The sequence below is a fragment of the Streptosporangium sp. OZ121 genome (assembly GCF_051918885.1).
Classification (GTDB): Bacteria; Actinomycetota; Actinomycetes; order Streptosporangiales; family Streptosporangiaceae; genus Streptosporangium.
This window is the reverse complement of the sequence record NZ_JBPXMC010000009.1, coordinates 171,135-284,008: the sequence shown is the minus strand read 5'-3', so window position 1 is coordinate 284,008 and position 112,874 is coordinate 171,135. Positions and strand designations below refer to the sequence as shown.

Annotated in this window: 97 protein-coding genes and 1 pseudogene (2 of these 98 cut by a window edge); 51 read left to right on the top strand and 47 right to left on the bottom strand. The window is 71.4% G+C overall.

Features of this window, described 5'->3' with window-relative positions:
- Positions 1–1,862 carry the 5' portion of a helicase-associated domain-containing protein gene (locus ACTOQ1_RS19345; protein ID WP_440068959.1) on the bottom strand. Its footprint begins 562 nt before the window's first position, so the window shows 1,862 of its 2,424 coding nt (coding positions 1–1,862); it begins with the start codon at positions 1,860–1,862; its stop codon lies off the left edge, out of view.
- A 145-nt stretch (positions 1,863–2,007) separates the two neighbouring features.
- Here ACTOQ1_RS19345 and ACTOQ1_RS19340 point away from each other — a divergent pair, with 145 nt between their 5' ends.
- Positions 2,008–3,840, top strand: a complete 1,833-nt coding sequence (locus ACTOQ1_RS19340; RefSeq protein ID WP_440068957.1) for a hypothetical protein — start codon at positions 2,008–2,010, stop codon at positions 3,838–3,840.
- 43 nt (positions 3,841–3,883) lie between these two features.
- Here ACTOQ1_RS19340 and ACTOQ1_RS19335 read toward each other — a convergent pair whose 3' ends face one another.
- Positions 3,884–4,507 (bottom strand): TetR/AcrR family transcriptional regulator, encoded by a 624-nt coding sequence (locus tag ACTOQ1_RS19335; protein ID WP_440068956.1) that lies wholly within the window; start codon positions 4,505–4,507, stop codon positions 3,884–3,886.
- A 603-nt stretch (positions 4,508–5,110) separates the two neighbouring features.
- Here ACTOQ1_RS19335 and ACTOQ1_RS19330 point away from each other — a divergent pair.
- Both ACTOQ1_RS19330 and ACTOQ1_RS19325 read left to right on the top strand, forming a co-directional pair.
- Positions 5,111–5,740, top strand: a complete 630-nt coding sequence (locus tag ACTOQ1_RS19330; RefSeq protein ID WP_440068954.1) for an HAD family hydrolase — start codon at positions 5,111–5,113, stop codon at positions 5,738–5,740.
- 90 nt (positions 5,741–5,830) lie between these two features.
- Complete coding sequence (locus ACTOQ1_RS19325; RefSeq protein WP_344744291.1) at positions 5,831–6,229, top strand: cold-shock protein; 399 nt, start codon at positions 5,831–5,833, stop codon at positions 6,227–6,229.
- Positions 6,230–6,387: 158 nt separating this feature from the next.
- Here ACTOQ1_RS19325 and ACTOQ1_RS19320 read toward each other — a convergent pair whose 3' ends face one another.
- On the bottom strand, positions 6,388–8,031 hold the full coding sequence (locus ACTOQ1_RS19320; RefSeq protein WP_440068952.1) for an MFS transporter: 1,644 nt from the start codon (positions 8,029–8,031) through the stop codon (positions 6,388–6,390).
- A 181-nt stretch (positions 8,032–8,212) separates the two neighbouring features.
- On the opposite strand from ACTOQ1_RS19320, the gene ACTOQ1_RS19315 reads away from it, so the two are divergent.
- On the top strand, positions 8,213–9,028 hold the full coding sequence (locus ACTOQ1_RS19315; RefSeq protein ID WP_440068951.1) for a DUF3027 domain-containing protein: 816 nt from the start codon (positions 8,213–8,215) through the stop codon (positions 9,026–9,028).
- A 186-nt stretch (positions 9,029–9,214) separates the two neighbouring features.
- Complete coding sequence (locus ACTOQ1_RS19310; RefSeq protein ID WP_440068949.1) at positions 9,215–12,451, top strand: sacsin N-terminal ATP-binding-like domain-containing protein; 3,237 nt, start codon at positions 9,215–9,217, stop codon at positions 12,449–12,451.
- A gap of 25 nt (positions 12,452–12,476) precedes the next feature.
- Here the strand turns inward: ACTOQ1_RS19310 and ACTOQ1_RS19305 are convergent, their stop codons facing one another.
- Positions 12,477–12,737, bottom strand: coding sequence for a DUF2530 domain-containing protein (locus ACTOQ1_RS19305; protein WP_440068947.1), 261 nt, complete (start codon positions 12,735–12,737; stop codon positions 12,477–12,479).
- 131 nt (positions 12,738–12,868) lie between these two features.
- On the opposite strand from ACTOQ1_RS19305, the gene ACTOQ1_RS19300 reads away from it, so the two are divergent.
- A complete protein-coding gene (locus tag ACTOQ1_RS19300; RefSeq protein WP_440068945.1) occupies positions 12,869–14,338 on the top strand; it encodes an NCS2 family permease in 1,470 nt (489 codons plus the stop codon).
- Between the two features lie 172 nt (positions 14,339–14,510).
- Here ACTOQ1_RS19300 and ACTOQ1_RS19295 read toward each other — a convergent pair whose 3' ends face one another.
- The 4 genes from ACTOQ1_RS19295 to ACTOQ1_RS19280 form a co-directional block, all read right to left on the bottom strand.
- A complete protein-coding gene (locus ACTOQ1_RS19295; protein ID WP_440068943.1) occupies positions 14,511–16,016 on the bottom strand; it encodes an ATP-binding protein in 1,506 nt (501 codons plus the stop codon).
- An 85-nt stretch (positions 16,017–16,101) separates the two neighbouring features.
- Positions 16,102–17,328, bottom strand: a complete 1,227-nt coding sequence (locus tag ACTOQ1_RS19290; RefSeq protein ID WP_440068941.1) for an aspartyl protease family protein — start codon at positions 17,326–17,328, stop codon at positions 16,102–16,104.
- Complete coding sequence (locus ACTOQ1_RS19285) at positions 17,325–17,924, bottom strand: helix-turn-helix domain-containing protein (RefSeq protein ID WP_440068940.1); 600 nt, start codon at positions 17,922–17,924, stop codon at positions 17,325–17,327. The genes ACTOQ1_RS19290 and ACTOQ1_RS19285 overlap by 4 nt, the downstream gene beginning before the upstream one ends.
- 272 nt (positions 17,925–18,196) lie before the next feature.
- Positions 18,197–18,790, bottom strand: a complete 594-nt coding sequence (locus ACTOQ1_RS19280) for a hypothetical protein (RefSeq protein WP_440068937.1) — start codon at positions 18,788–18,790, stop codon at positions 18,197–18,199.
- Between the two features lie 515 nt (positions 18,791–19,305).
- Here ACTOQ1_RS19280 and ACTOQ1_RS19275 point away from each other — a divergent pair.
- The 3 genes from ACTOQ1_RS19275 (at position 19,306) to thpR (ending at position 21,888) form a co-directional block, all read left to right on the top strand.
- Positions 19,306–19,761, top strand: coding sequence for a MarR family winged helix-turn-helix transcriptional regulator (locus ACTOQ1_RS19275; RefSeq protein WP_329086843.1), 456 nt, complete (start codon positions 19,306–19,308; stop codon positions 19,759–19,761).
- Positions 19,762–20,078: 317 nt separating this feature from the next.
- Complete coding sequence (locus ACTOQ1_RS19270) at positions 20,079–21,344, top strand: MFS transporter (RefSeq protein WP_440068934.1); 1,266 nt, start codon at positions 20,079–20,081, stop codon at positions 21,342–21,344.
- The gene (gene thpR, locus ACTOQ1_RS19265) at positions 21,298–21,888 is read left to right on the top strand and encodes an RNA 2',3'-cyclic phosphodiesterase (RefSeq protein ID WP_440068932.1); all 591 of its coding nucleotides are present in this window, start codon (positions 21,298–21,300) and stop codon (positions 21,886–21,888) included. Before ACTOQ1_RS19270 ends, thpR begins: the two co-directional genes overlap by 47 nt.
- A gap of 291 nt (positions 21,889–22,179) precedes the next feature.
- On the opposite strand, the gene ACTOQ1_RS19260 is transcribed toward thpR, so the two are convergent.
- Complete coding sequence (locus ACTOQ1_RS19260) at positions 22,180–23,148, bottom strand: aldo/keto reductase (protein WP_440068930.1); 969 nt, start codon at positions 23,146–23,148, stop codon at positions 22,180–22,182.
- Between the two features lie 119 nt (positions 23,149–23,267).
- On the opposite strand from ACTOQ1_RS19260, the gene ACTOQ1_RS19255 reads away from it, so the two are divergent.
- Both ACTOQ1_RS19255 and ACTOQ1_RS19250 read left to right on the top strand, forming a co-directional pair.
- Positions 23,268–24,431, top strand: a complete 1,164-nt coding sequence (locus tag ACTOQ1_RS19255; protein ID WP_440068928.1) for a hypothetical protein — start codon at positions 23,268–23,270, stop codon at positions 24,429–24,431.
- A 95-nt stretch (positions 24,432–24,526) separates the two neighbouring features.
- Positions 24,527–27,982, top strand: a complete 3,456-nt coding sequence (locus ACTOQ1_RS19250) for an SCO7613 C-terminal domain-containing membrane protein (protein WP_440068926.1) — start codon at positions 24,527–24,529, stop codon at positions 27,980–27,982.
- A gap of 62 nt (positions 27,983–28,044) precedes the next feature.
- Here the strand turns inward: ACTOQ1_RS19250 and ACTOQ1_RS19245 are convergent, their stop codons facing one another.
- Entirely contained in the window at positions 28,045–28,467 is a 423-nt protein-coding gene (locus ACTOQ1_RS19245; protein WP_440068924.1) for an STAS domain-containing protein, read from the bottom strand.
- A 329-nt stretch (positions 28,468–28,796) separates the two neighbouring features.
- Between ACTOQ1_RS19245 and ACTOQ1_RS19240 the strand changes: the two genes are divergently transcribed.
- From ACTOQ1_RS19240 to ACTOQ1_RS19225, 4 genes are all read left to right on the top strand, one after another.
- Complete coding sequence (locus tag ACTOQ1_RS19240; protein ID WP_440068922.1) at positions 28,797–29,810, top strand: NAD-dependent epimerase/dehydratase family protein; 1,014 nt, start codon at positions 28,797–28,799, stop codon at positions 29,808–29,810.
- Between the two features lie 162 nt (positions 29,811–29,972).
- Positions 29,973–31,163, top strand: coding sequence for an L-2-hydroxyglutarate oxidase (gene lhgO / locus ACTOQ1_RS19235; protein WP_440068920.1), 1,191 nt, complete (start codon positions 29,973–29,975; stop codon positions 31,161–31,163).
- A gap of 34 nt (positions 31,164–31,197) precedes the next feature.
- Positions 31,198–31,905, top strand: coding sequence for a response regulator transcription factor (locus tag ACTOQ1_RS19230; protein ID WP_362841158.1), 708 nt, complete (start codon positions 31,198–31,200; stop codon positions 31,903–31,905).
- Positions 31,905–33,293 carry a HAMP domain-containing sensor histidine kinase gene (locus ACTOQ1_RS19225; RefSeq protein WP_440068975.1) on the top strand — a complete coding sequence of 463 codons (1,389 nt, stop codon included), beginning with the start codon at positions 31,905–31,907 and terminating at the stop codon, positions 33,291–33,293. Before ACTOQ1_RS19230 ends, ACTOQ1_RS19225 begins: the two co-directional genes overlap by 1 nt.
- A 200-nt stretch (positions 33,294–33,493) precedes the next feature.
- Here the strand turns inward: ACTOQ1_RS19225 and ACTOQ1_RS19220 are convergent, their stop codons facing one another.
- A complete protein-coding gene (locus tag ACTOQ1_RS19220; protein WP_440068918.1) occupies positions 33,494–35,497 on the bottom strand; it encodes an efflux RND transporter periplasmic adaptor subunit in 2,004 nt (667 codons plus the stop codon).
- Positions 35,498–35,644: 147 nt separating this feature from the next.
- Here ACTOQ1_RS19220 and ACTOQ1_RS19215 point away from each other — a divergent pair, with 147 nt between their 5' ends.
- The 7 genes from ACTOQ1_RS19215 to ACTOQ1_RS19185 all read left to right on the top strand — a co-directional run bounded on the left by ACTOQ1_RS19215 (position 35,645) and on the right by ACTOQ1_RS19185 (position 44,228).
- Positions 35,645–36,799, top strand: a complete 1,155-nt coding sequence (locus ACTOQ1_RS19215) for an efflux RND transporter periplasmic adaptor subunit (protein WP_440068917.1) — start codon at positions 35,645–35,647, stop codon at positions 36,797–36,799.
- The gene (locus ACTOQ1_RS19210) at positions 36,796–37,527 is read left to right on the top strand and encodes an ABC transporter ATP-binding protein (protein ID WP_440068916.1); all 732 of its coding nucleotides are present in this window, start codon (positions 36,796–36,798) and stop codon (positions 37,525–37,527) included. Before ACTOQ1_RS19215 ends, ACTOQ1_RS19210 begins: the two co-directional genes overlap by 4 nt.
- On the top strand, positions 37,524–38,795 hold the full coding sequence (locus ACTOQ1_RS19205) for an ABC transporter permease (RefSeq protein ID WP_440068914.1): 1,272 nt from the start codon (positions 37,524–37,526) through the stop codon (positions 38,793–38,795). The genes ACTOQ1_RS19210 and ACTOQ1_RS19205 overlap by 4 nt, the downstream gene beginning before the upstream one ends.
- Positions 38,796–38,841: 46 nt before the next feature.
- A complete protein-coding gene (locus tag ACTOQ1_RS19200; protein WP_440068912.1) occupies positions 38,842–39,417 on the top strand; it encodes a hypothetical protein in 576 nt (191 codons plus the stop codon).
- Positions 39,418–39,558: 141 nt separating this feature from the next.
- Complete coding sequence (locus ACTOQ1_RS19195) at positions 39,559–40,299, top strand: response regulator transcription factor (protein WP_440068910.1); 741 nt, start codon at positions 39,559–39,561, stop codon at positions 40,297–40,299.
- 261 nt (positions 40,300–40,560) lie between these two features.
- Entirely contained in the window at positions 40,561–42,429 is a 1,869-nt protein-coding gene (locus tag ACTOQ1_RS19190) for an ABC transporter (RefSeq protein WP_440068908.1), read from the top strand.
- The gene (locus ACTOQ1_RS19185) at positions 42,426–44,228 is read left to right on the top strand and encodes a GTPase family protein (RefSeq protein WP_440068906.1); all 1,803 of its coding nucleotides are present in this window, start codon (positions 42,426–42,428) and stop codon (positions 44,226–44,228) included. Before ACTOQ1_RS19190 ends, ACTOQ1_RS19185 begins: the two co-directional genes overlap by 4 nt.
- A gap of 174 nt (positions 44,229–44,402) precedes the next feature.
- Here ACTOQ1_RS19185 and ACTOQ1_RS19180 read toward each other — a convergent pair whose 3' ends face one another.
- Entirely contained in the window at positions 44,403–44,747 is a 345-nt protein-coding gene (locus ACTOQ1_RS19180; RefSeq protein ID WP_440068905.1) for a DUF1036 domain-containing protein, read from the bottom strand.
- A 2-nt stretch (positions 44,748–44,749) separates the two neighbouring features.
- The gene (locus tag ACTOQ1_RS19175; RefSeq protein WP_440068903.1) at positions 44,750–44,968 is read right to left on the bottom strand and encodes a hypothetical protein; all 219 of its coding nucleotides are present in this window, start codon (positions 44,966–44,968) and stop codon (positions 44,750–44,752) included.
- A gap of 373 nt (positions 44,969–45,341) precedes the next feature.
- Here ACTOQ1_RS19175 and ACTOQ1_RS19170 point away from each other — a divergent pair, with 373 nt between their 5' ends.
- Entirely contained in the window at positions 45,342–46,079 is a 738-nt protein-coding gene (locus ACTOQ1_RS19170; protein WP_440068902.1) for an SRPBCC family protein, read from the top strand.
- Between the two features lie 115 nt (positions 46,080–46,194).
- Here ACTOQ1_RS19170 and ACTOQ1_RS19165 read toward each other — a convergent pair whose 3' ends face one another.
- Positions 46,195–46,569: a hypothetical protein gene (locus tag ACTOQ1_RS19165; protein ID WP_329086781.1), complete on the bottom strand. Its 375-nt coding sequence runs from the start codon at positions 46,567–46,569 to the stop codon at positions 46,195–46,197.
- A gap of 236 nt (positions 46,570–46,805) precedes the next feature.
- On the opposite strand from ACTOQ1_RS19165, the gene ACTOQ1_RS19160 reads away from it, so the two are divergent.
- A complete protein-coding gene (locus tag ACTOQ1_RS19160; RefSeq protein ID WP_440068900.1) occupies positions 46,806–47,561 on the top strand; it encodes an ABC transporter ATP-binding protein in 756 nt (251 codons plus the stop codon).
- Positions 47,546–49,369, top strand: a complete 1,824-nt coding sequence (locus tag ACTOQ1_RS19155; RefSeq protein WP_440068898.1) for a hypothetical protein — start codon at positions 47,546–47,548, stop codon at positions 49,367–49,369. Before ACTOQ1_RS19160 ends, ACTOQ1_RS19155 begins: the two co-directional genes overlap by 16 nt.
- Here ACTOQ1_RS19155 and ACTOQ1_RS19150 read toward each other — a convergent pair.
- Positions 49,353–49,973 carry a helix-turn-helix domain-containing protein gene (locus ACTOQ1_RS19150; RefSeq protein ID WP_440068896.1) on the bottom strand — a complete coding sequence of 207 codons (621 nt, stop codon included), beginning with the start codon at positions 49,971–49,973 and terminating at the stop codon, positions 49,353–49,355. The genes ACTOQ1_RS19155 and ACTOQ1_RS19150 overlap by 17 nt on opposite strands.
- A gap of 343 nt (positions 49,974–50,316) precedes the next feature.
- Here ACTOQ1_RS19150 and ACTOQ1_RS19145 point away from each other — a divergent pair, with 343 nt between their 5' ends.
- The 5 genes from ACTOQ1_RS19145 to ACTOQ1_RS19125 all read left to right on the top strand — a co-directional run bounded on the left by ACTOQ1_RS19145 (position 50,317) and on the right by ACTOQ1_RS19125 (position 55,314).
- Entirely contained in the window at positions 50,317–51,897 is a 1,581-nt protein-coding gene (locus ACTOQ1_RS19145) for an NCS1 family nucleobase:cation symporter-1 (protein ID WP_440068895.1), read from the top strand.
- Positions 51,897–52,637 (top strand): aspartate/glutamate racemase family protein, encoded by a 741-nt coding sequence (locus tag ACTOQ1_RS19140; RefSeq protein ID WP_440068893.1) that lies wholly within the window; start codon positions 51,897–51,899, stop codon positions 52,635–52,637. The genes ACTOQ1_RS19145 and ACTOQ1_RS19140 overlap by 1 nt, the downstream gene beginning before the upstream one ends.
- A gap of 163 nt (positions 52,638–52,800) precedes the next feature.
- Positions 52,801–53,325: an RNA polymerase sigma factor gene (locus ACTOQ1_RS19135; RefSeq protein ID WP_440068891.1), complete on the top strand. Its 525-nt coding sequence runs from the start codon at positions 52,801–52,803 to the stop codon at positions 53,323–53,325.
- A gap of 26 nt (positions 53,326–53,351) precedes the next feature.
- Entirely contained in the window at positions 53,352–54,449 is a 1,098-nt protein-coding gene (locus tag ACTOQ1_RS19130) for a CU044_5270 family protein (protein WP_440068890.1), read from the top strand.
- A 334-nt stretch (positions 54,450–54,783) separates the two neighbouring features.
- Entirely contained in the window at positions 54,784–55,314 is a 531-nt protein-coding gene (locus ACTOQ1_RS19125; RefSeq protein WP_440068888.1) for a pyridoxamine 5'-phosphate oxidase family protein, read from the top strand.
- A 55-nt stretch (positions 55,315–55,369) separates the two neighbouring features.
- On the opposite strand, the gene ACTOQ1_RS19120 is transcribed toward ACTOQ1_RS19125, so the two are convergent.
- Together ACTOQ1_RS19120 and ACTOQ1_RS19115 are read right to left on the bottom strand one after the other, a co-directional pair.
- Positions 55,370–55,582: a DUF397 domain-containing protein gene (locus ACTOQ1_RS19120; RefSeq protein ID WP_440068886.1), complete on the bottom strand. Its 213-nt coding sequence runs from the start codon at positions 55,580–55,582 to the stop codon at positions 55,370–55,372.
- Positions 55,570–56,465, bottom strand: a pseudogene (locus tag ACTOQ1_RS19115) (helix-turn-helix domain-containing protein). The gene ACTOQ1_RS19120 and the pseudogene ACTOQ1_RS19115 overlap by 13 nt, the downstream one beginning before the upstream one ends.
- Positions 56,466–56,719: 254 nt before the next feature.
- Here ACTOQ1_RS19115 and ACTOQ1_RS19110 point away from each other — a divergent pair.
- Positions 56,720–57,244, top strand: a complete 525-nt coding sequence (locus ACTOQ1_RS19110) for an ATP-binding protein (RefSeq protein ID WP_440068884.1) — start codon at positions 56,720–56,722, stop codon at positions 57,242–57,244.
- A 668-nt stretch (positions 57,245–57,912) separates the two neighbouring features.
- On the opposite strand, the gene ACTOQ1_RS19105 is transcribed toward ACTOQ1_RS19110, so the two are convergent.
- From ACTOQ1_RS19105 to ACTOQ1_RS19045, 13 genes are all read right to left on the bottom strand, one after another.
- Positions 57,913–58,824: a LysR family transcriptional regulator gene (locus tag ACTOQ1_RS19105; protein ID WP_440068973.1), complete on the bottom strand. Its 912-nt coding sequence runs from the start codon at positions 58,822–58,824 to the stop codon at positions 57,913–57,915.
- Between the two features lie 205 nt (positions 58,825–59,029).
- Positions 59,030–60,202 (bottom strand): glycine C-acetyltransferase, encoded by a 1,173-nt coding sequence (locus ACTOQ1_RS19100; RefSeq protein ID WP_440068882.1) that lies wholly within the window; start codon positions 60,200–60,202, stop codon positions 59,030–59,032.
- A gap of 52 nt (positions 60,203–60,254) precedes the next feature.
- A complete protein-coding gene (gene tdh, locus ACTOQ1_RS19095) occupies positions 60,255–61,283 on the bottom strand; it encodes an L-threonine 3-dehydrogenase (protein WP_440068880.1) in 1,029 nt (342 codons plus the stop codon).
- A gap of 277 nt (positions 61,284–61,560) precedes the next feature.
- Positions 61,561–62,667: an SPFH domain-containing protein gene (locus ACTOQ1_RS19090; RefSeq protein ID WP_440068878.1), complete on the bottom strand. Its 1,107-nt coding sequence runs from the start codon at positions 62,665–62,667 to the stop codon at positions 61,561–61,563.
- Positions 62,668–62,671: 4 nt separating this feature from the next.
- Entirely contained in the window at positions 62,672–63,109 is a 438-nt protein-coding gene (locus tag ACTOQ1_RS19085; RefSeq protein WP_440068876.1) for an NfeD family protein, read from the bottom strand.
- A gap of 111 nt (positions 63,110–63,220) precedes the next feature.
- Positions 63,221–64,357 (bottom strand): fumarylacetoacetase, encoded by a 1,137-nt coding sequence (gene fahA, locus ACTOQ1_RS19080; protein ID WP_440068874.1) that lies wholly within the window; start codon positions 64,355–64,357, stop codon positions 63,221–63,223.
- On the bottom strand, positions 64,357–65,262 hold the full coding sequence (locus ACTOQ1_RS19075) for a hypothetical protein (RefSeq protein WP_440068872.1): 906 nt from the start codon (positions 65,260–65,262) through the stop codon (positions 64,357–64,359). The genes fahA and ACTOQ1_RS19075 overlap by 1 nt, the downstream gene beginning before the upstream one ends.
- Positions 65,263–65,315: 53 nt before the next feature.
- Complete coding sequence (locus ACTOQ1_RS19070; RefSeq protein WP_440068972.1) at positions 65,316–66,488, bottom strand: homogentisate 1,2-dioxygenase; 1,173 nt, start codon at positions 66,486–66,488, stop codon at positions 65,316–65,318.
- Positions 66,489–66,704: 216 nt separating this feature from the next.
- Positions 66,705–67,517, bottom strand: coding sequence for a phytanoyl-CoA dioxygenase family protein (locus ACTOQ1_RS19065; protein ID WP_440068870.1), 813 nt, complete (start codon positions 67,515–67,517; stop codon positions 66,705–66,707).
- A 158-nt stretch (positions 67,518–67,675) separates the two neighbouring features.
- A complete protein-coding gene (gene nhaA / locus ACTOQ1_RS19060; protein ID WP_440068868.1) occupies positions 67,676–68,989 on the bottom strand; it encodes a Na+/H+ antiporter NhaA in 1,314 nt (437 codons plus the stop codon).
- Positions 68,990–69,110: 121 nt separating this feature from the next.
- Positions 69,111–69,923 (bottom strand): SAM-dependent methyltransferase, encoded by an 813-nt coding sequence (locus ACTOQ1_RS19055; protein ID WP_440068866.1) that lies wholly within the window; start codon positions 69,921–69,923, stop codon positions 69,111–69,113.
- Positions 69,924–70,040: 117 nt separating this feature from the next.
- The gene (locus ACTOQ1_RS19050) at positions 70,041–70,673 is read right to left on the bottom strand and encodes an IclR family transcriptional regulator (protein ID WP_440068864.1); all 633 of its coding nucleotides are present in this window, start codon (positions 70,671–70,673) and stop codon (positions 70,041–70,043) included.
- A 130-nt stretch (positions 70,674–70,803) separates the two neighbouring features.
- The gene (locus ACTOQ1_RS19045; protein WP_440068862.1) at positions 70,804–71,463 is read right to left on the bottom strand and encodes a response regulator; all 660 of its coding nucleotides are present in this window, start codon (positions 71,461–71,463) and stop codon (positions 70,804–70,806) included.
- A 165-nt stretch (positions 71,464–71,628) separates the two neighbouring features.
- Here ACTOQ1_RS19045 and ACTOQ1_RS19040 point away from each other — a divergent pair, with 165 nt between their 5' ends.
- A complete protein-coding gene (locus ACTOQ1_RS19040) occupies positions 71,629–73,509 on the top strand; it encodes a sensor histidine kinase (protein WP_440068860.1) in 1,881 nt (626 codons plus the stop codon).
- A gap of 11 nt (positions 73,510–73,520) precedes the next feature.
- On the opposite strand, the gene ACTOQ1_RS19035 is transcribed toward ACTOQ1_RS19040, so the two are convergent.
- Positions 73,521–74,330, bottom strand: coding sequence for a sensor histidine kinase (locus ACTOQ1_RS19035; protein WP_440068858.1), 810 nt, complete (start codon positions 74,328–74,330; stop codon positions 73,521–73,523).
- A gap of 447 nt (positions 74,331–74,777) precedes the next feature.
- Between ACTOQ1_RS19035 and ACTOQ1_RS19030 the strand changes: the two genes are divergently transcribed.
- The gene (locus ACTOQ1_RS19030) at positions 74,778–76,106 is read left to right on the top strand and encodes a hypothetical protein (protein ID WP_440068856.1); all 1,329 of its coding nucleotides are present in this window, start codon (positions 74,778–74,780) and stop codon (positions 76,104–76,106) included.
- A gap of 29 nt (positions 76,107–76,135) precedes the next feature.
- Here ACTOQ1_RS19030 and ACTOQ1_RS19025 read toward each other — a convergent pair whose 3' ends face one another.
- The 5 genes from ACTOQ1_RS19025 to ACTOQ1_RS19005 form a co-directional block, all read right to left on the bottom strand.
- Positions 76,136–77,809: a tRNA ligase subunit PheS family protein gene (locus ACTOQ1_RS19025; protein ID WP_440068854.1), complete on the bottom strand. Its 1,674-nt coding sequence runs from the start codon at positions 77,807–77,809 to the stop codon at positions 76,136–76,138.
- A gap of 479 nt (positions 77,810–78,288) precedes the next feature.
- Complete coding sequence (locus tag ACTOQ1_RS19020; protein WP_350969734.1) at positions 78,289–78,504, bottom strand: EF-hand domain-containing protein; 216 nt, start codon at positions 78,502–78,504, stop codon at positions 78,289–78,291.
- A gap of 266 nt (positions 78,505–78,770) precedes the next feature.
- Positions 78,771–79,127: a four-helix bundle copper-binding protein gene (locus ACTOQ1_RS19015; protein ID WP_440068853.1), complete on the bottom strand. Its 357-nt coding sequence runs from the start codon at positions 79,125–79,127 to the stop codon at positions 78,771–78,773.
- Positions 79,128–79,304: 177 nt separating this feature from the next.
- On the bottom strand, positions 79,305–81,581 hold the full coding sequence (gene secD, locus ACTOQ1_RS19010) for a protein translocase subunit SecD (protein WP_440068851.1): 2,277 nt from the start codon (positions 81,579–81,581) through the stop codon (positions 79,305–79,307).
- A gap of 149 nt (positions 81,582–81,730) precedes the next feature.
- Positions 81,731–82,117, bottom strand: a complete 387-nt coding sequence (locus ACTOQ1_RS19005) for a hypothetical protein (protein ID WP_440068849.1) — start codon at positions 82,115–82,117, stop codon at positions 81,731–81,733.
- Between the two features lie 117 nt (positions 82,118–82,234).
- Between ACTOQ1_RS19005 and ACTOQ1_RS19000 the strand changes: the two genes are divergently transcribed.
- Positions 82,235–83,896, top strand: a complete 1,662-nt coding sequence (locus ACTOQ1_RS19000) for an alpha-amylase family protein (protein WP_440068848.1) — start codon at positions 82,235–82,237, stop codon at positions 83,894–83,896.
- 12 nt (positions 83,897–83,908) lie between these two features.
- Here the strand turns inward: ACTOQ1_RS19000 and ACTOQ1_RS18995 are convergent, their stop codons facing one another.
- Complete coding sequence (locus ACTOQ1_RS18995) at positions 83,909–84,565, bottom strand: TetR/AcrR family transcriptional regulator (RefSeq protein ID WP_440068846.1); 657 nt, start codon at positions 84,563–84,565, stop codon at positions 83,909–83,911.
- A gap of 80 nt (positions 84,566–84,645) precedes the next feature.
- Here ACTOQ1_RS18995 and ACTOQ1_RS18990 point away from each other — a divergent pair, with 80 nt between their 5' ends.
- The 3 genes from ACTOQ1_RS18990 to ACTOQ1_RS18980 all read left to right on the top strand — a co-directional run bounded on the left by ACTOQ1_RS18990 (position 84,646) and on the right by ACTOQ1_RS18980 (position 86,777).
- Positions 84,646–85,380, top strand: coding sequence for an SDR family oxidoreductase (locus ACTOQ1_RS18990; protein WP_440068844.1), 735 nt, complete (start codon positions 84,646–84,648; stop codon positions 85,378–85,380).
- A 159-nt stretch (positions 85,381–85,539) separates the two neighbouring features.
- The gene (locus ACTOQ1_RS18985; RefSeq protein WP_440068843.1) at positions 85,540–85,671 is read left to right on the top strand and encodes a hypothetical protein; all 132 of its coding nucleotides are present in this window, start codon (positions 85,540–85,542) and stop codon (positions 85,669–85,671) included.
- Between the two features lie 14 nt (positions 85,672–85,685).
- Positions 85,686–86,777 carry an alanine racemase gene (locus tag ACTOQ1_RS18980; protein ID WP_440068842.1) on the top strand — a complete coding sequence of 364 codons (1,092 nt, stop codon included), beginning with the start codon at positions 85,686–85,688 and terminating at the stop codon, positions 86,775–86,777.
- Positions 86,778–87,019: 242 nt separating this feature from the next.
- Here ACTOQ1_RS18980 and ACTOQ1_RS18975 read toward each other — a convergent pair whose 3' ends face one another.
- Together ACTOQ1_RS18975 and ACTOQ1_RS18970 are read right to left on the bottom strand one after the other, a co-directional pair.
- Entirely contained in the window at positions 87,020–88,885 is a 1,866-nt protein-coding gene (locus ACTOQ1_RS18975; RefSeq protein WP_440068840.1) for a CASTOR/POLLUX-related putative ion channel, read from the bottom strand.
- A gap of 581 nt (positions 88,886–89,466) precedes the next feature.
- Positions 89,467–90,006 carry a DUF4262 domain-containing protein gene (locus ACTOQ1_RS18970; RefSeq protein ID WP_440068839.1) on the bottom strand — a complete coding sequence of 180 codons (540 nt, stop codon included), beginning with the start codon at positions 90,004–90,006 and terminating at the stop codon, positions 89,467–89,469.
- Between the two features lie 276 nt (positions 90,007–90,282).
- On the opposite strand from ACTOQ1_RS18970, the gene ACTOQ1_RS18965 reads away from it, so the two are divergent.
- On the top strand, positions 90,283–91,089 hold the full coding sequence (locus ACTOQ1_RS18965; RefSeq protein ID WP_440068837.1) for an SDR family NAD(P)-dependent oxidoreductase: 807 nt from the start codon (positions 90,283–90,285) through the stop codon (positions 91,087–91,089).
- A 184-nt stretch (positions 91,090–91,273) separates the two neighbouring features.
- Here ACTOQ1_RS18965 and ACTOQ1_RS18960 read toward each other — a convergent pair whose 3' ends face one another.
- Positions 91,274–92,677: a hypothetical protein gene (locus ACTOQ1_RS18960; protein ID WP_440068835.1), complete on the bottom strand. Its 1,404-nt coding sequence runs from the start codon at positions 92,675–92,677 to the stop codon at positions 91,274–91,276.
- 139 nt (positions 92,678–92,816) lie between these two features.
- Here ACTOQ1_RS18960 and ACTOQ1_RS18955 point away from each other — a divergent pair, with 139 nt between their 5' ends.
- On the top strand, positions 92,817–92,960 hold the full coding sequence (locus ACTOQ1_RS18955; protein WP_440068834.1) for a hypothetical protein: 144 nt from the start codon (positions 92,817–92,819) through the stop codon (positions 92,958–92,960).
- 160 nt (positions 92,961–93,120) lie between these two features.
- Here ACTOQ1_RS18955 and ACTOQ1_RS18950 read toward each other — a convergent pair whose 3' ends face one another.
- Complete coding sequence (locus tag ACTOQ1_RS18950) at positions 93,121–94,680, bottom strand: glycosyltransferase family 39 protein (protein WP_440068832.1); 1,560 nt, start codon at positions 94,678–94,680, stop codon at positions 93,121–93,123.
- 344 nt (positions 94,681–95,024) lie between these two features.
- On the opposite strand from ACTOQ1_RS18950, the gene ACTOQ1_RS18945 reads away from it, so the two are divergent.
- From ACTOQ1_RS18945 to ACTOQ1_RS18915, 7 genes are all read left to right on the top strand, one after another.
- Positions 95,025–95,540, top strand: coding sequence for an FBP domain-containing protein (locus tag ACTOQ1_RS18945; RefSeq protein WP_440068830.1), 516 nt, complete (start codon positions 95,025–95,027; stop codon positions 95,538–95,540).
- Positions 95,541–95,704: 164 nt separating this feature from the next.
- On the top strand, positions 95,705–97,078 hold the full coding sequence (locus ACTOQ1_RS18940) for an alpha/beta fold hydrolase (protein WP_440068828.1): 1,374 nt from the start codon (positions 95,705–95,707) through the stop codon (positions 97,076–97,078).
- Between the two features lie 170 nt (positions 97,079–97,248).
- Positions 97,249–97,770, top strand: a complete 522-nt coding sequence (locus tag ACTOQ1_RS18935) for an RNA polymerase sigma factor (protein ID WP_440068826.1) — start codon at positions 97,249–97,251, stop codon at positions 97,768–97,770.
- Positions 97,767–98,975 carry a CU044_5270 family protein gene (locus tag ACTOQ1_RS18930; RefSeq protein WP_440068825.1) on the top strand — a complete coding sequence of 403 codons (1,209 nt, stop codon included), beginning with the start codon at positions 97,767–97,769 and terminating at the stop codon, positions 98,973–98,975. Before ACTOQ1_RS18935 ends, ACTOQ1_RS18930 begins: the two co-directional genes overlap by 4 nt.
- Before the next feature lie 305 nt (positions 98,976–99,280).
- On the top strand, positions 99,281–100,126 hold the full coding sequence (locus tag ACTOQ1_RS18925; RefSeq protein ID WP_440068823.1) for a class I SAM-dependent methyltransferase: 846 nt from the start codon (positions 99,281–99,283) through the stop codon (positions 100,124–100,126).
- A 157-nt stretch (positions 100,127–100,283) separates the two neighbouring features.
- On the top strand, positions 100,284–100,970 hold the full coding sequence (locus tag ACTOQ1_RS18920; protein ID WP_440068821.1) for a TetR/AcrR family transcriptional regulator: 687 nt from the start codon (positions 100,284–100,286) through the stop codon (positions 100,968–100,970).
- 72 nt (positions 100,971–101,042) lie between these two features.
- Complete coding sequence (locus tag ACTOQ1_RS18915) at positions 101,043–102,503, top strand: serine/threonine-protein kinase (RefSeq protein WP_440068819.1); 1,461 nt, start codon at positions 101,043–101,045, stop codon at positions 102,501–102,503.
- Positions 102,504–102,605: 102 nt separating this feature from the next.
- Here the strand turns inward: ACTOQ1_RS18915 and ACTOQ1_RS18910 are convergent, their stop codons facing one another.
- Positions 102,606–103,331: a hypothetical protein gene (locus tag ACTOQ1_RS18910; RefSeq protein WP_440068818.1), complete on the bottom strand. Its 726-nt coding sequence runs from the start codon at positions 103,329–103,331 to the stop codon at positions 102,606–102,608.
- A gap of 225 nt (positions 103,332–103,556) precedes the next feature.
- Here ACTOQ1_RS18910 and ACTOQ1_RS18905 point away from each other — a divergent pair, with 225 nt between their 5' ends.
- From ACTOQ1_RS18905 to ACTOQ1_RS18890, 4 genes are all read left to right on the top strand, one after another.
- A complete protein-coding gene (locus tag ACTOQ1_RS18905) occupies positions 103,557–104,744 on the top strand; it encodes a CE1758 family FMN-dependent luciferase-like monooxygenase (protein WP_440068816.1) in 1,188 nt (395 codons plus the stop codon).
- A gap of 2 nt (positions 104,745–104,746) precedes the next feature.
- Positions 104,747–105,235 (top strand): MarR family winged helix-turn-helix transcriptional regulator, encoded by a 489-nt coding sequence (locus tag ACTOQ1_RS18900; RefSeq protein WP_440068814.1) that lies wholly within the window; start codon positions 104,747–104,749, stop codon positions 105,233–105,235.
- Positions 105,232–105,948 (top strand): CE1759 family FMN reductase, encoded by a 717-nt coding sequence (locus ACTOQ1_RS18895; protein WP_440068812.1) that lies wholly within the window; start codon positions 105,232–105,234, stop codon positions 105,946–105,948. The genes ACTOQ1_RS18900 and ACTOQ1_RS18895 overlap by 4 nt, the downstream gene beginning before the upstream one ends.
- 206 nt (positions 105,949–106,154) lie before the next feature.
- Positions 106,155–107,183, top strand: a complete 1,029-nt coding sequence (locus ACTOQ1_RS18890) for an oxidoreductase (RefSeq protein ID WP_440068810.1) — start codon at positions 106,155–106,157, stop codon at positions 107,181–107,183.
- A 13-nt stretch (positions 107,184–107,196) separates the two neighbouring features.
- On the opposite strand, the gene ACTOQ1_RS18885 is transcribed toward ACTOQ1_RS18890, so the two are convergent.
- Together ACTOQ1_RS18885 and ACTOQ1_RS18880 are read right to left on the bottom strand one after the other, a co-directional pair.
- A complete protein-coding gene (locus ACTOQ1_RS18885) occupies positions 107,197–107,967 on the bottom strand; it encodes a phosphotransferase (protein ID WP_440068808.1) in 771 nt (256 codons plus the stop codon).
- A complete protein-coding gene (locus ACTOQ1_RS18880) occupies positions 107,964–109,508 on the bottom strand; it encodes an MFS transporter (RefSeq protein ID WP_440068806.1) in 1,545 nt (514 codons plus the stop codon). The genes ACTOQ1_RS18885 and ACTOQ1_RS18880 overlap by 4 nt, the downstream gene beginning before the upstream one ends.
- A gap of 89 nt (positions 109,509–109,597) precedes the next feature.
- On the opposite strand from ACTOQ1_RS18880, the gene ACTOQ1_RS18875 reads away from it, so the two are divergent.
- A complete protein-coding gene (locus ACTOQ1_RS18875; protein WP_440068804.1) occupies positions 109,598–110,560 on the top strand; it encodes a LysR family transcriptional regulator in 963 nt (320 codons plus the stop codon).
- Positions 110,561–110,879: 319 nt separating this feature from the next.
- Here the strand turns inward: ACTOQ1_RS18875 and ACTOQ1_RS18870 are convergent, their stop codons facing one another.
- The 3 genes from ACTOQ1_RS18870 to ACTOQ1_RS18860 all read right to left on the bottom strand — a co-directional run.
- On the bottom strand, positions 110,880–111,575 hold the full coding sequence (locus ACTOQ1_RS18870) for a hypothetical protein (RefSeq protein ID WP_440068803.1): 696 nt from the start codon (positions 111,573–111,575) through the stop codon (positions 110,880–110,882).
- Positions 111,576–111,825: 250 nt separating this feature from the next.
- Positions 111,826–112,245, bottom strand: a complete 420-nt coding sequence (locus ACTOQ1_RS18865; protein ID WP_440068802.1) for an ATP-binding protein — start codon at positions 112,243–112,245, stop codon at positions 111,826–111,828.
- 163 nt (positions 112,246–112,408) lie between these two features.
- Positions 112,409–112,874 carry the 3' portion of a hypothetical protein gene (locus ACTOQ1_RS18860; RefSeq protein ID WP_440068800.1) on the bottom strand. The gene runs 23 nt beyond the window's last position, so 466 of the gene's 489 nt are visible here — the last part of the coding sequence; the start codon falls outside the window, past its right edge; its stop codon occupies positions 112,409–112,411.

Genomic DNA, 112,874 nt, shown 5'->3' with positions numbered 1-112,874 from the left:
TCGTCGCACCGCACGTACGCGCTCGCCGTGCCGACGCGCATCCGGCCGTGTCGCCTGGCCACGTCGGTGACCAGGTAGCTGAGCGGCTGCGGCACGGGTGTGGTCGAGTGGCGCTCCAGCATGGCCAGCAGCTCGTCGGCACCCTGCCCGGCGTCCAGTGCCCGCCGGATCGACCGCTCGTCGAAGCGGTAGACCGTCGCGCCGCCGGTCGACTCCACCTCGGCCGCCATCGCCAGCCACCGCCTCAGGTCGCCGGTGAGCGGCCCGGGGGCGACCGCGGTCAGGTCGGCCTGAAGGAGCACGTGGTCGAGCGGCTCGGGCAGCAGCGGGAGCAGCAGGTGGGCGGCGGACACCGGACGGCCGCCACCGCCAGGACCGGCCGGGACGGCCGAACCGCCGGCGCCGGAGGAGTCGGGGAGCAGGGCGCGACCGTGGGCCGCGAGCGCCCCGAGCCCGGTGACGCCGATCTGCTCGGCCTCGCGCAACGTGAACTCCACAAGCTGGTCGCGGTGACCTCCGCGACGGCGGGGCTGCTCCCAGGCCAGGCGCTCGCGTACCGCGTCGAGGGTCGGCGCCACCCCCGGCGTCGAGGCGAGCATGCCCAGGGTCGTGGCGCGGACCTCGGCGGCGGCCGGGCGCCGCAGGTCGGGGTGGAGGGCGTTGAGCAGCCGGTCGCGCTCGTCGCGCTCGCCGATGACCCCCGGCACCCGGTCCATGGTGAGCCAGGCCGTGGCCAGCACCACCCAGCGGTCCTCCGTGGACTTCACCCGCCAGCCGTCGTAGACGGGGGTGGGCATCCAGTCGCCGTCGACGGTGCCGCCGGCCGCGATCAGCCCCGCCGCGTACGACACCTCAACCACCAGCCCTGCCACCCACTCGGGCAGGTCGAGCAGGCCCGCGGTCCGCTTGAGGTCACGCACGGCCAGGCCGCCGCTGCGGAGCACGCCGGGCGGGTCGACGCTCCAGCGCTCGCACAGCTCCTCCACCGCGCGGGTGAACGTGAACGCCTGCCCGGCGGCCGTGCGGTCGGCGAGCCTCCGGTCGCGCTCGGTGCCCTCGGTCGCGGGCGGGAAGGGGGACAGGTCCCGGTGGACGCGGCCGCCGCGCAGGAACAGGGCGACCTCGCGGGGCAGCACCACGGTCTCCTCGCCGGTGGCGGCGAGCAGGGCACGGGAGAGGAGCTGCTCGATCGGCGACTGCGCGGTGGCGGCCCGCACCTCACGGCGGGCGTTGGGCACCCGGCCGCTGGCCGGGCCCCAGACCAGCTCGTTCAGCGCGGACCGCGCCTGCGGCGAGACCTCCTCGATCAGCCGTCCGACGATTTCCCCGTCGGCGAGCAGCGCGGCGAGCGTCTCCTTGGTGGCGCTCCCGGCGCCCTCGGTGTCGCCCGTGACGTCCTGGACCAGCTCGGCCAGCCGCTCGGCGGGGTGGTGCCTGAACGCCTCCACGGCGGGCGGGCCGAGCCCCCCGGGGGCGTCGAGGACCTCCCGCACCCCGGGCGCCGGAGCCAGGGCGCGGTCGGGCCCGTAGATCAGGGCCATGGTGCGCAGCCGCTCGACCGTCTCCTTGAGGGCGCTCTGGAACGCCGGATCGGCCGGTCCTGGAAGGGCGCGGGCCATCTGGGCGCGCAGTGACCTGTAGGCGACCGGGCCGGGCAGCACGGCCAGCGTCTCCACGACCGCGAGCGTGAACCGGTCGAGCCGGTCGAGTGCCCTGCCCACCGCCGACGGGCTGCTCGCCCGCCCGGCCAGCCCTTCCAGGTGGGCGGGCACGGGGGTGATGAGCTCGGGTCGCACGGAGACGAGAGCCCGCAACCGGTCGTCGCTCCGGCCGCGCAGCCACTCGGTGAACTCCGTGCTCATTCCGCCAATGGTAGGAGGCTTGACCGACATCGCGCGGCCTGGGGGAATTCCGGGATCCCGCGAAGAGGACCGGCCGATCACGTGATGGACGGTGAATGGGGGAAGAAGCCCACGAGCGAGACGATGTCGAGAGAGGATGGCCAGTGTGATCGAGCGTGCGGACCAGCTCGTCCTGGACTACGTCAGCAAGGCGGCCGACGCGGCCCACGGCGTGCTGCCGCCGAGGCAGCGGATCGACTTCGTCGCGGTGCTGCGCAGGCGGATCGACGCCGAGCGGGCCGGAGTGGACGACCCCGCCGCCGTGGCGAGGGTCCTGGCCCGGTTCGGCGACCCGGCCGCGCTGGTCAGCCGCGAGTTGCGCCGCCTGGGGAGAGAGGTGCCCTCCGGGGCTTCGGAGAATCCACCGGGGCGCCCCGAGCCGCGGGCTTCCGAGAAGGGTTCCGGGGGTTCCGGGGGCTCGCGTGAGGACTCCGGTACGGTTCCCAGGCCCCGGGAGGATTCCGTGGGGACCGCCGGTGGCGCCGGTCGCTCCACCCGCGCCACGGATCTCACCGTCACCTCAGCCGTCGATCCGGTGGCCGCCATGCCTCTCGCCGCCCCCACCCCGGAAGGTTCCGTCCCCGAGGACCGTGACACCCCTCAGGGAGGGCACGTCCCCGAGGACCGCGACCCCATCTCCAAGGGGCCCGATCCCGAGGATCCCGCTCCCACGCCGCAGGATGCGGTCTCCGGCCCGGGCGGTCCCGGTCGCACACCGGAGGGTTCATCGTCTCGGGCCACCCCCGATCCAGCGGCGTCCTCGTCCTCGTCCTCGTCCTCGCCCACGTCCTCGTCTTCGCCTACGCCGGGTGAGGCGGAGACGGCCGGACGTGCCTCGTCGGCCGCCCGCGAGGGCAAGCCGGGGGATCCCGGTCTCCCGCCCTCCCGCCGCCCCGTTCGGGGGCATCCGTACGCCTCGACGGGCGCTCGCCCGGATGCCGGCGAACCCGCGCGGGGCCATCGCACCCCGGACCGTCCCGAGCCGGAGCGCCCGGAGCCGGATGCCCCCGGGTCCTCGGCCTCGCGCGGGTCCAGGTGGGTGGAGCGGATCTTCCCGGCCCGCGCGCGGTCGTCGTCGGCCGTCCCTGAATCATCGGCCGTCCCGGAAGAGGACGAGCCCGACCTTCCCCCCGGTAGCCGCTCGGGAAGCGGGGGAGACGCCGCGGACGAGTGGGAGGACGCGGTGGAGAGCGACCCGCCGACCGAGGAGATCCCGTCCGTACAGGACCCTCTCCCGCCGCCGGTGGCACGGCGGGAGACACCGGAGCAGCCTCAGGAGCCGCAGGAATCGCGGGAGCCGCGGGAATCGCGGGAGCCGCGGGGGGAGCGGGTGGAGGAGCCGAAGGGAGATCGAGCGGAGGCGCCGCGCGGGAAGCCGGGAGGCGTGGAGGGCCGCCAGGGGCTTCCGCCCGGCGTGGCCAAGGGGATGCGGGAGGCCGAGGAGCGGCTGGCCAGGAAGCAGGCGCGAAACCGGCCCGACTGGCTGCGCCGGCGACGCCCGGTCCGGTCGAGGGAGGACGTCGTCCCGGGCACCCAGGACGCCCGGACGATCCTGCTGGGCCACCGGCGCGAGACGATCGGTCTGGCCCTGCTCGCCCTGGCCGGTCTGCTGATCCCCTTCCCGCTCGCCCCGATCGCGATCTTCGCGATCCCGGTGCTGGTCTGGGCCGTCGCGGCGCTCGTCGTGATCGCCTGCGAGAACTGGCACACCTCCGACAAGGCGCTCGGGCTGGCCGCTCCGATCGTGAGCTACTCCCTCGGTGGCGGACTGGTCGCTCTCGTAAGGGCCAGGAACGACCTCGGCACGGTGGTGGACGAGTTCTTCACCATCAGCGGGCTCATGTTCATGCTCGGTACGGCGTGGGCCGTCTTCTGGCTGGCCTACCGCCTGCTCAATCCTCCGATCCCCGTGGGAAGGGGAGTCCGCCGGCCCGGGTGACACCGGTGGAGTCCTCCCGGTCCCCGAAGTGCCGCCGGGCCTGTCAGCCGATGGCCTGGACCGCCGGCCGGGGCAGCAGGCCGAGGGCGAGGCGCACCCAGGAGGCGACGAAGCGGTCGCGCTCCACGCGACCGGGAGGCTCACCCACGGTCTCCTCGAACAGCTGGTAATTGATCACCGCCCCGCCGAGTACGGCACCGATGGCGGGCCAGTCGGCGGCGACTCCGGCGTACTCGGGCTGGGCGCGGAACCACATGGTGATCGCGTCGAACATCGGCTGCAGCAGACCTTCGCGTACGGTCACGACCAGCTCGGGGAACTGGCTCAGGTCGCGGAAGAAGACGCGCGTCAGCTGCCTCTCCTCACGGACCTTGGCCAGCCCCAACCCGCACAGGTGGGCCAGCCGTTCCTCGACACCGGTCGAGGTGTCGACGACGCTGAGCTCGGCCAGGGTCTCGGTGATCTGTGCCCGCGTCCTGGCGGCGTGCTCGTTCATCGCCGCGGCCAGCACCTCGTACTTGGACTTGAAGTGCCGGTAGAGGCCACCGGCGCCGGGAGACAGCCCGGAGGCGGCTTCGATCTCGGCCACCGAGGTCGCCGCGTAGCCCCGTTCGGCGAACAGGCGCAGCGCCTCGTCGATGATCCGTTCGCGCGTCGATCTGGTCATTCTCTGCCGATACCTCCTCCGTGACCTTATCCAGTGCCGCCCGGGCCGGGTCGCACCGCACCGCGGCGCGCCGCTTCCCACCCGTGCCGAAGGACCCGCGGGTCCACCCGCGAGGCGGCCCACCGCCCGGCCTGCTGCCCGGCCTCACCGCCCGGCCTGCTGCCCGGCCTCACCGCCCGGCCTGCTGCCCGGCCTCACCGCCCGGCCTCACCGCCCGGCCTGCTGCCCGGCCTCATCGCCCGGCCCACCGGGCGCTCGCGGACCGGTGCACGGACCGGCGCGTGGGGCGGCACAGGACCGGTGGACGGGTCCGCACGCGGAGGGGGAACCGGTCTGCGGAGACAGGCCCTGAGACACGCCCACGGGCAGGCCGGGGGACAGGTCCGTGGAGCCCGGTCCACGAAAACCTGTCCCGGGGGCCGGCCTCCCGGAGAAGTGCAGGAGAGGGACGCGCACTCACCTTCCGGATAAGGAAATCTTTTCGTGAAGGCTTCCACGACGAGGGGTCTCATGTACAACGCTTAGGATTAGCCATGTTTAGGGTGATTTGGCATTCTTTGAGGGCTTCTCGGAGAATCCTCTTCGCGAAGCCGACAAGGAGCGGTGAGTGACCTGATGAACTCCGTGGGATTCGACCTCGATCTGACGCTCGCCGACACGCGCGCGGGCATCGCCGCCGTTTACGACGAGGTGGCGCTGCGTACCGGCGTCTTCATCGACAGCGTCGCCGTGGTGGCCAGGCTGGGGCCGCCGCTGGAGTGGGAGCTGGCCAACTGGATGCCCGCCGAGGAGGTCCCCGCGGCCGCCGACGTCTACCGGGAGCTGTACCCGTCGATCGCCATCCCGGTCACCACCCTCATGCCCGGCGCGCGCGAGGCCGTCGAGGCCGTACGGCGGGCGGGGGGCCGGATCGTCGTCGTGACGGGGAAGAACGCCCGTGACGCGGCGAGTACGGTCGAGTTCCTCGGCCTGGAAGTGGACGAGGTCGCCGGGTCGGTTTTCGGGGCGGCCAAGGGTCCGGCCCTCGCGACTTTCGGCGCCGCCGCATATGTTGGAGATCATGTCGCGGACATCGACGCGGCACGAGCGGGGGGAGTCGTCAGCGTGGCGGTGGCGACGGGTGTCTATCCGGTGGGAGAACTACGTGATCACGGAGCCGATGTGATCCTGGGTGACCTGACCGAGTTCGTCGAATGGTTCGACGGCTGGCGAACCCCCGCCACTCCCGTGTAATTCGGGCCCCAATACACGGTCGCCCTCGGCGCCCGCGGGGCATAACCTACATCCATTCCTTTTCACGACAGTCTGAACGAGGTCACCCCTGTGCCGAGTGGCAAGGTCAAGTGGTACGACGCCGACAAGGGATTCGGCTTCCTCACCCGCGACGACGGCGGCGAGGTCTTCGTGCATTCTTCCGCGCTACCTTCCGGCGTGGATTCCCTCAAGCCGGGCCAGAAGGTCGAATTCGGCGTGGCCGAGGGGCGCCGTGGCCAGCAGGCGCTCTCGGTCCGAGTGATCGACCAGCCCCCCACTCTCGCCAAGACCGCCAAGCCCAAGGGCAAACGTAAGAAGCCCGACGAGATGGTCGTCATCGTGGAGGACCTGATCAAGCTTCTGGACACGGTCTCCACGTCGTACCAGAGGGGCAAGCAGCCCGAGGCCGCGCACGCGAAGAAGATCGCCGCCGTGCTCCGGGCCGTCGCCGACGACCTGGACGACTGACCCCCGCCGACCGCCCGCCGGTCGGGCCGATCTCCCGTGCCCGTTCCGCGGCTCAGCCGTGCGGGTCCAGGCTCTCCTCGAACGCCGAACGCCGAACGCCGAACGCCGAACGCCGAACGCCGAACGCCGAACGCCGAACGCCGGGAGACCCTCGCGGTTCAGCCGTGGGGGTTGGTGAGCGGTCTGGTCCGCTTCTCCGTCGGCGGGTCCCCGTGGTGCACGACCGCGGTGGTCGTCCCGGCGGGCCGCGGCCTGGCCCGCTCCTCCGGCGTCGCGTCCCGCGAGGGCCGCTCTCCGTTCGTCGCGGGGTGCGGCCCGGACGGGGCGGGACGCGATTCCCTGGCGGCCTCGACCCTGGCGTCCACCTCGCGGACCCGCCTGCGGCGGCGTACCAGCAGCCAGCCGAGCGAGCCGGCCAGCACCACGGCCATCACGGCCAGCCCCGCCGACCCGCCCGCGAACAGCGAGAGCCAGAGCCCGACCAGGCCGCCCAGCACCCAGGCGATCTGCAGGAAGGCCTCCACCACCCCGAACGTGGACGAGCGCACCTCCTCGCCGATCTCCCGCTGCACGATCGCGTCCAGCGCGAGCTTGCCCAGCCCCTGGGCGAACGCGGCCACCAGCGCGACCGCCACCGCGCTCCACAGCTGGAAGACGACGCCCGCCAGTATCGTGATCGCGGTCGTCATGGCGAGCGTGCCCAGCACGATGACCTGCGGGGAGTGGTTGCGCACCCACGAGGCCACGGCGGTGCCCGCCAGCCCCCCGACCCCGGCGGCCACCGCCAGCACGCCGATGGCGACCACCGGCGGCAGGCCGGGCAGGTTCTTGTCCTGGACGAGGAAGAGCAGATAGAAGAGCAGGAACCCGGAGTAGAGGCGGATGGCCACGTTGGCGTGCATCGCCTCGGCCACCACCGGGCCCACGTTCAGCATCGTGCGCCAGCGGGGCGGCCGTTCCTCTCCCTCGTCGTCCAGCCCCTCCAGGTCGGGGGAGTCGATATGGCGCGGGAGCCGTACGGCCAGCACGCCCTGGAGCAGGAAGAGCACCGTCGCCCCGCGAAGCACCCACTCGGCGCCCAGCCAGGCGCTGGCGCCCGCGCCGATCGGCACCGCGACGCCCGCCGTGACCAGCGCGAACAGGGCGACCCGCGCGTTGGCCGTGACCAGCGCGATGTCGGCGGGCAGCACGCTCGGCATGATCGCCGCACGGGAGACGTTGTAGGCCTTCGACAGCACCAGCACGGCAAGCGCCGCCGGGAAGATCGTGAACACGTCGCCGGGGACGATCGCCGCCGCCATCGCGAAGCAGAGCAGCCCGCGGCCGAAGAGAGTCCCGGCCATCACGAAACGCCGCCCGGAGCGGAACCGGTCGAGGACCGGGCCGACGAACGGCGCGACCACCACGAACGGGATCATCGTGATCAGCAGGTAAAGAGCGACCTGGCCGCGTGCCTCGTTCACCGGGAGCTTGAAGAGGGTGCCGGCCAGGGCGGCGGTGACCAGGGCGTCGCCCGCGCTGTGCGCGGCGGTCAACTCGATCAGCTGGCCCAGCCCGGTGCGGCCCGCGCCCTGCGCGTGGGTCAGCCGCCGCGCGGCCCGGCCCGCCCGCTGGGTGCCGCTGACCGCTCCCCGGCCCGCCCGCGCCGTCGCCCGGCCCGCTCCCCTGCCGGCTCGCGCCGTCACCCGGCTCGTGCCGCGGCCCGCGCGCGCGGCGGCCCGGCCCGCGGCGGCGGCGGCCCCGCCGACCCGCCGAGAGGCCTCGCCCACCGTCTTCCGCGCCCGTTCCCACCCAGCTGCCACGTATCCAGTCATACCCGAAGGGCGGGTGAGTTGTCCGGTGCGCTAGGTCACTCCGTGGACGATGGGATGTCCACGGTGCCGTTCGCTCCGGTCATGGGCGAGAATGAACTGTGAGCGCAGTGAGCGAGCGAGCCAGTAGGGACAGCAGCCGTCGTGCTGCGAGGCTGACGGGAGACGACTCGTGAGCCGGACTCGATCCCGCGCCGTGGTCCTTGACCAGGCGTGCGTCGCGGCCGTCGACCTGGCCAGAGCCGCGGTCGAGGAGAACGTCAGGCCCGGAGACGTGGGCGACCACCTCGGGGTCGAGGGTGAGGGAGACCGCGTCGTCACCCATTACTTCGCCTGTCTCGATCGCGCCTACCGGGGCTGGCGCTGGGCCGTCACGGTCGCCCGGGCCTCGCGGGCGCGCAACGTGACGGTCAGCGAGGTCGTCCTCCTGCCCGGCGCGGGGGCCCTGATGCCGCCGCAGTGGGTGCCGTGGAGCGAGCGACTCCTCCCCGGCGACCTCGGCGTGGGCGATCTGCTGCCCACCTCCGACGACGACGACAGGCTCGCGCCCGGTTTCACCGAGACCGACGACGACTCCGACCACCAGATGATCTTCGAGTACGGCCTCGGCCGGGCCCGGGTGCTCTCCCCGATCGGCCGCGACCGCGCCGTGCGGCGCTGGCACTCCGGCGAGTCGGGGCCGCACACCCCGCTCGCGCACGCCGCGCCCGCCCAGTGCTCCACCTGCGGCTTCTACTGGCCGCTCGCGGGCGCGCTGCGCACCGGCTTCGGGGTCTGCGCGAACGAGTACGCCCCCGACGACGGCCGGGTGGTCGCCGCCGACCACGGCTGCGGGGCGCACTCCGAGGCGGCCGTGCTGCCGCACCAGGTCGAGCCGACCTCGCCGATCCTCGACGACCTCTCCTACGACACCGCGGAGAACGGCGCGGAACCGGATCTGGCCGGATCGGTGGACGACACCGCCTCCGAGCCGCTCGGCCATTCCTGACCCGGCGCCGCAGGGCCGTTCCCAACCCGGGGCACCGGGTCCATCCCGCCCCGCCGCCGTCCCGGCGGCACACCCGGCCGTCGCGGCCGGGCGCCGCTCCCGTGGCGTCCCGGCCGTCTGGGCCGTTCCGGCCGCTTCGGCCGGGACGCCCGGCCGTGCGGGGCATCGACCTTTGGAAGCATCGCCTTGACTGACATCTTCGGCACCGAACGACTGCGCTCCGCCGTCCTGGCCGCCTGGACCGCCTCGCCGGCCCGTTTCCGCGAGGACGCCAACGCGGAGGAGGACTTCGCGCTCGGCGGCTACCGTGACAGGCTGATCGTCGAGCTGGCCCAGAACGCCGCCGACGCCGCGCTCCGCGCCGGGGTGCCCGGGCGGCTCCGCCTCTCGCTGCGCGAGGGCGTGCTGTCGGCCGCCAACACCGGCGCCCCGGTCGACAGGGCCGGGATCGAGGGGCTGTCCACGCTGCGCGTCTCCGCCAAGCGCGACGACACCCACGCGGCCGGCCGTTTCGGCGTCGGATTCGCGGCCGTGGTGTCGGTCTGCGACGAGCCGGTGATCGGCTCGCTCGGTTCCGGGGTCGTCCGCTGGTCCCGCGACCAGACCGCCGCCCTGGTGGCCGCCGAGCCCGAGCTGGCCAAGGAGCTGGCCGAGCGCGGCGGGCACGTCCCGCTGCTGCGTCTGCCCTTCCCCGCGGGCCCGGTCGAGATTCCCGCCGGGTTCGACACTCTCGTGCGGCTGCCGCTCCGTGACGAGGCGGCCGAGGAGGCCGTACGGGCGATGCTGAGGGAGACCAGCCCCGCCCTGCTGCTCGGCCTGCCCGCCCTGGAGTCGATCGAGGTCGACGTGGACGGCGAGACGCGGACCGTCACCTCCGAGGGCTGGAAGGTCGTCTCGGCCTCCGGGCGGTTCACCCCCGAGCAGGTGGCCGAGCTCTTCGCCGACCGCCCGACCGAGGAGCGTTCCCGGCCGCACTGGCTGGTCCGCTGGGCCGTACCCGTCACCGGTCCCGCATCCGCCGGTCCCGGGTCCGTACCTGTCACCGGTCCCGGATCCACCGGTTCCCCGGGCGGGACCGCGGCCGGTTCGCGGGAGGCGGCGCCGGTCGGGGAGCCCCGGCCGCTGCCCGCCCTGGTGCCGCCGGTGGTGCACGCGCCCACGCCGAGCGACGAGCCGCTGGACCTGCCCGCGCTGCTGATCGCCTCGTTCCCGATGGCCACCGACCGGCGGCACGTCGCGCCGGGTCCGCTGGCCGATTTCCTGGTCGAGCGGGCCGCCGACACCTATCTGGAGCTGCTCGCCGGGCTGCCCCGCACGCCGCGGCTCCTCGACCTCGTCCCCGGCATGATGGGCAAGGGCGAGCTCGACGCCCGCATCCGCCGGGCGATCCTGCGCAGGCTCCCCGACACCCCGCTGCTCCCCGCGCTCTCCCCGCCCGCCGACCCGGCCTCGACGGGCAGGCCGGGCGGTTCCGGCACCTCGCTCCTGCTTCCCGACCCCTCCGAGGCGGCCGCCGGAGGTGGCGCCTCCCCGGCCCCGCTCTCCGAGGGCGAGGAGCTGGTCGTCTCCGGGCGGCAGGCCTCCGTGGTCGCGGCCCCGGCCGAGCTGCTGGAGCGGGTCGCCCCCATGATCCCCGGGCTGCTGCCCGCGGGGTGGCCGTCCCGGCATCCGGCGATCACCGCGCTCGGTGTCAGCCGGGTGCAGCTCTCCGAGATCGTGGACATGCTCTCCGGTGACGCCGTCAAGGACAGGGACCCGGCCTGGTGGCGGTCGCTGTACGAGGTGCTGCCCGCCGACGACCCCGAGGCCCTCGGCGCGCTGCCGGTGCCGCTGGCCGACGGCCGCCTGGTCAGGGGGCCGCGCGGCACGCTGCTGCTGACCGACGGCTCCGCGCTGGACCCGGCCGTCCTCGCCCCGCTCGGGCTGCGCGTGGTGCACCCGGACGCGGCCCACCCCCTCCTGCTCAGGCTCGGCGCGGGCGAGGCCACCCCGCGCACCGTCCTGGAGGACCCGCTGACCCGTTCCGCCGTCTCGGAGTCGCTCGACAGCCCCGACTCGGAACCGGTGGCCCAGGCGGTGCTCGCGCTGGTCGACGCCGCGGGGCTGACCGCGGGCGACGCCCCCTGGCTGTCCGAGCTGGCGCTGCGCGGCGCCGACGGCGAGCTGTACCCGGCGGGCGAGCTGCTCCTCGCCGACGGGTCGCTGGCCGGGCTGCTCGACACGGAGACGCACTTCGGCACGGCCGCTCCCGAGCTGGTGGAGCGGTACGGCCCCCGGGTGCTCGCCGCGGCGGGGGTGCTCGACGGCTTCGCCGTGGTCAACGACTCCGATGTCATGATCGACCCGGACGAGTGCGACCACGACCTGGATCGCGAGGACGAGTGGCTGGAGACCGTCCTCGACCTGCTGCCCGAGATGGACGTACCACCGGTCGCCCGGGAGTTCTCCGCCGTACGCGACCTGGAGTACGTCGCCGACTGGCCCGCCGCCCTCGCCCTGCTGTCGCGCCCGCCGCTCCGCTCGGTGCTGCACCCGCTGCGGATCCTGGTGGCGGGGGAGATCGTGGAAGTGCCGTCCTACACCGCCTGGTGGCTCTCCACGCACCCGGTGCTCGCCGGCAGGCGCCCCACGGAGCTGCGGCTCCCCGCGGGCGACCCGCTGCTGTTCGGCCTGTACGGCGACGCCCCGGCCGTCGTCGACGAGGCCGCGCTGGCGATGATCGGAGTCCGGAGCACGCTGGCCGACCTGCTCGCCTCCCACGGCGGTCCCGACGAGCTGCTCGACCTGCTGGGCGACCCCGCGGTGGAGGTCGACCGCGCCCAGCTCCGCTCCCTGTGGGTGGCCCTCGCCGGTGTCGACCCCGCCCGCGTCGGGCCCCCGCGCGCCGTACGCGCCGTCCTCGGTGACGCGATCGTCGCCGTCGACGCGGAGGACGGCCGCCCGCTGTCCACCGGCACCGATGCCGGGGACGAGGCGGGCGAGCCGGGGGAGCCGGTCGTGGTCGAGGCGCCGGACCTGCTGCCGCTCGTCGCGGGCCGGCCGCTGATCCTGGCCCCGTTCGACCTGGCCGAGGCGCTGTCGGAGCTGCTCGACCTGCCGCTGGCGGGGGAGGAGGCCGCGGGTGAGGTGACGTCCTCGGGCGAGAAGCGCGACGTCCCGCCCGCCGTACGGTCACTGCTGCCGACCGCGCCCGCGACCTACGTGGAGCACGAGAGGCTGCTGGTGGACGGTGTCCCCGCGGCCTGGCGGTTCTTCGAGGGCACGGTGCACGCCTCGGGCGTGGAGGGGCTGGCTCGCGGGCTCGCCTGGGCCTCCGGCCAGTGGGGCGACCGGCTCGCCGTGGCGGCGCTGCTGCGCGACCCGGCGGCGGTGCCGCTGCTGCTCGCCGAGGCCGATCTGGACAGCTGGACCGCCTCGACCTAGACGATCGCCCGGGAGCGCGTGGGGGTCACAGGATCGCGGTGGTCGGCTCGATCGGCTCTTCGGGCGGGGGCGGCGGGCGGCGGTTGCGGCGGCGTACGTACCAGAGGCCGAAAAGGCCGCCGCAGATGCCTGACACGCAGGTCCAGATCCACCAGCGGTACTCGGGATCCGGCTGCACGACCAGGAGCACGACCAGGGCGATGACCCACAGACCCGTACCCGTGAGGATCGTGAGCGTGTCGTTGGTCCTCAACGGCTGCAGATCCGGACGTCGTGGCTGGTTCACGCGCTCCAGACTAGGTGACGACGTCTCACTGTTCGCAAAACGGATTACGTCAAGACGCGAATCCATCTCGAAACCATCACCATCACCAGCCGGGTCTTCCGAGATGGGCATCCCACTGTCACTCTGCGTGAGTGAATGATGTTAAAACCCACCAAATAAGTAGAATTGACCGTTTCTTCTTCATCTCTGACCGTGGCTCGTCCGTGGGCCGGGAGGTGCGCGGCGGGTTCGCCACGTTCTTCACGATGGCCTACATCGTCGTGCTCAACCCCTTGATCATCGCCACCGTCAAGGACGCCGAGGGCCAGTTCATCGGCGACGGGAGCACGCCCAACATCCCGCTCGTCGCGGCCGGCACCGCCCTCGTGGCCGGGTTGCTCAGCATCCTGATGGGGGTCATCGGCAAGGTCCCCTTCGCGATGGCCGCGGGTCTGGGCCTGAACGCCTTCGTCACTTACGGCATCGCCTCGCAGATGTCCTGGGAGTCGGCGATGGGCCTGGTGTTCCTGGAGGGCGTGATCATCGCTCTCCTGGTGCTCACCGGGTTCCGTACCGCCGTGTTCAACGCCATCCCACCCCAGCTCAAGACGGCGATCAGCGTCGGCATCGGCCTGTTCATCGCCCTGATCGGTTTCGTGGACGCCGGTTTCGTCCGCAGGGTGGCGGCCGGGCCGCCGCTGGAGCTCGGCATCGCGGGCTCGCTGACCAGCTGGCCGATCCTCGTCTTCGTGGTCGGCCTGCTGCTGATCGTGCTGCTGGTGGCGCGCCAGACCAAGGGCGCCATCCTGATCGGCATCATCGCCACCACCGTCCTCGCGGTCATCGTCGAGGCCGTCGCCAAGGTCGGAGCCTCGGTGACGCCGGGCCAGCCGCCGAACCCCGCGGGCTGGCAGCTCGTCGTCCCCCAGCTGCCCGAGCAGATCTTCGGCTTCAACAACCCGCTGGTGCTGTTCAGGGAGTTCGATCCGCTCGGTGCCTTCGGCTCCGTCTCGGTCATCCTGGCCTTGCTGCTCATCTTCACGCTGTTGATCACCGACTTCTTCGACACCATGGGCACGATCGTGGGCGTCGGTGGCCAGGCCGGGCTGATCAGGGAGGACGGCACCCTGCCCAGGACCCGAGAGATCCTCCTCGTCGACTCGATCGGCGCGGCGGCCGGAGGCGCGGGCTCCGTCTCCTCCAACACGACCTACATCGAGTCGGCGGCGGGTGTCGGCGAGGGCGCCCGCACCGGCCTCGCCAGCGTCGTCACCGGCGTGCTGTTCCTGCTGGCCATCTTCGTCTCGCCGCTCGTCGCCGTCGTCCCCTACGAGGCCGCCGCCCCTGCCCTGGTCGTGGTCGGTTTCCTGATGATGACCGCCATTCGCGAAATCGACTTCACCGACTACGAGATCTCCATCCCGGCGTTCCTCACGATCGTCCTGATGCCGTTCACGTACTCGATAGCTACCGGTATCGGCGCGGGCTTCGTCACCTTCGTGCTGATCAAGGCCATCAAGGGCAAGGCCCGTGAGGTCCACCCGCTGATGTGGACGGTCGCGGGACTGTTCGTGATCTACTTCGCACTCGGCCCGATCAAGGCACTGCTCAATCTCGGCTGAGCGACGACCCGAAGGCCGTCATGGTGATCCAAGAAGATGATCGCCGTGACGGCCTTTCCGCGTTCTCGTCCACCGTGCCGGAGAGCGGAACCGCGGCGGACGGATCGCGGTCGCCGGGCGACGGTCGCCGAGGCGCCAGGCGTTCCGTCCGCGATCCGAGGTCCGTTCCAGATCATGTCGGCAAGACGGTGGGTTCCGTTTTTCCGAAGAGGGATGGCAGGTCCACGAGGAGAACGTCGCCACGGCGGCGTGCGATAGCCACGAGGTCGGGGTGGAAGCCTTCCATCGAGAAGATCGCCAGGCGAGTGGAGGTGACGTCATGCCCCTGGCCTCGGAGGATCTCCTTCAGCCGGTCGAGCCGTTCCAGGTCTGCGGGGCCTCGCCTTACGAGAGTGGCCTTCGCCTCCCCGATGAGTCCCACCGTGGCGCGGCCGGACCTCCGGTCCAAGGCGATGACGTCGATCTCGTGTTTGGCCCGTCCGCCTTGATCGTTGATCACTGTCGAGGCGATCGTGCTCGTTCCCGCGCGGAGGGAGGGGTCGGTGCGGCTGCGGAGCCACTCGCGTGAGCATTCCTCGAAATGAGGGCCCAGGATGCGGGAGATGAAGGTGGGCTGGGATTCGTGCCACGCCTGGGTGGAGCCGCCCGTCTCTATCAGGTCCCGTTTCGGAACGGTGATCAGGTTGTGGAAGCGGATGATGGGATCCGCGACGGTGATCACCGGGCGACGTTCCCAGAGCGGATCGGTCGAGTAGTCGAGGTATCCCGAACTCGTCAGCATCTCAAGCGGGCGGGTCAGGGACGTGCGATCGCGTTCGACCAATCCGCCGATCTTCGTCGGGCTGGTGGCGCCGGTGGCGACCGCGTTGATGATCGCGTAATGGAGTGAGCTTCCGGTGAACCGAGGGTCCTCCCGCAGTAGATACTCCGCTTCGCTACGGGAGAAGAGTGCCTGACCGGGATTGAGAACCGTCGCCGGAATCCAGGTGTCGAACTCCTGCGGGGTTCGAGGCGAAGGTGACGAGGTCAGGTTGCGGTAGCCGGGAGATCCGCCGATCGTGGCGTGCAGTCGCAGGGCGGTCGCCGGGTCGTCGACACCCCAGTGCCGCGCGGTGGTGCTCGGATCGAACGGCTGGAGGCGCATGTCGACCGCGGCCCGCCCGCGCAGGGCCTTCGTGCCGGACAGAAGATCGTTCATCACGGACATGGCCGATCCGCAGACGATCACTCGGCCGCCCTCGTGGCCGTGACCGGTCTGTGAACGGTCGTAGAGCAGCTGGAGCAGGCCGGGGAGCTCCGGAGAGTGCGTCATCCAGTGGGGCAACTCATCGATGACCAGCAATCCGGAGGCGCCTCGTCGTCGCGTGGTCAGGCTGATCGCCGAATCGAGGAGAGACTCCCAGCCGGAGTCGTCGCGGAAGAGGCCGGAACTCACCCCCGCGTATCGCGCGAGGTCGTCGGCGAATCGCCGCCGCGCGGCCACCGTGCCCTCCTCGGCGACAGCGGAGACATAGAGGCCGTCCATCGCGTCGGCCAACGCGCGGAGGAGATAGCTCTTGCCGACCCGTCGCCGTCCTGACAGAACCCCCAACCGCAGATGGGGGTCGGGATGCGTGACGAACTCGGTGAGTGTGGACCACTCGGAGTCGCGGGCAAGTAGACGGGAGGGTTTGAGCACTGCTGTCTCCTGAACTGTATGTTTCCAAGCATACAGTTCAGGAGACAGTCGCACATGGGTTTGCTGGACCGTCCGCCGATGCGGGTCACGCGAGCGGTACGGGGTGTCGGAACGTGTATTCGTGCCGGTCGAAGTCGAGGGTCCAGGCGTACTTGTCGAGGAAGGCGTGGGACAGCAGGCCGTCGACGCGTACGCCGCCGAACGATGCCCAGGGCACGCGCCGGGCCGGGGTCGTGGCCACGAACTGGTCGTCCTGGCGAAGCGGCCCCAGGTGGATCGGTTCGTCGACGACGAAGTGCGGGCGGTTCGCGCGGGCCCGGCTCACACCCCAGGAGCGGTATCGCCGCGCGGTCGTGTAGAGGCATGCCTGGCGGGGCGGTGAGCCGTCCTCCTGGATGACGTAGACCAGTCCGGAGTCGATGAAGAAATTGAGGTCCTGCCGGGTGCCGAAGCCTCCGCGGGCGAACATGTAGTGGTCCGCCCACAGGTAGAAGGGGATCCGGGCGAGTTCCGGCCGGTCGTCGAGAAGCGCGAGGTGGTCGGCCGCCTGCCGTGGGTCGCGGCGTCGCGACAGGAGCAGGCGCCCGCGGGGGTGGTCGACGGTGGTGAGAAACCGCTGCAGCACGTTGGTGCCGATGATGACGAGATCCTGGTCGCCGCGCAGCGTCGGCATGGCCTCCACCGGCACGTTGGTCAGGACGGCGTCGCCGAGCGTCAGCTCCCTGGCGATCCCGGTGTAGAGGTCGGTGCGGGTCGTACCGTGATGATCCTTTCCGCCGGGGATCAGCCGGATGCCCAGCGCTTCGGCGCGCCCGGTTCCCATGACGAGGAACGTGCCGCCGGTGTCGATGTGGGCGCGTACGGGGTGGCCGTCGAGCGTGGCGTCCACGGCGGGCAGGTAGGGCGCCAGCGCGTGGTCGGCGAAGGGAAGGACGGTCGCGCGGTCGAGCTCGACGCTCAGCGGGTGATCCATCCGCGCCACGAGATCGGGAGGCATCGGTCGTTTCCCCCGGCGCCGCTGTACGTGCGCGTGGGCCTCGGCCGGCCGGTCCAGATGCAGCAAGGCGTGCGCGACGGGTTCGTCCAGTTCCGTCCAGGCCGGATAAAGACGGCGAACGGCCTCGTAGTGGGTCAGCGCCTGCTCGTAGTCTCCGCGCACGTAGCTGGTCAGGAACCGGAGGTGCGCGTGTTGCCGCCGGCCGGCATGGGCGGCCAGACGCTCGGCCTCGTCGATGTCCCCGCGCTCCCAGGCCCGCCACGCGGCGCGGGCGGGCGCTCCCCGTGCGTGCCACCGGCGGGAGGCCCGGCTCATTCTCCGGCCTCCCCGGTCTCCCCGGCCGTCTGATCGCCTCCGGCGCTCAGGTCCAGAGTGGCCGCGATGATGGTGAGCAGCGGGACCAGCGCGTGGGCGGCGAGCTCGTACTCGCCTCGCCGGGGCTGGACGAGCAGGCCCGCCGCCTGTAGCCCGCGCAGGTGGTGGTAGAGATGCCCGGTGGAGGTCGTCTCGCCGAGGACCTCCTGGAGCTGGGCGCGGGTGCGTGTCGTGCCGAGCACCGCGGTGAGCAACGCCAGGCGCGCCGGGCTCCCGAGGCACTCCAGCACGGTGGCGGTGCCCGATCGCTCCGCGCCGACGAGGTCGCGAACGGGGTGCTGCTTGGCCCACAGATACTCGCGGCCATCGCGGCCGACGGCTCCCGCGTACGCGATCGCGCCGGTCGCCTCCAAGGGGCCGGGAGCCTGCCCGTCGTCGGTGCCGCCGACGTGCTCGCGCAGCCGGTCGAGCAACCGCAGAGGCGCGTCGCCGGTCGAGCCGCCGGCCGCCCGCTCCTTCCGCTGGGTGGCCGGTGCCGTCTCCAGCCGTTCCACCCGCCTTTCCAGAGCGGCGAGCCGCTGCTCCGTCGTGTCCATTCGCACGCACCCTCAGATCGCCATCGAGAGATAATTCCGTAATTTCGGAATAGCGTACATATGGCCTACGCGAGGGTCAACGACTCGTACGCGCTCGACCGGCCGCCCGGCCTGACGATCATCGCTTGCGGGGAAAGGTCGTCCTTCGTGGAAGGGTTTCCGCGTCCTGCTCGGCGCCCCCTCCCGCGCGCCGTCGTGCTCGGTGCCCTCCGGGGCCACGGCCCGCGTGCCGTCCTGTTTCTCCGGCCGGGCCCGCGTGCCGTCGTGCTCTCCTAACGCCCTCTGGGGCCACCGGGGAGCAGCCCCGCGCGGTACGCCTTGAGGACGGCGTCGGATTCGGCCTGGGTGAGCGTGCCGGCGGTGACGGCCGCCTTCAGGCGTTCGGTCAAGGCGGTCTCGGCCTCGGCGCCACGTTGCCGGTGGAGCGTCTCCAGCGCGGCGGTGACCTTGTCCGCCGTGAGACCGAGCTTGGCGGCCAGAGCTTCGGCCTTGTCCCGTACGGCGGCCTGCCCGGCCTCCTTCGGTGGGGCGGCCCGCTCGGCGTCCTTGGGCGGGCGACCCGGTCCGCCTTCCTTGCGGAGCTCCTCCAGGGCCGCGGTGACCTTGGCCTCGTCGACACCGAGGGCCTCGGCGAGCTTGGCGGCCATCTCCCCGTGGTCGCCGCGGACGCCGGGGCCGTGGCCGGGGCCGTGGCCCCAGCGCGGGCCGCGCTCGGCGCCGTCGTGGCCGGTGCCGGGGGTCGCAGGGGAGGGGGACGACGGCGTGGGGGTGGGGCTGGTCGCCCAGGCCGCCACGGGGACGGCCAGCCCGCCGGCCAGAGCGGTGCCGACGCCGGCGATGATGATCATGCGCTTGGTGCGGTTCATGTGACTCCTAGTTCGATGTGGAGCACCTACCGGACCAATGGTCGGGCGACCGCATGAGACTCCCCTCATCCCTGTCTGAGAATCCGATGAGATCCGGGGCCCGCGCGTCGGCCGACCGCTCCGGCGGGCGGAATCCCGTCCGGCCGGTCGCTTCGATCACCGGGAGCGCGGGGCTCCCGGTCCCCCCGGGGGCGCGAGAGCGCGAAGAGATAAGATGGCGGCTCTGGTGTACGAGGTCGCCCCATGTGAGGGCCTTCCCGTCGAGGGCCTTCGGCTTCCGCGAGGGAAAGTACGGTCAGACCCGCCGGCGCTTCCGACAGGCGCCCCGCACGCGGCGACCCCCCGGATCTCCGGCGCTTTCCCCCGGGTTTCCGGGGGGCGGCGCCCGGCGCTCGGGGCGGGGTTGGCGATCCCTCATCCGTCTGGCACGCTGTACGGCCCGTTCCGAGAAGGAAACCCGCTGGAGGGAATCACGTGCACACGTATATAGTTAGCAAAGGTAATGACCTACGCTAATGAATCACCCCAGGAAGGACCCCGTCGCGAACCTGCGCAGCGACGCCGGTCTGGCTTCGGCTCTGCGCGTGTCGCTGGCACGACTGAACAGACGCCTGCGCAGGCAGGCCGCGGTGCACTCGCTGACGCCCACCCAGCTCGCGACGCTCGCCGCCGTAGAACGGCATTCAGGGATAACCCCCGGCGAATTGGCCGAGCTGGAGAAGGTCCAGCCACCCTCGATGACCCGCGTGATCGCCGTGCTGGCCGAGCGGGAACTGGTGTCACGTACACCGCACCCGACCGACCGGCGCCAGGTGACCGTGGGCGTGACCGAGCAGGGCTCAACCCTGCTGAGGGAGGAGCGGCGTCTCAAGGAGGCGTGGCTGACGCAGCGGCTGAAGGAGCTGACACCCGAGGAGAGGGCGACGCTCCGGCAGGCGGCTCCGATACTGGAGAAACTCAGCCGGATCTAGCCGACCCCGAGGAACCCGAGGCCCCGGCGGACCCGCGCGACGCCGGGGCATCCGCCGCGCCGGGCGGAGAATCAGGTACGAAGCCGCAGGAGGAGCCGGACGGCGAACCGGGCGGGGAGTCCGGTACGAAGCCGGACGGGGAGCCGGACCGGGACTCCGGTACGAAGCCGGACGGGAGCCAGGGCCGGAAGCCCGGCGGGAAGACCGGGCTGAGGGCGAGGGTCCGGCGGCGGCGGGCCGCGAGGGCCGCGAGGGCCGCGAGAGCCACAGCCACCGCGAACGAGTTCCAGGCCACGGAGAGCGGGACGGCCCAGCCCGTGCCCGAGACGCGGGGCGGGATGTTCCGGTCCCTGCGCGTCTACAACTACCGGCTGTTCGCGGCCGGAGGCGTGGTCTCCAACGTCGGCTCGTGGATGCAGCGCACCGCGCAGGACCTGCTGGTGCTCGACCTGACGAACGGCAGCGCCTTCGCGCTGGGCGTGACCGTCATGCTGCAGTTCCTGCCGTTGCTGCTCTTCGGTCTCTGGGGCGGCATGCTCGCCGACCGCTATCCCAAGCGGCAACTGCTGATCGTCGCCCAGTCGCTCATGGGCCTGCTGGCGCTCACCATGGGCGTGCTGGTCGTGACCGGCTCGGCCCAGGTCTGGCAGGTGTTCGTGATGGCGTTCCTGCTCGGCCTCATCGCCTGCGTCGAGGTGCCGACCCGGCAGTCGTTCGTCGTGGAGATGGTCGGCCGCAAGGACCTGTCCAACGCGATCGCGCTGAACGCGTCGAGTTTCAACCTGGCCCGCGTGGTCGGTCCGGCCGTCGCGGGTGTCCTGATCTACGCGTTCGGCGGCACCGGCCCGATCTTCCTGATCAACGCGCTCTCCTTCGCGGGCGTGCTCGCCGGCCTGATGCTCATGCGCACCTCCGAGCTGACCACCCCGGAACCGGTGCCGAGGGCCAAGGGGCAGCTCCGCGAGGGTCTGCGCTACGTGATGGTGCGGCCCGAACTGCTCATGCCGATACTGCTGATCGCCTTCGTCTCGCTGTTCACACAGTCGTTCTCGATGTCGATCGCGCTCATGGCGCGCCAGGTCTTCGGGGCGGGCGCGGCCTCGTTCGGGCTGGCCTCCAGCATGTTCGCGGTCGGCGCGCTGGCGGGCGCGCTCATGGCGGCGCGGCGGGTACGGCCCAGCCGGCGGCTGCTGGTCGGCGGCGCGGTCGCGTTCGGCCTGTTCCAGATCGTCAGCGGCCTGGCGCCGTGGTACCCCCTCTACCTGGTCTCCCTCGTACCCGCCGGCATCGCGTTGATCTCGGTGAACACCGCCGCCAACGCCAGCGTGCAGCTCGCCACCTCGCCGGAGATGCGCGGCCGGGTGATGGGGATCTACGTGCTCGTGTTCACCGGGGGAGCCCCCTTCGGCGCGCTGCTTCTCGGCTGGATCTCCGAGCTGGGCGGCCCGCGCGCGGGGGTCCTGGTGGGCGGCGCGCTCACCCTGATCGGCTCCGGTGTGGCCATAATGCTGACAAAGGTGATCAGCAGGGGGTCGCATGCGGCTGTTCGTGGGGTTGCTGCCGCCGCCACCGGCGCGCGATGAGCTCATCCTCGCCCTCGAAGCCCACCGGCCGCGCTGGCCGGGGCTCCGCTGGCTGGACCCGGCGAGCTGGCATGTGACGCTGTCGTTCCTCGGGGAGGTGCCCGACCGGGTGCTGCCCGAGCTGCGGGCGCGGCTCGCCGACGCCGCCACGCGCCACCCGCCGATGACGCTGTCCCTCACCGGTGCCGGGGCGTTTCCCTCGGCGGGCCGGGCGCGGGTCTTCCTGACCGGTCTGGGGGGCGACCGCGCCGGCCTCGCCCGCCTCGCCGTCCAGGTGGGGGCCGGGGCGCTGGAGGCCGGAGCCGGGCAGACGGACCGCCGGCGGTTCACGCCGCACCTGAGCCTGGCCCGGTGCCGCGCCGACACGGACGTGAGCGCCCTGGTCGAGGCGTTCGGGGCATTCTCAGGGGCCGCGTGGGAGGCGGGGACGGTGCACCTGATGCGGAGCGACTTCGGGGGCGGGACCACCGGCGGGGGCGGGGCTCGTTACGAGACGGTCGAGGAATGGCATCTGACGGCCCCGGCACCCCGTGGGCAGAGCTAGGCTCCAGGACGTGGATCGTCCCCGTCGCTGGCTGCTGCCCACGGTGCTCGCACTGCTCGTGCTCCTCGTGGTGATCGGCGCCCTCGTGTCCTAGCCGCCCGGCGGCCGTCTTCCAACCGTCCGGCGACCATGTCCCTCCCGGCCGTGTTCCCGGGTTCCCGGATCTCGCGGCGGTCCACCGGCCCGCTCCCGGTTCCGCGTCCCCGGCCCGTTCAGGTGTCTCCCGGACATTCCCGGCTCAGGCGCCGCCCGGGAATCCCCGCGCGTCCGGGTGCCGCCCGGCGCCACCGTTCACCAGGCGTAGTGCTCGGGCGCCGTCTTGAAGCCGGGGAAGATCTCGTCCAGGCGGGCCAGGGCCTTCTCGTCCAGAACGATCTCCAATGCCCTGGTGACGCCGTCGAGCTGGTCGAGCGTGCGCGGACCGATGATCGGCGCGGTGACGACCTTCTGGTGGAGCAGCCACGCCAGGCCGACGTTCGCCGGATCCTCACCCAGCTCGTCGCAGAACTCCTCGTAACGCTCGATCTTGTCGCGGTGCTTGTCCAGCTGCTTGGTGATCTGCTCCGAGGCCGAACGCCCCTTGTCGATCTTCCGGAGGATGCCGCCGAGCAGGCCGCCCGCGAGCGGGCTCCACGGGATCAGGCCCACCCCGTAGTCCTCGGCCGCCGGGATCACTTCGAGCTCCGGTGCGCGGACGACCAGGTTGTAGTGGGACTGCTCGGAGACCAGGCCGACGCTGTTGCGGCGCCGCGCGCTCTCCTGGGCCTTGGCGATGTGCCAGCCCGCGAAGTTGGACGACCCGACGTACAGGATCTTGCCCTGCTGCTTGAGGATGTCCATGGCCTCCCAGAACTCGTCGAACGGGGTGTTCCGGTCGACGTGATGCGCCTGGTAGAGGTCGATGTGGTCGGTCTGCATCCGCTTCAGCGACGCGTCGGCGGCGCGGCGGATGTTGAGCGCGGACAGCTGGCCCTCGTTGGGCCAGTCCCCCATCGAGCCGTAGAGCTTCGTGGCGATCACCGTCTTCTCGCGGCGCCCGCCCCCCTTGGCGAACCAGCGGCCGATGATCTGCTCGGTGATGCCCTCGCCCTTCTTCCAGCCGTAGACGTTGGCGGTGTCGAAGAAGTTGATCCCCAGCTCATGGGCGTGGTCCATGATCGCGAAAGAGTCTTCCTCCGTGGTCAAGGGGCCGAAGTTCATCGTGCCCAGGCAAAGGCGGCTGACCTTCAGGCCGGTACGGCCAAGCTGCGTGTAATCCATGCCCTTCACACTAGGTACCTGGAGCGCACTCCAGGCGAGCGGATTCGCGAGGAAATCCGCGTCGGCCGGACCCGCCACGTCGGTGACGCCCGCGCGTACCGCCGGGGCATGATGGCTGAATGCTGAGTAAGGCGGGGGAAGTCCTGGTTCGCGTGTTCGCGGTGGCCGGCCTGGCCACGGCCGCGGTCCTCGCGGGACAGGGCGCGTGGGCGGGCGAGGGGCAGGGAGTCCGGGGGGACGCGGGACACGGTACGCGGGCTGGGGCGGCGCGAGAGGCGGCGCACGGCGTACCGGCGGGTACCGGGCGGGCGGACGGCGGGGAGCGGATCCTCTTCCGCTTCAAGGACAGCCGGATCACCGAGTCGAGCGGGCTGGCGGTCTCACCGACCGGCAAGGACGTCTACTACACCCACAACGACAGCTCCGCGGGGCCGGTCTTCTTCGCGGTCGGTCCCGACGGGCGGACCCGCGCGACCTTCACCCTGCGGGGGGCGGCCTCCCGCGACTGGGAGGGCATGGCGGCCTCCACCGATCCGAGGACCGGGCGGGGAGTGCTCTGGTTCGCCGACATCGGCGACAACCTCGAGGGGGCATGGCCCGACATCTCCGTGTACAAGGTGGCGGAGCCCACCACGCTGAGCGACGCCGTCGTCCCCGCCGTGCGCTACCGGTTCCGCTACGAGGACGGCGGCCACAACGCCGAGGGCATCATGGTGCACCCCCGTACCGGCCGCCTCCACATCGTGACCAAGCAGTTCGCCGGTGCCGTCTACCAGGCTCCGAAGCGGCTGCGCACCGACAGGGTCAACGTGCTCCGCAAGGTCGGCTCCGCGCCCATCATGGCCACCGACGCCGCCTACGCCCCCGACGGGTCGAGCTTCGTCATCCGTACCTACTTCTCCGCCACGGTCTACCGCGCACCGGGAGAGCAGATCGCCCGGGTGACGATGCCGGAGCTGCGGCAGGCCGAGTCGATCACCTACACGCGCGACGGCAGGTACCTGCTGACCGGCAGCGAGGGAAGCCGCAGCCCGGTCTACCGGGTGCCGCTGCCCGCGAGGATCCTCGACGCGGCGGCTCCCGAGCCCACGTCCGCCCGGCGCCAGGCGGCTCCCACCCCGGCCTCCGGCGCTCCGGAGCCCACGCCGGTCGCCGGGGTGAAGGCCGAGGAGGACGGCGCCGGCGCGGACACGGGGGTGCCGACCTTGGCCGTGCTCCTCTGGCTGGCCATCGCCGCGGGCGCCATCGGCGCCATCACCCTGATCGCCCGCAGAACCCGCTGAACCCGCAGAGGTACTCAGACCCGCAGAGGTACTCAGACCCGGTTGAGTGATCCGACGCAAGCGGACGGCAAGCCGCTTGCGCCATCCTTCGGACCATGCATGACGAGAACCCGGCGTCGAGCCCCCGCTCCTCCTCGCCGGTGGGCTGTCCTGAGTGCTCGGCCCCCATCGCGGGGACGCACGAGCGCTGCCCGCGCTGCGCGCTGCCCCTGAGAGGACCGGTGGCGGCCGAGCTGTGGCGGCTCGACGGTGCCCTCGCGGGGCTGCGCGCCCGCGAGGCGGAACTTCTCATCCGGCGCGGTCACCTGCTCGGCCTGCTCAGGCAGGAGCGAGCCGGGCAGGAAGGAGCCGGGCAGGAAGGAGCCGGGCAGGAACCGGCCGGACGGGAGCGAGCCGGACAGGAAGGAGCCGGGCAGGAACCGGCCGGACGGGAGCGAGCCGGGCAGGAGCGGGCACACCCGACCGGTGGCAGACCCGCCGGGCCGCCGGAGACGGTGCCCGAGCCCGACGGGCGGCCGAAGGCGGTGCCCGAGCCGGGGAAGGACTTCTCGCCCCGGGCGGTGCAGAACCTGTTGCTCGGCCTCGGCGGGCTGCTGCTGGCCGTCGCGGCCGTGGTGTTCACGGTGGTCAGCTGGGGGAGCATGGGCCTCGGCGGCCGGGCGGCGATCCTGGCCGCCGTCACCGGGCTGACCTTCGCCGCGCCGACGCTCCTGGTGAGGCGCGGGCTCGTCACCACCGCCGAGACCATCGCGATGCTCGGCGCGGCACTGCTCTTCCTGGACGGCTACGCGGCCCGGCGGACGGGGCTGGCCGGGGCCGACGGCATGGCCGTACTCCATTACGCCGCCCTGCTGTTCGCCCTGGTCGCGCTCGCCATGGTGGGCTACTCGCGGCTCCTCCCGCTGCGACTGCCGCTGCCCGTCGCGATCGTCCTCGCCCAGTTCCCGCTCCCGCTGCTCGCTCTCGGCGAGACGACGCCGTGGATCACCGCCGCGCTCGCCGCCACGGCCGCCGCCGACGCCGCGTTCCTGGTGTTCCTGATGTTCCACGTGGTGGGCCGGACTTCCGCGCCCGGCGGCCGTGGGCCGCTGAGGACGGTCGCGGTCTGTTTCGGCGTGGTGTGGGGGCTGGGGGTGTGCCACGGCGTCCTGGAATCACTCATGAGGAAGACGCAGAGCCCGTTCCCCGGCGACGTTCCGGCGATCGTCTCGCTCAGGGACGCCCTGTTGCTGGTCACGCTGGCGGTGATCGGGCTCGCGGTCGCGCGGAGGACACGGAACACGGACCGCCTCTGGGTCGTCACCGGCGTCTCGGCGCTCACGCTGACGGCGGGACTGGCGGCCCCCGCCTGGCCGTTGCTGCCGCCGACCTGGTGGGCCGTACCGTACACGGTGGCGGCCCTGGTCACCGTGACGGTCATGCTGTACGCGCCCGGCCTGGACGAGCCGCGGGTCCGCTCGTCCGGTGCCGTCTCCGCCGGGGTGCTGGCGGTGCTCACCGCACTGCCTTTCGCGAACGATGTGATCTTCACCCTGGTCGCCCCGTTCAACCGGCTCGGCGATGTGTGGTCGGGATCCCCGGGCTTCGCCGATGCCCGGCTGATCGCGCCGTTCCCGCAGTTCCCGGTCGTGTCGGGGCTGCTGGCCGTCGCCTCGGCACTGGCGGCCGCCCGGGGGCGGGCCTCCATGGGGTTCGCCGCGCTCGCCGCCGGGACGCTCGCGGTGGCCGTCGCCCCCGTCGCCTTCGGCTGGGGGCATGGGGTGGACCTCGTGGTCCTGTCGGCGCTGGCCGTCGTCCTCGTGACCGGCATGACTCTGGCCGGCCGGCCGCGGTGGGCGGGGGCCCTCGCGATCGCCGCCGGCGCGGTGTCCGCGGTGGCGACGGCCACCGCGCTCGCCGAGCGGTCCAGCACGTACGCGACGCTCGGCGTCCTGCTCGTCGCGTGGGGCGCGGCGGCGTTCGCGGCCCGGGTACGCGAGGCGGCGGCGGTCTCGCTGGTCGCCGGTGTGCTCTCGGCGACCGGCCTGATGTGGGCGGTCTCCGCCGGGACCCGGTGGCTTCCGGCGAGTGACGGCCTGTCCCTGTCCCTGGCCGCCGGTGCGGTGCTCGCGGCGCTTGTCGCGCCGCGCGGCGGCTCACCGGCCAGACCCTCGCCCGAGGGCGCGCCGGGGGAGAACGGTGATCTCCGGCGGTCCGCCGGGCTGGTGCTGAGCGCCGTGCTGGCGGTGCTCGCGGTCGTCTCCGCACACGCCGCCGTCACCGCGATCCTCGGTTTCCACCGCCCCCTCGTACGGCCCTGGACGGCCGCGACAGGCCCGGCGGGCGGCCATCCGCTGCTCGCGGTGGTGGTCGGTCTCGTCGCCGCGGCGGCGGTGCTGGTCTCCTGGCAGGTGGCGCGGCGCAGGGGCGCGACCAGGGCGGCGCTGCTCGCCTGGCCCGCGGTGGTGGTGGCACTGCCGGTGTCGGTCGCCCTGCCGTACGGGGTGGAACTGGGGCTGTTCGTCGCCGGTACCGTCCCGACGGCGTGGATGGCGGCGCGGAGCCGCGCGAACGCGGCCTTCGGCGGGGTGGCGGCGCTGTGGACCGCCTTCGTCGCGATCTCCTGGGCCCTCATGAGCGAGCCCGCGACCCTGCTCGTCCTTCCCGCCGTGGCGGTGATCGCCGTGGCGGTCGTGCTGGGTGACCAGGCGAGGGCGAGGGGAAGGGCCGGGGCGGGGGCGGCGGTCGCGTTCGGGGAACGGGCGGTGGCGCCGGTCGCGGCGGGGCTGGCGGCGCTGCTGGCGGGCGGGGAGGCGCTGGCGGCCGGGCTGGCGCTGGACTGGCCGGTACGGCACGCGGCGTTCGGCCCGCTCGTCGTGGCCTGCGCGGCGGCGGCCGTGGCGGGCCGGTTCAGGAGGGCGACGTTCGCGGTCGGCGTGGAGGCGGCGGGGTACGTCCTCGCGGGAGCGGGCCTGCCGCTCGCCTCGGCCGACCTGCCGCTGGCGAGCCTGGCGTGCGCCGTGACGGGCGTGCTGATGGCCGGTACGGCGCTGCGGCCCGATCGCCGATGGGCAGGATACGTCGGAACGGGCTTCCTGCTGCTGGCCTCCTGGCTACGGCTGCTCGCCTCCGACATCAGCGTGATCGAGGCGTACACGGTCCCGTTCTCGCTGGTGCTGCTGGCGTTCGGCTGGTGGCGGGCGCGCGGAGGGGGGACGTCGTCCTGGGTCGCCTACGGTCCCGGGCTCGTCTCCAGCCTGGTACCCAGCATGTTCGCGCTGCTCACCGGCTCGGGCTGGCTCCGGCCGCTGCTGCTCGGCGTGGTCTCGCTGGCCGTGCTGCTGGCCGGTGCCCGGTTCCGGCTCCAGGCCCCGGCGGTCCTGGGCGGGCTGACCCTGGCCGTCGTCGCCCTGCACGAGCTGGCGCCGTGGATCGCGGAGGTGGTCGTGCTGGTGCCCCGATGGGTGCCGATGGCGCTGGGCGGGGTGCTGCTCGTGGTCGTCGGCGCGACCTACGAGGCGCGCCTGCGGGACGTGCGACGCCTGCGGGGCGCGGTCGGCCGGATGCGCTGACCGTTCCCGAGGTCGCTTCCCGAGGTCGCTTCTCCGGGTCGCTTCCCGAGGCCGCTCAGGGCTCAGCCGGGGGACTGCAGGTCGCGGCGGGCGGCGTGGTCGAGAGACGCCGCCACGTCGGGGTCGACGGGGAACCAGGTTAGGAGACCGGTCACCTGCAGAAGGCGTTTGAGGACATCCGATACCCCGGCGAGGCGCAGCCATCCGCCCGCCTCCGAGGTCACCCGCGCGCCGCTGAGAAGTATCCGCAGCCCTGTGGAGTCGCAGAAGGTGATGCCTCCGGCGTCGATGACGATCCGCGGGCGGTAGTCGGAGACCAGTTGTTCGATGGTCTCTCTGAGCAGTTCACTGGAATTACGGTCGATGTCACCCGTGACAGTGATCACGGTGCAGTCAACGTGCCCGTGGTGGTCGACGCCGATGGAGAGTTCTCTGCTCATCGCCTCGTATCTCCACCCGGTGACGCGGTCGGTTTCGGCCGCCATCCGGCCTGATCAAGGTATACCCCTCCGTGACACCGGGGTGGGCGACGGACGGGAGACATGTGCGTAACGGCTGTGGACGCCCGCCGTTCGCCGCCCGCTTCGGGAGCAGGTGCGGGCGCGATCCCAAATGCAATCCCAGATGCGATCTCATACGTGATCCCGGGCGTGATCTCATACCGAAAATGAATGACCGCATTACTCTTTACTGCCCCGACATATTCACGTATTCCTCGACCGGCCTGGACGTGTTTCCCGCATAGGCAATGACGGTTAAGAACCAGGCCGGTTATCCCTTCTCTTGCGGTGAGGATTGCCGCTAACTTTCGAGCATGCGCGTTCTGATAACCGGGGCATCAGGTTTCGTCGGCTCGCATGCGGTCGCCGCGCTCCTCGCAGACGGGCATGAGCCGCTTCTTCTCATACGTAATCCAGAGAAAACACGCGAGGTGCTGGCCGCCATCGGGGTGACGGGGGCGATTCCCCTGCACCGGGCCGATATCCGAGACGCGGCGGCCGTGCGGGAGGGGCTCGAACAGTGCGACGCCGTCATTCACGCCGCCGCGGAAATCGGGGTGATCGGCCGGGCCGATGACCTGAACGGTACGAATGTGACCGGGGTCAGGAACGTCCTCGGGCAGGCCGTCGAACTCGGTCTCGACCCCATAGTGCACGTCTCCAGCGTCGGCGTCTTCGTGCCCCCCTCCGGGCCGGTGATCACGACCGAGAGCCCGCTCTCCACGCCCAGGAACGGATACGGCAGAAGCAAGATCTCCGCCGAGCGTTACGCCAGGCGGCTGCAGGAGCAGGGGATGCCGATCACGATCGTCTATCCGGCCGGGGTCACCGGGCCCTACCAGCCCTCGCTGGACGCGATGGTGGAAGGGCTGCGCGCCGGCCTGGAACAGGGCTGGCCGATCACCGCGGGCGGCGTCAACATCGTCGACGTACGGGATCTGGCCGTCGTGCTCGCCCGCTGCCTCGAACCGGGGCGCGGGCCACGCCGCTTCATGCTGGGCGGGCACTACCTCACCTGGGCCCAGCTCGCCGACGTCTGCGACGAGTTGACGGGGAACCGCGGCCGGAGGTTCAGGATCCACCGGTCGGTGTTGCGCGGCGCGGCGGCCGTGGGCGACGTGATGAAGCTGATCAAGGAGATCGACTACCCGCTGACCAGGGACGCCGTCGAGATGATGGTCACGATGGTCCGCACGTACGACACCCCGACCCTGGAGGCGCTCGGCGTGGGCCTGCGGCCGGTCCAGGAGACCATCGCCGACTCGCTGCGCTGGCTGGCACGGGAAGGACATCTCACCACCGGCAAGGCCGGGAGATTGGCGGGATAATGTCACGCGGTGACACGCTTCCCACCCTGGCGGAATCGAGCATCTCGGACCACGCCATGATCACCTTCAGGGAAAGCAGCCTCGCAGGAAAGCGACCTCGCAGGCGGGCGGCCTTGTGAGGCCCTCGCACGAGGCAGGGGAACGAGCAGGGAGGAGCCGGCGATGAAGGTCGGGATCGTCGGTGCGGGGATCGTCGGGCTGGCCGTGGCCAGGGAGACGGCGCTGACCCACGGGGCCACCGTGACCGTCCTCGACAAGGAGGACCGCGTCGGGGCCCACCAGACCGGGCACAACAGCGGTGTCGTCCACGCCGGGATCTACTACCGTCCGGGCTCGCTCAAGGCCACGCTCTGCAGGGAGGGCGTGGCGATGCTCAGGCAGTACTGCGCCGAGCACCGCATCCCGTACGACGAGGTCGGCAAGCTCGTCGTCGCCTCCACCGGAGCCGAGCGGCCCGAGCTGCGCGGGATCGCCGAGCGGGCCCGCGCGAACGGGGTGCCCGGCATCGCCGAGCTCGACGCGCTGGCCCTGCGCGAGATCGAGCCGCACGCCGTCGGCGTGGGCGCCGTGCACTCCCCGCACACCGCGATCGCCGACTTCCCCGCCGTCGCCCGGCGCCTCGCCCTGGACGTGGAGGAGAGCGGCGGCTCGGTGCTGCTGTCCCACCCGGTGCGCGCCGTACGGGAGACCGCGGGCGGGGTGAGCGTCCTGGCGGGGGAGCGGACGCTGAGGTTCGACCGGGTGATCGTCTGTGCCGGGCTCGGCACCGACACCGTCGCGCGGATGGCGGGGATCCCCGGCGACGTACGGATCGTCCCCTTCCGCGGCGAGTACTACGCGCTGGCCGGGGAGGCGAAGAACCTGGTCCGCGGGCTCATCTACCCGGTTCCCGACCCCCGCTACCCGTTCCTCGGCGTGCACCTGACCCGCAGGATCGACGGCGAGGTGCTGGTCGGCCCCAACGCGGTCATGGCGCTGGCGCTGGAAGGCTACTCCTGGCGGGACGTCGACCTCGCCGACCTGGGCCGGATCCTGGCCTGGCGGGGCACCCGCCGCCTCGCCGCCCGGCACTGGCGGACCGGGATCAGGGAGGTGGCCGGTTCGATGGGTAAAGGATCCTTCCTGCGGGCCGCGCGCCGCTACGTCCCGGCCCTGACCGGCGACGACCTGGTCAGGACCGCCGGAGGCGTCCGCGCACAGGCTGTGGACGGGCGGGGCGGCATGCTGGACGACTTCGCGATCGACGTGCACGGCCGCGTCGCCCTCGTGCGCAACGCCCCCTCACCGGCGGCCACGTCAAGTTTGGCGATTGCCAGGCATATTGTGGGGTTAGCCTCAGTGTTGACCAGTTAACTGCTTTCTCATGTGGGCCGGTGAAAATAAACCAGTGACCGACTCACCCGAGGCCCGCCTGCTGATCGTCGAGGACGAGCCCAACATCCTCGAGCTTCTGGCCGCGAGCCTGAGGTTCGCCGGGTTCGGTGTCAACACGGCGGGCAACGGCACGGACGCCGTCGCCGCCGTCCAACGGCACCGGCCCGATCTCATCGTGCTCGACGTGATGCTCCCCGACATGGACGGCTTCGACGTCGTACGGCGCCTGCGCGGCGGCGGCAGCGACACGCCGGTGGTCTTCCTCACCGCGCGTGACGCCACCGAGGACAAGATCCGCGGGCTGACCGTGGGTGGGGACGACTACGTGACCAAGCCGTTCAGCCTGGAGGAGGTCGTGGCCCGCATCCGGGCCGTGCTGCGCCGTACCGGCTCCGGCGACCTCGCGCCCCGGCCACCCCGGCTCACCTTCGCCGACCTCGAACTCGACGAGGAGAGCCACGAGGTGTGGCGCGGGGGCAGGGCGGTGTCGCTGTCGCCGACGGAGTTCAAGCTGCTGCGCTACTTCATGGCGAACGCGGGGCGGGTGCTGTCCAAGGTCCAGATCCTCGACCACGTGTGGGACTACGACTTCAGGGGCGACGTCGGCATCGTGGAGTCCTATGTCTCCGTGCTCCGCCGCAAGATCGACAATGTCGAACCGAGGTTGATCCACACCCTGCGCGGCGTCGGATACGTGCTGCGCTTACCACCGGGCACGTGATGCTCAACGCGACTCCCCTGCGGGTGAAGCTGATCGGCGTCATCCTGGTCCTGCTGACGATCGCGCTCGCCCTCATCGGCATCGGCAGCGTCTCGATCATGCGCGGTTACCTGATCGACCGCGTCGACAGCCAGATCGACCTGACCACCGACTCCGCGCTGCGCCGCATGAACAACCGGGGGTCGGTCGCGCTGGTCGGCAAGTCGATGCCGTCCGACGCCAGGCTGGAACTCCGCGGCAGGAACGGCAAGACCCTCGTCCTGCTCAGCGGCATCGACGTGGAGGGCAAGCCGGGGCCGGAAGTGTCCCCGGGACAGGGCGGCCACTCGTTCGAGAGCGGCGACTGGCGGGTCAGGGTGACCTCGCTGGACACCGGCGGAACCCTCATCGTGGCCGTGGACATGGGAGAGGTACGGCAGATCGTCGGCCAGCTCGCGCTGGTGGAGCTGCTCGGCGGGAGCGGCCTGGTGCTGATGCTCGCCGGGGCCGGTGTGGTGATCATCCGCAGGAGCCTGCGCCCGCTGGAGGAGATCGAGCGCACCGCGGAGGCCATCGCCGCCGGAGACCTGGGCCGCCGCGTCCCCGACGCCGACCCGCGCACCGAGGTGGGCCGCCTCGGCCGGTCACTGAACGGCATGCTCGCCCAGATCGAGACGGCCTTCCGCGCCCGTTCGGAGTCGGAGTCCTCGGCCCGCAGCTCGGAGGAGCGCATGCGCAGGTTCGTCGCGGACGCCTCGCACGAGCTGCGCACGCCGCTGACCTCGATCCGGGGTTTCGCCGAGTTCTACCGGCAGGCGCCCGGCATCGACGCCGCGCCGCTGATGCGCCGGGTCGAGTCCGAGGCGGTCAGGATGGGCCTGCTCGTCGACGACCTGCTGATGCTGGCCCGGCTCGACCAGCAGCGGCCGATGGTCATGCGTCCGGTCGACCTGCTCGCCATCGCCGCCGACGCCGTCCACGACGCCCGCATCCTCGCCCCGGAACGCGAGGTCACGCTCTCGGTGGACGGTTCCGCGCTCATCGTCTCCGGCGACGAGGTACGGCTCCGCCAGGTCGTGGGCAACCTCATGACCAACGCGCTCACCCACACCCCCGAGGGCACCCCCGTACGGGTGGCCCTCTCCGGCGACGAGGGCATGGCCGTCATCGAGGTCGCCGACGACGGGCCCGGCCTCACCACCGAGCAGCGCGAGCGCGTCTTCGAGCGGTTCTACCGCGCCGACTCCGCCCGGGGCCGGCGCGCCCCCGAGGACGGCGGCAGCGGTCTCGGCCTGGCCATCGTCGCCGCGATGGTCGAGGCGCACGGCGGCCGCGTCGCCGTGGAGTCGGAGCCAGGCAAGGGCTCGACGTTCCGGGTGATCCTCCCGCTCGCCCCCGAATCCGACTGAACCGCGCCCGCGGATCATCCGAACGGATCGCGTCTCCGGACCCGGCTGAACCCCGTCTCCGGACCCGGCCGGATCCCGATCCCGGACCCGGCCGGACCCACCGGAATCCGGCTGATTCCGCCGGTCCAGCCGGTTCCGCAGGTCCGACCGGTCCGGCCGGTCCGGCCGGTCGGACCGGCCGATCACCGTCACCGCCCGGTTCAGGGGGCGCCGGTGCCGGGTTCCGGCCAGCTGCTGTCGGGGAACTCCCCTCCGGCCGTGCCGCCGGGCAGTACCACCCGGTCGTTCTCGGACAGCCCGGAGGTGATCTCGACGTACCGGTCGCCGCGGACCCCCGTCTCCACCACCCGCTCGGCGCCTCCCCGCACGGTGACCCTGGAGACCCCGTCCCTGGTCCGTACGGCCTGCGCCGGGACGTAGAGCGTCTCGGCGGACTCGGCGACGGTCACGGTGACCGAGGCGGTCTGGCCCACCAGGAGGTTCGCCGGGGGCTCGTCGAACGCGATCGTGACGCCGTACCTCACCAGCCGGTCGCTGGTGGTCGCGGTGGGGGCGATCCCCGTCACGGTGCCCGTGTACCTCTCCCCCTGCCGGGTGGCCAGGGTGATCGCCGCCTGTTGCCCCAACTTCAGGCTGCCGATGTCCGACTCGGTGAACAGCGCCTCCACCTGGAGCTCGTCCAGGTCCCCGAGGGTGAGGAAGGCGCCGGTGCCCGCGCTGTCGCCGACCGCCCCGGCCACGGACATGACGGTGCCGTCGGCGGGGGCGACGATCCGCACACCCGCGAGTTCCTCCTTGGCGTCGGTCAGCTCCGCCCGGGCCTGCTTCACGCGGGCCTCGGCCTGCTCCACGGTGAGCGTCCCCCGCCCGGCTCCGCCGTTCTGCTGAGGACCCTGCCGAGGGCCCTGCTGGGTGTTCCGCCCGCCGTCCTGCCCGGTGCCCCTGTCCGTTCCCGTTCCCGTGCTCGCGCTCGGCTTCGGGGTGGGACATCCGGTGGTGGTGGGCCTGGCGGTGGCGGTCGGTACCGCCGTGCCGGTGGGACCGGTGGGACCGGTGGGACCGGTGGGGCCCGCCGTCGGTCCGGGGTGCTCGCCGGGGCCGGTCGAGGGGCCCGAGGGCGGGTCTGCGGGACCGGGGCCGGTGGGGCCGGTGGTCGCGGGCGGCTCGCCCCCGTGCGGCCTCGCGGTCACGGTGACCGTCGCGGTGGCCGTCACGGTCACCGTCGGAGCCGCCGTCACGGTGACGGTGACCGTCGGCGCGGGCTGGGGAGCGCCCTCACCCGTCCGCGCGGCCACCGGTGTCGCGACCGCCGGTGTCGCGGTCGGTGCCGGTACGGACGCGGAGTTCCGCGCCGGAACGGGGGTGGGGGTGAGGGCCGGGGCCGCCGCGAAGCGGTACCCGGCGGGGACGATCCCGCCCGCGGGGACGACCTGTGCCGTCCGCGCCGACCCGGCCGGGGCGGACGCCGGGTACGGCGAGAGCGTGCGCGCCGATCCGGCCGGCGGGGAAGTCGAGGGTGGTGAGAGCGTGCGCGCGGGCCCCGGCCCCTGCGTGGGGGCACCCGTCCTGGTCGGGGCCGGCGTGGGGGTGGCATCCGCCCCCGGAGACCGTGTCGGCGTGGGGGTGGCGTTCGCTCCCGGAGGCCGTGTCGCCGTGGGCTCGCAGCCGGCCTGCCTGGCGGGACCCGTCCGGTCCGACCCCGTCCGATCCCCCGTCCGATCCCCTGTCTGGTCGGACCCCGTCTGGTCCCCGGCCCGGTCAACCGCCCGGTCCCCGTCCTGGCCTCCGGCCTGCTGCCCGGCCTCGGCCGTCCCCGTGCTCTCCGGAGTGCTCCCCGCCGTGTCCAGAGCCTCCTCGGCCGCCGCGAGCTGCGCCTTCGCCGCGTCGTAGCGCTCGCGTGCGGGGGCGGAACCGATCCTGGCGAGCACGTCCCCCTTGCCGACCCTGTCCCCGGGCCTGACGTAGACCTTCGTGACCGTCCCCGAACCGCCGAAGGCCAGGTCGCGGGTGCCGTCGTCCACGGTGCTGCCCGCGGCCGACACCGCGGCGGTCACCGTCCCGCGCCTGGCGGACGCCAGTTCCACCCGGGGAGCCTGGTCGGAGCCGCCGTCGAACACGACGATCGCCCCCGTGCCCACCAGGACGAGGGCGGCCAGGGCGAGTCCTCCCGCGCGCAGCTTCTTCGGGAGATGGGTCGGTCTCATGGCGGACATCCTGGACCGCCTGATTCACAGCATGCTCACAGGTCCCTGAAGGTTTGCTGTGCATCCTGGGCGGTACGACCAGGTCTGCAGGAAATCTTCAGCCTTCGCCGGGGTGAGTCCAAGCCTGATGCGCCAGGGTCAGGCCCTGTGAAGCTGTCGACCAAGCGCGGAGCGCTGATCGTGAACGGGACCCTGGGGGTCCTGTTGCTGGGCGGAGTGGTGATCGCCTACTCCTCCCTCGGCGGCGAGGCCTCATCCGCCGACGCCGCGGTGCGGACCGTGCCGGTGACCCGTGCCACGGTCTCGGCCTCCGTCTCCGCCTCGGGAACCGTGGCCGGCGCCCGCGCCCGGTCCCTCTCCTTCGGATCGAACGGCACCGTCGAGAAGATCTACGTCAAGGCCGGGGACAAGGTCACCGCGGGGCAGATCCTCGCCCGGCTGGACGACGACTCGGCGCAGGAGAGCCTGGACGCGGCCGCCGCCGCCCTCGACACCGCCGACGACGACACCTCCACCGCCGCGGCCTACGCCCAGTACGTCACGGCCAGGAACACCTACCGGTCCGCGAAGCGCGCGGTGGAGGGCACCGTCATCAAGGCGCCGTTCGCCGGTACGGTCACCGCCGTCAACGGCACGGTCGGCGGCTCCTCGGGCACCGCCGCCAAGGCCGCGACCAACGCGAACAACTCGGCCGGGTCCGGAGCCAACGCCAACGCGAACGCCTCGGGCGGGTTCGTCGACCTCGCCGACACCCGCAGGCTCGAACTCGTCGCCACCTTCACCGAGGCCGACGTCACCAAGCTCAAGATCGGCCAGACGGCCTCCATCGGGTTCGACGCGCTCACCGGGGTCACCGCCTCCGGCAAGGTCACCCAGATCCAGCCGACCGCCACCACCAGCAACAACGTGGTCCAGTACCCGGTGACGATCTCCTTCACCGAGGTGCCGAAGCAGGTCAGGCTCGGCCAGACGGCCACGGTCGGGGTCGTCGTCGAGCGTGCCGAGGACGTGCTCGCCGTCTCCTCCGCGGTGATCTCCACGGCGGGCGGGCGGAGCACGGTGACCGTACTGCGGGACGGGCGCCAGGTGCCCGTCCAGGTGGAGACCGGGATCAAGGGCGACGCGCTCACCGAGATCAGGTCCGGGCTCGCCGAGGGCGACCAGGTGGTCCGCCCGGTGGCCACCGAGACCACCCGGCAGGGCGGCGGCTTCCCCGGTCTCGGCGGCGGCGGGGGCGGGGGTCGCAACGGAGGTGGCGGCAACGGCGGCATCCGCCCCGCCGGGGGAGGAAACGGCCGATGACCGTCCCCGTCCTGTCCCTCACGGACATCACCAAGGTGTACGGCAGGGGAGACGCCGAGGTCCGGGCGCTGCGCGGGGTGTCGCTCAGCGTCGACCGGGGCGACTACGTCGCCATCATGGGCGCCTCGGGCTCCGGCAAGTCCACGCTCATGAACATCCTGGGCTGCCTGGACGTGCCCACCTCCGGCGACTACCGCATCGACGGCACCGACGTCGGCTCGCTGGACGAGCGCAGGCTCGCCGTCCTGCGCAACCGGAAGATCGGGTTCGTCTTCCAGTCGTTCAACCTGATTCCCAGGATGAGCGCGCTCGCCAACGTCGAGCTGCCCATGGCGTACGGCGGGGTCGGCGCCGCCGACCGGCGGGCCCGCGCCCTGGCGGCCCTGGAACAGGTCGGCCTGTCCGACCGGGTCCGCCACGAGCCGAACGAGCTCTCCGGCGGCCAGCAGCAGCGGGTGGCCGTGGCCAGGGCGCTGGTCACCGCGCCCGCCCTCCTGCTCGCCGACGAGCCGACCGGCAACCTCGACACCGCCTCCACCGGGGACGTGCTGGGCATCCTCGACCGGCTGAGCGTCGCGGGCCGGACGATCGTGATCATCACCCACGAGGACGACGTGGCCGCCCACGCCAAGCGGGTCATCCGCCTGGTGGACGGCCGGATCGTCGAGGACCGCCGCCAGGCACCCGCCGACGGCCTCCCGCCCCGCATGCCGGAGGTCACCGCGTGAGCCGGCTCGAGATCCTGAGGTTCGCGCTCCGCGGGCTGGCCGCCAACAAGCTGCGCAGCTTCCTGACCACCCTCGGCATCCTCATCGGGGTGGCGGCCGTGATCCTGCTGGTCGCCTTCGGCGAGGGGGCCTCGCAGAGCATCCAGCAGTCCATCCAGCGGCTCGGCGCCAACACCCTCACCGTCTCGGCGTCCTTCGCCGGGGGCGGCGGTGGTGCTTTCGGGGGAGGGGGCGGCGGCGGGGGCCGGGCGGCCGGGGGCCAGAACGAGGGCCCGCGTACCCAGGCCAGGCAGCTCACCCTGGAGGACGCCAGGGCGCTGACCGACCGCGAGCAGGTTCCCTCGGTGCGGAGCGTGTCGCCCGTGGTGACCGCGAACGCGGCCACCGCCGTCCACGAGGGCGCCAGCCACACGATCGCGCAGCTCGTGGGCACCTACCCCAGTTACTTCGAGGCCACGAACAGGCCCGTCGAGAGCGGCACCTACTTCGTCAACGACGACGTGCTAGCCGCCAGGAAGGTCATGGTCATCGGGCGGACGGTGGCCGAGGAGCTGTTCGGCACGGCCGATCCGGTCGGCAGGCCGGTCAGCGTCTCCGGGGTGCCGTTCACGGTGATCGGGGTGCTCAGGGAGTCGGGCTCGGCGGGCATGCAGGACGCCGACGACGTGGCCGTCGTGCCGCTGCCCGCCGTGCAGCAGAGCCTGACGGGGTTCGGCGCGCTCGGCTCGATCATCGTGCAGGCGACCGGCGCCGACACGACCGACTCCGCCCAGGCCGAGGTGACCGCCGTGCTCAACCAGCGGCACGGCATCACCCCGGCGGGCGTCGCGGACTACCGGATCCTGAACCAGGCCACCCTGCAGGAGACCGTCAGCTCGACCGTGGGGATCTTCACCGCCCTGCTCGGCGCGGTCGCCGCCATCTCCCTGCTGGTCGGCGGCATCGGCATCACCAACATCATGCTCGTCACCGTCACCGAACGGACCAGGGAGATCGGCATCAGGAAGGCCATCGGCGCGCCCAGGAGCGCCATCCTCGGCCAGTTCCTGCTGGAGGCGACGGTGCTGAGCCTGGTCGGCGGCCTGTCGGGGGTGGCGGTCGCCTTCGCCGGCACCCGCTTCACGATCGCCGGGATCTCACCGGTGCTCGTACCGTCCTCGATCGCGCTGGCCCTGGGCGTCTCCGTGGGCATCGGGCTGTTCTTCGGCGGCTACCCGGCCAACCGGGCGGCCAGGCTCCGGCCCATCGAGGCCCTGCGTCACGAGTGACCCGTACGGCTTACCCGGCTCAGGCGGCTTAGGCAAGGAGAGAAACATGGGCGGCGACGCCGACGAGACGGTCCCGGCGGGGAGACCGCTGGAGAGTTCCCCGTTCCCGGGGGACCTGGACAGCGAGCTGGCGGCACGGCCGCCGCGCCGCCTGCCGACGCTCACCCTCGTGCTGGGCGCCGGGGTGATGCTCGTCGCGGGGGTGATCGTGGGCATCCAGGCCCAGAAGGCGATGGGCGGTCCGTCCGGCGTCCCCGCGACGGCGACGCGGCAGGGCGACATGGGCCCCGGTGGCTTCGGCGGTTTCGGCGGCCAGGGCCGTCAAGGGGGCCAGGGCCGTCAAGGGGGCCAGGGGGCCGGTCAGGACGGTGGTGGCCGGGGTGGCATGACCGTCGGCACGGTGCAGCGGGTCGAGGGCGGCAAGGTCTACGTCCAGACGGCGGACGGCTCGGTCGTGACCGTGAACACCACGGACGAGACGTCCGTACGCGTCACGAAGGAGGGCGAGGTCACCGACCTCGAACCCGGAGGCGCGGTGGTCGTACGCGGGGCGGCGGCCGACGACGGCTCGGTGACCGCGACCGTGATCACCGAACCGTCGTCGGGCGCCGGACGCCGGTGAACCGGCCGCGGGCGAAGGGCGGGCCGTTTCCTGTGGGCGGTGGCGAATCGGGTTTCCCGGGGTGGCGCGCCGGTCGCCGTGAGCGCGGGCGAACCGCTTCTCGCAAGCGGTGCCGGGACGGTTCTCAGGAAACGTTCAGCCATGGCTGAGCTGCGTTCCAGCGAGGTGGGCGAGCCTCGGGATGTGCTGGACAGAGTGGAAGCCCGATTGCTGGTCGTGGACGACGAACCGAATATCAGGGAGTTGCTCTCGGCCAGCCTGCGCCTGTCCGGGTTCGAGGTGGTGACCGCGGTGGACGGCCGGGAGGCCGTGCACTTCGCCGAGCGCATCCGCCCCGACCTGGTCGTGCTGGACGTGATGCTGCCCGACATGGACGGCTTCGCCGTGGCGGGGCGGCTGCGGGAGATGAGCGGGCAGATGCCCGTGCTCTTCCTGACCGCCAGGGACGCCACCGACGACAAGGTCGCCGGGCTGCGCCTGGCCGACGACTACGTGACCAAGCCGTTCAGCCTGGAGGAGGTCCTCGCCCGCATCCGGGCCGTGCTCCGCCGTACCAGGGGAGACCTCGACCTGCCGGTCCGCCTGCAGGTCGGTGACCTCGAGCTGGACGAGGAGGCGCACCAGGTCTGGCGCTCCGGCGTCCCGGTACGGCTGTCGCCGACCGAGTTCAAGCTCCTGCACTACTTCATGGTCAACACCGGCAGGGTGCTCTCCAAGGCGCAGATCCTCGACCACGTCTGGAACTACGACTTCGGCGGCGACGCCGGGGTGGTCGAGTCCTACGTCTCCTACCTGCGCCGGAAGGTCGACACGGCCGAGCCCCGGCTCATCCACACCCTCCGCGGCGTGGGCTATGTGCTGCGACCGCCCCATAGTGATTGAATCTTCAGCTGATATTCAGCTTTAGCTGACCCGTTTCTGAGCTTTGTGTGTTCCAATAGACAATGCACGACCCCCGATCACCTCGGAAGCATCCGATGGGCTCGGGCTCGCCTCCAGCTGCGGGGGAGACGAGCTCGGCACGGCCCGCGGATGAGGTCCGAGGGCTGGGCCCCACCGCTTTACCGAGTTCGCCCCCGTAACCCGGTCGAGCGGTGGGGTCAAACGCGTCTAGAGGGGCCTTCGCAGGGCAGGATCGATCGTATGGGTGACAACGACGGTCTTCTGGAGACGCTGCGGGAGTTGCGGCGGCATCTCGACCGCGAGCTGTTCCCCCTCGCGATCGGCGACGTGGCGGCCGACCGCCGGGCGCTGCGCGAGCTGACCGGCCAGCTCGACGACTACCTGATCCCCCGGCTGAGCGCGATCGACGCTCCGCTGCTCGCCGTCGTCGGCGGCTCCACCGGGGCGGGAAAGTCCACGCTGGTGAACTCCCTGGTCGCCGAGGACGTCTCCGAGCCGGGCGTGCTGCGGCCCACGACGATGGCCCCCACCCTGGTCACCAGCCCCGTCGACCGCGAGTGGTTCACCGCCCAGAACGTCCTGCCCGGCCTGCCGCGCGTCACCGGGAGCGGCAGGGGTGAGCCCGGCACGCTCCGGATCGTCACCGCCGCGGCCGTCCCGCCGGGCCTGGCCCTGCTCGACGCCCCCGACATCGACTCGATCGTCACCGCCAACCGCGAGCTGGCCGCCCAGTTGCTCGCCGCCGCCGACCTGTGGTTGTTCACCACCACCGCCTCCCGGTACGCGGACGAGGTCCCCTGGAGTTTCCTGCGTTCGGCCAGGGAGCGGAGCACGGCCCTCGCCGTCGTCCTGTCCAGGGTCCCCCCCGAGGCCATGGGCGTGGTGCGCAAGGACCTGAACCGGTTGCTGGAGGCGAACGGCCTGGGCGGGACGCACCTTTTCGAGGTGCCCGAGCTGATACTGCCCGACGAGAACGCCCGCCTGCCGCGCCAGGCGGTCCAGCCGATCGCCGACTGGCTCATGGAGATCGCCGCCGACTCCCGTTCCCGCGCCGAGGTGGTGCGCCAGACCCTGTCCGGCGCGCTGGAGAGCCTCTCCACCCGCGTGCCCGCGCTCGCCGCGGCGGTCGACCGCCAGCACACCGGGGCCGAGGAGCTCCGCTCGATGGCGGACGCCGCCTACGCCGTGGGCCTGTCCACCTTCGACGAGGGCATGCGGGACGGGTCGCTGCTGCGCGGCGAGGTCCTGGCCCGCTGGCAGGACTTCATCGGGACCGGCGACCTGATGCGCTCCCTGGAGAGCCGGGTCGGCAGGTTCAGGGACCGGGTCATGGCCTTCGTCACCGGGCGGCCCGCGCCCGAGAGCGAGCTGCGGACCGCTCTGGAGAGCGGGGTGGAGGCGCTGATCAGGGCCTCGGCCGACAGCGCCGCCGAACGCCTGCTGGAATCGTGGTCGTCGCATCCCTCGGGGCGGGCCCTCCTCGAACGCGAGGGGGTCGCCGTCGCCGGGCGTCTCGGCCGCGCCTCCGCCGACCTGCCCGCCAGGGCCGAGGAGGCCGTCAGGGGCTGGCAGTCGTACGTGCTCGACCTGGTCCGCGAGGAGGGGGCGGACAGGCGGACCACCGCCCGCGTCACCTCGTTCGGCCTCAACGGGGCCGGGCTGCTGCTGATGATCGCGGTGTTCGCCTCGACCGGCGGCCTGACCGGCATCGAGGTCGGCATCGCCGGAGGCACCAGCGTGCTCAGCCAGAAGGTCCTGGAGGCCGTCTTCGGCGACCAGGCCGTCCGCGACCTCACCGTCAAGGCCCGCTCCGACCTGCGCGCCCGCGTGGCGATCCTCCTCGGCCAGGAGGCCGGCCGCTTCACCGACCTGCTGGACGCCGTCCAGCCCCCCGAGGGCACCGCCCCCGCCCTCCGCGCCACCGCCGACGCCGTACGCGAGCACCTGCGCGAGCTCCCCGTCGCGGACCGCCGGGCCGCGCTCCCCGCCGCTTCCGTCCCGATCGCCGCGGGGGAGTCCCGGAGACCGCCCGACGGCCTCCCACACGTGACCGGCGCACCTGACGGCGTCCCGCGCGCCACCGGTGCGGGAGAGGCGGGCCAGGCGTGAAGCTGCTGCGACGAGAGAAGACGGTCTCGCTGGACGACCGGCTGGCGGCGCTGGCGCGCGCCGCCGACCTGGCCGACGGGAGGCTGGACGCCGACGCGGTCGCCGCGGCGCGTTCGGTGATCTCCCGCGCCGGCGTACGCGCGAGCCTGTCGGTCGACCACACCGCGGTCGCGCTGGCAGGGGCCACCGGCAGCGGCAAGTCCTCGCTGTTCAACCTGCTGTCGGGCACCTCACTCGCCACGGTCGGCGTCACCAGGCCGACCACCTCGACCGCTCAGGCGGCGCTCTGGGAGGGCGCCGGGGCGGGACCGCTGCTCGACTGGCTGGAGATCCCCCGCCGCCACGAGCTCCTCGACGCCTCCGCCCAGGCCGCTCAGAGCCCGTGGCACGGGAACGGTGAGGGGCCCCGGCCCGGCACCGGCCGGTCGGCCGGTGCGAGCGGGACCGAGCTGAGCGAGCGGGCCGGCGGGACGGCTTTCGGGACGGAAGGGGAGGCCGCCGGGCTGATCCTGCTGGACCTGCCCGACCACGACTCGATCGAGCCTTCGCACCGGCTGGAGGTCGACAGGCTCGTCGAGCTGGTCGACCTGCTGGTGTGGGTGCTCGACCCGCAGAAGTACGCCGACGCGGCCGTCCACGACCGCTACCTGCGGCCGCTGGCCCGGCACCGGGACGTCATGGTCGTCGTCCTCAACCAGGTCGACCGGCTCTCCCCGGCCGCCGCCGAGCGGTGCCTGAAGGACCTCCGGCGGCTCCTCGACGAGGACGGGCTGACGGGTGTCCCGGTGGTCGGGGTGTCCACCCGCACCGGCGCGGGCGTCCCCGAGCTGAGCTCGCTGCTCACCTCCCGGGTCGCCGACCGGCGGTCCTGGTCCGCCCGTCTCGCGGCCGACGCGGGGATGGCCGCCGACGCGCTCCTTCAGGCGTCCGGCGTCACCCCCGGCAAGACCCCTCCTGACGTCGCGAGCGGGCCGGACGGCCTGGCGAGGCCGCTGAGGGACGCGCTGTCGCAGGCCGCCGGGGTGCCGGTCGTCGTCGAGGCCGTGGCCAAGTCCCATCGGCACCGCTCGGTCGCCGCCACCGGCTGGCCGCCCACCCGGTGGATCCGCCGTCTGCGGCCCGACCCGCTCCGCCGCCTCCGCCTGGACGCCACGAGCCGGTCCGCCGGAGAACGGGTGGTGCCAAGGGAGCCAGGAGAGCCGGGGAACGTCATCGGAAGGACGTCGATCCCCGTCGCGACCGTGGTCCAGCGCTCCCGGATGGACACCGCGATCCGCGAGGCCGCCGGGGCCGCCTCCGCGGGGCTTCCCGCGCCGTGGGCCGCCGCCGTGCGGCAGGCGGCGAGGTCGCGCGGAGACGAGCTGGAGGACGGCCTGGACCGGGCGGTGGCCACCACCTCGCTCGGGGTCTCCAAGCGGCCCCTGTGGTGGCGGCTGGCCGGGCTGGCACAGTGGCTGGCGCTCGCGACGGTGCTCGCCGGGGGGATCTGGCTGCTCGCCCTGGTCGCCCTCGACTATCTCCGGCTTCCGCAGCTCTACATGCCGACCGCGGGGGAGCTGCCCTGGCCGACCACGCTGCTGATCGGGGGCGTCCTGCTCGGTCTGCTGATCGCGCTGCTCTCCCGGGTGGCCGCCTGGCTCGGTGGCCGGCGCCGGGCACGCAAGGCGGCGAAGGCGCTGCGGTCGAGCGTCGACAAGGTCGGTCGCGAGCTGGTGCTGGATCCCATGGAGGAGGAGCTGACCCGGTATCAGCACTTCACCGAGGCGGTCACGGTGGCCGGGAACGGAACCCGCGGATAGTCCGCGGACAGGCGGACGGTTTCGGCGGGGATCGAGCGCCTCCCGGGCGAAGGGGGACGGACCCTGGAGAAGGGATTCTGGCGTCCGTCTCTCAGGAGGCGCTCATCCGCGTCCTCTCCCACTGCCGCGCGGAGCCGGTCGGGGCCGGCCGGCGCGTCACGTGGGGGGAGCGCGTCAGGAAGTGAGATTCACGTAGTAGCGCGAATAGCCGTTCATGTCGATCAGCCGGGTGCCGACGAGCCTGGCGGCGGTGCTGCCGATGCCGATGCAGGAGTCGAAGGCGTTCTGGTAGACGTACATCGGGCCGTAGGGGCCGGTCCAGACGGCTCCGTTGGCCGCCTCGGCGTAGAAGGCGGCGTAGCGGTTGCTGGTGTTGAGGACGAACGCCTCGCCGCCCGGGTTGATGGGCCACCAGCCCCGGGTGCCCCACTGGCCGTAGTCGCGGCAGCCGTCGGGGCTGTAGAACATGATCGCGACCCACACCTTGGAGGTGTAGCGGTTACGGAAGTGCAGTTGCATCTCTACTCCTCCGGTTCCGTGAATCGCAGGGCGAGGGGCCTGTCGTCGATCGGCTGGTCGGCCAGGGGAGGCAGGTGGTCGTCGGTCTTCGCGACCACGGCGGCGCGGTCGGCCGCTCCCGGTCGCTCGTCCGTCTCGCTCGTGTTGGCCGACGCCGCGTCCGCGAACGCCACCCGGGGATCGGGGGAGCGTTCAGTGCCGTTGTCCGGCATGGGGCTCACCTACATTCGTTGAGTGCGTAGAGTGATTGCTCAACAACATACAGTCACTTTCAAGGCCATGTAAAGAATCGTTTTCATTCCCGGTCACCGTGGAGGTCCGGGGGTCCGGGGCCCGGGCGTGCGGTGTCCCCGGCCGCGCCGATGGCTCGGGCCTCGGTCGTTCGGATCGTTCCACCTGCGCCGACACGCTCGGCCGGTCCGCCGCCGACCGCGACGGGGGCGGCAGGTGCGTCTACTCGCCCGTCACCGACAATTTTTCTTGTATTGACGATATGAGTCGTCGGCCGCTATCGTCGAGGCGTGTTCGAAGCGAGGATTTCGAACACCGCACCGCGGATCGCCGCGGGCGGCGACGACACCAAGGAGCCCTGACATGTCGCACGAATTCCGTCTCACCCACGACGTGGACCTCCAGGCCACCCCCGAGGAGGTCTGGGAGGCGATCGCGACCGGCCCCGGCGTCGACTCGTGGTTCATGGGCAAGAACGAGATCGAGCCTCGCGAGGGCGGCAGGACGTCCATGGCGATGCCCGGCTTCACCGGCGAGGCCACGGTCACCGCCTGGGAGCCGCCGCACCGGTTCGGCTACCGCTCGGAGCCCGGAGAGGACGGCGCGTTCATGGCGTTCGAATACCTCGTGGAGGGCCGTGACGGCGGCGGCACCGTGCTGCGGTTCGTGCACAGCGGCGTCCTGGCCGGCGACTGGGAGGCGGAGTACGACGCGCTGCGCAAGGGCAACCCGCTCTATCTGCGGACCCTCGCGCGGTATCTGGAGCACTTCCCGGGCCGCACCGCCGTGCCGGTCACCGCGCTCGCCCCGCAGCAGCCCGACGAGAACCTGGCCTGGGCCGGCCTCACGCGCGCCGTGGGCCTGTCCAAGGACGTCAGCGAGGGAGACAAGGTCCACTTCACGATCGACGGGCAGAGCGTGGACGGCGTGGTCGACACGGTGCTCGCCCCCGGCTTCCTGGGCGTGCGGACCGACGACGCGCTACTGCGGTTCGTCGGGGGCGGCGGCGCCATCATGACCGGCCACCACGTCTTCGCCGACGTCGACCAGGCCGACGCCGAGCGGATCTGGGGCGCGTGGCTCGCGTCCGTCTACGCCTGAGCCGCCCGGCCATGAAGATCATGAAGTTCGTGTGGACACCCGCCCGGTCCGCCGCGGTCCGCCGCCGTCACCCTTCCACCGGGGGACGGCGGGCGGAAAGCCGCTCAGGCTGTCGTCACCGGTAGCGGAAGCCGTCGAAGAAGCGGCGGAAGACACCGCCGATGCGGGGCAGGGGCTCGGCCGGGGGCGGCGCCTGCGCGCGCTGCCTGGCGATGGGCTGGTCGTAGTCGGTCCGCGCGATGGCGTCGAGGACCTGCTGCTCGTCGAAGTCCTCGGACCCCTCGATCACGGGGACGAAACCGACCAGCATCCCGTTGCGCATCACCTGGGCTTCGAGGCCCGCGGTGCCGTCGGTGTCCCATTCGGCCTCGCGCCCGTCGGGCAGTGACACGCGTATCCCGAACTGATACACGCCGACCCTCGCCAGGTGGCCGTCTATTCCGCGATCGCGCAGCGCGTCAACGATCCGTCGTGCCCGGTTCTCTTCCACCCCTCCCAGGATAGGTCGGCCGGATCCCGTCCGCTCATGAGGTCGCCGGTGAGCGCGCCGAGTGACGGACACCTCGCGCCAGGGGCGATCCGGGAGACCGTTCTTCCGGTGGAGAGCGTGATCGCGATGTAATCGAGGCTGTATGTTCTCAAACGCTTATATTTCTTGATCTCTGTCTCGGTCACCTCGCGTACCAACCGGCCGACTTCTGCCTCCCGCGATCCGGAGTACCCCCCATGCCCGCAGCACTCGAGATCCACGGCCTGTGCAAGACCTTCGGTGAGAAGGTCGCCGTCGACCACGTGGATCTGAACATCCCCCAAGGCTCCTTCTACGGGCTCGTCGGCCAGAACGGGGCGGGCAAGACGACCACCCTGTCCATGGCCGTCGGCCTGCTGCGTCCCGACGAGGGCCACGCGCGCGTCTTCGGCGCCGACGTCTGGTCCGACCCGGCCACGGCCAAGACGCTGGTCGGCGTGCTGCCCGACGGGATGGCCATGCCCGAACGGCTCACCGGCCGGGAGGTGCTGACCTACCTCGGGCTGCTCCGCGGGCTGCCGCGCGAGGTCGTCGACCAGCGCGCCGAGGAACTGCTGTCGGTGCTGGAGCTCGACGAGGCGGAGAAGACGCTCGTCATCGAGTACTCCACCGGGATGCGCAAGAAGATCGGCCTGGCCACCGCCCTGTTGCACGCGCCGAGGCTGCTCGTGCTCGACGAGCCCTTCGAGGCCGTGGACCCGGTGTCCGCCGCGACGATCAAGACGATCCTGCGCGGCTTCGTGGCCGGGGGCGGGTCCATCGTGCTCTCCAGTCACGTCATGGCCCTCGTCGAGCAGCTCTGCGACCACGTCGCGGTGATCGACAAGGGCAGGGTGGCCGCCGCGGGCTCCCTGGACGAGGTCCGCGGCACCGGCTCCCTCGAGGACACCTTCGTCGGCCTGGTCGGCACCTCCGACGGCGGATCGAAGGAGCTGACATGGCTGTCGCGCTGACCATGGCCCAGATGAAGGTGGCCGTGCTCCGGCATTCGATGAGCGGGCAGCGGGCCGGCTTCGTCGTCATGGGCGCGCTGGTCGGCCTGGTCCTCGCGGCGGGCACGATCTTCACGGCCCTCTCCTGGCCGGACCTGCTCCCGGCCGTCTACGCCGTCTGGATGCTGGGCTGGATCTTCGGTCCCGTCTTCGCCGGGGGCGGCGACGAGACGCTCCGCCCGGAGTACTTCACGCTTCTCGGCCTGCGACCGCGCCGCCTGGCCTCGGGGTTGCTGGTGGCGGCCTTCGTCGGGGTGGCGCCCGTGATCAGCCTGCTCGCCCTGACCGGGCTCGCGGTCCTCGGCGTACGGCAGGGCGTCGCGGCCGCGCTCGTCTCGATCCCGGCGCTGCTGCTCCAGCTCGTGGTGTTCGTCCTGCTCTCCCGGGTCGCGGTCGCCCTGCTCGGCCTGGCGCTGCGCTCCCGCGTGGGCGCGGTCGGCGCCGGGCTGACCAACGGCCTGATCCTGGCCTTCCTCGGCCAGATCTGGGTCGTCTTCATGGCGCTCGGGCAGACGGCCGGTGTCCCGCCGGTGGTGGCGACGGCGGCCCGCTACCTGCCCTCCGGCTGGGGGACGGTCGCGGTCGAGGCCGCCGCGTCCGCGGACTGGCCGCGAGTCCTGGCGGCCCTGGGCGGGATGGCGCTGCTGGTCGTCCTGCTGCTGGCCGCGTGGGCGGCGCTGCTCACCCGGCGGGCCGGGGCGTCCAGGGCGGCCACGAGGGGACGCCGGCCGATCCGGGCCACCACCGCCTCCGGCGCCGTACTCGCCAAGGAGTTGCGCACCTGGTCGCGTGACCTGGTGCGCACGCACCAGCTGACCTTCGCCCTCGCCTACGGCGTGTGCTTCGCCGCGGCCCCGCTGCTGGTGGGCTGGACGGGGATGCTGCCCTGGGCGGGACCGGTGTTCGTCGTGATGGCCGCGGCCATGTCGGCCAACCTCTACGGCACCGACGGCACCGCGCTGTGGCTCACGCTCATGACGCCCGGCGCGAGCGACGTCCGCGGGCGGCAGCACGCGTGGCTGCTGACCGTCGCGCCCGTCGCCCTCGTGGTGACGGTCTCGCTCGCCGCGGTCACCGGCGGGCCGTGGCCCATGCTGGTCGCCGTCCTGCTCGCGCTGCTGGGCGGCGGCGCCGGGCTGGTCCCCCTGGTCTCGGTGTACGGGCTCATCCCCGGCACCGACCCGCACCGGCGCGGCGGCAACCCGCTGCGCTCCACGGAGGAGGACGGCGCGGTCACCGGCATGGTGTACGCCGTGCTGGCGCTGACGGCCCTCACCGCGGCTCCCGCGGCGATCGCGGCCGGGTTCCTCGGCTGGGCGGGAGTCGCCGTCGGCGTCCTGACGGGGGCTCTCTGCTACTGGGGCCTCGGACTGCTCGCCGAGCGGCGGCTGCTGGAGAAGGGGCCCGAGCTGCTCGACACGATGCGCACCGGCCGCAGGCCCGCTCCGAAGCCGGGCGCGAGAGGACGGCTCCCCTTCGAGTCCCTGCCGCGTCACAAGCAGATCATCATCGGGATCTGTTTCACGGTCGGCGCGATCCCGCTGTTCCCGCAGGGGCTGCTGGCCGGCTATCTCAAGGCGTCGGAGAGCCCGACGCGCGCGTGGTTCCTCGCCCTCTACCTGCCGTCGTGGCTGCAGTGGCCCACGATCGTGTTCATGGTCCTGCTGGGGGTGGGCCTCTACACGACGGGCGTGGTCCTCTCCTACCGCCGGAAGGAGTCTCCGACGGTCAGCGGTGAACCCGGTGGCGAACTCAGTGGTGAACGATGAGCCAGGTCGCGACGGCGGTGACGGTCTCCGAGCGGTTGCCGATGATGTGGGGGCGGCTGCACGGGAAGGTGATGGAGTCGCCCTCGGCGAGGGTGACGACCTCCGACTCGAAGTCGATGGTCAGCTCGCCCCGGGTCACCGTCCCGACCTCGTAGCCCTCGTGCTTGAGGAAGTGGCCGTGGGCGTTGGAGGTCGAGCTCGGCGGATAGGTCGACTCGAAGAACTCGACGTCGGGTGACGGCGTGGGCGAGAGCCTGCGGAAGGTGACGCCGCCGCTGAGCCGGATGGGGGCGACCTCCCACGAGCGCCGGATGGCGAACCGCCCGGCGGGTGTGTCCGGCCCCGCCGGGCCGGCGCCGGGCGGTTCGGCGGTGTCGAACACGGCCGCGAGCGGCACGCCGATCGCGGACACGAAGGCGATGAGCCTGCTGACGGACGGCCGCATCGTGCCGAGCTCGATCTGGGAGACCGCGCTGGCCGAGATGCCGAGCTCGCGCGCCAGGGCGCGCAGCGACATCCCAGACCGGAGTCGCAGCTCGCGAAGCCTCCGGCCGAGGTGCTCGTTCGTGATCGCCTCGATCTCCGTGCCGGGTTCCGGGGTCATGCCTGTCACGGCCTCCACACCAATTGTCACAAGGCCTTTACGCGGGTGAAATTAGGGCTCGGGTGTCAAGGCATACATTGACGGCAGCTGTTAAGTGACCACTTAACAGCCCACGCCACAGCCCCTGCGACGACCCCGGCCGCAGCCCATGCCGCGGCCCGTCACCCAGCCCGTCGAGCAGTCCCGAACGGTTGCCACGGCTGCGCCGACACGCCATTCTCGCCGATCCTCCGAAGCCGATTCCTCGCGCCGAGCCCCCGAGCCGATCCCGGGCACCTTCCGCCTCGGCACGCCCGCACGCGGGACACCGGTTCCCGCGCCGTACCCCCCACGGAAGCTGACAATGACCGAACACAGCGCACCGTCCCAGCCGAAACTACACGACGTCGTCGAGGCGGCAGGCATGCCCGTCGGCGCCGGTCTCGTCAAGCCCGGCTACGACCCCCGGCTCGCGAACGAGGACCTGGCCCCGCTCCGCGAGCAGAAGTGGTCCTCGTACAACATCTTCGCCTTCTGGATGTCCGACGTGCACAGCGTCGGCGGCTACGTCACCGCGGGCAGCCTGTTCGCCCTCGGGCTGGCGAGCTGGCAGGTCCTGTTCGCCCTGCTCGCGGGCATCGTGATCGTGAACGTGTTCTGCAACCTGGTCGCCAAGCCCAGCCAGATCACCGGGGTGCCGTACCCGGTCATCAACCGGGCGGTCTTCGGGGTGCGCGGCGCGAACATCCCCGCCATCATCCGCGGGCTCATCGCGATCGCCTGGTACGGGGTGCAGACCTACCTCGCCTCCCAGTCGCTCATCATCATCTTCCTCAAGTTCTGGCCCGCGTCGGCGTCGCTGAACGAGGGCGGCTTCCTCGGCCTGTCCGCGCTCGGCTACATCTGCTACGCCATCCTCTGGGTGGCCCAGGCGGCCGTGTTCTGGAAGGGCATGGAGGCGATCAGGCGGTTCATCGACTGGGCCGGTCCCGCCGTGTACGTCGTCATGGTCGTGCTCGCCGTCTACCTGGTGAGCCAGGCGGGCTGGGAGAACATCAGCCTCGACCTCTCCGAGGGAGAGAACCTCGACTTCGGCGCGTCCATCCCGGTCATGCTCAGCGCGATCGCCCTCGTCGTCTCGTACTTCTCCGGGCCGATGCTGAACTTCGGTGACTTCTCCCGGTACGGGAGGTCGTTCGCGGCGGTGAAGAAGGGCAACCTGCTCGGGCTGCCGGTCAACTTCCTGTTCTTCTCGCTGCTCACGGTGATCACCGCGTCGGCGACCGTGCCCGTGTTCGGCGAGCTCATCACCGACCCCATCCACACGGTCGAGCGCATCGACACGCCGTTCGCGATCCTGCTGGGCGGGCTCACCTTCGTCATCGCGACCATCGGCATCAACATCGTCGCGAACTTCATCTCCCCGGCGTTCGACTTCTCCAACGTGAACCCGCAGAAGATCAGCTGGCGGACCGGCGGCATGATCGCGGCGGTCGGCTCCGTGCTGCTCACGCCGTGGAACTGGTACAGCAACCCGGACGCCATCCACTACACCCTCGGCATTCTCGGCGCCCTGATCGGACCGCTGTTCGGCATCCTGATCTCCGGCTACTACATCGTGAGCCGCCAGCGGGTGTGGGTGGACGACCTGTTCACCCTCGAACCGACCGGCCGCTACTTCTTCAGGGGCGGCTACAACCCCAACGCGGTCTGGGCGACCGTGCTCAGCGGGGTCCCCGCGATCGCGTCGGTGCTCCTGCCGAAGATGCTGCTGGACCTGGAGCTCACCACGGCCGACGTGACCTGGATCGCCGACTACAGCTGGTTCGTCGGCTGCGGGCTCGGGTTCGTGGCGTTCACCGTGCTGGAGCGGATGTCGCCGAGGATCGGCGGTCTCGACCGCGACGCCGAGCGGGTGTCGGACGGCACGACCCTGGCCGGTTGATGACCCGCGTCGGAATCCGGGTGATCAACCCCAACACCGCCCGGGCCATGACCGAGAACATCGGCCGGTGCGCCCGGGCGGTCGCGGCGCCGTCCACCGTCGTCACGGCCGTCAACCCGGCCATGGGCCCGGAGTCGATCGAGAGCCACTACGACGAGGCCCTCGCCGTGCCGGGCCTGCTGGCGGAGATCGCGGCGGGCGAGGCGGCGGGAACGGACGGGTACGTCATCGCCTGCTTCGGCGACCCCGGTCTCGACGCCGCCCGCGAGCTGGCCTCGGGACCGGTGGTCGGGATCGCCGAGGCGGCGATGCACGCCGCCACCCTGGTCGGCCGGAGCTTCAGCGTCGTGACGACCCTCGCCAGGACCACGGGCCGGGCGTGGGACCTCGCCACCCGGTACGGCTTCGCGGGCGCGTGCCGGGGGGTGCACGCCTGCGACATCCCGGTACTGGAGCTGGACGAACCCTCCTCGGACGCGCGGAAGGTGGTGACCGCCCTCTGTGCCGAGACCGTGGAGCGGGACGGATGCGACTCGATCGTGCTCGGCTGCGCGGGCATGGCCTCGTTCTGCGCGGACGCCTCCCGGGCCGTCGGCGTCCCGGTGATCGACGGCGTGGCCGTGGCGACCAAGCTCGTCGAGTCGCTGGTCTGCCTCGGCCTGCGCACGAGCACCCGGGGCGAGTTCGCCCCTCCCGGTCCCAAGAGGTACACGGGCCTGCTGCGCGACTTCACCGTCTGACGTACGAGACCCGGCGCCCTGTCCTTCGGCACCTACGCCCGCGCCATTCCCGTACCTGATGGTGGGCACAATGGGGGCGGCGTCCTACCCGGAGTGCGGGCGAGCACGAGGGACGAATCGACGGGACGCGGTAATCCGGGCGCGTTCAGAGGGACTACTCGGTGTGGACGATCCCGAAGAGCGATTCACCGACCTGTACGACCGGCACTACCGCAGCGTGCTCGGCTACGCCCTGCTGCGAGCCGAGCGCGACGCGGCCGAGGACGTCTGCAGCGAGACGTTCCTCGTGGCGTGGAGACGGCTCGCGGAACTGCCCGAGCCGCCGCTGCCCTGGCTGCTCGGTGTCGCCCGCAACCTGCTGGCCAAGCAACGCGACTCGCGCACCCGCCGCCAGGCCCTGGCCGACCGGATAGCCGCCCTCACCACCTCACGCGACCACGTGGCGTGGGACGTGGCCGAGCACGTCGTCGACAGGGAGAGCGCCCTGGCCGCGCTGTCGGCCCTGCCCGAGCGGGACGTGGAGGCGATGGTGTTCGCCACCTGGTACGGCCTGCCGCCGGAGCAGGCCGCGACCGTCATGGGGTGTTCGGTCCGCACGTACAACGTCCGGCTGCACCGGGCGCGCAAGCGCCTGGCCCAGGCGATGCACGCCGGCGGCCCGCGCCGTGTCCGCAGTCTCGAATCCTGACCCGCACCCCTTTGGAGGCCCCTTTCATGGACGATCGCACGTTCGCCCGGCTCAGGCCCACTGAGCTGGACGAGCTGACCGAGGACGGCTACCGGCGCCGCCGGGCGGACGACCTGGCCCGCGCCTTCGCCACCCCGCACACAGAACCGGCCCGGCCCGCCCGCCCGGCCCGGCCGCGCTCGCGGCGGCTGTACCTCCTCATGGCCGGCACGCTGGCCGCCGGACTCGCGGCCGCGGCCGTCGTCGTCGTCACGACCGGCGGCGGCCCCGGTCCGGGCCCGAGTGGTGCCGTGGTGGCCTCCACGACGCAGGGGGCACCCGAGCGCGTGGCGGACGCGCGCACGTTCCTGCTGGCCGCGGCCTCGACCGCGCGGCGGGAACCGGCTGACTCCGGCCGCTACTGGTACGTCAACGAGCGCACCATACAGAAGGTGTACAACGTCCCCGGCGAGCACACGGCCGAGATCAAGGCGGAGCCCGCCGGGTTGCCGTACGCGGCCTACCTGGCCGACACCCGCGAGACCTGGCGCGCCATGAAGGCGGGCGAGACCGGCCGGAGGGTGAGCAACCAGGACGTGGCGGTCACGTTCGGCTCCCCACAGGACGAGACCGCCTGGAAGGCGGCGGGGTCGCCCGAACTGGCGGACGGCGAACCCCGGACCGACGACGCCTTCGAGTCGATTTTGTCGATCGACAACCCGAGCCTGACCCCGCGGAGTGTCACCGAGCTGCCCGCCGGCCAGGACGGGCTCAAGCGCCACCTGGACGACCTCTGGAAGCGCAGCCCCGACTCCGCGGGCTCCGGCAAGGCCGTTTACCTGTGGCAGACGGGCGTGGACCTGATGACCGCGCCGATCACGCCGGGCACCCGGTCCGCCCTGTTCAAGGTGCTCGCCGACCAGCCGGGCATCACTTCGCAGGGTGAGGCGAAGGACGCGTTGGGGCGCACAGGGGTCGCCCTCTCCTCGTCGACGGCGGACGCCTTCACCTTCCGTCTGATCATCGACCCGCGGACGGCCGAACTGCTCCAGTACGACGTGATGGAGAAGGGCGTGACGCTACTGAGCGTGGCGCTGGCCGAGATGGGCTTCACCGACAGGCTCGGCGAGCGCCCGAAGGACTGATCTGCCTCGTGACCGTCATCCCGCACCCTCACCGTGACGGTCACGGCCCCGCCCTCCTGACCGGCGAGCCGCTCGAACCTCGGCGTGCCGCCGGTCAGGAGGGCCTTTCCGCGCGGGACGTCGACCACGGGCCGGTCCCAGGTCGCGGCAGGCTCCGACAGCGGCGAGTGGAAGCGGTCGGCGTCACCTCCCGGGACTCATGGCGGCCCGTCGCGGTCCGCGAGACGGGTGAGGAAAACATGACACAAGGTGTCGGGTTTTGGGGCGAGCATGTCTCACCGGCCGACCTCGACGGCGGCCGTGGACCGGCCCCTACGGATGGACAAGGACTTCGATGCGCGAAACGCCAGAGGAGCTCAAAGAGCTTCAGACCCTCCTCGACGCCTCCCTCTCCCGTTCCACCTCGCACCTCCGCTCGATCATCAACGGCGAGCGCACCCTGACCGCGGAGCAGCTCACCCGGGTCCTCACCGGCATGCGCACCCTCGCGCTGTCCACCGTGACGGCGAAGGGCGAGCCGAGGATCAGCGGTGTGGACGGGCACTTCCTGCACGGAAAGTGGCACTTCGGTACGGCGCGCGACGCCGCCAAGGCCCGCCACCTCGCCGCCCGGCCCGCCGCCAGCGCCGCGCACCTGCGCGGTGAGGAACTGGGCGTGTTCACGCACGGCACGGTGGAGATCCTCAACCCCCGGGACGGCGAGCCCGCCGCGGACTGGCCGGACCTGCTCGCGTACCTCAAGGACTTCTACGGCGACGACGCCTTCGACTGGGACGACGAGGTGGTCTACTACCGGCTGCGTCCGCACTGGATGACCGTCTACACCTCCGACGCCGCGAAGCTCACCGCGGCACCCCGGCCCTGATCCGGAGCGGGACGGACCTGGTTCCCCGGCCCGCCCGGCACCCCCGTCCTCACTGTCAGCCGAGGTCGCCGTTCTTGATGGTGGTGATGAAGGTGGTCCATTGGCGGGGGGTGAGGACGAGGGCGGGGGCGGTGGGGTTTTTGCTGTCGCGGACGCCTCGGTGGCCGTCGGAGAGGTCGGCGATCTCGACGCAGTTGCTCGCGTCGTCGCCGGAGAGGGTGGATTTGCGCCAGTGGGCGGTGTGGAGCTCCTGGATCAGGTCGTCCATCTCTGGATCGCCTCCTTGATCATGTCGCGTGAATCGCTCCGGGATAGAGCGTCCGCACGGATCAGGTCATATCGGAATTCTAGCCTTTTTATCTCTTCGGTCCGCTCGCTCACCCGGTCCCCGGTGCTCTGAGAATCAATGTAGGCCGCGGGGGGTGCGCTTCCCGGCATGTCGGCGATGGTGAAGCCGCCCAGCAGGCCGAGCACGTTGCGCGCGGTGTAGGGGAGCACCTGAAGAGAGAGCCAGGGGCTCTCCGACATCTCCAGAAGGTAGTGGAATTGGCCCCTCATCACCTCCGGATCGGCGATGGGACGGTGCAGGACGCCCTCGTCCAGGATGGTCCAGAGCATCGGGGGTCAGGTCGGTGAAGAATGTTCTTTCTGTCCATTCGGGCCGCGACGTTTTTCCTCACCTGCTCGGGAGTGGTGCCGGGGCTGTGGCTGAGGATGGCTTCCGCGTACTGCTCGGTCTGGAGGAGGCCGGGCACGATGAGGGGTTCCCAGATGCGCTGGGAGATTGACAAGGGCTCGAACTCCAGCCAGGAGCGGAACCAGCGGGGGACCTGCGTGGCCATGCGATCCAGGCGGTCCAGCAGGTCGACGAGTGTGGTGCCCAGGTCGAGTGCCTCGTCCATCTGGTGGGCGAGCTTCCTGGTGGGTGCCCTGTGTCCGTTCTCCAGCATGCTCAGGTGGCTCACGGCGAGGGGGACCGCGATGCAGAGCCGCCTTTGGGTAAATCCGGATAAAATCCGGTATTTCCGTAGCTCTCTGCCGAATTGAACGCGCGTGGATTCATGTGAATCCGTATCGAACTCCGGCTCCGATTCTGTCCCCGGCTCTGAAACCGCCTCCGGCTCCGGCTCGGGGTCCGGGATGATGCGCATTTCGGTCTCCTCTCGCTGTCTATTCGGGATTCTCCTTCATTCCCATTGCCGAGGGAATGGGTACGAGGTTTTTGCGGGTTCACAGTGTTGTGAACTCGCTTCGCGAACTGTGAACCCCTGGTAATCGCGGTTCGGCTTTCTCCGTGCCTCGGTGTTTGGGACCGTTTTTTCGTCGAGCCGACGCTGTCGCGGGATGTCAGTTGACGGCTCACGCGAGAACGGGTCGGTTCAATTCGGTCGGAAGGGGCAACCCCATGGAGCCGGAGACATTCAGCGAGATACCTCTGCTCGGTGATGCCGAAGCCGCTTCGAGGGCGCGAGAGGAGGTTCGTAAATGGCTGGGAGAGTGGCATCCGGCCTATGAGGACGCACGGCTGGTCGTGTCCGAGCTGGTGACCAACGCGGTCCGGCACGCCCGGCTCGGGGTGAGCGGGCAGGCCGGGGCTTGCGATGACGACCCGCTGATCCTGCGGTTGCTGGCGTACGGCGGCCTGCCGCGCGTCGAGGTCGTGGACGCGGGCCTGAGCGCCGAGGAACCCCGTCTCAGGGCGGACCCGGCATGCCTCCTGATGGAGAACGGCCGGGGGCTGGCCATCGTCGGCATGCTCTCGGGCGGAAACTGGGGCTACCGCTCCCATGGCCGCGAACCCGGCCGGACCGTCTGGTGCGAGCTTCCCGCGAATCCGCCGCGCTCCGACGGGGGTCTCACCGAGGAATCAGCGTCGCCGTCTCCGGATGATCTCCTCCCCGGAGCGCCGGCCTCCGCTCAGCGGGGGTGACGCACCGCTCCCAGCACTCATCGGGAGCCGATGAACCACCCCCGGCGGGTGGTGGCACGCGGGTTCGTCCCCCACGAAAGAACCCGCGGCATGTGCCGCTCCAGCTCCACCTCCCCGTTGGAGCACCTCGCCGGGGGTCTCTCTTGCCCCGGTGCCGGAAACTGCTCGCGAGCCTCGCCGCATGGGAACGACGGGTGCCACGATGCTTCGTACGGACCGAAAGCAGCTTTGCGGAGACGGGCCCGACGCGGTGTCCTCACGGTGCGCCGGAGCGCGTCCGCCCGGGGCGGGAGGGTTCGTCCTGGAGGGCGGGTACGGCCAGGTAAAGCGCTTTCCAAAAATTGCGTAATCCGGAACGCATCCATGAGTCCCCTGTTCCACGAAAAGTCCCATAAGGAATCTTTAGGACGGGGTGGGTGATATGTATCTGGTGTTTCAGTCAGTGATCGCCGGGATGATCGCCGCGGTCGCCCTCGTGGTGGGGGCGATGGGCCGTCACTGGCACCGTAGCCGGCACCGGTGGCCTGTTCTGACGGGAGCGTGGACGGGCGACGGCGAGGAGCCCTCGTCGCCCCCGGAACTCGAAGGCGTGGACGACGGGTACCCCGGTGCCTCGTACGCACCGAAGACGTCCTCGGCCGCGACGGGCGTCCGGGTCACGGGGGTCGTCACAGGGACGGGGTCCTGCGCAGTGTCGTCGCGGCGTCCTGGAGAGCGTTCAGCAGTGGGATGAGCAGGGGATGCCGTTCGGCGCCCCGGCGTACGGCGGTGAAGACGCGGCGTTCGGGGCCGGGCACCGGGCGGATCACCACGCCGGACGGGTCGGTGCCGCGCAGGGCCAGGCGGGGCACCATCGCCACCCCCGCTCCGGCGGCGGCCAGCGCGACCACCGCGCTGAAGTCGTCGGAGGAGTGGGCGAACTCGGGGGTGAAGCCCGCGTGCTCGCAGGCCAGCGCGATCACGTCGTGGCAGGGGTTGCCCGGGTAGGGGCCGATCCAGGTCTCGCCCGACAGGTCCGCGACCGTCACCTCGCTCCCGGAGAGGCGATGGCCCCGGGGGAGCACCAGGTCGAACGGCTCGGAGTAGAGCGGGATGCGCGACAACCGCCGGTCGTCCTCGGCCGGGGCCCCGCGATACTCCACGGCCACGGCCGCGTCCACCGCGCCGTCCAGGACCATGGTGAGGCTCTGGTCGCCCTCGGCGTCCAGGACGCGCACCCGGATGCCGGGCTCCTTGTCCCGCAGGGTGCCGACCGCGGGAGCCACGACCAGCCCGATCGCGGTGGCGAAGGAGGCCACCTTCACCTCGCCCGCCGTACCGGCCGTGTAGGCGGCGATGTCGGCTCCGGCGCGCTCCAGCTGGGCGAAGATCTCGTTGGCGTGGTCGAGGAGGATACGCCCGACGGCGGTGAGCCGCACGCCCCGGCCGTCGCGGTCGAGCAGCCGGTGGCCCACCTCGTGTTCCAGGGCGACGAGCTGCTGGGAGACCGCCGAGGGGGTCAGGTGCAGGGCGGCGGCGGCCGCGGTGACCGTGCGGTGGTCGGCCACCGCACGCAGGGTTCTGAGCCGCCGCGTGTCCATCACCTTCGTATTCTCGCCGAGGTCACCCGCGACCTGCGACAAAAGCCCTTTTGCCGGTCGTCGCGGACGCCCGGCGACGGCCCCGGGGGGCCGATGTTCGGCTCCCCGGGCACCCGTTCACGAACTGAGCCGGTGTCCGGCCGCGAAGGTTCGTTCGCGGGCCGAGGCGGGGCCGGGGACGAGGTCGGTGTCCGGCCGCCGGTGTTCAGCCGCGGGCGGCGACGAAGGCCTCCAGCGCGCGGTCGACGTCCTCGGCCGAGTGGGCCGCGGACAGCTGGACCCGGATGCGGGCCTGGCCGTGCGGGACCACGGGGTAGGAGAAGCCGATCACGTAGACGCCCAGCTCCAGCAGGCGTTCGGCCATCGCGGCGGCCTCGGCGGCGTCGCCGATCATCACAGGGACGATGGGGTGGTCGCCGGGCAGGATGTCGAACCCGGCCTCGGTCATGCCGGTGCGGAACCGCTCGGTGTTGGCGCGCAGCCTCGTCCGGGCCTCGTCCGAGCCGCTGATCAGGTCGAGGACGCGCAGCGACGCGGCGGCGATCACCGGGGCGAGGGAGTTGGAGAACAGGTAGGGGCGCGAGCGCTGGCGGAGCAGCTCGCAGATCTCCTTGCGCGCCGCCACGTAGCCGCCGCTGGCCCCGCCGAGCGCCTTGCCGAGCGTGCCGGTGAGGATGTCGACCCGGTCCCGCACGCCGTGCAGCTCGGGGGTGCCCCCGCCGTGCTCGCCGACGAAGCCGACGGCGTGCGAGTCGTCGACCATCACCATGGCCCCGTACCGCTCCGCCAGGTCGCAGATCTCCTCCAGCGGCGCGACGTAGCCGTCCATGGAGAAGACGCCGTCGGTGACGATCAGCCTGCGCCGGGCGTCGGCGGACTCCTTGAGCCGCGCCTCCAGCTCGGCCAGGTCGCGGTTGGCGTAGCGCAGGCGCCGCGCCTTGGACAGGCGGATGCCGTCGATGACGCTCGCGTGGTTGAGGGCGTCGGAGATCACCGCGTCGCGCTCGTCGAGCAGCGTCTCGAACACGCCGCCGTTGGCGTCGAAGCACGAGCTGTACAGGACGGTGTCCTCCTGGCCGAGGAAGTCCGACAGCCGCGCCTCCAGCTCCTTGTGCACCTCCTGGGTGCCGCAGATGAAGCGGACCGACGCCATGCCGAAGCCCCAGCGGTCGAGGGCCTCCTTGGCGGCGGCGACCACCTCGGGGTGGTCGGCCAGGCCGAGGTAGTTGTTGGCGCAGAAGTTGAGCACCTCGCCACCGCCCGCGACCGCGATCCCGGCGCGCTGCGGGGTGGTGATGACCCGCTCGGGCTTGAGCAGCCCGGCCTCGGCGATCTCGTTCAGGGTCGTACGGAAGTCGTCGCGGAGATTGTCGAACATCAGGCGGTCCAATCCGAGGTGATCTTGTCGGTTCCTTCGCGGGAGCCGGACATCAGGCCGTCCAGTCCAGGATGACCTTGCCGGTCCTGCCTCCGGCGGCGGTGTCGAAGGCCGCGTCGAAGTCGCGGTAGGAGAAGCGGTCGGTGATCACGGGGGAGAGGTCGAGGCCCTTCTCCAGGAGCACGGACATGGCGTACCAGGTCTCGTACATCTCCCGGCCGTAGATCCCCTTGAGCGTGATCATCGAGGTCACGATCGTCGCGAAGTCGACGGCGAACTCCTCGGCGGGCAGGCCGAGCATGGCGATCTTCCCGCCGTGCGACATGGAGGCGATCATGTCGCGGAGCGCCTTCGGGTTCCCGGACATCTCCAGGCCCACGTCGAAGCCCTCGCGCATGCCCAGCCCGTCCATGCCCTCCTGGACGGAGGTCTCGGCGACGTTCAGCGCCAGGGTGACCCCGAGCTTGCGGGCCAGCTCCAGCCGCTCCGGGCTGACGTCGGTGACGACCACGTTGCGGGCGCCCACGTGGGTGGCCACCGCGGCGGCCATCAGCCCGATCGGGCCGGCGCCGGAGATCAGCACGTCCTCGCCGACCATCGGGAACGTCAGGGCGGTGTGCACCGCGTTGCCGAACGGGTCGAAGATCGCGGCCACGTCGAGATCGACCGGGACCCGGTGCACCCAGACGTTGGAGGCCGGGAGCGTCACGTACTCGGCGAAGGCGCCGTCGCGGTTCACGCCCAGCCCGATCGTGGCGCGGCACAGGTGCCGCCGTCCGGCCATGCAGTTGCGGCACTTGCCGCAGACCAGGTGCCCCTCACCGCTGACCAGGTCGCCGGGGGCGATGTCCTCCACGCCCGGCGCCACCTCGACGACCTCGCCGCAGAACTCGTGGCCGATGACGAGCGGCGTCCGCAGCGTCTGCCGGGCCCACGCGTCGAAACTCCGGATGTGCAGGTCCGTGCCGCAGATCCCGGTGCGCAGCACCTTGATCAGCACCTCGCCGGGGCCGACGGACGGTTCAGGCACGTCGGCCAGCCACAGGCCGGGTTCGGCCCTCTCCTTGACCAGCGCTTTCATAGCGGATTCCCCCTCAGCTCCGACCCTACGCACTGTGCCCGGTCGCCTTCGGGGATGTCCATCGCGGTTTTCTTAACCCCACCCACAGCGTTGCTTCACGCCCGGTCCCCGAGACCTAGAGGGTTACCCAGACATTTGACCGCAAACCGACCAGGCGAGCGGTCCTCGCCGTCGGTTCCCACCACGACATCGGTCCTCCCGCCCGGACACGCCGGGCGGGAGGACCGAGGGAGAGGCGAGGGGATCGAGGTCGGGAGAGCCGGGAGGGCCGGGAGGGTCAGGAGCCGTTCCCGCGGTGCTCCTCCCGCGCTCCCACCGCCGTTCCCGCCCCTGTCCCCGTTCCCAGGAGGTCGTCGCCGGGCAGGTGCGCGGGGGGCGCGTTGAGCTGGCGGGGGCCCAGATCGGCCTCGGCCGCCTCGGCGACCGCGTCGGCGGCGGCCTGCTCGGCCTGCTTCCTCTCCTCGGCCGCGGCCTCGTTGACCCTGGGGGCCTCGCGGACGGCCGACGACTGCGGCAGCGCCTCGGTGAACGCCTTGGAGACGCCCTGGATCGCGGAGGTGACCTCGCTGGGGATCACCCAGAACGTGTTGTTCGGGCCCTTGGCCAGCTCGGGCAGCACCTGCAGGTACTGGTACGCCAGCAGCTTGGGGTCGGGGTCGTTGCGGTGCACGGCCTGGAAGACCTCGTCGATGGCCTGGGACTGGCCCTCGGCCTTGAGGATCGCGGCGCTCCGGTCACCCTCGGCCCGCAGGATCGCGCTCTGCTTGTCGCCCTCGGCGGTGAGGATCTGCGACTGCCGCTGGCCCTCGGCGTTGAGGATCGCGGCGCGCTTGTCCCGCTCGGCGCGCATCTGCTTCTCCATCGCCTCCTTGATGCTCTTGGGCGGGTCGATGGCCTTGATCTCCACCCGGTTGACCCGGATGCCCCACTTGCCGGTCGCCTCGTCCAGCACCCCGCGCAGCTGGCTGTTGATCGTGTCGCGCGAGGTCAGCGTCATCTCCAGGTCGAGCGAGCCGACGACGTTGCGCAGCGTGGTGACCGTGAGCTGCTCCACGGCCTGGATGTAGTTGGCGATCTCGTACGCCGCGGCCCGGGGGTCGGTGACCTGGAAGTACAGGACCGTGTCGATCTCGACGACCAGGTTGTCCTCGGTGATCACCGGCTGGGGCTTGAAGGAGACGACCTGCTCGCGCAGGTCGATCATCGGATAGACGCGGTCGATGTACGGGATCACGAAGTTCAGGCCGGGCTTCAGCGTGCTGTGGTAGCGACCCAGCCGTTCCACGTTGCGGGCCCGGGCCTGGGGGACGATGCGCACCGAACGGATCACGGTGAACACCGCCAGCAGGGCGATGAGCAGTCCGGCTATGAGCAGAGCGTCCATGGTGTCACTCCCGTGGATACACGAGCGCGGTCGCGCCCTCGATCTCGATGACGTCGACGGTCGCCCCGGCGGGTATCACCAGGGTCTCGTCGTAGGCCCTGGCGGACCACTCCTCGCCGCCGATCCGCACCAGGCCGCCCCTGCCGGTCACCTCGCGCAGGACGTAGGCGGACTTGCCGACGATCGCCTGGATCCCGAAGCGCTGGCTGCGGGGTTGCAGGCTGGTGAGATGGCGTCTGGCGATGGGCCGGACCACGGTCACTCCGGCGGCCAGGGAGGCGATGAACACCACGAGCTGGAGCGGGACCGGCAGCCCCAGCACGGCGGCGACGGAGGTGATGAGGGCGGCGCCCCCGAGCAGGCCGAGAGCGGTGGTCAGGGTGAATATCTCGGCGACTCCCAGCGCCACCGCCAAGATCAACCAGATGACCCAGTACTCCATGCTCCGGCCCTCCTGCCTGTACAACGCGCCGGACGTCTGGGAGGTTCCTTTCCCACCGTATGTCCTTCACCGCATCGCCGACAGGCCCGGCTCTGCCGTCCGGCGCCGGGGCTACCGCGCGGGCTCGATCGTTCCCGACACCTCCCCCAGGGTGATCACGGTTCCACCGGGTCCGGGGGCGGTCGCGGTGATCGTGACGGTGTCCCCGTCCTCCAGGAAGGTCCTGGCCGAGCCGTCGGGCAGCTTCAGCGGCTCGGTCCCGTTCCAGGTCAGTTCGATCAGCGAGCCGCGCTCGCCCGGTTCGGAGCCGGAGACCGTGCCGCTGGCGTAGAGGTCGCCGGTGCGCAGGGCGGCGCCGTTGACGGTCATGTGGGCGAGCATCTGGTCGGGCGTCCAGTACATGTCCCGGTACGGGGGACGGGAGACGATCTCCCCGTTCACCGAGACCTCCAGCCGCAGGTCGAGCCCCCACGGCTCCTCGCGGCGCAGGTAGCCGAGCGGCTCCGGGTCCTGCGGCCTGCCCTCGATCCGCGCCTCCGACAGGGCCGCGAGCGGGGTGATCCACGGCGACACCGAGGTGGCGAAGGACTTGCCGAGGAACGGGCCCAGCGGGACGTACTCCCACGCCTGGATGTCGCGGGCGCTCCAGTCGTTGACCAGGGTCACGCCGAACACGTGGTCCTCGAACCGCCCGGCCCGGTCGCCGAGGGCCGTGGGCGCGCCGACGACGAATCCCAGCTCCGCCTCGATGTCCAGCTTGGCGGACGGGCCGAAGACCCCCGCGCCGCGCTGCCCGCACGGCCGGGTGACCGGGGTGCCGGACGCGACGACCGTCCCCGCCCTGCCGTGGTAGCCGACCGGCAGGTGCCGCCAGTTCGGCTTGAGCGGCTCCTCGTCGGGGCGGAACATCCGGCCCAGGTTGGAGGCGTGCTCCAGCGAGCAGTAGAAGTCGACGTAGTCGGCCACCTCGACCGGCAGGTGCAGCGTGACCTGGTCGAGCGGGACGAGGTGCGGCCCCATCACCGCCCGGTCGGTGCTCAGCTTGTTCTGGATCAGGGCCCGGGTGGCGCGCCACGCGGCCGGGCCCCTGGACATGAAGGCGTTGAGCGAGCCGGTGGCGAACACCTCGTCGTGCAGGGCCCCGGCCAGGTCGACCACGTGGTCGCCGTATCGGACGCCGACGCGAGGGGTCTCCCCCTCGTGGCGGGAGAAGACTCCGTAGGGCAGGTTCTCCAGGCCCCAAGACATCACACGCTCTCCTCTTCTGTGCCTTCTGTACCGGGGGTCGCGGGGGCTGGCGGGCGCCGGTCGATCAGGCACAGGGCCGCCAGGTCCTCGATCGGGGTGTGCGTGTCGCACGACCCGTACGACACCAGCAGCTCCCTGGCCCGCGCCGCGGTGTCGTCGGGCACGGCCTGCGCCAGCCGTACCAGCTCGCCGACGTCGGTCAGCTTCAGCACCGGCACCGGATCGCGGTCCTCCACGGCCGCGCAGACCGCGAGGACCAGGTTGAGGAAGCCGTGCCGGTCCACGCCCAGTTCGGGATCGAAGTGACGGACCGCGTTGTGCAGCCCCGCGGTCGCCTTGAACGGCACGCCGTGCCTCGCGCAGTGCGCGATGAGGGCGCCCAGGTCCGCGGCGCGGGGAAAGGCCCCGGCGGTCAGCCCGCCGCAGCGGAACTTCAGGCCGGGGCCCGTGGCGTCGCGCGGCAGGGAGGCGAGGTCGCCCGGGGACACCTCCACGAACAGCCGGGCGCCGCCGGGCAGCCGTCCGGCCAGCCGCTCCGCCACTGCCCCCGGGGTCTCGCCCGGCGCCTGACGCACCTCGACGAGCTCGACGGCGATGGACTCAAGGGACTCAAGGGGCTCAAGGGGCGGGACGCCGGGGGTGTCCAGGATCAGGCCGAGCCGGATCGGGAAGGTCAGGTGGTCGCGAAGCTCCGCCAGGCGCCCGGCAGGGCAGAGGAACCGGTGGGTGAGCACCGGGTCGTCGCCCGCCAGGTCGCTCCTGTGCCGCTCCAGGGCCTCGGCCATCGGCAGCCCGGTCGGCGGGAACAGCCCGGCGTCGTCGACGAGCCCCCGGAAGAGCACCGCCGTTCCCGTCGCCACGTCGTTCACCTTCGCGCCCGTCCCCGTGCTCGCGTGTGCGCTCATGGCCCTGTCCCTACCCCGTGGCGGGCCCGCGTTCGCAGCGGGCCCGTGACCCGTCAACGGGCCCATGTCCACGCGTACGCGGGGTCCTCCACGGACAACCCCGCCGGGCCCAGGTCGAGGGGGCGGAAGGTGTCGACCATCACGGCCAGCTCGCTCGTCCGCGTGTGGCCCTGCCGCACCGCCTCGATGACGGCCTCGACGGCGCCCGGCTGCGGGCCGTGGGTGAACCCCGCCGGGTGCAGCGAGACCGAGCCGACGTCGATGCCCGAGCCCCTGCGCGCGGTGTAGTCGCCCCCCGCGTAGAACATCAGCTCGTCGGAGTCGACGTTGTGGTGGTTGTACGGGATCGGGATCGCGTCCGGGTGGAAGTCGAGCGGCCGGGGGCAGAACGAGCAGATCACGAAGTTGGGACCCTCGAAGGTCTGGTGCACCGGCGGCGGGGCGTGGGTGCGCTTCACGATCGGCTCGAAGTCGTTGATGTTGAACGCGTACGGGTAGAGGCAGCCGTCCCAGCCGACCACGTCGAACGGGTGGTCGCGGTAGACCAGCCGGGTGAGCCCGCCGCGCGTGCGGACCAGGACCGGCACCTCCTCGCCCTCGGCGATCAGGGGCTCCTGCGGGGTGCGCAGGTCGCGCTCGGAGTAGGGGGCGTGCTCCAGGAACTGGCCGTACGTGGACAGGTAGCGCTTGGGCGGCCGGATGTGGCCCGCCGCCTCGATGGTGAAGGCCGTGACGCGGCCCCGCGGCACCCACCGGTGGATCGTCCCCGTCGGGACGACCACGTAGTCGCCCTCCCCGGCCTCGATCACCCCGTACGTCGACTCGAACCTGACCTGTCCGCTCGCGATGTAGACGCACTCGTCGCCCATGGAGTTGCGGTAGAGGCCGCTGGGGGCCTCGCCCGCGGCGTACGACATGCGGACGTCGGCGTTTCCGGCGAGCAGCCCGCGCCCGGTGACCAGGTCGCCTCCGTCCGGCAGGTCCTGGGTGCGCAGGTGGCGGGGGGAGAGGGGCACGTTGGGGGTGAGAAGCCCTCTCGACGCGTCGGGCTCGACGGCCTCGGCCTTGAGGATCGCCGTGGGGAGGTGACGGTGGTAGAGCAGCGACGAGTCGCTGGAGAACCCCTCCTCGCCCATCAGCTCCTCGGCGTACAGCCCGCCGTCGGGCCGCCGGAACTGCACGTGCCGCTTGCGGGGGATCTCCCCCACGACCCGGTAGTACGGCATCCGCTTCTCCCAGCTCTGTCCGTTTATCGGACGCATACGTCCTTTATACGAACAACCATCTGTCAGGGGCGGGGAGATGTCAAACGTCGTCCGGTGGCCGCCGGTTCTCGGCGCGCCTGACCCGGTCGTACGAAAACGGACGGCGCGGCGCCGCCGGACGTGCCGCTGCCCGGGTACCGGGTTCTCCGCCCGGTTCGGGGAACGGACGGAGCGCGCCTACCCGGCGCCGTGGCCGGTGCCGTCCCCGTCCGGACCGGGGGTGTCCTGTCCCAGGCCCCGACGGATCGCGATCTCCACGGGTGAGTACGCGCCGTCGGCCCGCTCCAGCTCGTACGGCGCGGCCGGCATCAGCGGCGGCTGGGCCATGAAGCGCGGCCGCACCCCATGGTGCGGTTGCGCCGCGTGCACCAGGAACGGATGGCACAGGAAGACGTCGCCCGGGGAGCCGGTGGCGAGGGCGAGTGGCCGGTGGTCGGAGGCCGCCACCAGATCGGGCGCGAGGACCAGCCCGCTCGCCCCGTCCTCCCCGTACTTCTCCAGGACCTTCGGCACGTCGAGGTGTGAGCCGACCCGGATCCGGGTCGGGGCGTCCTCCTCACCGACCTCGCTGAACAGGAAGAGCATCAGCAGCGCCCGGCCCCGGGAGCGCAGATTCGTGAAGTACCAGCTCTCGCCCTCCGGCAGATAGCTCCCCTCGATGTGCCAGCCCGCGTCGTCCGGCTCCTCCTCGTGCGGGAAACGCAGCGGGAACGAGCCCAGCGAGTAGCGCGGCTCCCAGCGTCCCGCGCCGACGAGCAGGTCGTACGCGTGCTGCAGGAACGGGGAGTTGGGGGCGGCGGCGAACGGCCCCTGCGCCATGCCGGCCACCCAGTGCACGGGCCGCGTCCACGTCGCCGGATCGTCCGGGTCGCAGCCCGTCTCCCGCCACAGCAGCCGCGCGCAGTCCGCGGCCACGCGCGGCGCGACGGCGCCCTCCAGCTTCACGAAGCCGTCGCGGAGGAAGCGGGATACCAAGGTCGTGTCGTCCATGCCCCCATCGTGCGGCGGCACCGGTCCCGGCCGCCCGACATTTTCCGCGCCGCTTTTGTCGGGTGTTCACCGAACCCCTTCCCGCCCCCTGAGACCGGAGGCGACCACTCCCACGGCAACCGTCCGGAGCTCCTGGAACCGCGCTCCGCCGAGTGCGCTCAGGGACGTGCCTGGTAGACGTCGGGGATGCCGTCGCTGTCGTGGTCGGCGGTCTCGGCCTCGTGGATGCGCCGGTAGACGCGATTGCGCAGCCGGAGGACGAGCGCCGCGGCCAGGGCCGCGATCAGGGAACCCGCCAGGACCGCCACCTTGACGTGGGCGTCGCTCTCGCTGCCGGCCCCGAAGGCCAGTTCCCCGATGAGCAGGGAGACGGTGAACCCGATACCGGCCAGCACCGACAGCCCGCCCACATCCACCCAGCTCAGGTTCTCGTCCAGGTCGGCGCGGGTGAAGCGGGCCACCAGCCAGGTCGCGACCATGATCCCGACAGGCTTGCCGACCACGAGCCCGATGACGATGCCCACCGCGATCGGGTCGGCCAGGGCGGTGGCCAGGCCGCTCACCCCGCCGAGGGCCACTCCGGCCGACAGGAACGCGAACACCGGCACGGCCACCCCGGCCGAGATCGGCCGCAGGCGGTGCTCGAAGTGCTCGGCCAGGCCGGGCCCGGCGTCGGGGCCGCCGGCCCGCTCGCTGCGGACGACCGGCACCGTGAAGGCCAGCAGCACCCCGGCGACGGTGGCGTGCACGCCCGAGGCGTGCATCAGCGCCCAGGTCGCGGCGGCCAGCGGCAGCAGCAGCCACCAGGCGCGCACCCGGCGCTGCACCAGCAGGGCGAAGATCGCCAGTGGCACCAGCGTGCCCAGCAGTGGCAGCCACGACAGGTGCTCGGTGTAGAAGACCGCGATGATGACGATGGCCAGCAGGTCGTCGACCACGGCCAGGGTGAGCAGGAAGGTGCGCAGCGCCGCGGGCAGGTACCGGCCGATGACCGCGAGCACGGCCAGCGCGAACGCGATGTCGGTGGCCGTCGGGATCGCCCAGCCCCGCGCCGCGCCGGCGGCGCCGCTGGAGAGGGTGAAGAGCAGGTACAGCGCGGCCGGGATGATCACGCCGCCGAACGCGGCCGCGATCGGCACCGCGGCCCGCCGCGCCTGGCGCAGGTCACCGGCGACGAACTCGCGTTTGAGCTCCAGCCCGGCCACGAAGAAGAAGATCGCCAGCAGCCCGTCGGCGGCCCAGGCCGCGAGGGTCAGGTCCAGGTGCAGGGCCGCGGGCCCGATCTTGACTGCGCGCAACCCCTCGTAGGCGTCCGACCACGGGGAGTTCGCCCAGATCATCGCCGCCACCGCGCCGACCAGCAGCAGCGCTCCGCCGACGGTCTCCCCGCGCAGTATGTCCGCGATGCGGCGGGTCTCGGCCCACGACCCCCGGCTGAACAGGCGAGGCGTGCTGGTTGAGGTATCGCTCATGGGCGCTCCACTTCCGGGATCGAGTCGGACATTGCCGACCAGACTTCCCGGCGCACCAGCGTTCACCCTACCGGCGGGTCCATCGGAGCCCGGCGCGGGGGTGCCGCGCCGGCGCCCACGGTCAGGGCTTGCGGCCCACGGCGCAGAACTCGTCCACCTCGCGGTTGCCGCCGACGATCGACGGCCCGGGACGCCAGAGCGGGCACGAGACCACGCCGGGTTCCACCAGCTCCAGGCCCTCGAAGTAGCTCGCGATCTGTTCCGGGCTGCGGAGGGTGTACGGGACCGAGCCGGCCTCGTTCCAGATGGCGATGGCCTTCTCGAACTCCGCGCCGCGGATCACGTTGGTGCCGTCGGCGACCGCCAGGTAGCTGCCGGAGGGCAGGGCGGCCAGCAGCCGGCGCGTGATCGTCCGTCCCTCGTCGATGTCGGTGAGGTGACCCAGGATGTTCATCAGCATGAGCCCGACGGGCTTGTCGAAGTCCAGGGTGGCCCTGGCGGCCTCCAGGATCGCGTCGGGGTCGCGCACGTCGGAGTCGATGTACTCGGTCGCGCCCTCGGGGGTACCGGTCAGCAGGGCGCGGGCGTGCGTCAGCACCATGGGGTCGTTGTCGACGTAGACGACGCGCGCGTCCGGTGCCACCTGCTGGGCGACCTGGTGGGTGTTGTCGACGGTGGGCAGCCCGGTGCCGACGTCGAGGAACTGGCGGATCCCGCCCTCGCCGGCCATGTACCGGACAGCGCGGGAGAGGAACGCCCTGGACGAGCGGGCAATATCCACGATGTCCGGAAAAATCCCGACGAACTGGTCGCCGATTTCACGGTCGACGGCGTAGTTGTCCTTGCCGCCGAGCCAGTAGTTCCAGATCCGGGCGGAGTGGGCCACGCTGGAGTCGATCGGAGTGGGAGCGTGCGGGGAAGGCTCGTCGGGCACGGGGTGCTCTTTCTCTGGCGCCGGAGAGTGAAGATCTTCAGATTGCCATCTTGCCGGTTCTACGCCGCCCTTGGGCGGATTTGTCTGGTTATTTAGTGGTTAACGATGAAGGAGTCGTCAGGCCAGCGAGCCGGACAGCTCCGCCGCGGCCGCGGCGACCCGGGGGCCCACGGCGTCCGGGTCGAGCGCGGTGAAGGTGACCACGCCCACCGAAGCCTCCAGCCAGGGAAGGCCGGGCACGGGGGCGGCGACGCCTCTGGCCCCCTCCTGGAGCTGGCCCTCGGAGACCAGATAGCCGGTACGGCCCGCGCGAAGGGCGAGGATGGCCAGCCCGGCGGCGCCCCGTTCCAGCGGGTGGCGGGAGCCCTCGCGGTAGGCGACGTGCATGTTCGTCCAGGAGGGTTCGACCACCGCCACGGCCAGGCCGTCGTCGCCCTCGGCCACCGTCAGGTGCGCGGTCGCCCCGACCTCCTCCGCCAGCCTGCGCAGGGTGGGCAGGGCGCCCTCCCGCAGCAGCGGCTGCACGGCTCGGGCCAGGACGAGGACCCCGAAGCCCAGGTGGACCCGCCCGTCGCCGTCCCGGCGGACGAAGCCCTCGCTCTGGAGGGTGGTGAGCAGCCGGTACACCGCGGGGCGGCTCAGCTCCAGCTCCGCCGCCAGCTCCGTGGGGGTGCGGCCCCGCCGCCCGTCGGCGAGCAGGCGCAGCAGTCGCAGGCCGCGCTGCAGGGTCTGCGAGGATTCGGCCGGCATCTAGGACGCCCGCTGGGCTGGAAGCATGTCCCGATTATCGCGCGCCGCCCCGGAACGCCCGCCGGGCCGGAGACGTGTCCCGGCCATCGTCACCGTCCTCGCGCCACCCCCGGCAGGCCCGGCGGGTCTCTCAGCGGGCGTCGAGGAAGGTCAGCACGGCGAGGACGCGGCGATGGTCGTCCTCCGTCCCCGGTATCCGCATCCTGGACAGGATGCTGTGCACGTGCTTCTCGACCGTGCCCTCGGTGATCCAGAGTTTGTGCGCTATGCCGGAGTTGGAGCGTCCCTCGGCCATCAGGGCCAGGACCTCCTGCTCGCGCGCGGTGAGGAGTCCCAGCGGGTCGCCCCTGCGGTGGGTCCTGATGAGCTCCCGTACGAGACTCGGGTCGACGACCGAGCCGCCCTGGACGATGCGCTCAAGCGTCTCCATGAAGTCGTCCACCCCGGTCACCCGGCTCTTGAGCAGGTAGCCGACCCGGTCCCCGGTGGCGAGCAGTTCCATCGCCTCCTCCACCTCGATGTGCGCCGACAGCAGCAGGATCCCCGTCTCCGGGAACTCCTCGCGGATCACCCGCGCCGCCTCGATGCCCTCGTTGGAGTGGGACGGGGGCATCCGGATGTCGAGAATGACGAGATGGGGCCGGTGCAGCCGGACGAGGGCGAGGATCTCCGCCGCGTCCCCGGCCTGGCCGACGACCTCGAAGCCCGACCGCGACATGAGGCTCGCGACTCCCTCGCGAAAAAGCACGTCGTCGTCCGCCAGCGCTATTCGTATCCGGTGCGCACCCACAGCTCCAGCCCTTTCGTCACGCACTTCTCTCCGAATTTCGGTTAAACAAATGGTCACGCGGAGTTAAAAGAATTACATCTCGGAGGTTCGGGCGGCCGTACGTGCGGAGAGCGGTCGGGAAACAGCCGTCAAACCCTTTCCTGACATGCGAGTATCTTAGTCTCCATGCGCGAACGGCTTTTGTCGTTATTGCTGCGCACAAAGCGGCCGCCCCTTTGGTTGGGGATCATCTGCGGCGCTCTGTGTATCGCGGCGGAAGCCGTGCTGTCCCTTTTCCTGGAGCGCGTGACGCCGGGCGACTTCCTCGGAGGGATCTATCTGCTCGGTGTTCTGCTGATCTCGATCCAGTGGGGGCTGGGCCTGGGACTGGCGACCCTGGCGGGCAGCGCCGTCGCCTTCAACTACTTCAACCTCCCGCCGGAGTGGAGCTTCTCGTACGGGACGCGCGGGCTGTGGACCCCGATCCCGATCTTCCTTATCGTGGGGTTCGCGATCAGCTCGATCGCGGCGCTGGTGCGCTCGCTGAACATCGAGGCGGAGAACCGCCGGCACGAGGTGGATCTCACCGCGCAACTGGCCCACGTCCTGTTGCGCACGAAGGACCTGAAAGCCGCGCTGCCACCGGCCTCGCGTCTGCTGGCACGGGCCATGGAGGCACCGAACCTGGAGATCCGGCTCGAGGAGCTCTCCGAGGAAGAGCACGGAGAGGCGCTGCCGCTCGTGGAGAACGGCGTCAGGGTCGGCACGCTGGTCCTGCCCGCCGGCGTGCCCGAACCCGTACGGAGGCGTCTGCGTGAGCGGATGGTGCCGTCCCTGGAGGCGCTGCTGAGGGCGGCCCGTGATCGCGAGAACACCGAGACGGTCCTGGCGTCGAGCCGTGACGAGATCCACCGGATCGCGCAGGAGCAGGCGGCGTTGCGGCGGGTCGCGACCCTCGTGGCGCGGGGTATCTCCTCGGCGGAGCTGTTCAACGCGGTCGCCTTCGAGATGGGCTCCCTCATGAAGGCGGATCACGTGGCGATCAACCGCTACGACCCCGGCCACGTGACGGTGCTGGGCTCGTGGAGCTGGCAGGACGGCACGGAGAAGGTGCTGCCCCTCGGCTCACGGTGGCCGCTCAACGAGGTGAGCGTCTCGGCCACCGTGCTGAAGACCGGGCGCCTGACGCGAAGAGGGAGCTACGGACAGAGCGGCGGAAAGATCGCGACATGGGTCCGGAAGATGGGAGTCACCTCCACCGTCGGTTCTCCCATCATCGTCGACGGAAGCCTGTGGGGCGTGATGCTCGTCTTCTCCAGCGCCCGGAAGCCGAGGTTCGAGGGGGCGGAGGAACGCATCATGGACTTCACCGAGCTGGTCGCGACCGCCATCTCCAACGCCCAGGCCCGTGCCGATCTCGCCTCCTCCCGCGCCCGCGTCGTCGCCGCGGCCGACGAGACCCGCCGGCGCATCGAGCGCGACCTGCACGACGGAGCCCAGCAGCGCCTGGTCTCGCTCGGGCTGGAGCTACGCGCGGTGGAAGACGGCCTGCCGCCGCCGATGACCGAACTCAGGGAACAGCTGTCCCGGGCGGTCCAGGGACTGAACGGGGTCGTGAACGATCTGCAGGAGCTCTCACGGGGCATCCACCCGGCGATCCTCTCGAAGGGCGGGCTCGTGCCCGCGCTGAAGGCGCTCGCACGCCGCTCCGCCCTTCCCATCGAACTCGAACTGGAGTCCGTCCCGCCTCTGCCGGAGCACGTCGAGGTGGCCCTCTACTACACGGCCGCGGAAGCGCTGACCAACGTGGCGAAGCACGCGAACGCCTCCGTGGTGCACGTCACCCTGGGCATGGCCGGAGCGGCCGTCCGGCTCTCGATCCGCGACGACGGGTGCGGAGGAGCCGACTACGGCAAGGGGTCGGGGCTCATCGGGCTCAGGGACCGCGTCGAGACGCTCGGCGGCAGGCTGCGGGTCGCGAGCTCCGCGGAGGAGGGGACGTCGCTCTCCGTGGTGATACCGATAGTGATGACACCGATCGAGACGGTTTCGGCTGATCACCCCTGATATCGGCGATATCAGGAATGTTCTGGCAGCTCATGGACGGCGAGGGGGAGGCGGAGGACGAACCGCGCGCCACCGGTGCTGGAGTCCTCCACGTCGATGGTCCCTCGGTGGGACTCGGCGATGTCACGGGCGATCGTGAGGCCGAGCCCGGTGCCCCCTCGGTTCCGGCAGCGGGCGGTGTCCAGCCGGGTGAACCGCTCGAAGACCCTCTCCCGGTCGGCGGCGGCGATGCCGTCACCGTCGTCGGTGACGGACAGCTCGCCGTACCGGCCGTTCCGGCACACCTCGACCAGCACCGCGTGCCTGGCGTGGCGCTGGGCGTTGTCCAGCAGATTGGCGAGGAGGCGGGTGATCTCGGCGTCGATGACGTTCGCCCGCACCCCGGGGGCGAGGCGAAGCCGTACGGGGACACCGTTCTCGCGCCGCGAGATCGCGGCGCGGACCATCTCTCCCAGATCCACGTTGACGAACGCGTCAGGCGTGTGCGCCCCCACCTTCGCCAGCACCAGCAGGTCGGCGACGATCTTCTGGAGCCGGTCGACGCCCTCCAGCGCGTCTGCCAGGAGCTCGTCCAGATCCGTCTCGTCGGGGTGCAGCCGTGCCTCTTCCAGGAGCGTTCTGAGCCCGGCGATCGGGGTGAACAGCTCGTGGGAGGCGTCGGACACGAATCGCCGCTGCTGGATCAGCGACTGGTCGACCCGGCTTCTGGCGCTCTCCAGCCGTTTCAGCAGGTTGCCGGTGGCCAGGGCGAGATGCATGATCTCGTCCGCCCTGGGAAGGCCGTGGAACCCGTTGCTCAGATCCTTGGTGTGCGGTGACATGAGGATCCGTTTCGAGATGTGTTGATCGGTGCGCTCCCGTCGACGGCGATGGGGTTTCTCGTCGGCGGTTCGACGGCCGGGGGGAGCCCTCCCGCCTCTGGACAGTTGTTCACCACATCATGATGTCGTTTTTGCCGCCCGTCGTCTGCGCTGGCAGCCTCCGTTTGGTCCTTCATGCCAGCGGGGCCTCCGGTATTACCGCTAGCCGCAATGCCCCGGCGTCCTCACCCGAGTAGGATCCGCCGCCCGAGCCGGGCGGGTTCACCGCGGCACGGCGGCGGTGTGAAGGGCGATGGCCGGTACGGATCCGGCGGGAGACGGCGGAGATAGCGGAGATAGCGGAGATATCGGAATGCTGATGATTCCTTGACCGGGGCTGTCGAGCCCCTCGTGATCTGGGTAAAGTGCGGATCGATCGTTTTGACCAGCTTTCGGGGAGTTCAGGACATGCGACTTACTCTGCGCCGGGCTCTCGCCATGGGCGCCACGCTCGCGCTCGTCGGTGTCATGACGCCCGGGGCCGCATACTCGCAGGACGATCCCCGCAGCTGTAACGACCTGCTGGGAGCCGACACCCCGGCCTACGTCGTGTGCCACTGGCTGGCCAAGCCGGAGGAGGCCCTCGGCGTCGCGCTGTTCTGGGGTGCCGACGACGGGGCCCACCTCAAGGAGGCCACCCCGAGCGACGGCAAGTTCCTCGACTGCTCGGCCGCCGGATCGGTCTGCCCGGAGGCACCCGGCGGCGGCTCCGAGGGCGACGAGAACTCGCCCTTCCCCGAAGGGGCCGGAGACGGCGGCGCGCCCGACTGCGAGGCCGGCCAGCAGTGCGCGGTCGACGGGCACGGCGAGGGCGGCGACGGCACGGTCGCCGGGGACGAGCAGACCGGCACCTCCACCCCGGCGCCGACCCCCACCCCCACGGGCGCTCAGGACCCCGCGGCCGCCGCCGCGGCGCAGACTCCCGCCGGCCAGGCGATCACCGCGGCGAAGGCCGTACAGCTGAGGGTCTGGATCGACACCGAACTGGCCGACGACTGGAAGGCCGGCACCGAGACCTTCACCGCCGCCGTCAAGCGCATCGGCGCGCTGGCCGCGCGCCCGGAGGTGGCGGGCATCCGGTTCACCTCCCAGCTGGGCTACAACACCACGTTCAAGACCGACGCGGAGATCACCGCGTTCGTCACCGCGGCCTCCGACGCCCTCCGCCAGGCCGCGCCCGGCAAGCGGCTGGGCATCCACACGGTGGTGCCCGAGCTCGCCTGCGGCGCGAACGACACCTGCAAGGCCGAGATGCGCAAGCGGTACCCGCTGCTCGCTCCCGAGAAGATCGAATCTCCCCTGATCGCGGGCCGCGTCGACCAGCTCTCCCTGGACAGCGGCCTGCTGTACGGCGGCTACGACGCCTGGAAGATCAACGCAGAGCAGGCCCACCTCAACCAGTGGATCCAGGTCCGCGCCCGTTCGTGGGACGTCCTGGCCCAGATCGCCGCCGAGGAGACCGGGCTCGTCGGCCAGGTGACCGACGCCAAGATCGCCTCCCGGCTGTCGGCGCCCGTCAAGGACGGCGGCGCCCAGCAGGTGAACGTGTGGACCAGCGTCCAGAACGCCCAGGGCGCGGTGAACCGGCTGATCGCCTGGGACCAGCTGAAGAAGCTCCTCCCGATCCAGCGCCGCCTGGCCGGCGTCTACAACCCGGCCAGTCCCGAGACGGACATGACCACCGACCTCAAGAAGCTCTCCGAGGTCTTCGGCCAGATCTATCTCACGACCGTCTGACGCCCCCCGCCGGCGGGCCGCCTCGGGAGTCACCTGCTCCCGAGGTCGGTGAGGTGCTCCATCGCGGTGAGGTCGATCTCCATGGCGCTCGTCCTCGGGGGCAGGCCCAGCGCCTGAACCGTACCGGCGCGCAGCTCGCCCGCGTGGCCCAGCACGGCCCCTCCGACGAGCAGTTCCAGGCAGCGTCCAGGCAGCCAGGGTGCGTACTCGGTGGGCCGGGTGACCAGTCCGGCCCCCATGATGTGCGCCGCCGTACGCGCGGCGTCGACCGCGCGGGCCCATGACGACTCGCCGGTCAGGGCGGCTGCGAGGTGGCGGGGCTGGGCGGGGATGGCGGTGTTCAGCGCGTCGAGCTGGTCGTCGGTGGGGCGGCGGTCCGCCCGAGGGACGGGCGGGAGGCCGCCGCTCGCGGGCGGCACGAAGACCGTCCCCTGCTCGAAGAGCGCCGGGGCGGGGTTTCCCCGGGTGAGGTTGAGACCCAGCGCGGCCAGCAGCCCGGGGAGAAGCGTGGTGCGGAGTGACGGCTCGCGCGGGCTGATCGGGTTCGTGAGCGTCAGCGCGGCGCGGCGCGGGTCGTCGGGCGCCAGGCCGAAGGCGTCCCACGCGGCGTCGCAGACGAAGGGAAAACACGGCGTCTCGACGTATCCCGCTCCCGCCAGCGCGTGCCCGATCCGCCGCCGCAGGTTCTGTGACCGGGTGAGCCCTCCACCGGCCTCCCGTCTTCGCGCGGCCCTGGCACCGTGGCCGCGCGCCAGCGGGATGGTCTCCATGTCGGGCACGGCCCGCGCGGCCGGCACGGCTCGCGTCGGGGGCGTGGCCCGGGGAAGGGGCCTGGGCCGCGGTCTGCCGGGGGCGAACTCGTCCATCCCGAGGGGGAAGCGGACGTCGCCGTCGACGACGTCGCGCATGTCCTTCAGCCCGTGCCGCAGCATCAGCGTTCGCTCGACGCCCATGCCGAAGGCGAAGGCGCCGTACCTGTGCGGATCGACACCGCAGGCCGCCAGCACCCGGGGATGGACCATGCCGCACCCGCCCCACTCGATCCATCCCTCGCCGCCGCAGGTCCCGCACGGGTCCGCGGGAGCGTCTCCGGCGGCGCCTTCCCGAGGGACCGCGGCGCGGTCCTCCGCGCCGGTGCCACGGCAGACCGCGCACTCCACGTCCACCTCCGCCGACGGGTCGGTGTAGGCGGAGCGGTGGGTGCGAAGCCGGGTCGCCGTGCCGCTGCCGAACACGGAGGTGGCGAAGTGGTCGAGGGTCTTCTTCAGGTCGACCATGGTGAGGCCCAGGTCGACGGCGAGGCCCTCGACCTGGTGGAACACCGGGCTGTGGGTGGCGTCGGCCGGGTCGGGACGGTAGGCGCGGCCCGTGCAGACCACCCGCAGGGGAGGGGGCGTGCCGAGCATCGCCCTCACCTGCACCGGTGAGGTGTGCGTGCGCAGCACGAGACCCGACCTCCGGCCGGGGGCCGAGGGGTGCTCGACGTAGAAGGTGCGTTCGGGGGCGCGGGAGGGGTGGCGGTCGTCCATGTTGAGGGCGTCGAAGCTGAACCACTCGGCCTCGACCTCTGGCCCCTCGGCGACACGGTAACCGAGGTCGAGGAAGACGTCGGTCATCTGCTCGGCCATGACGGTCACCGGATGCCGGGCACCACGCGAGTCACGCGGCGCGCTCCCGGCGCGGCCGCTGGATGCGCTCCTCATTATCTGCCCTCTTCCTCTGTGAGGCCTCCCGAGCAGGTCGGCCCCCGAGGCGGTCAGGCGAAAGACGCCGGATCGCCTTCCGGCCGGGACGTGACGGGAAGCGAGCGGAAGCGCGGATCGTGGCGACCGGACGACCTCACGCGCGAGACGCGAGATCGCCTTCTGAAAGGGATCGGCGTGCGACGACCGTTCGGGAACATCGGTGTTCGCACGTCGATCCGAGCCTTCGCTACGCTGTGCGCTCATATGACTACCCAAAGTTATTGTGCGGTCAATGGCGCGTCAACATGCCACCAGGTCGGTGGCGAGGCCGGCCGGTCCGGGACCTGGTGTCCGGCTCGGGTCCGGCCGGCCCGGCCGGCCCGGTCTGGGGCGCCCGGCTCGAGGCCGGAGGGTCGGGCCGGCCCGGTCTGAGGTCCGGATCGGGGCCGGAGGGTCTGGCCGGTCCGGTCTGAGGTGTCCGGATCGGGGCCGGAGGGTCAGCCCGCCCGGGTCTGGGCGAGGTATCCGGCGAACTCCTCCAGGGAGATGAGGCCGTCGCCGTCCTGGTCGATCCTGGCGACGGCCGCCGCGGCCGCCTCCGGGGTGATCGGCTGGCCGAGCACCTCCATGAGCCTCGTCAGCTCGGGGATCGAGATGAGGCCGTCACCGTCAACATCAACGATCTTGAAAGTCGTCGCGTAGTCGTCCGCCACGATTGCATCCGCCTTCGGCAGCAGGGAAATCAGACGCCAAGCACACTAGCGGGATTCGAGGCGCGGTCTCCTGCTGAAAGCGGAGGATTCCTGTTGTTCCGGTCATGGCGGGGGTTGTTCCGGTCATGGCGGGGGCGCCGCCGATCCGATCGGCGGCGCCCCTTCCACCCTCTTTCACCTTCTGTTCCGCCATGTCGCCCCGCGTCCCGTCCACGTCATCCCTCTGCCGACGCGGACGGCCTTGCGAAGACCGGCCGGACGGTCGTTCAGGCTCGCGCGCCGACCATGGCCTGGCAGGCCTCGACGCACATCCGGCACGCGTTGGCGCACTCCTTCATCATGGAGTCGTCGCCCATGGACATGCACGCCTCGGCGCACTTGCTCGCCACCTTCGCGCACATCGCGGCCATCTCCATCGCCATCGGCGACTGGCGCATCATCATGTCCGCGCACATGCGGGTCATGTCGGCGCAGTCCATGAGCGGGCCCATCATCGCCATGTCGGCGTGCCGGCCCCCCTGCATGAGGCAGTAGGTCATGGTCTGCTCGCAACGGCTGTGGCTCTCCATGCACGCATCGATGCTCTTCTGCATCTGAGGGCTCATCTTGACCGCGTGGCTCATGCTTTCTCCCCGTTTTCGTGACCGTCCTGCTTCAACGGCCGAAGATCTCGCAACAGTGTTGTGCCCCTGTCGAGGACCCTTGCCAGCCGAGGAGTTCTGCCTTTAGTCCCAGATGGCAATAGTTTTGTGTATAAATTCACCCATCATTTGTAGGGTTAGTAGGAAAGGCGGAGGCGGTCAGATCACCGCGCCCGAGCCCTGGCGGGCCGGGGCCGGTCCCCTCCGCTTGGGCCGGGGCGGCGCGGTGGGCCTGCGCCGCTCCAGCTCGATCGCGAGCGGCGCCGCGACCAGCGCGGAGGAGAGCGTGCCGACGACGATCCCGATCAGCAGCGCCACCGCGAAGTCGGTCAGCGAGTCACCGCCGAGCACCGCCAGCGCGGCCAGGATGAACAGCGCGCCCAGGCCGGTGTTGACCGTACGGGGGACGGTCTGCAGGATCGCGGTGTTCGTCACCTCGGCGAACGGGGCCTTCGGCCGCGCACCCCACAGCTCGCGGACCCGGTCGAAGACCACGACCTTGTCGTTGACGGAGTAGCCGATCACGGTGAGCATCGCGGCCAGGAACACCCCGTCCACCGGCTTGCCCAGCCACGCGAACGCGCCGATCACGATCGCCGCGTCGGCCACCAGGGCCAGCACCGTCGCCAGCCCGAAGGTCCAGCGGAACCGGAAGGCGAGATAGGCGAGCTGCGCGGCGAGCGCGACCCCCAGCGCGATCAGCGCGTTGCGGCGCAGCTCGTCCCCGAGGCTCGGCCCGATGAGCTCGTCGCGCTGCTTGGTGACCGACGCGCCCCCGCTCTCCAGCGCGCTCTCGATCCGCACCACTTCGGCGGGACTGATCTGACCGGCCCGTACGGAGATGTCCTCGCCGGAGGACTGCACCACCGCGTTGGGGAACCCGGCGTCGCTGACGAGCTCGCGGGCGGCGTCGGCGGTCATCGGGGTGCTCGTGGAGTACTCCACGAGCCTGCCTCCGGTGAACTCCACGCCGAAGTCGAGTCCCCGCACCGCGACCCCTGCCACGGACGCGGCCACCAGCACGCAGGTGACCAGGAAATACACCGCGCGGCGGCCCATCAGGTCGGGCTTGTGCGCGTTCAGCCAGGTGCGGACGCGCCCGATGCCGGACAGGCCGGTCAGCCTGGGCCGCGAGGAGACGGCCTGGAGGCTCACCGCCCACTGGGCGAGGACGCGCGTGATGACCATCGCGGTGATCAGCGAGGCGATCACACCGATGCTCAGCGTGACGCCGAAGCCGCGTACCGGTCCGGACGCCAGGAAGAACAGCAGTCCGGCGGCGAGCAGCGTGGTGATGTTGGAGTCGGCCACCGCGCTCCACGCGTTGCGGAAGCCCTTCTCCAGCGCGCCCCGCAACCCCGGCTCCGCCGCGTACTCCTCCCGCGCCCGTTCGAAGACCAGCACGTTGGCGTCGACCGCCATGCCGATCGCCAGGACGAAGCCGGCCAGTCCCGGCAGGGTGAGCGTGGCGCCGAGTCCCACCAGCGCCGCGTACGAGATCAGCGCGTAGCAGGCCAGGGCGAAGGCGGCGATGAGGCCCACCAGCCGGTAGGTCACGACGATGAACAGCGCGGTGAGCGCGATGCCGATCACCGCGGCCTGGGCGCTGGCCGTGATCGCGGCGGCGCCGAGCGTCGGGCCGACGGTCCGCTGCTCGATGATCTCGACGGGCACCGGCAGCGAGCCGCCCTTGATCAGCAGGGCCAGGTCGGCGGCCTCCTCCGCGGTGAAGGTGCCGGTGATCTGGGTGGAGCCGCCAGGCAGGCCGACGTCGCAGGCCACGTCCTCGTTCACCTGGGGGGAGACGATCACCTTGGAGTCGAGCACGATGGCGACCCGCCGTTTGGGGTCGCCCGCCGGGTTGCAGGCGGCCTGGCCGGTCAGCTCGGCCCACTCCGCCCGGCCGCTGTCGCGGAAGTCGACGGTGACGAACCAGCCGCTGCCCTGCTGGGCGTCGATCCCCGCCTCGGCGCCGCTGACGCCGTCACCGGTGAGGGCGGCCGGTCCGATGTGCAGCGCGCCGCCACTCTCGTCGGGCAGGATCTGTTCGCCCTTCCCCGGTTTGGTGCCGGCCGCCGGGTCGGGGACGCCGAGGACCGGGTGGAAGGTGAGCTGCGCGGTCTTGCCGATGACCTCGGCGGCCTTGGTCGGATCCTGCACGCCGGGCAGTTCCACGATGATGCGCCGCTCGCCCGAACGGGCCAGCGGCGCGTCCGCCACGCCCAGGCCGTCGGCCCGGCGGCGGAGCACCTCGAGGGTGCGGTCGGTGGCCGCGGCGTCGGCCTTGACGGTCGGTGAGTCCCTGGTCTCCAGTACGAGCTGGGTGCCGCCGCGCAGATCGAGGCCGAGGCGCGGCGACATGGTCAGGGCGATGAACAGCGAGGTGGCGATGACGGCGAACGCCGCCACCGCGCGTACCACCGGGGCACGCGACATGGGAGCCTCCACAGGCTGGGGAACTGTCCTCGGGGATGCCGGAGGGGCCGGTCTTTCCAGGACGCCGGCATGCTTCGCGTACGGCGGCCTTCCGGTACGGGAAAGGCGTTTTCCGGTACGGCGAAGGCCCGGAGCGGCTCCGGGACGGTTCAGCCGGCGGTGGAGGCGGGCGGCGCGCGCCCCGGCCTGACGAGCAGGGCCGCGAGCGGGCGGGTGTCGTCGTCGCGGGCCGGGCGCGAGTCCGGGCCGGTGGCGAGGGAGAGGTGCCGCAGGTCCGCCGGCGGGGTCGCGAGCGGATGGCCGCCCCCGCCCCCCAGGCCGATCCCGGTGGCGGAGAGGCCGGTGACGAGGGCGTTCCTGTGCCCGCCGTCGGAGGCCGGGCGAGAGAGCCGCTGGTGCTCGCCGGAGGACTGGGTGACGGTGGCGTGCCGCAGGAGGACGGTGGCGCCGCCCCCGCTCAACCCGCCGGAGACGAGCAACGGCAGCAGCAGGGCCAGCAGCCAGCCGAAGGGCGCGCCGCGCCTCAGCTGTCGCATGATCTCCTCCTGGCCGTCCCGTCCACCGTAACGCGCCGGGGGCTCGCCGACCTCTCCGGCGCCGGCCCAATGTCGGTGTTGTCTCATAAAAACGTCAAGGGAGGGTAGTGCGCACGCATGCGACTCACCTATACGGCTGATCTGTGGTGGAAGAACGCCGTCGTCTACTGCCTGGACGTCGAGACCTACAAGGACGGGAACGGTGACGGCATCGGTGACTTCCGGGGCCTCACCCAGCAGATCGACCACCTGGACCGGCTCGGGGTGACCTGTATCTGGCTGATGCCGTTCTTTCCCAGCCCCAGCCGCGACGACGGCTACGACATCAGCGACTTCTACTCGGTCGACCCCCGGCTGGGCACCCTTGGCGACTTCGTGGAGTTCATGCGCACCGCCAGGGACCGCGGCATGCGGGTGATCGCCGACCTGGTGGTCAACCACACCTCCGACGAGCACCCCTGGTTCAAGGAGGCCCGCTCCAGCCGCGACTCTCCCAAGCGCGACTGGTACGTCTGGCAGGACGAGCCGGGACCCGTCGACCCCAAGGCGATCGTCTTCCCCGACAAGGAGGACAGCCTCTGGGAGCTGGACAAGAAGACCGGCCAGTACTACTACCACAGCTTCTACAAGTTCCAGCCCGACCTGAACACGGCGAATCCGCAGGTCCGCGACGAGATCGCGCGCATCCTCGGCTTCTGGATGGAACTCGGTCTGTCGGGCTTCCGGGTGGACGCGGTGCCGTTCCTGATCGAGGGCATCGGCGGCGACCCGCACGAGTTCCTCGCCGACCTGCGCGCCTTCATGAACCGCCGCGACGGCACCTCGATCCTGCTGGGCGAGGTCAACCTGCCCTACCCGGACCTGATGAAGTACTTCGGCGACGCGGACAACGGCGACGAGGTCACCATGTGCTTCGACTTCATCGCCATGCAGCGCTTCCACCTGTCGATGGCCCGCCAGAACCCGGAGGCCCTCGCCGAGGCCCTGCGCGACCGGCCGGAACCGCCCGACGACTCCCAGTGGGCGATGTTCGTCCGCAACCACGACGAGCTGACCCTGGACAAGCTCACCGAGGCGCAGAAGCACGAGGTCTTCGACGCCTTCGGCCCGGAGAAGAACATGCAGGTGTACGACCGGGGCCTGCGCCGCCGCCTCCCCCCGATGCTCGGCGGCGACCTGCGGCGGCTCAAGCTGGCCTACAGCGTGCTGTTCTCCCTGCCGGGCACCCCGGTGCTCTTCTACGGCGAGGAGATCGGTCTCGGCGAGAACCTGAAGGCCGAGGGCCGGATGGCGGTCCGGGTCCCGATGCAGTGGTCGGCCGGAGGCGGCTTCTCGCCCGATCCGAAGACCAAGGTCACCTCGCCCACCGGCAAGTTCGGCCCGCGCAACGTCAACGTCGCCGACCAGCGTCGCGACCCCGACTCGCTGCTCAGCTGGATCAAGCTCCTGGTCGAGCGCTACCGGGAGTCGCCCGAACTGGCCTGGGGCGCGTACGAGATCCTGGACGCCGGTGACGTGGCCGTGCTGGCCCACCGGGCCGACGCCGAGGGCGGCACCGTGGTCGCCGTCCACAACTTCGCCGACCGCGAGGCGAAGGTGGATCTCGTGCTCGAAAAGCTCGACGGCTGCGAGACGCTGGTCGACCTGCTGGTGGACGGCACCATGGACCTGCCCTCCGACGGCCGGGTGAAGTTCACGCTGGAGCCGTACGGCACCCGCTGGCTCCGCTCCTCCGTCCCCGACGCGGCCCCGGAGGACACCTCGGCCAAGAGCGGGTGACCTGCCCGGGGATCATCCCCGGCCGCGTCCCGGGTGCCCGTCCGGAGCGTCTCGCCGGGCGGGAGGGTGCTCGTCGGGAGTGCCCTCCCGTTCCCCCGGCCAGGCGAGCATCGCGAGTCCGGCGATCCGTTCCAGATCCCGCCGGGTCGCGCCGTCGCGGGCCTGGGCGGACATGCCCTGGATCGTGGCCGCGTAGAACAGGGCGAGAGCTCCGGGGTCGGTGCCCTCGGGGAGCAGGCCCGCCGCCACGTCCGAGGCGATGCGCGCCGTGATCGCGGCCTTGGCGGCCTCCCTGATCCCGCGCATCGCCTCCCGCACGTCGGCCGACTCCGGGCCGACGTTGACCGCCGCGCTGAAGATCAGGCAGCCCGGCGGGTGCCCGGGGTCGGTGTAGCTGGCCGCCGCCTCGCGCAGCATCCTGGAGATCGCCGCCCGCGCGGTCGGCTCCTCGGCCAGCGCCCGCGAGGAGAAGTCGTACCTCCTGTAGCGCTCGACGACCTCCTCGAACAGGTGCCGCTTGTCGCCGAAGGCGGCGTACAGGCTGGGCGGGCGGATGCCCATCGCGGCGGTGAGGGAGGCGATGGAGGTGGCCTCGTAGCCGTGCCGCCAGAACTCCAGCAGCGCTATCTCCAGCACGGTGTCGCGGTCGAAGGCTCGCTTCCTGCTCACCGGAGCATTGTATAGCGAACGCTACAAAACCCTGCTACGGTTCGATTTTGTAGCGATCGCTATAAAACCTGGGAGGCGATGTGAGAACCGCGCTGGTGACGGGTGCGAGCAGGGGGATCGGCAGGGCGGTCGCCCTGCGGCTCGGGCGCGAGGAGGTCCGGGTGGCCGTCCACTACGCCAGGGACGAGGCGGCGGCCGGGGAGGTCGTGACGGCGATCACCGAGGCCGGGGGAGAGGCGTTCCCCGTCCGGGCGGAACTCGGCGTGGCGGGGGATGTGGAGACGCTCTTCACCGCCCTGGAAAAGGAGGTGGACGGGCTCGACATCCTCGTCAACAACGCGGGGATCATCGTCCCCGGCGGCATCTCGGAGGTCACGCCCGAGGCGTACGACAGGATGTTCGCCGTCAACGTCAGGGCGCCGTTCTTCATCATCCAGCGGGCGCTGCCCCTCCTGCGCGACGGCGGGCGCGTCGTCACCATCAGCTCCGGCGTGACCAGGATCGCCTTCCCCCAGAGTCCCGCCTACGTCGCGACCAAGGGGGCGATGGAGGCGCTGAACCGGACGCTGGCCAAGGAACTCGGTTCGCGCGGGATCACGGTGAACTCGGTCTCGCCGGGCATCACCGACACCGACATGAACGCGGGCTGGCTGCGCGGCGACCCCGAGGCCGAGCGCTTCGCGGCCGGGCAGTCCGCCCTCGCGAGGGTCGGCGCCCCGGAGGACATCGCCGACGTCGTCGCCTTCGTGGTCTCCGACGACGCCCGCTGGGTCACCGGGACCACCCTCGACGCCACCGGCGGCTCCGGGCTCTGAGCCATCTCGGGCAGGCCGGGCACGTCGCGGTGGAAACGCGCCTCGCCGCGTTCGCGGCCTTCGCCCCGGATGGCCGCGCACCGACGGGCGGCGGCGTACTCCCCGTGCCCTCGACTTTCCCCGACACGGCACCGTATCGATGAACCGCCAGGACGAAGCGTGTTGGATGTCCACCACACGGATCAGATCGTGGACGAGGAGGGGACCGCGGTCGCGGCCGCCGTCACGCCCACGCGCCACCTGATCGTCGAGACCCGGTTCCCGCCCGTCCGGCGTCCCGTACCGCCATGATCGGAGATAACGCAGTGACAGCCACCGTCGCGGCGCAGCCGCAGACCTCGGAGTCGTTCCTGGCCGGGCCGCTGCCCGCATACGTCTACGACCTGGTCGAGCTCGCCGCCCACGTCAGGGACATCCGCGCCGCGCTGGGAGACGTCGAGCTGTACTACGCGGTGAAGGCCAATCCCGACCCGGAGCTGATGCGGACGCTCGCCCCGCACGTCGACGGCTTCGAGGTCGCCTCGGGGGGCGAGCTCGCGCACGTGCGGGAACACTTCCCGCACGCGCCGATCGCGCTGGGCGGGCCGGGCAAGACGGACGCCGAGCTGTTCGGCGACGTGACCCGCCTGCACGTCGAGAGCCCCGGCGAGCTGCGCCGCCTGCTCGCGTCCGGCCGCCCGGCGGACGTGCTGCTGCGGGTCAACCTGGACGTCCCGATCGCGGGGGCCTCGCTGGCGATGGGCGGCGGCGCCACCCCGTTCGGGATGGACCCCGCGGGGATCGCCGAATGCGTCGCCCTGCTGGAGGCCCAGAGTGCCGTACGGCTGCGCGGGATCCACGCGCACCTGGCCAGCGGGCTCGACGCGCCCCGGATGCTGGAGCTGGCGGCGGCCGTCCTGGACTACGCGCGGACGCTGGGGGCGACCGAGATCAACCTCGGCGGCGGCATGGCCGTCTCCTACGCCGACCCCGACGACCGCTTCGACTGGACGGCCTACGGCTCGGGCCTGGCCGCCCTCCGCCGTCCAGGGGAGACGCTCCGGATCGAACCGGGACGCTCGCTGACCGTCTACTGCGGGAGGTACGTGACGCGCGTCATCGACGTCAAACGGGTCCACGGCGAGCTGTTCGCGATCGTGGCGGGCGGGACCCACCACATCCGCACCCCCGCCACCAAGGGCCACGACCAGCCCCTGGTCATGACGGAGGCCGGTGAGCCGATCACGATCGTCGGCCAGCTCTGCACTCCCAAGGACACCCTGGCCCGCCGGGTCCCCATCGCGCTCAAGCCCGGCGACCTGGTGGAGTTCACGATGGCGGGCGCCTACGCCTGGAACATCTCCCACCACGACTTCCTGATGCACCGGAAACCGAGCTTCCACTATCTGAGCCGCTAGGAACCGGCGGAGGCCGGGCCGGAGAAAGCCGCCGGCCGGCCCCGACCCGGGTACGGGAACGCCTGCCGATACGCATATGCTGCGCATCGTCGTTTTCATGTCAGGCAGCACCCAGAGGGAGAAGCTCACCGTGTACAAGGAGTTCGCGATCGAGGCCGTGGTCTGGGTGATCCCCGTCGTAGTGCTGCTCGGGCTCGCTTTCATGATCACTGCCTGACCCGGCAGGGCCCCGCCCCGGCGGGTCAGCGCTCGGCCAGGACGATCACCGAGTCGCCGGGGCCGAGGCGCAGCGGTCGCGACTTGTCCGGATTGAGGACGACGCCGAAGTGCGGGGCCTCGTTCACGCGTTCCGCCAGGCGGTAGCCGATCGCGGTCTCGCCGCGGCGCCGGGCCGACTCGATCACCGAGGCGAAGTCGACCGGCGCCCCGGGGCGGACGTACCGCTCCGCCGGGCGCGGGTAGACCTCCGAGCCCCCCGAGTCGAAGAGCTGGCCGAACACCTCGGCCAGGTGCCGGTTCTCGGCGAGCTGGGCAAGCAGCAGGCCGATCACCGTGTCACTGATCACGATGTCGTCGGCCTTGGTGACCTCGGCCAGGCTCCGGTTGTTCTCGTCGTGCATCTCGCTGACGATGGAGTAGCGCTCGCCGAGCGAGGACTGCATGTCGCGCAGCTGGAGCAGGGTCGTCAGGGTGCGCGTGTCGGCGTGGCCGGGGCTGTAGCGGTCGTCGGAGAGCACGATCACGTGCTGGTACAGGCCCAGGCCGAGCGACTCCAGCGCGTAGCGGTCGGAGGTGTCGCACTCCTTGACGTTGACCGTGAGGTTGCTCAGCCCCATGAAACCGGTCGCCGCGTCGGGGTGGTCGGAGGCGATGTCCAGGACCGAACCCGGCGCGACGTAGCCGTCGAGATAGCGGACGACTCGGCGGCCCCGGCCGTTCCAGTTGAGGACCAGGGTGCGCTCGGGGCCAGGTCTGGTGTGCTCGACCAGGACGATCGACTCCTCGCGGGCCGAGGGCATGCCGGCGGCCAGGTGGATCATCGAGTCGTCGTTGGCGATCACGATGATCTCGTCGGAGTCGGAGATCACGGTGCTCATGGGCGGGTTCAGCGTGACCGTCCCGGCCTGGCGCAGCCCGATCACCGTGGCGGTCTGGTACGCCGGGAGCACCTCGCCGTACGTCATGCCGGTGAAGTCGGGGTCGGAGCGCAGGTAGATCTCCCCGTCGCCGAAGTCGAGCAGGTCCATGCAGACCACGGACATGCCCGACTGCCGCGACGACTGCACGATGAGCCGGGAGGCGGTGTCGTCGGAGTCGACGAGGTGGACGTCGGGGCCGCCCGCGAGACGCGCGGCGGCCATGTTGGAGCTCTCGGCGATGGCGGCCACCACCGGCGGGTGGCTGCCGGGCCGTTTGGCCAGGGCGAGCAGCGTCTTGATGACGTGCGCGTCGGGGTCCTCGCCCTGCGGGGAGAGGACGACCACCGAGCGGGCCCCGGCGAGGTTCATCAGGTCGAGGTCGGTCGGCTCGGTGGGCCGCCCGGTCCGGCAGACCAGCCTGGTCCTGCCGGTCTCGCCCGCGAACTGCCGGATCTCGTCCTCCATGGCGATCTTGTCCTTGTCGGCGAGGATCGTGATGACCGACCTGCGGTCGCTCGCGTGGGCCTGGGCCAGCTCGCTGACGATCGTGAAGACCTGCTCCGACCAGCCCAGGATCACGATGTGGCCGCTCTCGATGATCCGGGACCTGCCCTTGCGCAGCTCCTCGAACCTGCTCTTGAGGTCGTTGGAGAGGATGCCGACCAGGGCGCTGACGATGAAGAGCCCGCCCAGCGACGCGACGAACATCAGGGCGACGAACGGCGCGCTGCCGGTGTCGCTGGCCACCTTCCCCGGGCTCAGCGCGCGCATCAGCGTCATCCACAGCATGCCCGGGGCGCCGTGGTTCTTCGCGGCCTCGTGCGGGGTCAGCCACAGGCTCAGCGCCGTGACCAGCAGGATGAGGCCGAGAGAGACGAGGGCGAGCCATCCGATCAGCGCGGGCGTGCCCCGGGACATGGTGTTGTCGAACCAGTAACGCAGGCGTTCTCGAAACGTCGCCCTCGGCACGGAATTCCTCCCCCGTCGGTAAAGCACAGTCGACAATTGTACAAAAACTACAGGTCGCCGAGTGGGGGGTCGGGTGAACGCGCCGGAGGTCGCCGATATGGGCGCCCGACGCCGCGCGGGCGGGGAAGCCCCGCGGGCGGGGAAGCCCCGCGGGCCGGGGCCGGGCGAGGTGCGCGAGCCGCGACGGCCCCGCCGAGGGGAGGTTCTCAAGGCCGTTCCCTGGCCCTTCCCCGAGGTCGCCTCCTTCGTCCCCGGGGAAGGGGCAGGAAGCGCCGTGAGGAAATGGCCATGGGCTTTATGCGGGCGACTCCTGAAATAAGGCCCTGAGTCACCAGAAAACGGCATAAAACAGGTGAGTCGGGTTATTTAGCCGGTTATCTGGTTTTCGGTTCGCCGCAATGCCGGAGCCGGTGCCCGTCGCGATCTCCGGCGGTTCGGCCGGTGCCGGTGGCGTGTCTCCGGTCGCGGGTGGTGTGCGGCCGCCTCGGCCGGGTCTCCTGCCGCAGGCGGTCTGTCGCCGTCCCGGTCGCCGGTGGCATGTGGCCACCCCGGCCGGGTCTCCGGTCGCGGGCCCGGGTTCGTCAGGGAAGTTTGGTCCAGGGGCCCGGGGCGTGGTCGTCCCTCGGGATCCACAGCGCGGGCTGGAGCTCGCGGAGTCGCGGGGCGCAGCCGTCGTTCCAGGGGAAGCGGCCCGCGGCGTCCGGCCAGACGACCTCCATGAAGGACAGCGGGGGCCGCTGGTAGAAGTGCAGCGCCGTGCCGAACAGCGACCGGTACCAGCTCGTGTCCACCGTTCTCGCGACGACCGGGTAGTCCCTGATCACGTCGTCCCGCTCCCGGGCCTCGGCCAGGTGACGCCCGGCGGCGATCTCGCCGGCCAGGGTGTCGAGGCAGTTGCCCATCACCTCCACGCGGAGACCGAACATGGCCACCTCGGGGGAGCGGAGCGTGTGCCACAGCCCGACGGTGAACGCCCAGCCCGGCCCGTCCTCGTCCTCCGGGACCATCACGACCGCCCACCCGCGATCCCGGACACTTCGCATCGTCCTGAGGTCGGCCTCGTCGAGTTCTACCTCCTGCTCGACGCACAGCAGGCAGTGGCACGCGCTCTGGTGGGACACATGTCTGATCGTAGTGCTTTGTGGTCGTTCATGCCTACAAGTCCGACCTTGCCTGCCCGCTCCGGGCTCCCTCCGTCCGGGGACGCGAGCGCCCGGACGGCCGCCGGAGCGCTCACGCCGGATGAAGAGGTTCGGGTCCGGCATGGATCACCGGTCCGAATCCAGCGTGAATTGCCGGTCCGAATGCTGCCAGCCCGGGGCCGCGTGCCCGCCATAGCTTTGCTCGCGTGAAGGGTCCCTGCCGCCGTACGGGGCCCGATGACGAGAGGGCATTCCATGGACCTGCAGCTTTCCGGCCGTGTCGCGGTCGTCACCGGCGCCTCCAAGGGCATCGGCCTGGCCGTCACCCGTACCCTGCTCGGCGAGGGGGCCCGCGTGGTCGCCGCCTCGCGCAAGAGCAGCCCTGAGCTGGAGGCGCTCGACGGCGCGGATCTTCTCCACGTACCGGCCGACCTGACCGACCCCGAGGCTCCGGGCCGGATCGTGGCGCGGGCCGTGGAGGTGTTCGGCGGGCTGGACATCCTGGTGAACAACGCCGGCGGCCCGCCGCCCGGTGCGGCCCTGCCGCGCTTCTCGTTCCTCGCCCCCACCGACGACGACTGGCGGGCGATGTTCGAGTTCAACCTGTTCTCGGTCGTACGGGCCGTCCGTGCCGCCGTCCCGGTGATGCTCCAGCGGGGCGGAGGCTCGATCGTCAACGTGTCCTCGGGCGGCGCCCGGCTGCCCGCCCCCATGAACGTCGACTACAACGCGGCCAAGGCGGGCCTGAACAATCTCACCAAGGCGCTGTCGGAGGAGTTCGCGCCGCAGGGCATCCGGGTGAACACCGTGTCGCCGGGGCCCGTGCGGACGGCGTGGTGGACCGAGGAGGGCGGCGCGGCCGACATCATCGCCGCGCAGGCGGGAACCGACCGTGACACCGTGATGAACAGTGTCGCGGTGGAGATGATGAAGCTGACCACCGGCCGCCTCGTCGAGCCGCAGGAGGTCGCCGACGTGATCGCCCTGCTCGTCTCGCCGCGCTCGGCGAGCACCACCGGCGCCGACTTCGCCGTCGACGCCGGTTTCCTCAAGGAGATCTGAGGCCGCTTTCCGCGAGGAGATCCGAGGCCGCGCAGGCCCGTGGCCGCCGGCCCCTTCGCAGACCGGGTCCTGGTCTTCCGGCGCCCGGCCCCCGGCCCCCGGCGCCCGGCCCCCGGCCCCCGGCGCCCGGCGCCCGAAGACCGGAAGACCGGAAGACCGGAAGACCAGGGCCCCGGGTGCCGGTTCAGGCGGGCAGGGCGACCAGCTCGACGTCTCCGGTCAGGAAGGCGGTGAGGAACCTCTCCCGGCCGACGATCTGGAAGATCTGGTCCGCGTACCGCCCATCCGCCCCGTAGCCGAGATCCTTCTTTTTGATCGGAGGCACCAGGGCGCCCTCCACGCCGACCATGAGCCTCCTCGTGGACTTCTCGCCCCCGTGGTCGACCATCCAGTTGTAGATCTCCCTGGTGACCACCTCGACGAACCCCTCCGAGATCACCAGCGGCCTGTTCGTGCCCTTCATCTTCGCGGTCAGACGCGGATGGATGAGGGAGTGCGTCATCTCGTGGACGATCGTCTCGATCACCTCCCAGCGGGACCGTGACTGCGGCTGGTCGGGCCTGAACTCGGTGACCAGGCCGATGCCGCCGCCCTTGTCCCCATGGGAGTTGGAGCCGATGTGCTGGGCGTAGAAAAGCGTGAGCCGCTTCGCGCCCTTCTCCTCGTTCATCCATTTACCGAGCGCTTCGAAGAGGAATACGTTGTCCGCGCTCCGGGTGCTGTCGTATCCGGCCGCGTCGAAAACCGTTTTTCCCGGTGCGCCCTGCCCGCCCACCTGGAAGGCGCGGGTCATCAGGTGCCTCACCAGGTCGTTCTCGGTCGGTACGGCCGTGGTCTTGTCGTATATGTTCTTGAAATAGTCGAAGCCCGTCACGAACGGGTTGTCCTCCCTGGCCGCCGCGTACGGTTGCAGCATCTCCCAGGCCACGGACTGGGCGAGCTGCGCGATCATCTCGAAGTCGGACATCTTCTGGAACGCGCGCTCCACCCCGGGCGGCCTGCGCCATATCGCGACCTCCCTGATGAGAAATTCCTGCAGTCGCGGGAGCAACTCCTTGAGGAGAAGCGCCCGGTCGAGCGGGGGTCGTTCACCCGGCGCCCCGGGAGGCGGGGCGCCGTAGCAGGCGGCGGCCCGTTGCCGCGCCTCCTCCGGGAGGCGCGGCACCTTCGCGCCCAGGGCCGCCTTCAGCCATCCGGTGCGGCCGAGCACCTGGAGTTCGAAACCGTCGCGGTCGGAGAGAGGCATCCGAGGCCGCACCGTGGTGACGTTGTTCACCAGCCAGGCCAACGCCTCCTTGACATTGAAGCCGGGGGCGCCCGTCTGGTTCACCGCCAGCAGGTTGGCCGCGTACAGCAGCCAGTGGCGGAGCTGCGGATCCGTCAGATTCCCGACCAGGCCGGAGTCCTGGCCGACGGCCCTGTGGATGCTCACGAGCTTCTCCGTCACCCCCGCCTCGTCGAGACCCGCCAGGACGCTGTGCCGGACGTTGATCTGGAGCGGTCCAAGATTGAGCGTCCGGTCAGCCGGAAGGTCTCGCCGGACCACGGCAAGGGCGTCCTCGGTGGTGGGGATCTGTGGCGTCGACATGCCTGCCTCCGTGCTGCGGATCGGTGGTGGCCCCATCAAATCCGCTCGACGCCGAATTGGGAACGGCGCGGCGGCATGGAATTCGAAGCCCGGGATTTGCGAGCATCCGAAAACGCTTTAACAACGCGACCTGACAGGAGTGGCGATCCAGAAGTGGTTCTCGCGTGACGCGCTCGACACCGGCCGTGTTTCCTGGTCGCGATCCGCGATTATTTTTCCCGCTCTCGTTCCGGCTTTTCTGATGCGTCCTGAATTTTCGGCGCATTTTCAGAACTGGAAATGACGCGACCGGTGCACGGGCATCCAGGCGTCAGCCGGTGCCCGCGGTCCGCACGCCCGCCGCGTCCGCGATGACCCGCGGCCAGAGCGGCCAGGGAGACGTCCTCATCGACATCCCCGCCAACATGGGACGTCCCGCGCGGGTCTCGCGGGTGGCGGGGACGTCAGCTGTGGTGCCGCATCCCGGGCCAGAGCAGCTGCCACGGGCGCAGCGGATCGCGGCAGACGAGGATGGGCAGGTGCTGCTCCTCGTTGGACAGGCCGACGCCGTTGTCGATCCTGCCGCGTTCCTCGCAGGTGGCGAACACCCGGGAGTAGCCGCCGGGGGAGTCGGTCACGACCACGGCGATCCGGGCGGCCGGCGACGGCGGGCCGCGCCAGTAGAGCTCGTTGTGCCCGCTGTGGACCTCGGGCAGGCCGTACTCCCCGCCGTAGCGGTCCAGCGCCCCGGCCTCGCCGTAGTTGTCGGTGAGGAGCACGGTCCGCGCGCGCTCCTGGGGCGTCAGCCCGCCGACCACCGCCGCGACCCGCGCGGCGAACTCCGGCCATCCGATCGACTCGCGCGCCACCTCGTTGATCCCGGCGACCAGGGTGCCCTCCAGGGCCGGGGGAGGGATCACCGGCAGCGCGATGACGACGGAGAGGACCGCGTTGGCCGCCAGGGCGCCGACGACCAGCGCGCGCCGTCCCGCACCCGACATCCACCGGCTGACCGGTCCGCACCCCGCGGCGAAGAGCAGCACGAGCAGGCCCGCCACGTAGTCGGGGCGCCCGCCGGAGTAGAGCGTCAGCGCGCAGGCCAGCGGGTAGGCCAGGGCGAGGCAGCGCAGGCGGGGCTCCCGCCACAGCCGTACGGCGCCGACCACCTGGACGACCGCCTGGGGCGGGCCGAGCAGCAGGAACTGCAGCGGCACGAAGGCGAGGCGGTTGTCGGCGCCCTCGTCGGCCTCCAGCGCCCCGGCCATCACCAGCTGCGGCCAGCCGTGGGTCGCCTGGTAGACCAGGTTGGGCGCGGCGATCACGAGGGCCAGCAGCGCGCCGAGCCAGAGCCTGCGGTCCCGCAACACCTCGCGCGGTCCCGCCGCCAGCACGCCCACGCCCACGCTGACCAGGAGCAGCACGATCAGCTGCCGGTTGTACGTCGCCACCCCCGCGACGGCGCCCAGCGCGAGCCACCAGCGGCCGTCGCCCCGCAGCGCCCGTACGGCGAACAGCGCCGCCGCGACCCAGAGCGGCAGGTCGACCCCGAGGGTGAGCAGGGAATGGCCGCCGATCAGGAGCAGGGTCGTGGTGGCGATTCCCGCCGCGGCGACGATCTGCGCCCTCCGGTCGCCGCCGAGCTCCCGGGCCAGGAGGGCGACCAGGACGACGACGAGCGACGCGATCAGGGCGGGAACGACGCGCAGGGCGACCACGGTGTCGCCGAACACGGCGACCGAGGCCCGCGCGATCAGCGGGGTCAGCGGCGGGGTGTCGAAGTATCCCAGGGCGGGCCGCTCACCCAGCATCCGGAAGTACAGCTCGTCCCGGTGATAGCCGTAGCGCGGGCTCGCGACCAGCAGCACGGCGAGCGTGGCCAGCGCGACCGCGCCGACGGGCCACCGGGCGAAGGGGGCGGCCGGGACGGTTGGGCCAATGGTGTGCGAGGCGGTCGTGTCAGCGGTGTGCGAGGAGGAGGGGGAGGACGCGTCGGGGGCGTGCGGCGCGGAGGAGGACTCGGACACCCGTTCATCATCGGCTTTCGAGGCCGGTGACGCGAGGGGTGATCCCGATCCGCCCGCCATCCGGCGACGGGCGCTCGCGCGGCCTCCGGGTGTTGGGAGAAAAATCCCTCGACGTCCTTGATGTCGCACTGAGACACTGGCCGCTGCCGGAGGCCCGGGATCACCTCGGCCTGGCCGAGACCCGTCCCGGCCGGACCTGACCGAGCTGTGACCTAGCCCGACCGGGCTGTGACCTGGCCTAACCTGGTCTGGCCGCTCACCGGTCGGCGGAGGCGCCGACCGCGGGGGCCGGAGCCGGGGCTCCAGGGGCCTTTTCCAATGATCGTCATGACGGTAGGTGAACCATGAACCCGGTCGGAGAGCGAGAGATACGCGAATCCTTCGTCAACTGCTCGAAGGGGGAGGCGCGCAGGCTCAACCTGCCCAGGAACCTTTCCGAGCTCTCCTGGGCCGACCTCGACTTCCTGGGCTGGCGCGATCCCGGCGCCCCCGACCGGGGTTACCTGGTCGTCGAGCGGCAGGGCGAGCTCGTCGGCGTCACCCTGCGCGTCGCGCAGGATGTCCGCAGGAGCTTCACCAAGAGCACCGTCTGCTCGCTCTGCCTGACCCCCCACTCCGGCAGCGGGGTCGCCCTGTTCGTCGCGCCCAGGGTCGGCGCCGCAGGCCGCCAGGGCAACACGGTCGGCACCTACATCTGCGCCGACCTGGCCTGCTCCCTCTACGTGCGCGGCACGAAGCGGGCGGAGTCCGGCGTGCGGTTCGAGGAGACGCTCACCACGGAGGAACGGATCACCCGGACCGCTCTCAACCTGGAGGGCTTCCTGGACAAGGTCTTCGACGGCGACCTGCGTTCGGCGTGACCGGATAGCGGGTCCGCCCGCCTTCCGGAGGTCCCATGGCCCGCGCACTCGCGTAGTGGCCGCGTGATCGTCGCGGGATGACATCCCCCGGTCTGATGCGCAGTCTCCGGAATCAGACCGGGCTCCGATGTGGACGGGGTGGCCGTTCGGAGATCGTGGCCTTCATGCTGACGTCGATCGCCGTCGCCCTGACCCTCCTGGGTTCGGGCGTGCAGGCACCACAGACCGATTCCCTCGACTGGAGCACCTGCCCGGGTGACAAGATCGGGATGGAGTGCGCCGACCTGCGGGTACCCGTCAACTGGCAGCAGGCCGGCGGACGCGAGATCACCCTGAAGCTGGGCCGCCTGAAGGCCACCGGCACCTCCGAGGGCTCCGTCCTGATCGCCTACGGCGGGCCGGGCGCGCCGGGGATCGCCATCACCCGGTCCGGGAACCGGTGGGCCGAACTCCGCGAGCGCATGGACATCGTCACCTGGGACACCCGGGGCTACGGCGAGCAGACCGGGGGCCTGAGCACCGGCCTGCCGTGCACCTGGACGCGCATCCCGCTGCCCGAGTTCCCCGAGGACGACGCCGACTTCGGGCGGCTCTCCGACACCAACCGCGGCTACGCCGAGGCCTGCCGCAACAGGGATCCCGAGTTCTTCGCCAACATGAGCTCGGCCGACCAGGCCAGGGACATGGAGGCGATCAGAAAGGCCCTCGGCGGCGCCAAGCTCAACTTCTACGGCGCCTCCTACGCCGGGTTCTACGGGCAGGCGTACGCCAGGCTCTTCCCCGGCCAGGTGCGCACGATGGTGCTCGACGGCACGTGGAACCACAGCACCGCCGACTGGGCCGGTGAGCTGGAGGCGATGGCCAGGAGCAACGAGGAGGCCATCGGCCGTTTCTTCGACTGGTGCGCCGCCGGACAGTGCCGCGACGTACCCGCGAAGTGGCGCAAGCTGGTCGCCGGGGCCGATCGCACGCCGATTCCCGCCAGGCAGGCCGGCATCGCGTACGACGGACGCGACCTGCAGGCCTTCGCGGTGAGCTCCGCCAGGAAGGGCGCCGAGGCGTGGCCGAAGCTGGCGCGGGACATCCGCGCGGCCGTCGGCGGCGACGCCTCCGGCTTCGTGCCCGAGCGCGGCGCCCGCTACCCCGACCAGTCGACCGGCGTCACCGAGTGCGTCGATTGGCCCCGTCCCGCCGGCCGCGCCGAGCTGGAGGCGACGATCGCCCGGCTGCGCGAGGTCGCGCCCAACGCGGGCACCGCGAACACGATGGCGACCGCTACCCTCGGCTGCGTCGGCTGGCCGGTACGGGTGACCAACCCGCCCGCCCCGCTGCCCAAGGGGTTGCCGCCCATGCTCGGCGCGGGCGCCTGGGGCGAGTCCGACGCCGTGCGGCGGGTGCTCAGGCAGGTGCCGGGCAGCGTCGTCGTCCGGCACGAGGGGCCCGGCCACACGCTCCAGGCTTCCAACCCCTGTGCCCGCGCCCACATCGACCGCTATCTCACCGACCGCGTGCTGCCCGCGCCCGGGACGAGGTGCTGACGCGCGGGCGGGCCCCCGCGGTCACCGGGCAGGAGACGGGTCCCGGGCAGGGATGATTCCGGATTTGTAGTGGTTCGTACCATTTTTTTGAAGAAGGCAGGTAACAAACGAGGAGCCCCGGCCATTTCCCCGTGTCAGAACAACACATCCGGTACGAAGGGGGCGGGGCGGTGACGGACGACTCGCAGCGGTTCACCAGCATGTACGACGAGTGCCGGCAACGTGTCTGGGCCTACGTGGTCAGCCGCGCGGGACGGCAGGTGGCGGACGAGGTGGTGAGCGAGACGTTCGCGATCGCCTGGCGGAGGCTGGAGGAGGTGCCGGAGCCGGCCCTGCCGTGGCTCCTCGGGGTGGCCCGCAACGTGCTGCGCGACAACATCCGGGCGGAGGTCCGGCGCGACGCGCTCAGCGCCGAGTTGCGGGCCTGGACCGAGGACGACGTCGCCGAGCAGGTCGCCGAACGGCTCAGCGTGCTCAAGGCGCTGACAGGGCTGTCGGAGGACGATCGGGAACTCCTGATCCTGACCGCCTGGCAGGGACTCTCCCCCCGCGAGGCGGCGCGGGTCGTCGGCTGCTCTCCGACCGCCTTCCGGGTACGGCTCCACCGCGCGCGTAAACGGCTCAAGCAGGAGATGGACACCGCCGCGTACCCCGGACCCCGGATGAGGAACCTCAGCGAGGAGTGGTCATGAACCCCATCGATCAGCTGCGGGCCGCACGCCCCGAGCACCTGGGGGACGCCCCGGTCGACCCGCGTACCAGGGCCGCCGAGCTCTCCCGCGCCATGGCACAGCCCCGGCGGGCGCCGGCCGGGCGCAGGGCCGTCCGCCCGGGGTGGGGCCTCGGCCTCGGTCTCGCCGGAGCCGCCGCGGCCGTGACCGCGGTCGCCGTCACGATCTCCGCGACCGGCGGCACGGTCCCGGACGCGCCCTCCGCCCAGGCCGATCCGGGCCGGACGGCCTCCAGCCAGGCGTCCTCCAGCCCGGCGCCCTCCGCCTCGCGGGTCGAGCTCTCCAGCCGATCCATCCTGCTCGCCGCCGCCCACGGAGCGGCCCGCCAGCCGGACACGACCGGCGCCTACTGGCACACCGCGTCGGTGACCCGGATGCTGTCCGAGGCGGCGGACGGGGACTACACCGTCGTCGAGCGGACACGGAACGAGGGCTGGACCCCGTCGGCGACCGGCGGGGACCAGTGGAGCCGGACGCGGTCACTCGGGGCGCGGCCCGCGAGCCCGGAAGACGAGGCGGCCTGGCGGCGGGCCGGTTCCCCGACCGAGATCGAGGTCGAGGCCCCCGGCAAGGGCGGGGGCCGGAGAGGCGGTTACGTCCTGTCGACCGAGCCGGGAGAGGCGAAGGACAGCCACACCCCGCTCGTCGACGGGGACAAGGTGTTCTGGCTGGGCCGCAACGTCACCATGAAGGACCTGCGCGGCCTGCCCGACGACCCCGACGACCTCAAGGCCTGGCTGCTGCGCTCGTACACCGGGAGCGGCACCGAGTCGGACGACCCGATGTCGTCGGACGCCTGGCTGTTCGCCGTCTCGATCGGGCTGATCACCGACATGCCGGTCACCTCGCAGGTGCGCGGCGCCGCCTTCCGGATGCTCGCCGACCTCAAGACCATCAAGGTCTCCCGCGGCGTCACCGACGCGGAGGGCCGCACCGGCAGCGCGGTCGCCATCGAGGTACGGGTCAGGGCGAAGGCGGACGCCAAGGACACCGGCGGAGTCCTGCTGGACCGCCTGATCTTCGACGAGGCGACCGGCAGGGCGCTGGCCAGGGAGAGCGTCGTCGTACGGCCGGGCGGCCCGCAGGCCGGATTCGAACCGGGCACCGTATGGCACTCCCAGACCGTCCTCGAAGCCGGCTGGACCGACGAGAAGCCCGCGTCCTGAATCCCCGGACCCGCGTCCTGGATCCCCGGACCCGCGTCCTGGATCTCTGAACCCGCCGTACTCCCGGGGGCGTACGGCGGGCCGAGGCAGACGCCGGCCCCCGTGGACGACGTCCGCCACCCGGTCGCGTGCGCCCCTCCCGCTCCGGCCCGCCCGGATGACGATTGACATGTACGGTTCCACGCCCTCATTATGAACAAGCATTCATGAACGAGTGTTCATATCGGGGATGTCGCGGCCGCACCGAGAGCGGAACCGGCGAGAAGCCGTCCGGGACGTCCCGAGAGACCCACGGGAGGAACGCGGTGCTTTCCATCGTCAACACCGAGCAGGCGGAAGCGTGGAACGGCTACGAAGGGAACCACTGGGCCGATCACCAGGCCCGGTACGACGCCGTGAACAGCGGGTTCAACGACCACCTGCTCGCGGCGGCCGCCATCGGCGACCGGGACCGCGTGCTCGACGTCGGATGCGGCAACGGGCAGGTGACGCGGCTGGCCGCCGGGCGGGCGCGGCTCGGACAGGCCACCGGGATCGACCTGTCGGCGCCGATGCTGCGGCGGGCGCGTGCCAGTGCGGCCGGCGAGGGGATCGCCAACGTGACCTTCGAGGAGGGCGACGCCCAGACCCACCCCTTCCCCGCCTCGGGTTTCGACGTGGCGGTGAGCCGGTTCGGGATCATGTTCTTCGCCGATCCGGTCGCCGCGTTCGCCAACATCGGCCGCGCGCTGCGACCGGGCGGGCGCCTGGCCATCCTGTCCCTGCGAAGAATGGCCGACAACGACCTGGGCGCCGTCTTCGCGGCGATGGCCGAGCACCTGCCGTCGCGCCCCGCCCCGACCGAGCCCGGTGCCCCCGGCCCGGAGTCGCTGGCCGACCCGGACCGTGTCCGCGAGGTGCTCACCGGCGCGGGCTTCGAGAAGGTGACCTCCACACCGGTCGACGCGCCCCAGGTGTGGGGCAGGGACGCCGCCGACGCGGCCGGTTTCCTCGGAGCATGGGGCCCCGTCCGCTTCGTCCTCGACCAGGTCGACAAGGACACCGCGGCCCGGGCCCTTGACGCGCTCACGGTGGCGCTGCGGCCCTACGAGGAGCCCGACGCCGTACGGCTGCGCGGTGCCGCGTGGCTGATCACCGCCACCCGTCCCTGACCCGCACCCGCCCATGACCGGCACCTGTCCCTGACCGCCACCCGCCCATGACCGGCACCTGTCCCTGACCGCCACCCGCCCATGACCGGCACCTGTCCCTGACCGCCACCCGCTCCCGGTGATCACTTGCTCCCGGCGGTCACTACGATGCGATGTGATGTCCCCGAGAAAAGCAGCGGCCCTGCGTGACGGCGAGGGCGATCGGAGCCTGCGCGAGCACCTGATCGCCGCCGCCGAACGCCTCATGGCCCAGCGCGGTACCGCCGGGCTCACCGTACGCGACATCGCCCGCGAGGCCCGGGTGGCCGACGGTGTGCTGTACAACCACTTCGAGGGCAAGGAGGAGTTGCTCGCGCTCGCCCTGCACGCTCACGTCCAGACCGCCGAACGCGGGCTGGGCGAGCGGCCCACCAGGGCCGGAAGCGGCACCGTCGAGGACAACCTGCGCGCCTACATCACCCAGGGGCTGGCGCTGCACGTCGCGATCCTGCCCTCCTTCGCGGGCCTGCTCGGCCGGCCGGAGGTCCTCATCCGGTTCGCGAACCTGCCCAACCCGGTGGCGGGCGGCCGGGGACTGCGCGCGGACCTGGCCACGTACCTGCGCGCCGAGCGCGACCTCGGCCGCCTGGCCCCGGGCGCCAATCCCGAGGCCGCCGCGGCCATGATCATCGGAGCCTGCCACGAGTTGGTCCTGCCCCACCTGTTCAGCGGTGGCGCGGCGACCGCCCTGGAGATTCCCCCCGGCTTCGTCGAGGATCTGCTCACCACCGTCCTGAACGGCATCGGCCCGGTCGCGAGTCCCGGAACCGTCGCGGGAGCGGGGACGTCGACTTCCCCGACGTGAAGCCGACGAACAGTTCGAGGGATCGTGCTCTGACGATCCCGACCGTGAAACGGCAAGGAGGGCAGGAGACCGATGGACACCGAGGGATGGGCCGTCAGTGTTCCCCGCGGATACCGCGTCGGTGACTGGCGGGTCGGCAGGCCCATCTCCACGGGGAGCTGGGCGAGCGTCTACCTGGGAGTACGAGACGGGGAGGGCGCGACACGCACGGCGTTGAAGTTCCTGCCCACGGGCACGGTCACCCGGCGGCAGCTGGGACACCTCAAGGACATGACGCAGCGGGAGATACGCCTGCACAGCAGGCTGCGGCACGCTCGCCTGATCCGGTTGCACGAGACGCTCGTCATCGACGACGCGGGAAATCCCGAACTCGACGGCGCGTGCGTCCTGGTGATGGACCTGGCGGAACGGTCGCTGGCCGACCTGATCCAGGGAGGGGCTCCCGCTCCCGGCGCGCCGAGGCTGATCGCCGAGATCTGCGAGGGCATAGCGCACATGCACGCCGAGGGGTGGGTGCACGGAGACCTCAAGCCCAACAACGTGCTCGTGATGGCCGACGGCTCGGTGCGTCTCGCCGACTTCGGCCTGGCCACCGAGATCGACGGGACCCACGGTTACCTTCCCCCGATGGGGTCGGTGGACCACGTGCCTCCGGAGCGCTGGGGCGAGCCCCTGAGCGAACGCGGACACGCCGTGTGGGCCTCGGCCGATGTGTGGGCGCTCGGCGTGACGGCCTGCCAGCTGCTCACCGGTCACCTTCCCTTCAACGCCCCGACCGCCCGCGCGCGCTACGTGGCCGCCGCCGAGTACGCGGCGGGCGAGCGGCCCCTGACGCTTCCCGTCTCGCTGCCCGAGGCCTGGCGCTCCTGGGTGACCGACTGCCTGACACCCGATCCGAGGCTCCGGCCCAGCGCGGCCCGCCAGCTCTACCGGGCACGGGTGCTGGCCGGAACCACCAAGGCCCCGCTGCGGCGAACGGGCACACGGCTGGCGGGGGCGATCGCCGCGGCCCTTCTGGTGATGGCCGGCGTCTCGGGGGCCGGGATGGTCGACTCGTCGGTGGCCGATCCGTTCGGGCGCTGGTTGCGCTCCGATTCCGACATTCCCCCGGAGTACCGCGCGCTGATCGTCGAAGCCGGCACGATGTGCGCCGAGCCGGGCCTGAGCCCGGCACTGGTCGCCGGCATCCTGAAGGCGGAGAGCAACTTCGACGCGGGGCTGTTCGACGTGGCCAACAACGAGTACGGCCTCGCGCGCTGGACGCCGTCGGTGCTGCAGTACTACCTGCCCGCCGACCGCCGCGGCGTCGTCCCCACCCCGCCCTTCTCCCCCGAGGACACCATTCCCGCCGTCGGCCGCTATCTGTGCACGCGGCTGCCCCTGATGGCCGGGGTGCCCGGAGATCCCGGCCTGCTGGGAGCCGCGGCGTTCCGTTCCTCCGACGATGTGGTCCGCCGGGAGAACGGGGTTCCCGAACGCATCCGGCCGTTCGTCGAACGGGTACGGAAGCACCGGGCCGAATACCAGCCGTGATCACCCGCGTGACCGGTCCGCACGTCAAATGTGATCACCTGCGTGACCGGTCCGCACGTCAGATGTGACCACGTACGTGACCGGGCCGGACGCCGGACGTGATCACGTGTTCAGCCATTTCAGGTGCTCCTCCCGCACCAGGTCGAAGCGCAGCGCGACCGAGACCAGCGCGGCGCGCTGCCAGTCGGCCTTGCGCGAACCGGACGACGGCTTGACGCGCAGTTTCGTCCGTGCGAGATAGTCGACGTGGAAGTTGACCGCGGCCCGGGTCAGTCCCGCGCAGCCGGGGACCTCGTGCAGCCGCTCCAGCACCTCCGGCACCGTCGGGATGACCGCGGACGTACAGTCGCGAAGGCGCGGCTCGCAGAGCGCGATCAGCACGAGGAAGTATTTCGCCGTCTCGTCCAGGGGAAAGCCGGAGACGGTCGGCTCACCGACCGTCGCCTCGGGCGCGTCGAGGTCGATGAAGCTGTGCTGTGAGGCGAAGACCAGAAAGGAACAGGCGCCACCCGCCACCGGGAGCGCCACCCGGGCGAACTCGAACGGTACGGGCGCGGCCGCCCGGCGCGGAGCCACCTTGAGGAACTCCCCGCCCCCCTCGGGATTCTCCACGACAAGGGTGGAGTCACGGCTGAGATTGGTGAGCAGCCAGTAATCCTCCATGGCCCGTATGATCCCGGCCCGCCGGGATATCCCCGGATGATCAAGAGGGAAGTCGACCGGGGCGTCCGCCGAGCCGCGGCCAAAAGTGATCTCGCGGCCCGGAGAGAGCTCGATGACGACCTGTTCGGCGTCGGAGACCTCGGTCTGCAAGAGGATCGTCCGCATCCACCCACCCTCGCAGCGTTCCGGAACCTCGGGCGTTGACGAGCCACAGCTTACGTTGATCAACGCCGTTGTCAGAACCGCCCGGACGGGCGTTGGCGGCGATCGCCTTCGTGACCCTCTGGAAGGGCGTCGACGGCGCCTGGGTGGGGCGGGTCTCCCATCGCGGGAATACATGCGCAGGCATGTTGTTGTGGTGTCCAGAAACAACCTGAAAAGGCGGACATCATGCAGTTTGGAATCTTCACGGTCGGTGACATCGCGCCCGACCCGGTCACCGGCCTTACCCAGAGCGAGGCGGAGCGCATCGGCAACATCGTGCGAATCGCGCAGCGGGCCGACGAGGTCGGGCTGGACGTGTTCGCGCTCGGCGAGCACCACAATCCCCCCTTCGTCCCGTCCTCGCCCACCACCCTGCTGGCGCACATCGCGGCGTTGACCAAGCGCATCATCCTCAGCACCTCGGTCACGCTCATGACCACGAACGACCCGGTGAAGATCGCCGAGGACTACGCCATGCTCCAGCACGTGGCGAAGGGGCGGCTTGATCTCATGCTGGGACGTGGCAACACGGTGCCGGTCTATCCGTGGTTCGGAAAGGACATCCGGCAGGGCGTGGCTCTCGCTCTGGAGAACTACAACCTGTTGCACCGGCTCTGGCGGGAGGATGTCGTGGACTGGGAGGGCACCTTCCGCACGCCGTTGCAGGGCTTCACCTCGACCCCGCGGCCCCTGGACGATGTGCCGCCCTTCGTCTGGCACGGCTCGATCCGCACTCCCGAGATCGCCGAGCAGGCCGCCTTCTACGGCAACGGATACTTCGCCAATCACATCCTGGCGCCGAACCTGCACTTCAAACCGCTCGTGGACTTCTACCGCGCGCGTTTCGAGCACTACGGGCATGGCACGAGGGAACAGGCGATCGTCGGCCTCGGAGGGCAGGCGTTCATCGCCCGGCGCTCCCAGGACGCCGTGAACACCTTCCGACCGTACTTCGAGGAGTACCCGGTCTTCCGGGGGAGCTCGCTCGATGACTACATGGCTCGCACGCCGTTGAGCGTCGGCAGTCCGCAGGAGGTCATCGACAAGACCCTCACTTTCCAGGAGGGCTTCGGTGACTACCAGCGCCAGCTCTTCGCGCTCGACGGTATGGGGCTGCCCGTCGAGATGGCGCTCGAGCAGGTCGAGTTGCTCGGAACCGAGGTCGTCCCGGTGCTCCGCAAGGAGATGGCCGGCAGGCGCGCCCCCGGGGTGCCCGACGCCCCCGTCCACAGCACCCTGGTCGCGGAGAAGTACGGCGACGCCCAGCCGCGGCAGCCGCGCCCGAACCCGAACCGCGGCGACAACCTCTCCGGCTCGTCCCCGTACCAGGACAGCGACCCGGCCGTGGCGGCACGCTTCCCGTCGGTCGTGTGACCATGGCGGGCAACGTCCGACTCGCGAACGAGGCATGGGAGGCCTTCTTCCGGGCGCAGGCCACGATCGCCCGCGAGTTCACCGAGGCCGATCACTGGGGTGATCTGCTGCCGCGGGAGTACGGCGTGCTCTACGCGCTCTCCACCGCGGGACGCGGGCTGCGGATCACCGAGCTCGGTTCCGACGTGCTGATCTCCCAGCCCGGCATGTCCCGGCTCGTCGCACGGCTCGAAGCTCGCGGGCTCGTCGAGCGGGAGGACGACCCGGACGACGCCCGTGCCTGTCGCATCCGCCTCACGCCGGCCGGCGTGGAGGTCCAGCGACGCGCCGGCACCGCCCACGCGCGACATGTGGCCCGGGCGATGACCCGGGCCCTGGACCCCGGCCAGCTGGAGATGATCCGCGACCTCAGCCTCAGGCTCCTCGAAGCCGCCGAGCACGAGGCGGCGACCGCCGCCACCCCGAAGAGAACGAAAAGGAACCCCGAATGAGCCCCGACACCTTCGACCCGCACGATTCATCCGAACCGGACGAGCCCCTGCGCCTCGTCGTCGTCAGCGCCGGTGTGAGCGAACCCTCCTCCACCCGCCTTCTCGCGGACCGCACGGTGCAGAAGGTGCTCGACCTGCTCCGTGAATCCGGCACGCCCGCGACCGTCGGGGTCATCGAGCTCGGACCGCTCGCGGTCGACATCGCCCAGGCGATCGTCTCCGGATTTCCCGGCGAGCGCCTCAAGGCGGTGTTCGAACGCCTTGCCGCCGCCGACGCCGTCATCGCCAGTACACCCGTGTACAAGGCGGGTATCAGCGGGCTGATGAAGTCCTTCGCCGACATCCTCGACAACGACCTGCTCATCGCCAAACCCGTCATCCTCGCCGCCACCGCGGGCACGGCCCGGCACGCCATGGTCGTCGACGAGCACCTCCGGCCCCTGTTCGCCTTCATGCGGGCTCTCCCCGTGCCCACCTCCCTCTTCGCCGCACCCGAGGACTGGGGGCAGGCCGCGCTCGGCGACCGGATCCAGCGAGCCGCCACCGAACTCGTCCTCCTGCTGCGCAGTGGCGTCGGCAGGTCGATCGCCGACAGCGCATGGACCGGCTACCAGCACCAGTTCGGCGGCAACGCCACCCGCGCCGAACGCAGCGCCGACGACGTCGACTTCACCACCGACCTCATGCGACTCGCGGCCGGCGGAACACTGTGATCGCGGGTGCCGGTCCCCGACCGGAGTGCTTCCAAGGGAACCGGGGTGCTTCCGAGGGAATACGGCACGTTTGCTAAGTGGAGGATCCTCCGTTATCGTCGACCCCACGTAAACGGAGAATCCTCCGTTTTGTTGACCGTCGTAGGAGAACCCATGCGCCACATCGAGCCCGACCACCTGGGCCCCGACCTCTCGGAGGCGATCGCGTGACCGCGCCCGCACCCACACCGCAGATCCCGCTCGGCACCGGATACGGTCCCGCGACGACCGCGGGCGAGATCGTCGCCGGTGTCGACCTCACCGGCAGGACCGCGATCGTCACGGGCGGCTACTCCGGCCTCGGCGTCGAGACGGTCCGCGCGCTGCGCGCGGCGGGAGCGTCGGTCGTCGTTCCCGTACGGAACCGCGAGAAGGCGGCCGAGACCCTCGCCGGCGTCGACGGCGTCCAGCTCGAACCGATGGACCTCCAGGATCCCGCGTCGGTCGACGCGTTCGCCGACCGCTTCCTCGACGGTGACCGGCCGCTGCACATGCTGATCAACAGCGCCGGGATCATGGCCGGCCCGCTCTCCCGCGACGCGCGCGGCTACGAGTCCCAGTTCGCGACCAACCACCTCGGCCACTTCCAGCTGACGCTCCGGCTCTGGCCCGCGCTGCTGCGGGCCGGGGGCGCCAGGGTCGTCGCGGTCTCGTCATGGGGGCACCGCGAGTCCGACATCGTCTGGGACGACGTGCACTTCGAGCGCCGCCCTTACGACCCGATGGGCGCGTACGGGCAGTCGAAGACGGCCAACAACCTCTTCGCCGTCGAGCTCGACCGGCGCGGACGCGACCGCGGGGTGCGGGCGTTCTCCCTGCACCCGGGCAGGATCCTCACCCCGCTCGTACGGCACACCGACCCGGAACTCCTCCAGCGGATGGGCATGATCGGGGAGGACGGCGAACCGCTCATCGACCCGTTGCGAAACAAGAAGAGCCCCGAGCAGGGCGCCGCGACGAGCGTGTGGTGCGCCACCGGCCCGCAGCTCGACGGGCTCGGCGGCGTCTACTGCGAGAACTCCGACATCGCCCCGCTCGTCCCCGAGGGCGACGACCCCGTCGCCATCGCCGAGGAGCGGGTGCGAACCGGGGAGTCCCTCGCCTTCGGCGTCATGCCCTACTCGATCGACCCGCACTCCGCGACCCGGCTGTGGGACCTCAGCGAGAAGCTCACCGGAGCGCGCCTCGACGCGTGACGACGCGGCACTGTCACTCCTCGTCGAAGGCCCTGAGCAGGAGGTCGCGGTTCGCGGCGAGGTAGCGGATGTCGGCCTCGTACAGGTCGGCGTGGCCGCCGTCGATGTGGGACTGGAACGCCTTGTCGCCCCGTTTCGCCTGGGCGCGCATGAAGTCGATGAGGGCGCGCAGCCGGTCGGCCACGATGTCGAGGAGCGCGGCGTCGGCGGGGACGCCGTAGGTGTGGCAGAAGCGGGCCGCCCGGCGTCCCTGCTCCGCGGGGCTTCCGTAGCTGTCGGGATTGTCCGGCGCGTGCAGGGGAGCGAACCGGTAGACCGCGTACGCCACGTCCCATACGCGCGGGCCCGGATGCGCGGCGTCGAAGTCGATGAGGCCCACGACCGTGCCCTCGCGCACCACGCAGTTGTACGGCGCGGCGTCGCCATGGCAGATGACCTCGGCGGGCGAACGCGCGGGCAGCCACCACCGGTCGCCGGGACCGGTTTCGAACGTGGCACTCGCGTCGTGGAAGCGGCGCAGCAGCGTGGCCGCCGAGTCCAGGAGTTCGGGCGTGCGCAGCTCGGAGGGGAGCGCCTGGTGCACCTGTCCGTGCAGGAAGGTCAGCACCTCGTCGCCGTCGGCGTCGAGGCCCAGCGGCTCGGGGGCGCCGTCGAAGCCCTGCGCGCGCACATGCCGCAGCAGCCGGTGGATCACCGGCGACGCCGCGGAGGCCGGGCGGCGGACGGTGTCGCCGTACCGGCGCACCACGTTCATGCCGCCGCGGAGTTCCTCGCCCTCGGTCATGCGGCGGGCTTTCCCGTACGATCCGCTCCGGTACGCCACACCGTCGCCGACACCAGCACGGAGGCCAGGACCAGAGCGCCCGCCGCGGCCAGGAAGGCCCACCGGTAGCCGCTGACGGCCGCCGCAGGGGAGGAGCCGCCGGCCTCCAGCGCCACGCCGGTACGGCCTATCGCGATCGCGGCGAAGACGGCCAGCCCCAGGGCGCTGCCCAGTTGCTGCATGGTCGTCTGCACCCCGGAACCGAGTCCGGCGTCCTGGTCGGTCACCCCGTGCAGCGCCGCGTTCTGCAGCGCGGGAAAGGCGATCCCCAGCCCCGCGGCGATCATCACCATGGCGGGCAGCACGTCAACGGCGTAACCGCCGGCGACCGACATCCTCAGCGCCACGTACAGCATGCCCGCGGCGCTGAGGACGAGACCGGCGCCGCTGGTGAGCGCGGTACCGAGCCGGTCGGTCAACACGGTGGAGAGCATCAGCCCGCCGAGGAAGGCCACGCAGAACGGCAGGTAGGCCAGTCCGGTGGCCAGCGGCCGGTAGCCGAGCACGTTCTGCATGTACAGGGTGAGCAGGAACATCGTCGCCGCCATCCCGCTGGCCAGCGTGACCGTCGCCAGGTTCGCCGACAGGCGGACGCGGCTCGCGAAGAAGCGCGGCGGCACCAGCGGCGAGGCGGCCCGCGCCTGCACGACGAGGAAGGCGGCCAGCGCGGCCAGCCCCGCGGCCAGAGGGACGAGGGTGGTCGAGGTGCTCCACCCGGCCTGACCGGCCGACAGCAGGGCGGAGATGAGCGCGATCAGGCCGGTCGTGACGAGTACCGCCCCCGCCCAGTCCACCCCGCGGCCGCCGCCGCCCGGCCGCGCCTTCACCAGCCGTGGCGCGAGCAGCAACGCCACCGCGGCGACCGGCAGGTTGATCAGGAAGATCCAGCGCCAGCCCGCCAGTTCGGTCAGTGCCCCGGACAACAACACCCCCACCGTGGCGCCCAGCCCGCTCAGCCCTCCCCAGATCGCCAGGGCGCGGGCCTTCTCGCGACCGTCGCGGAAGGTCAGCACGATGATCGACAGGGCGGCCGGCGCCGCCAGCGCCTCGCCGAGGCCCTGCCCGAACCTGCTGGCCACCAGCATGCCGGTGTTCGCCGCGAGCCCGCTGGCAAGTGACGCCAGCGCGAAGATCGCCGTGCCCAGCAGGAACATGCGGCGCCTGCCCCACAGGTCGGCCAGCCGCCCGCCGAGCAGCAGCAGCCCGCCCGCGGTCACGACATAGGCGTTGACCACCCAGGCGAGGTCCGCCGTCGAGGCGCCCAGGTCACGTTGCAGCGAGGGCAGCGCGACGTTCACGATCGAGCTGTCCACGGTGAACATGAACTGCACCGTCGCCAGCACCGCCAGCGCGCGCCAGCGACGCGGATCCGCCGCGCCGCCCTCCGCCGCATCGCCCTCGGCCGCACCGGTCACGTCGGCGGTGGCGGTCTTGTCTCGGACGTTCGTGTCTTGGACGGTCGTGTCTCGGACCGGTTCGCCCGACCGGGTGTCCTCATCCATGAGATCCACTTCATCGCTCACCGGCGTGCGGTGTCCAACAAGACCTTCCCTTCTTGACAAGCGTTGCTTGTCGCTGCAGCGTGTTGGGGGTGGATCTCGACCTTCGACAGCTTCAGGCGTTCGTCACGACCGCCGAGGAGCTGCACTTCGGACGGGCCGCGGCCCGGCTGTGCCTCACCCAGCAGGCGCTGTCGCTTCGTGTCCGGCGCCTGGAGGAGACCCTGGGCGGATCGCTGTTCGTGCGCGGTCACCACCTCGTCGAGCTGACCGACCTGGGACGGCGGCTGCTGCCCCTGACGCGCCAGACCCTGGCCGCGGCCGAGGAGATCGTGGCCGCCGCCCGGCTCGACTGCCGTCCGCTGCGGCTCGACACCTTCCGCCCGATCGCCGGCTCCTTTCTGATGCGCTGGCTGATCGACCTGGTTGACCTGCCGCTGGAGCTGAGCAGCCGGCACAGCCTGGGGACCGCTCTGTCGGCACTGCGGCGTGCCGAGATCGACGTGGCCTTCGGCCGGGTCCACGGCCTCGCCCCCTCCCGGTTGGAGGACCTGGCTCATCAGCCCCTGAGGTTCGAGCCGCTGTACGCGCTGATGTCACGCCGTCATCAGCTGGCGGCGCGGTCCCGCCTGCGCCCGGTCGACCTGCGTTCCTGCGGGATCTGGACACCGGCCCTGGCGGGCGCCACCGAACTGGACGGCTACCTGCGCGCCTTCAGCGACCACTTCGCCGTCCCCCTGGCCATCGGGCCGGCGCTGGCCACGCTGGAGCAGGTGGTGGCGCGGATCCACGCCCGTACCGACCGGGTGTGGCTGATCGACGCCAACGCCCAGACCGCCGGCATCGCGGACACGGCGCTGATCCCGCTGGTCGATCCCACCCCGCTCTACCCGTGGTCGCTGGTCTGGCGGCGCCGCAACCACCATCCGCTCCTGAACCGGCTGCTGCACACCGCCACCACCACTGCCCGGCAGGAGGGATGGCTCCACTACGAGCCCACCACACACTGGCTGCCGGCCGAAGACCTCGCCGCCGCGACCGCCGGCCGTCCGTGAAGACCGCGAACACCGGATCAACCACAGGATCCAGGAAACAGGACCCAGGGCGACCATGTCACCCTCGTCGATCCCGTCCGTGCCCGTATCGAGCGGCCACTCCGGCACGATCGGCGATACTGCCCACCTGCGCCACGCGCTGGACCAGGGCGCCGACTGACCCCGGCCCTACCACGAGGGCAGCACCTGTTGAGACCGGCGCGACCGGCCAACGGCGCCGGACGAGCCTGAAGACGCTGAAATCACGTGACGCCGGACAGGTGGCGACGGTCAAGGCGCGGAGGCGTCGCTCCGCTCAGCGGAGACGAGCACACTTGAGCTACAGGTCCAGCGCCGGGGCGTAGACCGACTGCTGCTCCCGGACGAGCCGGTCAAGGTCCAGACGCACGCCGCTCATCGCTTCCACGGTCGCCAGGGCGGTCTCCCAGTCGCGATATTGATCGGGGTACGGCACGCCCGTTTCGGCGTCGGTCATCTTCCGGTTGTGGAGCATCCGGAGTGCGCCAAGGTAGGCATCCAATCCCCGCGGGTTCTGGCCGGTGCATCCCGCCGGCTGGGGATGCAGGATGTCCAGCGTGGTGACAAGAGCGCCGTCGGCGCCGTAGCACAACTCATTGGCATTGTTGATCAACCACCAAAAACCCCACGCTTGAGCGTTCTCGGTCAGCCTGGCCCACGCTCCCGGGGTGGTGGGCGCGAAACCGACGCTCGCTATGAGGATCACACCACGCTCGCTTTGCTCCAGCGCCACATAGCCGGTGTCCGGCAGATCCACCGGAAGGCGCGGAACGATCGTGCCGGGGTCGGCACCCAGCCGGCACGCGACCTCGGTGACCGTCAGCGGCGTGTCACGACCCCGTACGACCATCCAGAACATCGAATCGGTGTTCATGTACCGCCCCGCGGACAGGTCGTCAAGATCTTCCAAGAAGCGCGTGTAGTGTTCGATCATCTCAGGTGTAACCGGATCCATTGATTTTCCGCCCCTGTCGGGAAGCGCCAGGATAGCGATCACTCACGACAGTGGCCACGCCGCGGCATGTGTCGCATGCCGCATGGGCTCGGCCGGAGACGTGGGGCGGCTTCAGTCCTGACGTGATGTTTCGGGGGGTGGCGAGTTCGACCTCGAATCCGTCGGCGACCAGGACGGCAGGTCGTCCCCCCTCGCGCGGTCACTCGCGGTTGTTCCCGGTGGACCGGTGTGATGGTACGAATCCATCCAGATCTCGTACCATCACACCGGTCCACCGGCCTTGTCCGGGTTCTCAGCCGGGTGAGCCGAGCTCGAACCAGATGACGGTCCCGGTGCCGTCGCGGTGGAAGCCCCAGCGGGTCGCGAGGTCGTTGACGAGCATCAGTCCCCGGCCGCCCGTGGCGTCCAGCCCGGAGTTCCTTACGCAAGGGATCCGCGCGGAGCCGGGATCCTGGACGGTGACGACGACGCCGTGCGGGAGGAAGGCCACCGTGACGACGAACTCCCCTGGCCGCTCGACCGGTCCCGTACCGTCCCACCCGATGCCGGTATCAACTGGCTGGGTGGGGTGCTCGACGGCGTTGGTGGCGAGTTCGCTGGTGAGGAGCACGGCGTCGTCGTGCAGCGGGTGGTCGCCCCCGAGGATCTCGGCGACGAAGTTTCGTGCGGACCTGACCTGGTCGCGGGTGGCCCCGAACTGCTGAGAGATCACGGGAGAGCTTGCGGGTACGTGATCCGCGTGACCCGAGGGCGTCGACCACCCGGGCACGTGGCCCAGGTGCGGCGACCACACCGCTCCCGCCTGGGCCGGACCTGCCTGGGTCGGTTCTGCGTGGGCCGGTTCCGTGGCGTCTTCGGCTGTGGCCCGGAACCGGTCAGCGAACACGCCGACGAGCACGGAGAGGAGTCGCCCCGCCATCCCCGTCACCCCCCTTCCTCGTGATCGCGACGCCCTTCCCGCCCCCGGCGTCCCTTTCCGCGAACCTGACGTCTTCGGTGCCGTCGACACCTCCAGGCCGTGGCTCTGGAACGGCCGTTCGGCGGCCCGTCCCGGGGAGACGCCGTGGCCGTTCACGCTGGTCGGGGGCGAGGTGGGGGCGGAAGTCCTCGATGTGCCGCATCCGCGCGACCAACTCGGCGAAGGTGTCGGCCTCGACCAGGCCGACGCGCTCCCGGCACCAGGTAGGGGAGAGCGCCCACCAGCGCTCGGTGACTTTGCCGTACCAGAGACACCAGCCGGTGAACCGGAGAGTCGGCGCGCCGGTGTCGTCTTCACCGGGCTCGCAGGAGAGGGGAGCGGGGAGGTTTTCCGTTGTTTCGGCGGTCGTTGTCGTGCCGGTC

What these genes read in the sequence shown, in the direction of transcription:
- ACTOQ1_RS19335 (WP_440068956.1), bottom strand. Translation starts at nt 4,507, where the DNA reads ATGACCAGATCGACGCGCGAACGGATCATCGACGAGGCGCTGCGCCTG.
- ACTOQ1_RS19290 (WP_440068941.1), bottom strand. Translation starts at nt 17,328, where the DNA reads ATGAGCCGGGCCTCCCGCCGGTGGCACGCACGGGGAGCGCCCGCCCGC.
- ACTOQ1_RS19285 (WP_440068940.1), bottom strand. Translation starts at nt 17,924, where the DNA reads ATGGACACGACGGAGCAGCGGCTCGCCGCTCTGGAAAGGCGGGTGGAA.
- ACTOQ1_RS19280 (WP_440068937.1), bottom strand. Translation starts at nt 18,790, where the DNA reads ATGAACCGCACCAAGCGCATGATCATCATCGCCGGCGTCGGCACCGCT.
- ACTOQ1_RS19275 (WP_329086843.1), top strand. Translation starts at nt 19,306, where the DNA reads ATGAATCACCCCAGGAAGGACCCCGTCGCGAACCTGCGCAGCGACGCC.
- thpR (WP_440068932.1), top strand. Translation starts at nt 21,298, where the DNA reads ATGCGGCTGTTCGTGGGGTTGCTGCCGCCGCCACCGGCGCGCGATGAG.
- ACTOQ1_RS19260 (WP_440068930.1), bottom strand. Translation starts at nt 23,148, where the DNA reads ATGGATTACACGCAGCTTGGCCGTACCGGCCTGAAGGTCAGCCGCCTT.
- ACTOQ1_RS19255 (WP_440068928.1), top strand. Translation starts at nt 23,268, where the DNA reads ATGCTGAGTAAGGCGGGGGAAGTCCTGGTTCGCGTGTTCGCGGTGGCC.
- ACTOQ1_RS19250 (WP_440068926.1), top strand. Translation starts at nt 24,527, where the DNA reads ATGCATGACGAGAACCCGGCGTCGAGCCCCCGCTCCTCCTCGCCGGTG.
- ACTOQ1_RS19245 (WP_440068924.1), bottom strand. Translation starts at nt 28,467, where the DNA reads ATGGCGGCCGAAACCGACCGCGTCACCGGGTGGAGATACGAGGCGATG.
- ACTOQ1_RS19240 (WP_440068922.1), top strand. Translation starts at nt 28,797, where the DNA reads ATGCGCGTTCTGATAACCGGGGCATCAGGTTTCGTCGGCTCGCATGCG.
- lhgO (WP_440068920.1), top strand. Translation starts at nt 29,973, where the DNA reads ATGAAGGTCGGGATCGTCGGTGCGGGGATCGTCGGGCTGGCCGTGGCC.
- ACTOQ1_RS19225 (WP_440068975.1), top strand. Translation starts at nt 31,905, where the DNA reads ATGCTCAACGCGACTCCCCTGCGGGTGAAGCTGATCGGCGTCATCCTG.
- ACTOQ1_RS19220 (WP_440068918.1), bottom strand. Translation starts at nt 35,497, where the DNA reads ATGAGACCGACCCATCTCCCGAAGAAGCTGCGCGCGGGAGGACTCGCC.
- ACTOQ1_RS19210 (WP_440068916.1), top strand. Translation starts at nt 36,796, where the DNA reads ATGACCGTCCCCGTCCTGTCCCTCACGGACATCACCAAGGTGTACGGC.
- ACTOQ1_RS19200 (WP_440068912.1), top strand. Translation starts at nt 38,842, where the DNA reads ATGGGCGGCGACGCCGACGAGACGGTCCCGGCGGGGAGACCGCTGGAG.
- ACTOQ1_RS19195 (WP_440068910.1), top strand. Translation starts at nt 39,559, where the DNA reads ATGGCTGAGCTGCGTTCCAGCGAGGTGGGCGAGCCTCGGGATGTGCTG.
- ACTOQ1_RS19190 (WP_440068908.1), top strand. Translation starts at nt 40,561, where the DNA reads ATGGGTGACAACGACGGTCTTCTGGAGACGCTGCGGGAGTTGCGGCGG.
- ACTOQ1_RS19180 (WP_440068905.1), bottom strand. Translation starts at nt 44,747, where the DNA reads ATGCAACTGCACTTCCGTAACCGCTACACCTCCAAGGTGTGGGTCGCG.
- ACTOQ1_RS19170 (WP_440068902.1), top strand. Translation starts at nt 45,342, where the DNA reads ATGTCGCACGAATTCCGTCTCACCCACGACGTGGACCTCCAGGCCACC.
- ACTOQ1_RS19160 (WP_440068900.1), top strand. Translation starts at nt 46,806, where the DNA reads ATGCCCGCAGCACTCGAGATCCACGGCCTGTGCAAGACCTTCGGTGAG.
- ACTOQ1_RS19155 (WP_440068898.1), top strand. Translation starts at nt 47,546, where the DNA reads ATGGCTGTCGCGCTGACCATGGCCCAGATGAAGGTGGCCGTGCTCCGG.
- ACTOQ1_RS19150 (WP_440068896.1), bottom strand. Translation starts at nt 49,973, where the DNA reads ATGACCCCGGAACCCGGCACGGAGATCGAGGCGATCACGAACGAGCAC.
- ACTOQ1_RS19145 (WP_440068895.1), top strand. Translation starts at nt 50,317, where the DNA reads ATGACCGAACACAGCGCACCGTCCCAGCCGAAACTACACGACGTCGTC.
- ACTOQ1_RS19140 (WP_440068893.1), top strand. Translation starts at nt 51,897, where the DNA reads ATGACCCGCGTCGGAATCCGGGTGATCAACCCCAACACCGCCCGGGCC.
- ACTOQ1_RS19130 (WP_440068890.1), top strand. Translation starts at nt 53,352, where the DNA reads ATGGACGATCGCACGTTCGCCCGGCTCAGGCCCACTGAGCTGGACGAG.
- ACTOQ1_RS19125 (WP_440068888.1), top strand. Translation starts at nt 54,784, where the DNA reads ATGCGCGAAACGCCAGAGGAGCTCAAAGAGCTTCAGACCCTCCTCGAC.
- ACTOQ1_RS19120 (WP_440068886.1), bottom strand. Translation starts at nt 55,582, where the DNA reads ATGGACGACCTGATCCAGGAGCTCCACACCGCCCACTGGCGCAAATCC.
- ACTOQ1_RS19110 (WP_440068884.1), top strand. Translation starts at nt 56,720, where the DNA reads ATGGAGCCGGAGACATTCAGCGAGATACCTCTGCTCGGTGATGCCGAA.
- ACTOQ1_RS19105 (WP_440068973.1), bottom strand. Translation starts at nt 58,824, where the DNA reads ATGGACACGCGGCGGCTCAGAACCCTGCGTGCGGTGGCCGACCACCGC.
- ACTOQ1_RS19100 (WP_440068882.1), bottom strand. Translation starts at nt 60,202, where the DNA reads ATGTTCGACAATCTCCGCGACGACTTCCGTACGACCCTGAACGAGATC.
- tdh (WP_440068880.1), bottom strand. Translation starts at nt 61,283, where the DNA reads ATGAAAGCGCTGGTCAAGGAGAGGGCCGAACCCGGCCTGTGGCTGGCC.
- ACTOQ1_RS19090 (WP_440068878.1), bottom strand. Translation starts at nt 62,667, where the DNA reads ATGGACGCTCTGCTCATAGCCGGACTGCTCATCGCCCTGCTGGCGGTG.
- ACTOQ1_RS19085 (WP_440068876.1), bottom strand. Translation starts at nt 63,109, where the DNA reads ATGGAGTACTGGGTCATCTGGTTGATCTTGGCGGTGGCGCTGGGAGTC.
- fahA (WP_440068874.1), bottom strand. Translation starts at nt 64,357, where the DNA reads ATGTCTTGGGGCCTGGAGAACCTGCCCTACGGAGTCTTCTCCCGCCAC.
- ACTOQ1_RS19075 (WP_440068872.1), bottom strand. Translation starts at nt 65,262, where the DNA reads ATGAGCGCACACGCGAGCACGGGGACGGGCGCGAAGGTGAACGACGTG.
- ACTOQ1_RS19070 (WP_440068972.1), bottom strand. Translation starts at nt 66,488, where the DNA reads ATGCCGTACTACCGGGTCGTGGGGGAGATCCCCCGCAAGCGGCACGTG.
- ACTOQ1_RS19065 (WP_440068870.1), bottom strand. Translation starts at nt 67,517, where the DNA reads ATGGACGACACGACCTTGGTATCCCGCTTCCTCCGCGACGGCTTCGTG.
- nhaA (WP_440068868.1), bottom strand. Translation starts at nt 68,989, where the DNA reads ATGAGCGATACCTCAACCAGCACGCCTCGCCTGTTCAGCCGGGGGTCG.
- ACTOQ1_RS19050 (WP_440068864.1), bottom strand. Translation starts at nt 70,673, where the DNA reads ATGCCGGCCGAATCCTCGCAGACCCTGCAGCGCGGCCTGCGACTGCTG.
- ACTOQ1_RS19040 (WP_440068860.1), top strand. Translation starts at nt 71,629, where the DNA reads ATGCGCGAACGGCTTTTGTCGTTATTGCTGCGCACAAAGCGGCCGCCC.
- ACTOQ1_RS19035 (WP_440068858.1), bottom strand. Translation starts at nt 74,330, where the DNA reads ATGTCACCGCACACCAAGGATCTGAGCAACGGGTTCCACGGCCTTCCC.
- ACTOQ1_RS19030 (WP_440068856.1), top strand. Translation starts at nt 74,778, where the DNA reads ATGCGACTTACTCTGCGCCGGGCTCTCGCCATGGGCGCCACGCTCGCG.
- ACTOQ1_RS19025 (WP_440068854.1), bottom strand. Translation starts at nt 77,809, where the DNA reads ATGAGGAGCGCATCCAGCGGCCGCGCCGGGAGCGCGCCGCGTGACTCG.
- ACTOQ1_RS19015 (WP_440068853.1), bottom strand. Translation starts at nt 79,127, where the DNA reads ATGAGCCACGCGGTCAAGATGAGCCCTCAGATGCAGAAGAGCATCGAT.
- secD (WP_440068851.1), bottom strand. Translation starts at nt 81,581, where the DNA reads ATGTCGCGTGCCCCGGTGGTACGCGCGGTGGCGGCGTTCGCCGTCATC.
- ACTOQ1_RS19005 (WP_440068849.1), bottom strand. Translation starts at nt 82,117, where the DNA reads ATGCGACAGCTGAGGCGCGGCGCGCCCTTCGGCTGGCTGCTGGCCCTG.
- ACTOQ1_RS19000 (WP_440068848.1), top strand. Translation starts at nt 82,235, where the DNA reads ATGCGACTCACCTATACGGCTGATCTGTGGTGGAAGAACGCCGTCGTC.
- ACTOQ1_RS18965 (WP_440068837.1), top strand. Translation starts at nt 90,283, where the DNA reads ATGGACCTGCAGCTTTCCGGCCGTGTCGCGGTCGTCACCGGCGCCTCC.
- ACTOQ1_RS18960 (WP_440068835.1), bottom strand. Translation starts at nt 92,677, where the DNA reads ATGTCGACGCCACAGATCCCCACCACCGAGGACGCCCTTGCCGTGGTC.
- ACTOQ1_RS18945 (WP_440068830.1), top strand. Translation starts at nt 95,025, where the DNA reads ATGAACCCGGTCGGAGAGCGAGAGATACGCGAATCCTTCGTCAACTGC.
- ACTOQ1_RS18940 (WP_440068828.1), top strand. Translation starts at nt 95,705, where the DNA reads ATGCTGACGTCGATCGCCGTCGCCCTGACCCTCCTGGGTTCGGGCGTG.
- ACTOQ1_RS18930 (WP_440068825.1), top strand. Translation starts at nt 97,767, where the DNA reads ATGAACCCCATCGATCAGCTGCGGGCCGCACGCCCCGAGCACCTGGGG.
- ACTOQ1_RS18920 (WP_440068821.1), top strand. Translation starts at nt 100,284, where the DNA reads ATGTCCCCGAGAAAAGCAGCGGCCCTGCGTGACGGCGAGGGCGATCGG.
- ACTOQ1_RS18915 (WP_440068819.1), top strand. Translation starts at nt 101,043, where the DNA reads ATGGACACCGAGGGATGGGCCGTCAGTGTTCCCCGCGGATACCGCGTC.
- ACTOQ1_RS18910 (WP_440068818.1), bottom strand. Translation starts at nt 103,331, where the DNA reads ATGCGGACGATCCTCTTGCAGACCGAGGTCTCCGACGCCGAACAGGTC.
- ACTOQ1_RS18905 (WP_440068816.1), top strand. Translation starts at nt 103,557, where the DNA reads ATGCAGTTTGGAATCTTCACGGTCGGTGACATCGCGCCCGACCCGGTC.
- ACTOQ1_RS18900 (WP_440068814.1), top strand. Translation starts at nt 104,747, where the DNA reads ATGGCGGGCAACGTCCGACTCGCGAACGAGGCATGGGAGGCCTTCTTC.
- ACTOQ1_RS18895 (WP_440068812.1), top strand. Translation starts at nt 105,232, where the DNA reads ATGAGCCCCGACACCTTCGACCCGCACGATTCATCCGAACCGGACGAG.
- ACTOQ1_RS18885 (WP_440068808.1), bottom strand. Translation starts at nt 107,967, where the DNA reads ATGACCGAGGGCGAGGAACTCCGCGGCGGCATGAACGTGGTGCGCCGG.
- ACTOQ1_RS18880 (WP_440068806.1), bottom strand. Translation starts at nt 109,508, where the DNA reads ATGGATGAGGACACCCGGTCGGGCGAACCGGTCCGAGACACGACCGTC.